The following is a 95,363-nucleotide window of genomic DNA, read 5'->3' on the forward strand; positions in this document are numbered from 1 at the left end:
GGGACGGCTACTTCGCCAGCCGCGCCGCGCCGCTGGGGCGGGTACCGGCGGAGGTCGTGCACGCGGCCTTCTACAACTTCGCCGACGGCGAGGCCGCGCGGCACATCCCGAGCGCGTGGGAGAAGATCCCGCCCGAGGAGTCCGTCGCCGCGCGGGAGCGGGGCAGCGCGGCCTCCCTCCGGCGGATCCTCGGCGACGAGCTGGCCGGTTCCCCGGGCCTGGCGCGCGCCGCCGACCTGACCACCAAGGCCGCGACGAGCGCGCCCACCGAGGGCCGGATGATGTACGCCGGGATGCGTACCCTCCCGGTGCCGGGCGACCCGGTCGCCCGGCTGTGGCATTCCGCGACCACGCTGCGCGAGTACCGCGGTGACGGCCACATCGCCGCTCTCGTCGGCGCCCGCATCGGCGGCACGGAGGCGCACATCCTCGCCGCGCTGGCGATGGGCATTCACCCGCCGGAGTCGTTCGGGCGTGTCCATCACCTGCCGAAGGAGCGGCTGGCCGCGGTCATGGACGGCTTGCGCGAGCGCGGGCTCGTCGACGCCGACGGCCGGTTCACCGACGCCGGCCGCGAGACCAAGCAGCGCGTCGAGGCCCTCACCGACGAGCTCGCCGCCCCGCCGTTCGACGCCCTCTCGGCCGCCGAGCTCGACGAACTGGTCGCCGAGCTCGAACCCATCACCGCGACGCTGGTGGCCGCGGGGATCCCGGCGCCGGACGGCGACTGACCGGAACCAGGTCCGCGGCTCGGACTAAGGTAAGCCTTACTCGACGACGGGGAGGCGGGATGACCACGAACGGTCACACGTTCGGCACGAGCGCGTTCGTGCCGCTGGCGGACGGCCGTCGGCTGCACTACATGGCGCGCGGCACCGGCGGCCCGGTCGTGGTGTTCGAATCCGGGATGGGCTTTTCGCGGTCCACCTGGGGACTCGTGCAGCCGTCCGTCGCCGGGCACGTCCGCGCGGTGGTGTACGACCGGGCCGGGACGGGCCGCAGCGATCCCGATCCCCGGCCGCGCACGCTCGCCCGGCTCGCCGGTGACCTCGGCGCGCTGCTGGACGCGCTCGGGCCGGGCCCGTTCGTCCTCGTCGGACACAGCTGGGGCGGCCCGATCGTGCGCGTCGCCGCGGCGGCGGACCCGGCGCGTGTCCGCGGTCTCGTGCTGGTGGACCAGAGCGACGAGAACTGCGACCTGTTCTTCACGCCCTCGACGGAGAAACGGCACCGGGTCTCGCAGGCCGTGCTGCCCGCGGTGACGCGTCTCGGCCTCTACCGGACGCTGGGCAGCAGGCCGGGCCGCGTTCAGCCCGCCGACGTCGCCGCCGATCACCGGCGGGAGGACTTCACCCCGGGGGCCACGCGGGCCCTGCTCGCGGAGATGGCGCCGTTCCCCGGCGAACTGCGCGCGCTGCGGGACCGGCCGCCGGTGCTCGATCCGTTCGCGGTCAGCGTCATCACCGGCATGCGGTCGGCGCGGATCAACGCGCGCGTCCGGAAGGCGATCACCGCCGCGCACCGGCGCACCGCCTACGCGGTGCCGCACGGGCGGCTGGTCGAGGCGCCGAGGTCAGGGCACCTCGTGATGTTCACCGAACCGGAGCTGATCGTCGGCGAGATCCTCCGCATGCTCGACTGACCGGTGCTGAAGGACGCCTTGGTGCGTTGACCGCACTGAAGGACGCCTTCGGTGCGCTGGATGCACTGAAGGCGTCCTTCAGCACGTTCCGCGACCGCTCACGCCCCGAGTGAGACCACAGTGGACACTCCGGCGCGCCGCCCTCGGCCCACCCTCAGCCCGTCCTCGGCGGCGCGAGGCTGATCAGGCCGCAGCCGTACGCCTTGGCCCTGCCGACCCCGCCGGTCAGCGCCCCGGTGAACGCGGCCGCGTCGGTGACGACGAGGTGCCCGTCGAAGCGGACCGGTTCGACGGTGATCCGCTTCGTCTCCTTCTTGTGGCCGCTGATCGTCGCCAGCGGCGTCGCGGCGAGGTCGGGCCGCCCGTCCCCGGCGGCGGGCAGGACGAACCCGTGCCGCTCGCCCTGCCGGACCAGCCAGGCCAGCTGCTCGGCGGGCAGGCGGAGCGGGAGCCGCCTGCGGGTCCGGTGGTCGCACTTCGTGGGATTGGCGACCATGCGGAAGGCGAACTTCCGGCCCGCGGCGACGGCGTCGAGCACCGGGCGCAGCGACCGCACCTCGGCCGGCGCGGTGAGGTGCCCGGCGGGCAGTTTCGCCCAGTCCGGTTCGGTGTGACTCTGCACGTACTGCACGAAACCGCCGCGAGTGCCGTCCAGCCGCCACAGCACGCCGTGCGCTTCACGCTTTTCCCGCTCCGCCGAGGGATCCGGGTAGACCGACATCAGTGTGCGGTGCATGTCGTGCACGTTGGCGTAGTCCCGGCGGAACGTGCGCGCGCGGACGTCGACGGCCAGTTTGCTCAGGAACACGGCAGCTCTCCCGTCGGGATCATCTCCTCGGTCAAGGGCACCTCGCCGATCCGGACCGCGCGGGGCGCGAACCGGCGGGCGCCGCGGGCGAACGACAGCGGGACGTCGTGACGCGGCTGGGCCCCCGGCTCCCCGGCGCCGCAGTCGACGACGGTGCGCAGGGTGACCCGCTGCTGGTCCCCGGTCACCGCGAGGGCACGGGCGCGGCATTCGAGCCAGCGGTGCTCCCGCAGCGTCCGGTCGAGACCACCGTCGTGGAGACCGCAGAACACCGGACGGGCGGGCACGAAGGCGCGACGCCCGAAGCACAACGGCCATCGCGGCGCGGCGACCGCGGCACCGAGTGTGGCCAGCAGCGGGCGGGGTCCCTCCAACAGCACGAGGAACACCGCGTCCGCGAGGTAGTACCGCTCGCTCACCACCGTGCGATGGCCGGTGCCGAGCGTGGTGGGCACGTTCTGGGTCGTCTGGTAGTCGCGTTCGAGGAGTCCTTCGCGATCGACGCGGACGCCCAGCCGCAACGCGGCCAGCTCCGCGATCCGGGCCTCGTCGTCGCGTTCGATCCCCATCGCGGCCCCGAGCAGGCCGACCACCCCGGACTTCGTCGGCTCCGGCGCGGTGTCCCGCAGCACGCCACGGGAGCGCAGGCCCCAGGACTGCATGGGGGCGTCGAAACAGAGCGCCAGCGTGGCCGTCATGCCGCGAAAACGCCGGCGGCGTCCAGCACGCGCGAGGTGAATTCCCCGACGGAGCCCGCGAGATCGCCGTCCGCGGTGTGCGGCACCGTGCCCGACACCGACGCGGCGACCGTGGCGCGGATGCCGCCCTCGCCGTAGAAGTCACGCAGCCGCCGGAGGTGCCCGGCGAGCCGGTCGGTGGAGGCGGCCATCAGGTCGGTGTCGTCGGTTTCGGTCACCGGCTTGAGGAACGCGTTGGCGAGGTTCCAGGCCCCGGCCTCCCGCACGACGGCCAGCAGCGTGTCGGGCAGCGTGCGGGCGGCCATGGAGTTCTGCTTGCCGCTGGGCACCGCGTGGATGAACGCGCCGAGCCACGCCCGCGCCGCGCGCCCGGCGAGCGGCTCGTCACCGTCGAGGTTCCCGCGCAACCGGCCGAGGTCGAGGTTGGCGTAGCGGTAGTAGCAGGCGGCGTTGAAGTCGACCGTGCCGATCATGTCCGCACCGGCCTCCGCGTCCGGCTTCAGATCGTCGACGGCGGTGTAGAAGTCGAACTCCGTGGCCACCGCGTGGGTGGACAGGGCGTGCGCGACCTGGGACGCCGCGTCGACACTGAAGTCCTTGTTGTCCGCGATCATCCGGCCGAACAGCGCCACGTCGGCCGCGCGCGTCGCGTCGAGCATCCGCCGGGCCTCGGCGAGCGCGTTCTTGTCCGGCTTGGCCTTGGCCGGTTTCCGCTTGCCGTCCTTGGCCGCCGCGGCGGCCGCCAGCGCGTCCCAGTCGCGGTCGCAGTAATCGGCGAGGTGGTCGACGGCGGTTCTGCCGACGAACAGGAGGTACTCGGTGAGTCCCTTCGCCTGGTCGACGCCGAAGCCGAGCTGTTCGAGGCCCGCGGTGACCACGGCGGGCGCGGTCCGCTCGTCGTGGCCCCGCTCGGCGAGCAGCTTCGCCGCGCCGTCGCGCAGCCGTTTGGTGCGTACGCCGGTCTCGTGCTCGCCGAGCCCGTGTTCGGTGAACAGCAGCCGGGCGGAGCGTTTGAGGCACTGACTGGAAATCCGGCCGCGGGTGCTGCCACCGAACGTGGCGGTCTTGGGCTGGCCGACGTCGTCGCGGTTGAGGTTGCTGACCGGGAAGGACTGGAGCAGGTGCAGTTCGATGATCACGAAGTCTCCGGGTGGTTCTCAGGCGGTGGTGGACGGCACGGGCGCGGGGCTGTGGAAGTCCCGGGCCCACCGCAGCCGGACGCGATGCGCCGCCGTCCCGCGGTAGTCCTCGCCAAGGAGGACCACGAGGTCGTCGAGGAGCGCGGCGTAGTCGACCGGCACGTCGTCGGAGGCCAGCAACCGCACGATCTGCCGCAGATGGTGTGGCAGGGTGGCACGTTCGCGGGCCAGCAGCTGCTCGAACCGGCGGGCCACCGAGTCGCCGCGTTTTTCCCGCAACGCCCGCAGCGACGCGCCCAGCGAACGATCGCCCCGGCGATGTGGCCGGGGGTGGGTGGCAAACAGACCGGCGACCAGCAGCCAGGTGTCCTGTTCGGACTCCGGCGGCTCGTGCGCGAAGACGAAGTCGTACGCCGCGCACGGCGAACGGGGCCCGGCCAGGCTCCGGCGCAGGTGCGCCAGCCGTCCCCGGCAGGTCGAGCGCCACCCAGGCGGGCCCGAGGCGGCACCGTGGTGCAGGGCGTACAACGCCTTGACGAAGGTGTCGCGCCGCTGCGCGACCGAAGTACTCACTGGCTGGTTTCCTTCATGACGTACTTGGCGACGAGGCCGTCGAAGTTCTTGGCGTGCTTGGCCAGCCGCAGCCGGAACGCGGCGTGTTCCCTCCCCAGCACGGCCAGGGCGCGGTCGCGCGCCACGACACCGGCGGCCCAGGTCTCGGCTGCCCGTTCGGCGGTGCCCGTGACCACGCGCTTCCACGCCTCGGCGGCCCGGGTTTCCGGCAGCCCCCGCAACCGGGCCTCGTTCACCTCGCGCAGGAACACCGAAAACGGCCGGGCCAGCGCGGGCCAGTAGCCGAGATCGAGGCTCGCGCCCGCCTTGGCGCGCAACGCCCTGCGGTACTCGTTGCGCAGCGAGCGCAGGGCCGAGCCCGCGTCGTCGGCCAGCTGGACCGCACTGCCGACCAGCACGGCGAGCCTCCCGTCGGTCGCCTGGACCAGCGCGACCGGCGCGGGTACCTCGTCCTCCAGGTAGCCCTCCACCACCGAGGCCTTCGCGTCGAGCTGCTGGCCGAACACCCGCAGCGTGTACAGCGTCTCGGCCGGGATCTCCTCCTGCCGCACGAGTTCGGCGAGCTGCTTGAGCGCCCGCGGGCGCTGCCGGGTCCGCTCCTCGGCGCGGGGGTCGGTCAGCAGCAGTTCGACGCTGTGCCGCCAGATCCCGCGCACCGGGTACAGCCGCACCGGGAGCATCGGTGCGCCGGGCTTCGGCCTGCCACCCGCCGCCGTGGGTGTCCGGTAGGCCGCCATGAACTCGGCGTCCGGCAGCTCGTCGAGCAGCCGATCACCGGGCGTCAGCACGGCTTCGGCGACCACGGGGACGCCGCCGGTCACCTCCGGCAGCAAGCGGATCCGCCGGGACGGCCAGGTCAGCACGTCCGTCCAGCCGTCGGCGGCGCGGGCGCCGGGATGCGGCGAAGGCGGCACCCGCTCCCACTCCGGGGCGTCCCCCGGTGTCGTGGTCGAGGGTCGCTCGTCCTCCGGCGCGTACCGGATCGCGTTGAGCAGCAGGGTTTCCTTGAGCGTGGCGCCCTCGACGAGGACCACGCCGAACTCGTTGCACGGCGCGCGCACCGAGTGCTTTTCCCGCAGGTAGGGCGTTTTCATCCCGCCCGGGTCGAAGGCCCGCGCGGTGACCAGCCAGCGCGCTGCCTCGCCGGGGGACAGCTCGACCCGGTCCGCGGCGGTCGTGTGGTCGAACAGTGTCACGTTGTTCCCCACCGACCGGTGCGGGATCAGCTTCGCGACGCTGGCCTTCCGCGCCGCGGGCAGCTCGGGGCACTGGAGGAACGGGAAGCCGGCGTCGAACAGGTCGAACCGCTTGTCGTGCCGGGAGAAGTACTCCTTCAATGGGACCCGGTCGAAGGAGCCTGCGGCCCACAGCCCGGCCCAGTCCGCACGGCGGCCCGGCCCGTAGACCCGGTGGAACACCGCGAGCACGAGCCGGTACAACGCCGCGGTCATCGGTGGCGTCTCCCCGGCGATCCGGCGGATCCGGTGCGCGCACGCCACCACCTCCGTCAGGCTCGCCAGCGGCCGTTCCCAGCCGTCCACCGGGATCCACGGTTCGGTACGGACGTCGAACGACACCTTCACGGCTCTTCGTCCGCGTAGACGCCGAACTCCTCGTGGTACCGCAGTTCGTGCGCGCCGACCCGGCAACGGCCGTCGGCGAACACCAGCGCGCGGTGCCGGTGCAGCCACGGATCCGCCGCGAACTCCGCGGGTACCTCGGTGCCGAGCACCGTCCGCACCACCGCGCGCGGTACGCCGACCGGCGCGGTGAGGACGGTGGCGGACTCACGGAGATCGCCGGAATCGGTCCGGTACACCGGAACCCGCGCGCCGGAGGCGTCCCGGCGAAAGAGCACGACGCGCACGGACAGCTCGTCGTTCACCGGCGCTTCCTGGGATTCCTCGTGTAGGTCCATTGTGGATACTCCGTCAGTTCGTCGAGGTCCTCGAGCACGTCGGGCCTTGGCAGATACCGCTTCGTCGCGGCCTTGCCGTCCTTGTCCACGGCCGCCGCGAAGCGGACGACTTCCCGATGCCAGCGGGTTTCCCAGCCGGTCGGGCACTCGACCCGCTCACCGTAGACGCGGTCGACGAGGCCGGGAACGTCCACAGGGGACTCGATCCGCGCGCGGTCCCGCAGCAGCGCCCAGGTGCGCAGGAGCACGATCGGCGCGTAGACCGCCCCGAGATACCGGGGAAAACGCGGCCCGTCGGGCATGTCGGTGACGCCGGTGATCGTCAGCACCTCCGGCCCGCGCGCGGGGTCCCGCAGATGCCGGTGCAGCCGTCCCGCGCGCTGGATCAGCGCGTCGATCGGCGCCAGATCACTGACCATCCCGTCGAAGTCGAGGTCGAGACTCTGTTCGAGCACCTGGGTGCCGACGACGATCGCCCGGCGCGGCCTGGCCTTCCGCTCCGCCCCGAAGCACTCGCGCAGCTTCTCCTCGACCGCCCGGCGGCGTCCGAGCGGGAGGGTGCCGTTGATCGCGATCAGCAGCGGTCGTTCGTGCTCGGGCAGTAATGCGATGCGCTCGGCCAGCGCGGCATGTGTCGCGACGGCCCGGCGGACGAGATTGTGGATCACCGCGACGCAGCGGTCCCGTTTCGCCCGCGCCAGCAGCCAGTCCACGACGTCCTCGTCGGGAACGCGATCGAGTGCGATCACCCGGCCCTCGTTCACTGGCGACACCCCCGCGGGATGCGCGACGATGTCTTTTCCGTCGGCCACGGTCACCCCGGGATAGTGCGCGGCGACGGTGTCCTCGATCTCTCCGGGACGGCAGCCGCGGAACCCGGACTGCCACGCGGCGAGCAGCGCGTGCCGCCGCTTCGCGGGCAGCGTCGCCGAAAGCAGCACGACCGGCGTACCGAGCGCGCCCAGCCAGGTCAGCAACCGCTCCAGCAAAGTCGACATGTAGACGTCGTAGGCGTGCACCTCGTCGAAGACCACGACCTTGCCCGCCAGCGCGGCGAGGCGGACGAACACGTGCCCCGACCGGATCGCGGCCTTGAGCGCCTGGTCGATCGTCCCGCAGCCCAGCGACGCGAGCAGGTTCGTCTTCCGGGTGAACCAGGCCAGCGCGAGCAGGTCCTGCGCGATGTCCCCGTCGCACCCGACGTCACCGGGCCGCGCGGCCGCCTCGCCGTACGCACCGGCGTAGGCGAGGTGGACCGGTGTCGGGTCTCCAAGCCGCTTCAACATCTTCCGCATTTCCCGGCGCATCTGGTCACTGGTGGCCTGCGTCGGCATCGCGACGTAGACGCCGGACATCCCCAGCCCGCGCACCATCGCGCTCGCGGCCTGCAACGCCGCCTTCGACTTGCCCTCGCCGGTGGGCGCCTCGACGAGCAGCATCGCCGGGCCGGGCCGCTCGCCGGCCAGCCGCTCGGTCAGTTCCTGCACCGGAAACGGCTTGTCGTCGGGAAACAGCTTCGCGAACGTCGGGTTCGCGGGCGGACGCCAGGGTGTCAGGCGAAGGCGCGCCACCGCCGCCTCGGCGCGTTGCCCGGCGAGCACGGCGTAGTCGTCGAGGTCGAACCTTTCCTCCGGCGACGGGAAGTTCTCTTCGTCGGAGGCGATCCAGTCACTCACCGAGGTGAGCGCCGCGAGCGCGGTCAGCCCGTCCGGCGTCAGCCGTACGTCCGCCCAGCGCTGCTTTTCCGGGTCGGGCAGCCCGAGCAGCCGCGCCACCTCACCGACCAGGTCCACGCGCCGGGCCGACCACTCAGCCGCTCCACGGGCGTTGGCCTCATGGAACGTCTGTCGCAGTTGCTGACCCGCGGGGAAGTGCCCGTGGTGGCCGCCGAGGACCGCGGCGACGGCGATCGCCGTCTCCTTCGGCGCGTGCCACGCACGCAGCAGCTCCTCCACCTGCCACGCGGTGATCAGGCCGTGCGGGGTGTCGACGCGCGCGGGGGCTCCGGCGGGTTTGCGCTGCAGCACGAGGTCGTCGAGCGCCCACGCGCCAAGGCGGGCGGAGGCCAGCGGGAAATTGAGCGACTGAAAGGTCGGCGCGTACTTTCCGATGTCGTGAATACCGCACAGTAATGCCAGCCACAACTGCGGATCCCGTAGCGCCGCGCAGGATTCCCTGAGCGCCCGCCACCGGTTCACGCCCAGCAGGACGGGGGCCAGTATTCCCGCGACCGCCGCGGTGTCGAGCAGATGACAGACCAGCGGATGACACCGGACCCGTCCCGCCGACTTTCCCCATGGCGCACCGAAAACCGGAACACCGGCACCACCGTCCCCCCGCACCTCTCCCCCTCCGTGAGGTCGGCCACGTTACCCCCAAGGCTCCGACCACCTTTCACCGGCATACGTTTTCGGAAATGATCACTGGAAACGCCAGGAAGGACCCCTTCGCGACGTCGAGCGCCGCGCCGGAGTCCTTCCCGCGTTCATGTCCATAAAGGACTATTTAGTGACCCTCCCCCATTCCGGTGATCACCAGGGACCACCGATCGAGTTGTGCAACGGGACGGTGATCTGCTTGAGCCACGTTCCGGTGGTGAAGTCGCGTGCCTTGATGACCACCGAGCGGAGCGAGACCTCGACCTGCAGGCCCTGGTTGAAGGCACCGCCGAGGGACACCTCGCCGCCCTTGCCGTCGTCCATCCAGCCGACCTGCACGGCGGCGGTGTTGACCACGGTGAATCCTTCGAGGTTGCCGGTGCCGGGCACGACACGGCGGATCACCCAGTCGGACAGGTTGAGGTCCCAGTGCGTGTGCCCGGAGAACAGGAACACGTCCGGGTAACGGCCGAGAATCGACAGCAGCCGGTCGGGCTGCAGGTAGTCGGACAGGTAGAGCTTGTTGTGTGTCCCGGAAACCGTGTTCGGCAGCGGGTGATGGGTCAGCACCATCACCGGCTTGCGCCGGGAGGACCAGTAGCGCAGGCGCTGTTCGAGCCAGGTGAACTGCTGGTCGCTGATCCAGACCTCGTCCCAGAGCTTCGGGTCGTGGTACTTCGCGTAGCGCTCGGTGCCGAGGCAGAGCACCGGGATGCCGCCGAACGAGGTCTCGCTGTAGATCGTGTTGCGCTTGGCGAACCGGAAGAAGCTGCGGAACAGCGAGTCCTCGGTCGTCCCGTTGGGCCAGGTCTCCTGGGCGAGCGTGTCCGGGTCGCGCCACTTCGGCACGTAGAACTCGTGGTTGCCGATCGCCCACGCCACCTCGCGCGGATGCGGGTGCTTGTCGATCGTCTCGCGGACCTGGGCGTACTCGAAGTCGTAGCCGCGCGGCGTGATGTCCCCCGCGATGCCGAGGCCCGCGCTGCCCGGGTTGACCCGGTGCAGGTCGTCGAGCGCGCGGCCGAAGTCGGCGAGGTCACCCTGGATGTCGCTGAGGATGTTGAACCGCACGACCGGCCCGTTCGGCCCCCAGCCCGGCTGCGCCTCCGCCTGACCGGGCACCAGCACGGTCCCCGCCGCCGCGGCACCGGCGGCCGCCATGAACGCTCTGCGATCCATTACCCGAACACTCCTCACGTCTCACGTTTCCGGGTGGAACGTAAGCGAGCCGCGCCGAGCGAGTATGGACTCCGCCTGTCGCACACATGTACGGCAACCGAACATCCACTCGGTCAACTGGCGCGCATGTGCCGATGCTCCCCACGCTCTGAAGGCCACCTTGAGGGCGCTGAGCGCCCTCAAGGTGGCCTTCAGAGCACCGAAATCCTCCGAACTCTACAAAGGACGGCCCCGCGCAGGTCGGACTCGGGCGCGGGCAGCTTCGGGAACCCGGTTATCGTGGAGTTCGTTGGGTCAGGGTGAGGGTTGTCGCAGGTCAGTGAGGGTGGAAAATGGAGAGCGTTTCGCGGGAGCCCGTCCCGCGCGCGGCGGGTAACGGGTCGCCGGCGCGTGCGAGTGCCGCGGGGACGACGCCGGACGAGCAGCTCGGCGCCGGGCTTTCGTACTCCCGCTTCCTGCTGGTGTACAAGTTCGCCATCGAGGAGCTGATGACGAAGCTGCGCATCCTGAGCGAGGAGTTCGACTTCGTCCACCGGCACGACCCGATCGAGCACATCACCAGCCGGGTCAAGCGGCCGGAGGCCATCCAGGCCAAGCGGATCCGCCGGGGCATCCCGGACGACCTGACCGCCATCGCCGAGCACCTCGACGACATCGCGGGCGTGCGCGTGATCTGCCCGTTCATCTCCGACGTGTACCGCGTGGCGGAGATGCTCCTCGCGCAGGACGACGTGGAACTGGTGCGGAAGAAGGACTACATCGCGAACCCGAAGCCCAACGGGTACCGCAGCCTGCACCTGATCGTGCGCATCCCGGTGTTCCTGTCCGACCGGGTGGTGAAGGTCAAGGTCGAGCTCCAGTTCCGCACCATCGCGATGGACTTCTGGGCGACGCTGGAGCACAAGCTGTTCTACAAGTACGACGACCGGGTCCCCGCGGACTTCACCGCGGAGCTGGCCAGCACCGCGATGATGTCCGCCCAGCTCGACGCCAGGATGGAAGCACTGCACGAGCGGTTGCGCTGAGCCGGCGTCCGCGCCGCCGTCCCGCGATCGGCGTCGCGCTCGAATACGCCGAACGCCGACACCGCGTCGATCTTCACTGTCCTATATGGACAACCCGGCGGCCGTCCGGCCGGGGTCACACCGCCGGGTTTTGTGCGGTGGCGGTGTAACTATCCTCCCCGGCGCCGCGATGTAGGGCTGTCTCCGTGGACCAGGAGGTGCCCATGAGCCCGCGCGGCAACTGGCGGAGCCTGGCGATCACCTACGGCGTCGTGGCGGTTGTCCAGGGCTATCTGGCGGTGACCACCGGTGCGGTGTGGGCGGTGGTGGTCGCGGCCGTGTGCGTGCTGACGTCGCTCGGCTGCGGCGTCACCGCCCGGCGCGTGACGGAACGCGGCGAGGTGTCCCGTGCCAGGGCACGGAACCCGCCCCCCGCCGAACCGTCACGCCCCGAGCGGGGGTGACGGTTTACTCCACAGTGGACATTTGACGCCGTCAGCCGGGCGCGGCGATCCGCACGCGAGCGTCGCCGGACTCGGAAAGGAACGACGCCAGCGCCTGCCCCTCCTCGGCGACCTCGGCGCGCTCGGCTCGCGAGAAACGGCGCAGCGGCGTCACGGCCACGGCGTCCCCTTCGACGGTCCAGGTCGCCGACACCCGGCCGTCGACGAGCACGACGCGTTCCCCGGCGACCGAGAGGCCGCGATGGCCCTCGTCGATGATCCGGCCGCGATCGTGATAGCCGAGGATCGCGTTGTCGAACGCGGGCAGGAACCGCACCGGGGCCGGGGTGTCCGGATCGGGCCGGGGCGCGCCGGGCAGGTCCAGCAGTTCCCGGCCACGTTCGTCGCGGAAGGCGACCAGCTCGCCGCGGATCGCCGACACCGCGGCCGGGAGCCCGGCGAGACCGCACCAGGCACGCAGATCCGCCGAGGCCGCCGGGCCGAACGCGGCCAGGTAGCGCCGGACCAGAGCCTGGCCGACCGGATCGGTGTCGTCCGCGGGCAACGCGTCGACGTCGCGACCCAGCCACTCCGACAGCGGAACGTTGCGCACACCCGCTTTGACACGCCACACCCCGCGCGGCGGCAGCTGCGCCATCGGGATCAGCGCGGCGACCAGCATTTCGCCCAGCGCCCGCCGCCCCGGTTCCGGCCAGCGACCGGCGACCGCCCGCGCGAGCCCGGACATCGACCGGGGTTCGCCGTCGGCGAGCACGGCCCGGCCCGCCGCCGCGAGCTCGTCGAGGTTCACCCCGTCGAGTTCGCGGCGATAGGTGCCGAGCACCCGCTGGCGCAGCATGGCGTCGTGGCGGGCCCGCCAGGCCAGCACGTCGTCCGCGGTGAGCAGGTGCACCGTACGGCGCATGAGGTGGGTGCGCACCACTCGCCGCCCGGTCAGCAGATCCGACAGCTCCGCCGGGTCGAACGCGCGCAGGCGGGACCAGAGCCCGGCGAAGGGTTCCTGCGGTTCCTGCGCCTGCAGGCCGCACAGGTGCGCGACGGCGTCGTGCACCGGCAGGTCGGCGCGGTCGAGCAGCAGTTGCCGGTGCAGCGTCGCGCGGTTGAGGGCCCTGGTGTCGAGAACGGTCACCGGTCAGCTCGACTTCCGGCCGTCGATCGACTCGCGCAGGATGTCGGCGTGCCCGGCGTGCCGGGTGGTCTCGGCGATGACGCGCAGCAGCACCCGGCGGATGCTGTACACCGCGCCCGGCTCGTGCCAGGGCGCCTCCGGCAGCGGATGCGTCGCCGACAGGTCGGGCACGGCGGCGATGATCTCCGCGCTGCGGGCCGCGACCCGCGCGTAGTGGTCGAGGATCCCGGCCAGTGTCTCCCCCGGCAGCAGCCGGAAACCGTTCCGGTGCTCGGTCATCCACCGCGGGAACTCGCGCGCGGTTCCGGCCGCGATGTCCGCCCAGGTGACACCGTCGGGCAGGTCGTAGTGCATCGCCGACGGGCCCTCGACCACGAACCGCAGCCACTGCTGCTCCATCGCCGCGACGTGCTTGACCAGCCCGCCGAGGCACAGCTCGCTGACCGTCGGGCGTGCGCTCACCTGCTCGTCGCCGAGTCCTTCCGTGGTGGCGACCAGGTCGGCACGCGCGTCCGCGAGCTCGGTGAGCAGGTCGGTCCGCTCGGCGTCGAGCGTGGCGGGCGGCTGGGTCGTGGTCACGTCGTTCGGGCCCTTCGGGGTGCGGTCGTCGTCCGGCATGAAACCACGATCGCAGACATAGAGGTCAGGGTATGTCCGCTTTCGAACCGAACTGGCACGCGCCGCCGACCGGCCAGGTGAACTCGGTTACCCGGCCCGGCACCACGCCGGACCGCGAACGGCACGCCTGCCCCGCCGTCCCCCGCCCCGTGACCTCGTATGTCCATTGTAGACATACGGACGGCCGGGGCCGGCGTGCCGTTCCCCTCCCCCCGATGTCCCCCGGAGCCCCTCAGTTCCAGGGGACGCCCAGCAGGGCCAGTGCCATGCACACCGGCCAGATCACGGCCAGCAGCACGACGCTGCCGGTCGCGACGACGATCGCGGCGGCCAGCACCGCCGCCACCAGCCCGCCCGCGAACGAGAAGTAGCAGAGCCCCAGCGGCCCGAGCAGCGTCGTCCAGAACAGCGCCGCCCCCGCCGACCTGCCCACCGGGCGATCGACCGGGTACCGCCCCGGGCCGGTGACCTCCTGGTCGGCGCACTGGTACCAGCCACCGGAAACCAGCGGCGGGTGCGGTTCGAAGGCGGACGGCCACCGCGCGGAAGACTGCGGTACCGGCCCCCGGTTCCCGCCCACCGGCCGTCTCAGAACATCCTCGGCACTACGCATGACATACCTCCCCGGTCGCCCGCGTGAGACCTGGTGAAGTGGTCTATCGCCTGGCACAATTGCAGGTTGCGGTCAGAGACCTTGGCTGTGTTGCCCACTGACGATGCTGGCGACTCGGGGGAGCGAGCGATGCGTCAAATGGAACACGGGGCCAAACCGGGCCCGTCGGAACGGGAGGGGTCACGTGGTGGGCTCCTCGACCACTGAAAGCGAAGAGCGGCGAGCCTGGTTCCGGCTGACCGCGGCGGAGCGGGCCGCCCTCAGCGCCGCGGGGCACGTGAAGGTGTGGCGCCCCGGCCAGGTCCTCGCCCTCCAGGGCAGCCCACCCGCCAGCATGTTCGTCGTGCTGCGCGGATGGGTGAAGATCAGCGCCACCAACTACCGCGGCGACGACGCCCCGCTGGCCGCCCGCGGCCCCGCCGAGATCGTCGGGGAAATGGCCCCGATCAGCGGACTGCCCAGAACCGCGACGATGTCGGCCATCGACGAGGTGCACACCCTCGTGGTGACGAGGGAGAAGTTCCTCGCGGTGCTGCGGTCCTGCCCCCGGATGGCCGAGGAGTTCATGCGGTCGGCGACGATCCGCCTCCAGGAGTCCGACCGCCTCCGCCTGGAATCGGGCGGGCCGGACTTTCCCCAGCGCCTGGCCGCCGTGCTGCTGGAGCTGTCCCTCCAGCACTCCGCCGACGGGGAAGCACAGGTCGATCTCCATTTCAACCAGGGCGAACTGGCGAGCTTCGCGCGCGTCTCCCGCAGCACCCTGATCCGCGGTCTCGACGAGCTCCGCAAAATGGGTATCGTGCACACCGCCCGTCAGCGCATCACCATCACCCGCCCGCGCGACCTGCGCGAGCTGGCCGCCGGCCGCCCGCCGCCGGTACCGGGGAAAAGACCCTGATTGACGCGGCGTGGATATGGGCATCTCGGCTATCATGGGAATATCTGACTCGCGCGCCATGGAGCGGGTGGAGGAGATCGGCACGATGAATTCGTCCCCGGTGAACACCGAACCAGACATCGAATCCGCGTTGATCGACCTCGGCGCGGTCCCTTTCACGGCATTGCGTGAACTGGACGAGGAAACCCTCCGTTTTTCGACGAACCACGTGGTGGAACGCACCAGAAACCTCAGCGCGCGCTACCGGAGTTCGAACGCCGCGGGTGGCGAGCGGATCGACTGATGCCGCCGGCCGAGGAACGTCCCACGTTCCATCGCCTGTCCTGGCGGGATTTCGACGCGCTCGCGCGTCTTGACGGCGACGAGGACACGATACGCAAACTGCGCCGGGCCGAACGGAGCCGGCGCAAGCTGCTGTTGCACGCGCTGCTGGCCGAGGCGGCGAAGTCCCCGGACCTGGTGGGCTCCTTGCCGCCGCTGGACTCGGCGTGGGAACTACTGGCCCGCGCGGAGGCCCGATCACCACGGACGGTGAACCGGATGCTCACCAATCCGTACGTGGGCAGCTGGGCGGGCTACACGACTCGCCTGCTGCGCAACGGAACGGACGGCGTCGGTCCACTGTGGATGCACCTGGGCCATGTGCACGCGATCGCCGCGGCCACCGCGATCCAGGCGGAGCTGGACTTCGAGACCGAGATCCCGGTGTGGCACGGCAATGCCATGCTGCCCGCACTTGGCACGGCCCGTTTGCCCGCTACCGAACCGTTCACCCCGGCGACCGTGCGCGGCGCGGGCAATCGCTACGTGGTGTCACACGCCGGAACCACGGTGCGGCTGCCGATCGCCTTCTCCTCCGACGCCCCCGGCTGGTGGGGCGTCCGGCAGGTCCGGAGCCGGGTCGGCGCACACCGGTTTTCCCTGCGACTGGACGATCTCGACCCCTATCGCGGTCTCTACGAGCCGATCCCGCCGGAGCGGCTGCCCGCCGGCGACGTCGCGAACTGGCGGCGGCTGATCGACGAGGCGTGCCGCCTGATCGCCACCCATCTGCCCGAACTGTCGCGGATCATGCCGGTCGGGCTGAACTCCTTGGTGCCCAAGCCCCACGTCCTCTTCCGGAACCCGAGCGCCTCGACCGGGGAGGCGTTCGGCAGCGCGGTGGTCGGCCTGCCGACCGACGGCGTGGCACTCGCCGCCACACTGATCCACGAGTTCCAGCACATCGTGCTCGGCGGACTACTGCACCTGGCCACGTTGTACGAGCCCGATCCGCGAGAACGGTTCTACGTGCCGTGGCGGGACGATCCGCGCCCGCTGAGCGGAGCGCTGCAGGGGGTATACGCCTTCTTCGGCGTCACCGCCTTCTGGCGAGCGCTGACCCACTCGGACCCGGCGTCCCGGCGCGCGACCTTCGAGTTCGCCTACTGGCGTGGGCAAAGCTGGCGCACGCTCCAATCACTGCGCACCGACGCGACACTGACCGCCGCCGGACGTCGATTCCTCGACGGCATCGCCGAACGCCTCGGCCCGTGGCAGGACGAGGCCGTCCCGGTGGAAGCCCGTGAGCTGGCCACCGCCGCCGCACGGGATCACCTCGCCGGGTGGCGAGCCCGGCATCTGCGCCCGGCCCCGTCCGCCGTCGCCGAACTGGCCGAGGCCTGGCGGAGCGGGCGGTCCCGGCCACCCACGACCTTCGGTACGGCGGATCCGCCACCGACCCCGGTACCGGACGGGTCCTGGTCCCGCGCCAGGGCGGACCTGCTCCAGCTCGCCGTCGGCGGCGTGCGCGCACCGGAACGTCCCGGCATCCGGCCCGCGGTCCCCGGCGCCACCGCCGCCGACTTCGCCTACACGAGCGGCCGGTTCACCGAGGCGGCCGAGGGCTATCGCGCGGAACTCGCCGCGACTCCGGACCGCCCGGCGTCACTGGTCGGTCTCGGCCTCGCGCTGTCCGCGCGCGGCCCTCACCCGGCCGCGCGTGCCCTGCTGCACCGGCCCGAACTCGTCCGCGCGGTGCATCGGCGGCTGCGTGCCACCGTCGAGCCCCCGCCGACCGTGGAACGGATCGCCGCCTGGATCGGCCAGCTCATCCCGGACTAGCCGAACGCCCCGCTCGGGTTCGCCTGGCGCCAGGCATCGGGGCTCAGGGTATGACAGGCCAGGGTTTCGAAGGCGAAGGCCGCGGCGTGCTCCGCGGCGATGGGTTGCCAGTACTTGTCGGCTGCTTCGGTTTTGTCGAGCAGGTCGGAGATACCTCGTACGACAAGGGCGTCGACCCGGTCGTTGTAGTGGGCACAGTGCAGGAAGCCGTGTCCTTCCATCTCGACGGCGACGGCATCGCCGCAGTGCCGGTAGATGTGCCGGGCGATGGACGATCGAGGATCGGCGACCACGATGCTGCCCGCCGCGAGGGGCTGGACGACGGCCGCGGGACTGCGGCCGTCGTCGGTGGCGTGGTGGATTCGACGCTGCCAGTGTCCGTACATCGCCACCGCCCTGGCACGCTGGACAAGGCGATACGAGGCTTTGTGGGTCCTGACCCTGGCCTCGAAGCCCTCGCCGGTGACCTTGCCGGAGTCATACTCGTAGATCATCTCCGGGACGACGACATCGCCGAGCGCGACGTCCTTGATGCCTCCCGCGACCCCGACGAACAACGCCACCCGCGGCGCGAACGCGGAGATCGCCCGCTCCAGCACGATAGCGGCGGAGGTGTCGCCGACACCGGTTTGCGCGAGTACGACGGACCAGGTCCCCGCCTGCCCGGTGAAGGTGCCCAGCTCGCACAGAGTGCCCTGGACGTCACGCTCTTCCAGTCGCTGGGTCACTGGCTCGTCCAGGTGCCGCCGTACTGCGACGTACTCGACGCTGAGGGCTGCGCAGATCACTGCCACCGGAGCGTGGTGAAGGTGCATGCGGTCACTCCAAGATTCCTGTCCGTCCCCCAGGATTCACTCGATCTCGGTGTGGACGGGCACGGAGGACACGACCACCACCGCAGGGGCCCACGTGGCCGTCGACGCCATCGTGAGCTGCTGCCGACCGGCTTCACCGGAGCAGCACCTCGTGCAGAAACGTTCATCGCCACCGACCGCCACCCGTGTTCCGGGCAGCGTCGGTCCACCCCAGAGGTCGTAGTCCACCGTCCCGGGGGGAGGCACCAGCCGTGGAGCGGACCGCCGCCTGGATCGACCAGGTCGTCCGGGATCGGCCGTCCGCTCCGATCGGCCTCGTGCGCCGCTACATCAGCATCGGGTCGATGTCGCAGTCGGCACGGGTTCCGCGTCCGGCGGCCTGGGTTCCCGGGTGTGCTTCGCCGAGCACTTGACGGTATTTGGCCAGGATCGGGTCACGGAAGGGAGTGGCCTCGTCGGCACGCCCCGCGGCGGCGAGATCCAGGCCGAGGTTGAAGCAGGCCGCCAGGACGGTGGGGTGTTCGTCACCGAGCACCTGACGGCCGCGGTCGACCGCGTCCCGCCCCAGTTCGATCGCCCGGTCGTATTCGCCCAGCGCGGCGAGATCGCTCGCCAGGTTGATCGTGGCGACGACCGCGTACGGGTGATCCGGGCCGATGCTGGCACGGAAGTGCTCGAGCGCGCGTTCGTCGAGCGTGCGGGCCTCGGCGGCATCGCCCTGGAGCCGCAGCGTCACCGCGAGGTCGACGGTGGCGGCAAGAGTGTGCGGGTGGTGCTCGCCGAGACCGCCCCGATACCGCTCGAAGGCCTCCTCGCCCAGCTTCCTGGCCGCTGCCAGGTCGCCCGAATGACGAAGGTCGATCGAGTGCGCGAGCGCACTGGCCATCGTGGTGGAGTGGCCCTCCCCGTAGACCAGCCGGAACCGACTGAGGGCTGCCGTCGACAGGGCGAGCGCGCCCTCGTGGTCGCCGTCCTTCCGCCGGGTCACCGACAGGTAGAACGCGTAAGCCACCGAGTCCGGCTGGTCCTCGCCATAGCGGGCCTGGAAGCTCTCCGTGATTCGCTCCTGCTGAACCCGGGCCTGGCCATACTCACCGGCCTCGCGGAGATCCACACACAGCGCGCAGTTCACGCTGAACGTGCGAACGTGGTCCCGGCCGAGCACCTCGACCCGCCGCCGGTAGGTGTCCCGGTCCAGTTCCGCGGCGGCCTGGTAGTCACCAGACAGCCGAAGACTGATCGCGTGCTGGAAAGCGGCGTTGAGGGTTTCCGGATCGTCCTCGCCGAACATGCGCTTGCACTTGGTGAAGATTTCCTCGCTCAGCTTGGTCGCCGCGGCGAAATCGCCCTGCGCGCGAAGGTCGATCGTGATGTTCCGCTGGAGAGCGAAGGTCTCTTCGTTCTCCTCGCCGGAGACCTGCAGGCGCAGCGCCAGGGTGCGCTGGTTGAGCTCCGCGGCCTCGGTGTAGCGGCCGATCGCCCACAGGTAGAGGCCGAGCCGGGAGGAGACCTCGAGCGTCTGCGGGTTGGTCGGGCCGAGGGTCTCGGTGAAGTGCGCGCGTGCCTGCTGGCCGAGCCGCGCGGCCTCCTCGTGGTCGCCGTAGTCGAACAGGTACCGCATCAGGTTGATGTAGAGCTGACGCGGCCAGCTTTCGTCACAGTCCAGCACATTGGCGGCGTAGGCGTGCGGCAGCAGTTCGCGATAGCGCGGCCAGTGCCTGCTCGACTCGGGGTCGTTCGGGTCGAGCGCGGCGAGCAGCTGATGCGCGCCGTGCTGCATCCGCGCGTGCACCTGCGGGGCCATCACCCGATTGCGCAACACCAGCTGGACCAACCGGTGCAGCTGGAGGGTGTTGCTGCCGTGGTCGATCTTCGCGAGGCCGTACCGGTTGATGTCGCGGATGGCGCGGGCCAGTTTGATCGGATCGCGCAGCGCGGCGTCCAGCTCCGGAGAGATCGAGACCCGGCTGACGCCGGTGAGCAGATCACGGGAAATCGGCTCCGGCGAAAAGAAAGCACAAATATGCAGGATCTGGTGTGCGGCCGGATTGCGGGTCTTCAGCTCCTCGAACGAAACGTTCCACGCGGCGGCGACGGACACCTCGTAGTCCGGGGCCGAAGCGGTGTCGAGGATTTCCTCGACCGATTCGTCGAACAGGCGTAGATACTCGTTCACCGGCATGCCGGTCACCGCGCGCCAGGCCGCCGCCTGCTCGACGGCCAGTGGCAGATCGCCGAGTTTCTCGGCGAGCTCGTCGGCGTCCCCGAGGTCGATTTCCGGACCGCGGCGGCCGAGCAGCTCGATGCTTTCCTCGCGCTTGAACACCGCCAGCTCCAGCGGGCGGGCGATCCCGGCCCAGTCGGAGTTGCGGGAGGTGATCAGGATTTCGCCGGGACCGTTGCGCGGGAAGAACGGCAGCACCGACTCCGGGGTCTCCGCGGCGTCGAAAACCAGGAGCCAGCGGCGGAACGGGCGGCCGGTGCGCAGCGCTTCGAGCACCGCGGGCACCGCGATGTTGGCCTCGGTGGCGCCCTGCACGCCCAGTGCGCGGGCCAGGTCGGTGAGACCGGCGCGGATCTGGGTGGTGTGGGCGGCGTCGATCCACCAGACCAGGTCGTAGTCCTGCAGGTGACGGTAGATGTACTCGGTGGCCATCTGGGTCTTGCCGATACCGCCGAGACCGTGCAGGGCCGAGGGAAGTACCGCCGTGGTGCCGCTGGTCAGGCGCTTGGCCAGCTGGTCGAGCAGGTCCGCGCGACCGGTGAAGTTCGGGTTGCGTGGCGGTACGTTGCCCCAGACCGGTGGTGGATCCTCGGGCTGGCGGGCGGGGAAGCTGCGCGTACTCGCCGACGACGGGTGCGGCATCGGCTTGGTTGCCTGCTCGGCCGGATCGGGCTCGCTGAGGCGCGGCGTGTGTCCCTCGGTCGCGGGAGCGGTACCGGTGTGACGTTCGGCCGTCTCGGGCATCTTGGAACTCTCAGTCTTGATTGATTCAGAATCGGATACGTCTGGACCTTGCTGCGTTTTGTTCCGTAGCCGGTCAGCACGGGACAGGTACGGACCGGACAGCGCCCGCATGACGGCGCTCTCCAGTTCGACTTCGGCCGACGACTCGAGGGTGAGAGCCGGATCGGGCGTGTTGTGCGGGTCGGCAATCGCGTCTCGGAGATGGTTGAGCACCGGAATCCGGCTACCGAACTGGGTAGCCGCCACTTGGACGGCACGCGCCGTCTCCGAACGGCGTGCACCGCTGAGCAGCAGTTCCCGGACTGCCTCGGGAAAGGCGAAAGTTCCACCCGTGTCCCAAGTGGACTGTCCTTCCTTGAGTCCGGGAGCGTACAGGATCCCTGAGACCAGAAGTTCCAGGAGGTGCTCGGGGCCTGCCTCCGGAACAAAACGCTCCCCTATCACCCTGGCCACGTCAAGATGGACCGGCACCGCGGCCAGCAATTGGGCGAGCCGCACCGCCGGCGGCGACGCCACGCTCCGGAATCTTTGCACTCTTTCCTCTGCCGATGGCAGCGCGGAAGTGTCGAACTCCTCGGGAGGTTCCCGATCGCCGGTGAGCAGGACGGTGCCCTCCACCGCGCCGGTGTGCTCACCGGTGACCAGCCGGGCCCACCAGGCCAGCCAGCGCGGCTGGAGTTCGAGCACCGGCACCGGCACCGCCCCGGCAGGCGGGGCGGGTTCGAGCCAGGAATCGGTCAGCTCGAAGTCCCACCTGCCGTTGGGGCGCAAGGCCTCCGGCACCCGGAGCGACGCCCGGCGCAGGCCTGGCGCGCACCGGCCCCACAGCCACTGCGGGAGCAGGTGCACGATGCTCACCGGCATCGTGCGGCCCCAGCGCGCGAGCATCGGGGGCAGGACGTTCTTCTGCCACGCGTCGCCCACGCCGTCGGTCACCAGGAGAACCAGGCGCCTGCCGGAAGAATCGAGGATCTCGTCCGGATCGCGGGCGGGCGCGCCGGGGGTGCCCCCGCGCAGCACGGGCGCCGCCTGGCCGTTGTCCTTGGCGGTTTCCAGCAGCCGGAGCTGAATGGTACGGAAGGCACCGAGCTGTTCCAGCAAACCGACGAAAGCGGATACCCGCGGGCGCCACAGCGCCATGGAAGGACCGTTGTCGAGTACGACCGTCAGGTCCAGCCAGCGTGTTTTTCTCGATCGGGTGACCGGCCACCACACCCCGGTCTCCGCGACCCGAACGGCGGTGGCCTCCTCGTCCAGGACCACATCGTTGATTCGCCGGGAGACCGTCTCGCGTTTCAACGTTCTCAACGCACGGAAATAGTCCAACGAATCGGGTAACGCGATTCCCCCGGCCGCAGTACCGTCCACCGTCGGTTCACGCCGTTCCGCGGCCTCGACGACGGTTTCTTCCCCGTCGCCGGTTTCGGGCTTGCCGGAAGCGGACACGTCGCCGGTGCTCGCGGGGTGCCGTGCCACGGAGGGCGTCTTCTCGGGCGGGCCCTCCGCCCGCGGCTCGGACAGCGCCGAGCGGATCGGGATCCGGACACTGTCGTACGTCGGTGCCGGATCGGCAGCCGGTTCCGACTCGGGCCGTACCTCCGGGGCGGGGCTGATGGCGGCGGCCAGCCACACGCTGTCCGCGAGCTCGGTCCAGGTCAGGTCCCCGGAGCCGGGCCCGGTGCCCGTCGCGGTCGCGGCGGCCGTCCGCCGTCCCGTCGGCGGGACGGCTGGACGGGGGGCGGGGCCACCGGCTGGACCGCTCATGTCACCGCACCGTCAGCCGTTGCCAGAGCGCGTCGACCAGTCTTGGCCACGTTTCGTGGTCCGGCTGGTAGGCGCCAGAAGTGGCCAGGTACACCGCGTCGAGCAGCCGGTCGGTGGGCAGGCCGCCCTCGGCCTTGCTCCGCTCAGCGAACTCGCGGACGAGCCGGTCGCGGTGCTCACCGTTCTCACCGACCAGATGCCCGGCGACGATCGCGGCGAGCTGCGCGTAGTCGGGGCTCTCGATCCGCAGCTGAAGGCAGCGGCGCAGGAACGCCGGCGGGAACTCCCGCTCACCGTTGCTGGTCATGACCACGACCGGGAACGCGCGGCAGGCGACCCGCCCGTCCCGCACCACCGCGGCACGCTGCGGATCGGCGGTGCGCACGGTGACCTCGGGATGCCGGTCCCGCACCCGGGTCAGCTCCTCGACCGGGAACTCGCCGTCCTCGAAGATCGACAGCAGATCGTTGGGCAGATCGGCTTCGGACTTGTCCAGTTCGTCGATCAGCAGCACCCGGGGCAGCCGCGTGGGCAGGAACGCGGTGCCCAGCGGGCCGAGCCGTACGAAATCGCCGATCGGCGGCTCGTCGGCCTCGCCGCCCCGCTGTGCCTGGCTGGTCGCGGCGGCCTGGACGCGGCCGATCGCGTCGTAGCCGTAAAGGCCCTCTTTCAGTGTGGTGTGACTGGTGATCGGCCAGCGCAGCACCCGGCCGAGCCCGAGTTCGCGGGCGATCCGGTAGGCGAGACTGGACTTTCCGGTGCCGGGGTTGCCGGTGACCAGGAGCGGCCGCCGCAGATAGAGCGCGGCGTTGACCATGTTCAGCTCGGTGGAATCGATGTTCTGCTCGGAAAGCGTGTACGCGGTGCCGAGCCTGCGCTCCGCTTCGCCGTCGTCCGGCGGCGGGACGTCGTGCTCGGGCAGCGGGCCGCCCCGGTAGGTCCGCCACGGCGGCGGCTTGGGCAGGATCTCGGCGAGATCGATGTCGTGGATCGGGCTCCCGGTGCCACGGTAGATCCACCAGTCGGGCGCGTCCGGGCGCGGCTCCCGCCGCTCCGGCGACACCGCCGCGTCCTGGTCGTTCACGCTCATCCGTGGTATCCCCTTACTGTCGCGGCGGGATCAACGTCGGGATCAACGGCTGGTCGAGAACGATTGTCCTTTTCGGATCGTCCCACATTACCACCAAATCGTGTGCCAGAGAATTCTTGAACGGTAAGGCCGTGTTCGAATTCGCCATTTTGCGGCGATCCGGAAGTTCCATAAAGCCACGCTCCGTGGCCAGCACCCAGTCGAGCAGCTCGCGTAACTCCTCCGGACTGGCGTGCGGATGCCACAGGAGCACCGGAAGCCCGTAGCTGAGCGCAGCCGTGTACTCGTCCGGCCGAGTGCCCGGTTCCGGTTGCGGTGACGGCGGTTTCGTCAGCACCAGCCCGATCCAGCGATCGTTGCTCAGTTCCGCGTTGATGTCCTGCTCCTCGCAGCCGGAATAGTGCAGCCGGTCGGCCGATGGGTCTTCCAGCATAGAGACCCACCTGCGGTTCCACGCACGGTGCCAGTACTTCGCGCGCATCCGCTCCAACGGCCGTACTCCGAGCCGGTAGCCGTAGCGCAGTGGTTGCGGCTGGCCGGTCACGTGTTCCTTGGCCCAGCGTTGCACCGGCAGCGTGATCAAATTGCGTGGCAACAGGAATTCCACCGCCGCGGAAACGCTCTGGCCGGACCAGACGGCCTCGGTTTCCATGATCACGTCGTCGACCCGGAGTTCCAGTTCGTCGATCCCGACCTCGCGCACGTCACCGAGTGCGGGCGGCCAGACCGCCGGATCGTCCTGCCGCCAGAACACCAGCGTGCACCGGTCCGGATCGGCGCAGACCGGCTCCAGCAGGATGGTCAGGTGCAGGTGGGCCTTGTCCGGCACCGGCGGCCGGATCTGGCGCTGCGCCGACAGCGCGGGGCCGATCCGCAGCCGCTGAGCCTGGTCGCCGACCCAGCCGGCGAGGGCGTCGCCGACCTTGCCGTCGAACTGTTCGGCCAGCAGGTAAAGGAAGGTGACGGCGGGCGGGATGCCGTCCGGGCCGGCGTTGAAGTCGCTCAGCAGCTCGAAGGCGTCCCACGCGTCGATGACGTCGTCCAGCGGGGGCAAGGGAATGGCCCGGCCGAGCGCGCGGCTCACCGTGACCGCCAGCTGGGGGACCTTCAGCCGGGTGAGGTAGGGACGCAGTTTCTCCGCGTCCATGGCCGAGACCAGCTCCAGCACATCACCTTTCGCCAGGTCGGACGCCTGGTCGGCGGCCGATCCCGGCGGGAGCGCGGGAGGCTGGGGAGTCGGCGCGGCGAGTTCACCGTGTAGTCGCAGGTAGGCCGTTCCAGTGAACGTTTTCACCGATACCGGTATCGGCACGTAGGACTCCGGTAGCAGGCCCGGATCGGGTGCGATGACGTCGCCGAAGAATCCCTGCGAGGCGATGACGGCGACCATCCGACCTGATTCGGCGAACCTTTTCTTGATCTCCTGCTCGTCAAGGATGCGAAAGGAGGTGTCGATCGCCTCGCCGACCCAGCCCTTCCCGTCGTACTGCACCGTGCCCGAGTTCAGGCCCATCCGCAGGAGGATCTGTGCCTGCGGAATCCGCGTCGAGTTGTACCGGCGGAGTTCGACCACGACGCGTTCCGGCAGCCGGTCGGCGACGACGCTCTGGCCCGTACCGGAGGGCAGGAGGATGAGCGCACCGTCGCCGCGGTCCTCGTCGTCGCAGGAACCGAAGTCGATGCCGCAGTCCGCGAACGCCTTCTTCAGTACCTCGTACATGCCCTGGTGCACGGCGAGCCGATCAGGTGGCCGCCGGTCGGGAGCGGTGAAACCCACGACATCGACCACTACGATCGTGCGGTACTGCCTCTCCGTCATCGCGTCACCACCCCTCCCTCCCGTGCTCCCCGCCCCGGGCCCCTCGGCGGGCGCGGAGTCTCGATTATGGCGCCGCCCTGCCGTGGATCTTTGTCAGATGACAAAGAGGTGTCCACTCTTTCGTGGTTGGATTTCGATCCCGCACGCCGATCTCGCCACCGCATCCCCGCACCGCTCTCCCCGTCGGCCACTCGGGAGAACCAATACCACTCCGGTGGAACATCCGCCAGGTCGAACATTTCTTACTGCAATCACCCACGGTCGTTCCCCCAAAAGAACTACTGCGAGGTTGCCGAGTGACACCCCGGGCACGAACGCATCGGGAAAACGATGATCAGGACACGACCCTCGGCGAGAACGACGGCACGCCATTCCCCGCCCCCGTTGTGTCCACTGTGGACTCCGCGGGCAGCGGTCAGTGAAGGTCGGCGAGCATGGTCAGCACCAACGCCGCCGACCAGCTGAAATTGGTGGCGTTGCGGCCCGCCCCGGTCACCGAGTTGTAGTTCTCCCTGATGGGCGCGTTCCCGCTCAGGCCTTCGGCGCCGGCCAGCAGCCTGTCCCGCGCCCGGCGCGCGTCACCGGCGTACCCGTACTCCTCCAGCGCCCTGATCCCGAAGTACGCCTGGTCCACCCACGCGGTGCCACGCCAGTAGCCGTCCGGGTCGAACCTGTCCGAGTTCCGCGCGACCGTGGGGAACGGGACGGCGGTGGCGAACTGGTCCGGGTCGACGAGGCTCCGCCGGACCCCGGCCGCCTGCGCCGGCGCCGCGACGCGCGCCCACAACGGGATGAGCGCCTCGGTGCCCTTACCCCGTTCGGTGAGCGGCCGGTGCGTGGCGATGTCGACGTCGTGGAAGAACCCGGTCCGGTCGTCGTACATGGTCGCGCGGATCCGCGCGGCGAGGTCGTCGGCCTGCCGGATCAGCTGTCCCGCCCGCGTGTGCTCGCCGAGGACGCGGGCGATCTCGGCCAGATAGCGCTTGTCCGCCACGAGGTAGGCGTTGAGGTCGACCGACTCCTGGTTGAGCGAGTAGCCGACGACCCGGCCGCGCGCGTCCTGGTTGGCCAGCACGCGCATGCCCGTCCCCTTGTCGAAGCGCGGCGCGTCGTCCATGCCGCTTTCCCACGCCGCCGCCTCCAGCCGCGACGCGTCGTCGTGGTTGAGCGGATCGACGGTGGCGCCGTATTCGGCGAACCCGTCGTGGTCGTGGTCGCGGTTACGGAACCACCATTCGTGTTGCGCGAGCAGTTTCGGGTACATCTCGCGCAGGAACGCGGGGTCGTGGCTCTGCCGGTAGGTCTGCCACACCGCCCACGCGCCGAGCGGTGGCTTGGTGTTGCGCAGGTTCACCCCGGGGCTGTCGGCGCGGTACATCATCACGTCCGGCAGCATCCCCGCGTCCTGCCCGCGTCCCGGGGTGGCGGCGGTGAGCTGGTGCTCGTACACCGAGCGCAGCACGGATTCGGCCAGCCCCGGCGCGAACCGGGAGACCCCGACGGCTTCCTTGAAGCTGTCCCACGGCCAGTAGCCGGCGGCGAAGTCGCGATTGGTCAGCGACGGGGTGATCCCGCCGTGGTGCAGGTCGCCCGCGGGCCCCCGCCAGTTGGTGATGAGCGTTTCGATGGCCTTGACCGCGGTGCGCCGGTTCCCCGGCGCGATCCCGGCGAGCCCGCGACGCAGGTACTCGCGCCAACGCTGGTTCACCCGGTCGGCCGCCGCGCCCGGCGCTGCCAGCGCCACGCGCAGCGTGCCCGCCTCCCGCGCGCGTTCGGCGGCGGTGAACGTGTAGCTCTCGCCCCAGGCCAGTTCGCTCGCCGCGCCGGGTGTGAGGCGGAGCGCGTCGCGCCGGGTGGTCCGGTAGCCGTCGCCGGTCACCACGGTGGACACCGGTTCCGGGTGGACGACACGGAAGTCCTCGGTGCCCTCGGTGACGAACCGGCCCGGCTCCCGCACCTCGGCGAACCCGACCCGCACCCCGTCGCGGTCCGCGCGCAGCCGAGGGGCCGACCGCACCGGTTCGGCGATGTGCCGCAGCAACTCTCCGGCCCAGGACACGCGAATGGCGCGGGGGTGTGCGGAGACGTTGCGGACACGGGCCCGCACCATGGCGCTGCGGTCGGAGACGAAGCGCAGGTCGAGCCCGAGTTCGAGACCGGGAAGCCGATAGGTCTGCGTGAGATGCCCCGGATAGGCGTGGGTTTCGGGCGCGGGCTCGGCCGGGAAGCCGATCGCGGCGCCGGTTTCGGCGTCGGCCAGCGAAATCCTGGTGAACGCCGCGCTCAGGTTCCACAGCGCCTCCTGCGCGAGGTAGAGCGGCCCGGTGAACCCGCCGTAGTGGGCGGTGTCGCCCGCGGCGGGAAGCGCGTACGCGTGCCAGGCCCCCGCGTCGGAGAACACGTTGACCGGATTGGACTTCGGTGGCTCGGCCCGCTCCGGGGTACCCCGCCGGTCGAGCACGTCCGGGTAGGCCCCCTGGTCCGCGCCGTCCCGCTCCGGCACTGCCGTGGCGGTCCCCGTGGTCGCCGCGCAGACCACCGCTGCCATGATCACCGCGAACACTCCGCGCACCCGGCGCACCTCCTCGTGCCGTTCCCGATCCTGCCACGACGCGCGCTACGCGGGCAGCAGCCGGATCCAGGCTCTCGTGGTGGTCTCCTTGTTGGTGATGTCGGTGGCCCGGTAGTCCTGCGCGCGGCTGCGTTCGCTGTGCCGGATCACCTCGTCGAAGAACCAGCCGGATCCGGCGAACGCGAGCACCGCGGCGGTCTCTTCGAGCGCCTGTTTCAGTTCGGCGGAGTCGAGGATCCGGAACGCGTGGACGATGGACGCCCCGGTGACGCCGTGTTCGTCGTAGTTGATCTCCCCGGCGTGGATGGCGAGCCGGAGCCGGATCTGTTCCTCGCCGGGATGGATCCGGTTGTGCCCGGCCAACGCGTCGAGCAGGGTGTCCGGCAGGTGATCGGCGAACAGCGTCTTGGGGATGTCCGCGGGGGCGAGCACCAGGATGCCGTCGCCCCGGTCCTCCCGGCGGCACGACTCCCAGACGATCCCGGCCGTGTCGAAGGCGTGGCGCATCGCGAGGTAGAGGCCGTGGCGGACCCGGACCATGTTGGTGTTGTTCCTGCTGTACCGCCCGAATCCTTCGATGTCGACGGTGACGATGGTGCAGTGCGCCGTGGTCGTTCTGACCCGCTCCAGCCGTTCCGCGCCCACCGCGCGGAGTTCGATCCGCCCCGCCACGGCGTCACCTCCCGCCGGCAGCGGGATCGGGCCCGCCCGACCGTCCGGACCGAGCGGCTCGGCAGCGGACTCGGCGCTGCTCCGCTTCGTGGTCGACTCCATCATTCCTCCCCGGCAACCAGGCGAGCTGCCCCGGCGACGACCGGCGGGAGAGGAGAGTGCGTATCGGCCGCCGACCTGGGCACCGACACCTCGGGATCGAGCGGCCGACCGCTGCCCCGGAGGCTCCGGGTGTCCGCATCGTGATCGCGCCGACTCAGCGAGTCACCAAGAACGATAGAGCGGGTCGCCGGACACCGCTACAGCCCTGATGCTATCGTTCGGTTACCGTAACCAAGTGCCGCATCCATGCATGTGCGGAAGTGGTGAACCCAGTTGTATACTCGACAACCCACCCGCGGGCCGCACCGGCCCCCGACGAGGGAGTGACATGCCCGCGCCAGTGTCCCCTGTCGTCGCCAGCTGGGAACTCGCGCTGCGCCTGCGCAAACGCCGCCAGCAGTTCGGCATCGAAGTCCGGGCCATCACCCAGGAACTGGGCTTCACGCGCAATTACTGGTCCGCGGTGGAGAACGAGCGCAAGGTCCTTTCCGAGGAAAGCCTCATCAAGCTCATCGATCTTTTCGAGTTCGATCAGGAAGAGCGGAAGGAACTGCTCGAACTGCGTGCGGCGGCCAAGGAGCACGGCTGGTGGGCTCGCTATTCCGGTCTTATCGACGAGAATCTTCAGCGCCTGTACGGATTCGAATACGGCGCCCAGAGCATCCGGACCTACGAGAGCCTGCTCATTCCCGGTCTCCTGCAGACCGCCGACTACGCCCGCGCACTGATGACCCCGGACATCACGATTCGCCGGGTCGAGGTCGACCAGCGCATCGAGGCACGACTGCGGCGGCAGGACCGGCTCAACGAGGACAGCACGTTCCAGTTGACGGCGATCTTCAGCGAGGCCGTGCTGCGGCAGCAGATCGGCGGCCCGAAGGTCCTCCGCCGGCAGCTCGAACGCCTCGCCGACATGATCGACGAGCACCCGGAAAACCTTGAGGTGAGGGTGATCCCCTTCACCGCGACGTCCTGCGGGCTGTTCGGCGCCGCGACCGTCCACCTGATCGACTTCGAAAGCCCGCGACTGCCCACCGTGGCGTGGCAGGAGACGGTCACCTCACGGGGGATCATCGAGGAATCCACCGAGGTCCGCGACCTCACCATGACCTACAACGACGCGTTCCGGCACGCGAAGACAACACAGGAAACACTGGAATTCATCCGCCACCGCATCGAGGAACTAGCTTGACCGAGAACATTTCACCACCTACGCCGCCTACCCGGAAAGAGTGGTTCAAAAGCAGCTACACCAATGCTTCGGGCAGCTGTGTGGAGGTAAACCTCACCGCCGAAAGCGTCTTGGTCCGTGACAGCAAGGACCGGCGTGTCGACCGGCCGGTCCTCGGCGTGTCAGCGGACGGGTGGAAGTCGTTCCTGCGCACAGTCGTGCGGTGATCACCGCACCAGCACCTTCCCGGTGAAATGCTTTCGGCGGTACCACTGCTTACCGGTCCGTGAATGCCACATTGAGGGACTCTGAGTCCTTCAATGTGGCATTCACGGACACGGGCGGCGGGCTGTCCGGTCCCGTCCGAGGCGATATCGTCGGTGTCCCACGGCTTCGGGAGGGGACATGGCCACGGCCGTCGTCATCGGGGGCGGGATCGCGGGTGCCGCGAGCGCGATCGCGCTCCGCAAGGCCGGGATCGCGGCCGACGTCCACGAAGCGCATCCGCACGGGGCGGACGATCTCGGCGCGTTCCTGACCATCATGCACAACGGGATGGACGCCCTCCGCGCCGTCGACGCGCACCGCGGTGTCATCGCGGCGTCGTTCCCCGCCGCCGACGTCGAGTTCTACGCCGCCGACGGCAGGCTGCTGAGCCGCCAGCCCATGGGCAGCGACCGCGGCGAGCTGATGACCCCGCGCACGATCCGGCGCGCGGGCCTGTACCGCGCCCTGCACGACGAACTGCGGGCGCGCGGCGGGGAAGTGTTCTTCGGCAGGCGTTTGCGGGAGGTCCGCCGGGTGCCCGGTGGTGTCCGGGCGGTGTTCGAGGACGGCACCGTCGCCGAGGGCGACCTGGTCGTCGGTGCGGACGGCATCCACTCCCGGGCACGGGCGCTGCTCGACCCGGACGCGCCGCCACCGCGCCATACCGGGCTGACCGTCGTCTACGGGTACGCCGCCGACGCGCCGGACCCGGCACCGGCGGCAACCTACCGGATGATCACCGGCAGCCGCGCCTACTTCGGCTACACCACCGATCCGGACGGCTGTTCCTGGTGGTTCGCCCGGCTGCCCTGCCCCGAGCTGACGCCGGACGAGCTGCGCGCCACCCCGCCCGGTGCCTGGCGGGAGCGCACCGCCGCCTTCTTCCGCGACGACGAAACCCCGGCCGCCCGCATCATCGCGGCCACCGGCGACGACGTGCGGGCGGGCAGCGCCTACGACGTACCGACGACCAGGCGCTGGCACGACGGTTCACTGGTCCTGGTCGGCGACGCCGCGCACGCCGCCTCCCCCGCGGCCGGTCAGGGCGCCTCGATGGCGCTGGAGGACGCCGTCGTCCTCGCCCAGTGCGTGCGGGACCTCGGCGACGCGGGCACCGCGTTCGCCACCTACGAAGCACTGCGTCGCGAGCGCGTGGAACGTCTCGTCGCCGTCAGCTCCGCGCAGGGCGTCACCCAGACCTCGGCCGAGGAGGTCGACCAACGTCCGCGTTCCCGGGCGTGGCTCTACGAACACCACCTCGACTGGGACGCGACCGTCGGCACCGGGTGAAGCTCAGCCACCGACCCGGGACCGGAGACCGTCCAGCACCAGTTCCAGCCCGCGCTCGAAGTCGGCGGGGCCGCCCGGCGTCCAGTCGATCGCCCCGGCGCTGGCGGCCTGCAACGCCGTCTGTTCCTCGACGGTGTGCCCGAAGACGAGGTGCAGGAGTGCGCGGGTGCCGACGCCGACGAGGTCGTCGGGCAGGCCGCCGTCCCGGAGCGCCTCCCGCAGTTCCCCGGCGGGCCCGACCGTGCCGAGCCCGAACGAGTAAGCCGTGACGACCACCTCGGCGCCGTCCCGGTAGGCCAGCATCGCGTCGCGCAGTTCGTGGCACACCTCGACGGCACGCCGGTCCCATTCCCCGGCCCGGCGCGGACGGCGGCCCCTGGCGAGTATCTCCTCCGCGACGGCGGTGAGCAGCGTCTGCTTGTTCGGCACGTGGTGGTAGAGCGCGCTCGGCTGCACCCCGAGGTCGGTGGCCAGCCGTCGCATGGTCAGCGACTCGAGCCCGTACTCGTCGAGGACCGCGATCGCCCGATCCACGACATCGCTCCGGTGATAGCGCACCTGAACCCTCCCGTTGACTCGCCCGTCCCCCTCAGTCTAACCTGAACGCCGTTCAGCTGAACGGCGTTCAGGTTCAGATCCGAGGAGTACCGATGGCCGACATCTTCCAGTTGCTCGCGGAGCGGGTCCTCGCGGGGACGCCGGCGACGCCCGAGGACGCGCTCGCGGTGCTGCGCGCCGACGACGCGGAGCTGGTGTCCGTCGTCGCCGCGGCGGGCGGGCTGCGCCGGGCACACTTCGGCAACACGGTGAAGGTGAACTACCTGGTGAACCTCAAGTCGGGGCTGTGCCAGGAGAACTGCCGCTACTGCTCGCAGGCGCTCGGTTCCGCGGCCCCGATCCTCAAGTACTCGTGGCTGTCGAAGGACGACGCGCTCAAGCAGGCCGGGGCCGGGCTCGGCGGCGGCGCCGGCCGGGTGTGCCTGGTCTCCTCCGGCCGGGGCCCGTCCTCCCGGGACATCGACCGGGTCACCGACATGGTGGTGGCGCTGAAGGAGGAGCATCCGGACGTGGAGGTCTGCGCGTGCCTCGGGCTGCTGTCGGACGGCCAGGCCGAGCGGCTCAAGGACGCCGGGGTGGACGCGTACAACCACAACATCAACACCGCCGAGAGCCACCACGACACCATCGTCCAGACGCACACCTACGCCGACCGGGTCGACACCGTGGAAAAGGCCAAGGGCGCGGGGCTTTCGCCGTGTTCGGGGCTGATCGCGGGCATGGGCGAGAGCGACGAGCAACTGGTCGAGGCGCTCTTCGCGCTCCGGGAACTGGGCTCGGACTCCATCCCGATCAACTTTCTGATGCCCTTCGACGGGACACCGCTGGAAAACACCTGGGAGCTCTCGCCGGCGCGGTGCGTGAAGATTCTGGCGATGGCGCGGTTCGTCTGCCCGGACAAGGAGATCCGCATCGCCGGTGGCCGCGAGATGCACCTGCGCTCGCTCCAGTCGCTCGCGCTGCACGTCGCCAACTCGATCTTCCTCGGCGACTACCTCACCTCGGAGGGTCAGGCGGCCCACGCGGACCTGGAGATGATCCGCGACAACGGGTTCGTCGTGCTGGGCTCGGAAGAGGAGCTCGCCCAGCGGGGGCCGGCGGACCCGGCCATCCGCCGCCGGGGCGCGGGCACCGACCGGGTGCCCAATGCCTGACCCGGTCACCGGCTGGGCCGAGTGGTTCGCCGGGGAGCGGGCCGCGCGCGAAACCGCCGGGCTCCAGCGCACACTGCGGCCGCGCGCGGCCGACGAGGACGTCGTCGACCTCGCGGGCAACGACTACCTCGGGCTCGGTGGCTGTCCCCGCGCCCGGCGGGCGGCGGCCGACGCCGCGCTGGCCTGGGGCGCGGGGGCGGGGGCGTCCCGGCTGGTCACCGGGACCACCACGCTGCACGCCGAGCTGGAACGCGAGCTCGCCGCGTTCACCGGGCAGGAGGCCGCGCTGGTGTTCTCGACCGGCTATCAGGCCAATCTCGCCGCGGTGAGCGCGTTGCTGGACAAGCACTCGCTGGTCGTCTCCGACGCGCATGTGCACGCCTCGCTGATCGACGCCGCCCGGCTGTCCCGCGCCGCCATCGAGGTCGTGCCGCACAACGACGTCGACGCGGTCCGCGCCGCGCTCGCCACGGCCGGTGGGCGGCGGGCGATGGTGCTGACGGAGTCGATCTTCTCGGTGCTCGGCGACGCCGCCCCGCTGGCCGAACTGGCCGGGGTGTGCGCGGCGCACGGGGCGCTGCTGCTGGTCGACGAGGCACACGGGCTCGGGGTGGCCGGGACGGGCGGGCGCGGGCTGGTACACGCCCGCGGCCTGGCCGGGCACCCGCAGGTGATCATGACCGCGACGCTGTCGAAGTCGCTCGGTGCGATGGGCGGCGCGGTGCTCGGCTCCGCCGCGCTCGTCGACCACCTCGTCAACCGGGCCCGCCCGTTCATCTTCGACACCGGGCTCGCACCGCCGCCCGCCGCCGGGGCGCTGGCCGCGCTGCGCCTGCTGCGCGCCCGCCCCGAGCTGCCCTCGGGTGTGCACCGGCGTGGTGCGGAACTCGCGGCGCGGCTGGGGGTTCCGCCGTCGGCGGGCGCGGTGCTGTCGGTGCCGATGCCCGCTCCCCTGGCCGCGCTCGACGCGCAGGCCAAGGCGCTGGCCGACGGTGTCCGGGTGGGCTGTTTCCGCCCGCCCTCGGTGCCGGACGGGGTTTCCCGCCTGCGGATCACCACCCGCGCGGGCATCGAGGAATCGCGGTGGTCCCACGCCGTCGACGTGCTCGCCCACGTAGTCGAGGAACACCGGCGGTAGGTCTCTGAAGGCCACCTTGAGGGACTTGAGCGCCCTCAAGGTGGCCTTCAGAGACCTGGTGACCCGGCGGGCGGAGCGGATCGGAGTGTCCGGCGGACGGCGTCGCGGAGCCAGCGGTGGGCCCCGTCGGCGGCTTGGCGGGGATGCCAGGCCATGCCGATGGTCAGCGGCGGCAGCGCCAGGGGGATGTCGAGCAGGTGCAGGCCGAGGGCGGTGGCGTCGGCGGTGAGGGGTGACGCGGCCATGCCGGGAAGCGCCGCGGGGACCAGGCAGACGAGGTCGCTGCGGGCGGCGAGGGCCATCGCGGCCAGATGACCGGGGAGCACGACCGCGACCCGGCGCCGCAGATCGTGCTCGGCCAGCGCGGTGTCGAGCGGACCGGTGAACCGGCCGCGACGGCTGACCGCGACGTGCTCGGCGGCGGCGAGCCGGGCCGGGGTCAGGGGGTCGCCGAGCAGCGGGTGACCGGGCCGGACGGCCGCCACCATCCGCAGGGTGAGCAGCTTTTCGACCTGGGTTTCGGGATCGACGTGGTCGATGGCGCCGACCTCCAGGTCGATCCGGCCGTCGCGCAGGGCGGGCCCTGCCTCCAGGTCCTCGGCCCGGAACCGCAGGGAGACCCCGGGTGCCTCGCGCCGGGTCAGCCCCAGCAGACCGGTGGCCAGTGCCGCGCCGACCAGATCGGCGGCCTGGAGGGTGCAGGTGCCGCGCAGGGTGGCGGGGTCGGCGCCGGTGCCGGGGCTGAGCAGCGCGCCGAGGCCGCGCACCACGGCGGCGGCCTCCTCGCGCAGGGCCTGGGCGCGCGGGGTGGGAACCATGGCCTGTCCCGCCCGGACCAGCAGGGGGTCCTGGAGGACGCGGCGCAGGCGGGCGAGGGTCCGGCTCATGGCCGCCGGGGAGGTGTGCAGGCGGGCGGCGGCGCGCGTGACGCTCTGCTCGCTCAGCAGGGCGTCGAGCGCGACGGCGAGATTGGCGTCGAGGACCGGATCAGGGCTGTTCACCAGGGTTATTCCATTTCAGGCAATGATTGCGTGCTGAAGTTCCCATTGTGGCATTGACGCGGCCTCAGCAGGCTGAAAGGCGTACCGACCGGCACGACCTACGAGGTTTTCATGATCGTCATCACCGCCCCCACCGGGAACATCGGCCGCGACCTGCTGCCCCTGCTGCTGGAGGCCTCCCCCAGCGAAAAACTGCGGGTGATCACCCGCGACCCCGCCCGGCTCCCGGACGCCGTGCGCGAATGCGTCGAGGTGGTCGTCGGCTCGCACGGCGACGCCGAGGTCGTCGACCGGGCCTTCGAGGGCGCGGACGCCGTCTTCTGGCTCGTTCCCCCGGACTCCTCGCGGCCCCCGGCCGACGGCTGGCTCGGCTTCACCGCACCCGCCGCGAAGGCGCTCGCCGTCCACGGCGTCGGGCACGTCGTCGGCGTCTCCGCGCTCGGCCGCGGCACCCCGGTCGCCGACCGCGCCGGGCTCGTCACCGCGTCCCTCGCCATGGACGACCTCATCGCGGAAACCGGCGTCGCCTACCGGGCGCTGGCCAACCCCTCCTTCTTCGAGAACCTCTTGGAGGAGGCCGATTCGATCCGCGAGAAGGGTGTCTTCACCGACGTCGTCGACGCCGACCGCAAGGCACCGCTCGTCGCCGTCGCCGACATCGCCGCGGTCGCCGCGCGCCTGCTGCTGGACCGCTCCTGGACCGGCTTCGAGGACGTCCCGGTGCTCGGCCCCGAGGACCTGTCCCCCACCGACCTGGCCCGCATCATGACCGGGCAGCTGGGCCGCCCCGTGCGCTACGAGCGCCAGCCGCTCGACGAGCTGCGCACCACGCTCGTCGGCTACGGCCTCGACGCGACGTTCGTCCAGGGCATCGCCGACATGAAGCAGGCCAAGGACAACGGCCTCGACGCGGGCGTGACCCGTACGCCGGAGACCGCGTCCCCGACCACTTTCGAGCAGTGGTGCGCCGAAACCCTCAAGCCCGCCGTCCTGTCCTGAGCCACGTCCGCCGAAAGGGCCCCGTCATGCCCGCCGAAGCGCCGGTGACCGCCTTCATCCTCGTCAAGACCATGCCCGAATGGCTCGCCCTGACCGTCAAGGAACGGGAGCACGCCTTCAGCACCCAGGTCCTCCCGGCGATCGAGGCCAGGACCACCGGCGTCCGGTCCCGCTTCTACGACACCGAGTACTACTCCGCGCGCGTCACCGACGTGTGGGTCTGGGAAGCGGACGATCACGAATCCCTCCGTCTCCTCATCGACGCCCTGCGCGAAACCCCCTTCTGGGACCGCTACTTCGAGATCGTCGACCTGCTCGTCGGCATCGAGAACGGCTACGCCCGCACCTACGGCCTCGATCCCGTGGCCACCATCTCCACCTGATCGCACCGTCCACATCGGAACGCGGGGTTCGCTTCCGGCGGGGTTTTGTTAAGCTGGGCCGGTGATTCAGCTCGCGCCGGAGGTGCCCCGCAACGCCTGGTTCGACGCGGCGCGGGAACTCGCCCCCACCCCGCTCGCCATCCCCGCCGGAAGCGCTTTCCAGCGGTTGACGACTCTGCTCGGTGTGCACGAACAGGACGCCGCCGCGCTGCCGGGGCTACTGGCCGAGGTGGCGGAAAACCCTTCGCTGCGCTGGATCGCCGAGCGGTTCACCACCGCGCTGCGTCAGGACATCGGCGGACTGGGGCTGCCCTCGGCCCTCACCGAGCCGAGCCGGTCCTGGCCGCTGCTGCCGCCGTCGATGGGCCCGGCGGCGCGCAGTGTGTACGTGCCCGGGTTCCTCGCGACCGTGCCGCTGGTCGAAGAACTCCACCGCACGCGGGGAATCCCGGCGGAGACCTCGCGGGCGACGCTCGCGGATTTCGGGCGGCACCTGGAAATCCACCGCCGCGTCCACGGGATCGTCGGTCTCGACACGCACTGGTGGCTGATGCTCGGGTGGAGCGGCGGCCTGGTCGATCTCGGCAGGGTGCAGGGAGAATGGCTCGACCCGGCCACGGTGAGCCTGCACATCCCGGAAAGCGGCCCGCTCGCCCCGGAGGCGGTCGACGCGTCACTGGACCGTCTCCGGCGCGAGTGGCCAGGCTGGTTCGGCACGCGACCGGAACGCGCCGAGTGCGAGTCGTGGCTGCTCGACCCCGCACTCGGCGAACTGCTGCCCGAGTCCTCGAACATCGTCCGCTTCCAGCGGCGGTTTTCCCTGTACGACGGGGGTTACGTGGACGACCAGAACCCGCTGAGCTTCGTGTTCCGGCGTGGGCACGTCCCGCTGCCGGAGGGCCTCGCCGGATTGCCGCGCGAGACCCGCCTGCAACGGGCGATCGTGGACCGGTTGCTCGAAGGTGCACATTGGACGGTCCGAAAAGGATATCTGGATCTGTAGTCAGCGCACGGTGTTCCGGTAGGGCGGCAGGAAACGCAGCCGTGGCAGCTGATCGGCGAGCGCGCCGCCGTCGACGAGGAGGTGCGTCCCGGTGATGTAGGACCCGGCGTCGGAGGCGAGCAGCAGCACCGCGCCGACGCACTCGTCCGCCGTGCCGTACCGCTGCCGCAACGGGATCCGCTCGCGCCACGCGGCGTGCAGTGCCGCCATGTCGGCCGGGAACTCGTCGGCGATCCCGGTTTCGATCATGCCCGGCGCGACGGTGTTGACGGTGATGCCGTGCGGCCCGAGCTCGGCGGCCAGTGACTTGGTCAGCAGCTCGACCGCGCCCTTCGAGGCGTTGTAGTGGGCGAGCCCGGCCTCCGCGACCAGTCCGTTCTTCGACGACACGGTGATGATCCGCCCGGCGAGGCCGTCGGCGATCATGTGCTCGGCGAAACGCTGGGACAGGAAGAACACCGCGTCGACGTTGACCCGCATGACCGCGTGCCAGTTCTCGACGGTGATCTCGTTGAAGTGTTCGAGCCGGGCGACACCCGCGTTGTTCACCAGGACGTGCACCGGGCCGCATTCCGCGTGGATCCGGTCGGCGAGCCCGGAAAGCGCTTCCGTCTCGGCGAGGTCCGCCCGGTACACCGACGCCGTCCGGCCCGCCCGTTCCACCGCGAGCGCGGTTTCCGCGCACGGGTCGCGGTCGATCAACACGAGGTCCGCGCCCGCTTCGGCGAGCCCGGCCGCGAAGGCCGCGCCGAGTCCCCGCGCGGCCCCGGTCACGACCGCACGCCGCCCGGTCAGCTCGAACCGGCCGTTCACGAGAGCCCCAGCAGATCGAGCGACGGACGGTGGATCAGCGCCTCGACCTCTTCGGCGTCGAGCGGGTCCAGTCCCGGAATGCCCGGAACCCTTGCTATCGACCGCAATCCGTCGACGGACGCGTTGACCGTGGTGAACGGGTAGTCGCTGCCGAACAGCAGCTTGGGCCACACGCCGTAGTCCTGCACGAGCCGCAGGCTGTGCCACAACTGGAACGGGCGGTAGTGGAGCGCGGAAACGTCGGCGTAGACGTGCCGGTGCTTGCGGATCACCGCGATGCACTCGCCCTCGAAGGGATGCGCGAGATGCGCGAGCACCATGCGCAGTTCCGGATGCCGGATGGCGACCTCGTCCAGGTGCACCGGCAGCGCCCAGCGCAGCGGCGCGGCGGAGACGAAGGTCGTGCCGGTGTGCACCAGCAGCGGCAGGCCGTGCTGTTCGGCGTAGCCGTAGAGATCGTCGATTTCCTCGGCGGCCGGGTCGAAACCGGCGTACATCGGCATGAGCTTGATCCCGCGCAGGCCCAGTTCCTGGTGCCCGTACCGGAGTTCGTCACGCCAGCCCGGCTGGGTCGGGTCGAGCGAAAGGTAGCCGATCAGCCGGTCGGAGTGCGCGGCGACGTAGCGGGCGACGTCGGTGTCGTCCACCCACAGCCCGCTGCGCCGCGCCTTCCCGCCGACGACGATCGACCGCGTGTCCGCGGGACTGCTCGCCGCGTACTCCTCCCAGCGGACGGTGAGGTCGACTTCGCCGCCGTGGGCCCGCGCCGACTCCGACCGGAAGGGATCGGTGATGTCCTCCGCGCAGCCGAACAGGTGCGTGTGCACGTCCACGATCATGTCCGGTCCCGCCTTTCCCAGCCGGGCGCGAACATGTTCCAGAAGCCACCGCTGGGCGGATGCTCCTCGAACACCTCGTCGGCCAGTTCGACGCCGAGTCCCGGCCGCTCGCCGAGTCCGACGTGGCCGTCGGAAACCGGGAGAACTCCTTGCAGCGCATCGAAAACGTAGTCTTCGAGCAACCCGTCGAACGTTTCGAGGATCTTGAAGTTCGGCATGCCCGCCACGGCGTGCGCGGACACCGTGGTGCACAGCGGGGAGTTCGAGTTGTGCGGGGCGACCACCATCGCGTGCATGTCGGCGAGCGCCGCGAGCTTGCGCACCTCGGTGAACCCGCCCGCCATCGACAGGTCCGGCTGGACGATGTCGACGGCGTTCGTGGCGAACAGCGGCTTGTACTCGTAGCGGTTGTGGAAGTGCTCGCCGCCGGCGATCGGCATCGTCGCGTTCGCCCGGAGTTCGGCGTAGCGCTCGATGTGCGTCCACGGCAGGGGTTCCTCGAACCAGCCGAGGTCGAACGGGGCGAGTTCGCGGACGAGCCGGTCGGCGGTGGCCATGGCGAACCGGGCGTGTCCCTCCACGAACAGCTCGATGTCCGGGCCGACCGCGTCGCGCACCGCGCCGACGATGTCGACCGACCGGCGCAGTTCGGCGCGGGACAGCTCGCCGAGGCCCGCGCCGAACGGGTCGAACTTCAGCGCGGTGTAGCCGCGTTTCACCGTTTCCCGCGCCTTGATCGCGAACGTGCCCGGCTCGCGTTCGCCGGTGTACCAGCCGTTCGCGTACACCCTGATCCGGTCGCGGCAGGCCCCACCGGTGAGCCGGTAGGCGGGCACGCCCAGCGCCTTGCCCATGATGTCGTAGAGGGCCTGGTCCACACCGCTCACCACGATCCCGCCGACGTCGCCGCCGCGCAGGAAGTCCCCCTGGTACAGGCGCAGCCAGATCTCCTCGACGTCGAACGGATCGGCGCCGAGCAGGTGCCGTCCGGCCATCGCCTCGGTGAGCGCGCAGGTCTCCCGGCCGCGATAGGGGTGGGTGATCTCGCCGACGCCGGTCAGGCCCTCGTCGGTGTGCACACGTACGTAGGAGAAGTCGCGCCAGGCGGTGCCGAGGGTCAGCGTCTCGACCCGGCTGACGCGCCCCGCGTTCGTGACCGGGCGGCTGCGATCGACGGTGAGCATCAGTTTTCCGCCCCGCCCATGGTCGACGCGTCGGCGAGCTCGGCGACCTCGCCGCTGGCGAGGGTTTCCTTCACCGCGGCGCGGGTGGCCTCGACGAGGCGATCGGCGTCGGCCTCGGTGTGCGCGTAGGAGACGTGGCTGCGCTTGAGGTTGAGCGGCAGTTCGAACACGCCGTGCCCGATCAGCCTGCGCCGGTAGCCGACGAACATCGAGACGTCGTTGCGCAGCAGGTCGTCGTAGCCACGCGGGACGCCACCGGTCATGAAGTAGCTGACGAACACCGAGCCGTACCCGGTGACGACGCTGGGCACACCGAGTTCGGCGAACACCTCGGCCAGCCCGGCGCGGATGCGGTCACCGAGCGCGAAGACGTGTTCGTGCACCGGCTCGCGACGCAGTTTCGCCAGCGTGGCGAGCGCGGCCGCGACCACCGCCGGGTGTCCGTTGTAGGTGCCCGCGAAGAAGGCGGGGGCGCCGGGGCGGGTGCTGAACAGGTCCATCAGATCGGCCCGGCCGCCGATCGCGCCGACCGGGTAGCCGTTCGCGATGGCCTTGCCCATGGTGGTGAGGTCGGGGGTGATTCCGCTGATCGACTGCCAGCCGCCGAGCGCGTGCCGGAACCCGGTGATCACCTCGTCGAACACGAGCACGGCGCCGTGCCGCGTCGTCTCGTCCCGCAGCGCCTGGAGGAAGTCCTGCTCGGGCAGCAGGCAGCCGACGTTGTGCGGGACCGGTTCGACGATCACCGCGGCGATGTCGGCGCCGTGCTCGGCGAAGGTCCGCCGCACGGCGGTGACGTCGTTGAACGGCAGCACCAGCGTCGCGTCGAGGACCTCGGGCAGGATGCCGGTGGAGATCGGGTCCTTGCCGCCGACGCGGTCCGCCGCCGAGATCACGTTCAGGCTGACCGAATCGTGCCAGCCGTGGTAGCAGCCCTGGAACTTCACCACGAGCCGCCGCCCGGTCGCCGCGCGGGCGACACGCAGGGCGTGGAAGGTGGCCTCGCTTCCGGTGGAGGTGAGCAGCACCTTTTCCACGCTGGGCACGAGTTCGGCCAGCGTTTCGGCGAGTTCGACCTCGCCGGGCGTGACGCCGACGCCGCAGAGATCGGCGTGACGGCCCGCCTCGGCGACCGCGGCCGCCACCTCCGGATCGTTGTGCCCGAGCAGCGGCGGCCCGAAGGCGGCGTGGTAGTCGACGAACTCCCGGCCGTCGGCGTCCCAGAACCGGGCGCCGTCCGCGCGGGTGATGACCAGATCGGTGAGACCGGGCACGCTGCGCTGTCCCGAGTTCACCCCGCCGGGGATCACCGCGCGGGCCCGGCGCGCGAACCGCGTCGCCGGGGCGTCCTCGACCGTGCTGCCTGCAGACGTCACGTTTCTCCTTGTTCCCGAACGTTTCCCGAACGTTTCCGACGCCCGGCGGCCCAGCCCGGCCGCGTGCGTCAGCCATTCCTCCGCAGATTCCCAAACATCGTTCGGCTGTACCGAACACTGTGCGGCAAAACGCTAAGCGCGGATTGGCCCAGTGTCAAGGTTTTGCGGCGCGATACCGGATCGATACGGTACGGTGTTCGGCTATGACGAACGAAGACCGGAAGACTGCCGCCGAGTCCCGGTACTGGGTGGGGAGCGTCGCCAGGGCCGCGGAGGTCCTCGAGGCACTCGCCTCCGCCGAGCCGGGAACGGGCATGAGCGTGACCGAAGTGGCTTCCCGGTGCGGGCTTTCCAAGAGCGCCGCGTTCTCCACGCTGTACACGCTGCGCCACTACGGACTGGTCGCGGACGACGGCGAGGGCATGAACCGCCGCTACCGGCTCGGCATGGGGCTGACCCGGCTCGGCTGGCGTGCCCAGACGCAGATCTCGCTGCGCGACATCGCGCGCCCGGTGCTGGCCGAGCTGACCCGCGAGACCGGCTACGCCTCACGCCTCGCGGTCGACGAAAGCGACCAGGCCGTGGTGATCGACCAGATCGAGAACCGCGAGCGCATCCAGGTCGACCTGCGCATGGGGGCACGGGAACTGCCGCACTGCACCGGGCTCGGCAAGGCGCTGCTCGCCGAGATGCCCGACCGCCAGGTGCTGGAGGTGCTCAAGCGCGTCGGGATGCCGCGCCGCACCGACCGCACGATCACCGATCCGAAGACCCTGCTCGCGCACCTGCGGGACGTGCGCACGCTCGGGTACGCGCTCGACGACGAGGAGGACGCCGAGGGCGTGTTCTGCGTCGGCAGCGCCCTGCGCAACCACCGGGGCGAATGCGTCGGCGCGATCAGCATCACCGGTGTGAACGTGGACGTGCCGACCTGGCGGCAGCAGGAACTCGGCCGCGCGGTGCGCGACGCCGCCGTCGAGATCTCGCAGCGGCTCGGGTACGTCGCGGCCTCTTGACGGGCTTGACGGACCCAGCCGGGAAATCTACGCTTACGCAACCTCGCGGCCACCGCCGCGAAACCCAGGCCGATATCCGCAGCGTCGCAGCCCCGACCGCGGATGCGTCATCGGCCCTCCGCGGACTCACCGACGTCGTTTCGGCGCTACCGGACGGATTGCCCACCGACCGTCCGAAGGGTGAGTTTTTCGATGAGTGGAAGAGATTCCGCCGGCTCGTCGCGTCGTGCCCTGCTGACGGGGACGGCGGGCACCGGCCGGACGCGGGAACCGGTGCGAGCACTCGGCAGCGTCGCGGAGCTGCTCGCACTGGACCACAAAGGACTCACGGACGGAACCCTCGTCTCGGTCGCCGGATACGCCGCGCCCGGTGACGGCGGTGGCGGATCGCTGCGCTGGGCCGCCGCGTCCCGAGCCGCCGGGAACGGCGGGACGGTACTCGCGCCCTCGGGAGCGACGGCGGGCCGCTGGCTGGCGGTCCACAATGGAGTGTTCGACTTCCGCCGGTTCGGGATCTTCGACACGAGGACGAACGCGGACGCCGCGCTCGACGCGATGGTCACCGACCCCACGATCTTCCGCATCGAGGCACACACCGACCTCAACTTCGGTAAACGGCACACCTTCGGCCGGAGCACCATCGAACTCGACTTCGGCGGGCACACCGTCACGACGAACGGTATCGAGGAAGCCAGTCACGATCCGAACGTCAGCCCGTTCCAGGCGGTCCTGTGTTTCCGGGGTCAGCTGACCGGCCAGGCCATCACGTTCACCATCCCCGAGCCCATCGCGGAACTTTCCGACGTCTTCCCCGTCGCGGATTCCGGCGCTTTCGCCGTCGGCGACTGGTACACCGTCGAGGTCGATCCCCTTGCCGGGCAGTACGAACGCGAACTCCAGAAGCTCGTCCAGGTAACGCAAATCGTCGACAGGACGCACCTTCGCGTCGGCTACCGGAACGGCTGGCCCTTCGCCCCCGGCCGCACCTTCACCTGGACGAAGACCACGCCGGTCACCGATGTCCACATCGGAAACCTGACCTTCGTCGGCGCGGGGCCGGGCACGCCCTACGGCGAATCCGACTGGCCCCAGCCCGATCCCGACGAATGGAAGGGCTCGCATCCGATCGCGTTCGAGTACGCGGTGCGGTGCGACGTTTCCGACGTCCACGCCACCGGCACGTTCTGGCCGGTGGTCATGCGCCGCTGGAACACGTTCTTCGGCACCCGGCGTTGTTCGCTGAAGAATCCGCCGACCGTGTTCTACGGCGGAGCCGGCTATCTCACGCAGAACATCTACTGCCTGTACGGCCATGTCGAGGACTGTCACACCTCCAACGCCCGGCACCTCAACGACCTGACGGCGTCCGCCTACTGTTATGTCACCAACTGCCACGGCGACGGCGACGACTCCGGCGGCGATCCCTTCACCACCCACGGCCAGTACGAACACGACCTCGTGTTCACCGGCTGCTCGGGGCTGCTGGACCTCGCCAACAGCGGCGCGGCCTGGGGCACCTCGGCGAAGCGGATCACCGTGCGCCACCACGTCTGCTCGTGGTTCGTGGCGAACACGAAGATCACCGATCTGACGCTGGAGGACGTGCACGTCATCGCCCGTTCGCGCTTCGACAGGGCCGGGACGTTCGTGGTGAACGCGGACGGCCTGCGCATGCGTGGCTGTTCGGGGAAGACGTTCGCGGTGGGAAAGCGTTCCTCCCGGTCGGGCAGGCCGAACCTGATCAGCGGATGCGTGTTCGAGGTCGCGTCCGCGAACGTACTGGTACAGACCCCGGTCGACACCCCGGTCTTCTTCGACCGCTGCGCCTTTACCCACGCCGAGGGATTCGAGTGCCACGGCACCGGCGAACTGTCCTTTGTCGACTGCACGGTCACCGGAAAGCCAGATGGCGCACCGATTTCGTTCGCCGGTGACGTGGTGATCCGCGGCGGCGAGTACACCGACACCGGAATCGTGCTCACCGCCGCGCGCGGGCAACGGCTGCACGTCGGCGGCGGGGCGCGGCTGTCCGGCACGAACGCGGCGAAAGCGCTGATCTCGCGCGGCGCCGGGCCGGGCACCGTGACGTTCGAACTGCGTGACTACCAGAGCGACGCCGCCGACGCGGAGACCGCGCACGTCCGGCTGGACGGCGGCACCAACCAGTACACCGCGCACGGCACGCGGTTCACCGGCGGACGGCTGGTGCTCGCCCCGGGCGCCTTCACCGGCGCTTCCTTCCTGTCGCACCGCGACTGCGTGGCACAGGGCACCACGCGCTCGTTTCCCCCGGACGGGCCGCGGGTGCGCGTCGACGGCAATCTCGAAATCCAGTGAGGACGGTCCCGAAGTGACGGTTTCGGTAGCGGTGGTGGGCGCGGGCAACCGCGGACAGTCGTACGCGCGGTGGGTGCGGGAACATCCGGACCGGGCGCGGATCGTGGCGGTGGCCGATCCGGACGCCCACCGCAGGAGCCTGGTGATCGGCGACGGGTCCGGCGTCCGTGAGTTCGCCGACTGGCGGGAGCTGCTGGCCGCCGGAAAGCTCGCCGACGTCGCGATCGTGGCCACCCAGGACCGCCTGCACGTCGAGCCCGCGATCGCGCTCACCCGTGCCGGCTACCACCTGCTGCTGGAAAAGCCGGTCGCGCCCACCGAGGCGGAATGCCGGGAGGTGGTGGACGCGGTGACGGCGTCCGGCGTGCTGTTCGCGGTGTGCCACGTGATGCGGTACATGCCCTACACGGATCTGGTGAAGGAGATCGTCGATTCCGGGGTGCTCGGCGAGATCGTGAGCGTCCAGCACCTCGAACCGGTGGGCTGGTGGCACGCCGCGCACTCCTACGTGCGCGGGCCGTGGGCGGTGGAGGCGGCCGCGACGCCGATGCTGCTGGCGAAGTCCTGTCACGACCTGGACTGGCTCGCCTACGTCACCGGCAAGCGGATCGAACGGGTGTCCAGTTTCGGTGGCCTGTCCCATTTCCGCCCGGAGAACCGCCCGGCGGAGGCGGCCGACCGGTGCCTGGACTGCCCGCTGGAACCCACCTGTCCCTACTCGGCGCCCCGGCTGTACCTGACGACGTTGCGTGAACAGGGCGCGGTCTGGCCGGTCAGCGTGATCACCGACGGCACCGACGAGGACGCGGTGCTGACCGCGCTGCGGACCGGCCGCTACGGCAAGTGCGTCTACTCCGGCGACAACGACGTGGTGGATCACCAGGTGCTCGCTATGGAGCTGACCGGCGGGGCCACCGCGACGTTCACCATGACCGCGTTCAGCGAGCAGACGCACCGGCGCACCCAGATCTTCGGCACCCATGGCTGCCTGGACGGCGACGGCGAACAGGTGCGGGTGGTCGACTTCCGTGACGGCGGCGTCACCACGCACGACTCCGGCACCCGGGGCGACTCGAACGCCGCGGCCGACCACGGCGGTGGCGACACCGCGCTGATGGACGCGTTCGTCCGCGCCGCGGCCACCGGCGACGCCGGGCACCTGCGGTCGGGTGCCGCCGAATCCCTGCACTCCCACCTGGCCGTGTTCGCCGCCGAGCACGCCCGCCACACGGGCACGGTGTCCGCCGTGCCCGCCCAGTGAAAGGGACAACCATGATCTCTGCGGAAAGCTCGTCGCCGGCGCCGTCGCGTCGTGCCCTGCTGGCGGGGATGGCGGGCGCGGGCGGCATGCTGGTGGCCGGAACCGCGCTGGCTCCGGCGGCGAACGCCGACCCGGCGGGAAAGCCGCGGGAACCGGTCCACGCGCTGGGCACCGTCAAGGAACTCCTCGACCTGGACGGAAAATGGCTCCAGAACGGCGCGCTGGCCTCGGTCGCCGGGTACTTCAACCCGGGCGACGGCGGGGGCGGCCTGCTGCGCTGGGACGCCGCGTCCGCGACTTCCGCGAACGGCGGAACGGTACTGGCTCCCGCGGGCGCCACAACCGGCCGGTGGCTCGCCGTCCACAATGGAGTGTTCGACTTCCGCCGGTTCGGGATCTTCGACGCGAAGGTGAACGCCGACGCCGCGCTCGACGCGATGGTCAATGACCCCGCCGTCTCCCGCGTCGAGGCGCACACCGACCTCAACTTCGTCAAGCGGCACACCTTCGGCCGCAGCACCATCGAACTCGATTTCGGTGGGCACACGATCACGGCGAAGGGGATCGAACCGAACACCCACGACAACCCGTTCGGCGCGGTCCTGTACTTCCGCGGCCAGACCACGGGGAACGCCATCACGTTCACCGCTCCAGAACCGATCGCGGAACTCTCGGACGTCTTCCCGGTCGCGGATTCCGGCGCCTTCACGGTCGGCGACTGGTACGCCGTCGAAGTCAACCCGGTCGGTGGGAAATACGAACGCGAACTCCAGAAACTCTTCCAGATCACGCAGATCGTGGACAGGACGCACATTCGCGTCGGTTACCAGAACGGCTGGCCGTTCGCCGCCGGGCGCACCTTCACCTGGACCAGGACCAGCCCGGTCACGAACGTCCGCGTCACCGACATGAACTTCGTCGGCGTCGGCGGCGACGAGCTGAGCGGTGCGCACCCACTGGCGTTCGAGTACGCGGTCCGCTGCGACGTCTCCCGCGTCCACGGCACCGCGACGTTCTGGCCGGTGATCATGCGCCGCTGGAACACCCACTTCCGCACGCGGGACTGTTCGCTGGTCAACCCGCCGAACGTCGAATACGGCGGTGCCGGATACCTCACCCAGCAGATCTACTGCCTGTACGGGCACGTCGAGGACTGTCACACCTCCAACGCCCGGCATCTCAACGACTGGACAGCGTCCGCGTACTGCTACGTCACCAACTGCCACGGCGACGGCGACGACCAGGGCCCGTTCGTGACGCACGGCCAGTACGAACACGACCTCGTGTACACCGGGTGTTCCGGGCTGATGACCTTCGCGAACAGCGGCGCGGCGTGGGGTTCCTCGGCCAAGCGGATCACCGTGCGCCGCCACGTCTGCTCGTGGTTCGTCGCCCGCGTCAAGGTCACCGACCTGACGCTGGAGGACGTCCAGGTGATCGGGAAACCCGGGCTGCAGGGCTCGGGGATGATCTGGGTCAACGCCGACGGCGTGCAGCTGCGCGGCTGCCAGGCCAGCGACACGTTCATCGTCTCGCAGTCCTCCAACCGCTCCGGCAGGCCCAACGTGATCAGCGGCTGCGCCATCCCGGCCAGGCCGACCACCCAGGTCGTCTACCCGGGTCAGCAGGGCAGCGAGATCGTGCAGGGCAACGTCTCCGCCCCGCTGCACTTCGACCGGTGCGCGTTCACCGGGATGGACGGCAACGCCTTCAACGGCACCGGCGAACTGCGGTTCACCGACTGCGTCTTCACCGGCGCGCCCGAATCGCGTCCGGTCACCGTGGCGGGTGACCTCGCGATCACCGGCGGCTCGCAGACGAACGTCGGCTTCGTGCTCACCGCGGCACGGGACCAGCGCCTGTGTGTCGGCGGCGGCGCCACGGTGTCGGGCACGAACGCGGGCAAGGCGTTCTTCGCCCGCGCGAACGGCAAGGGCGTCGTCACCTGGAGTCTCGCCGACTACCGCAGCGGCACCGCCGACGCGGGCACGGCGCACGTCCGGATCGAGGGTGGCGTCAACCGCTATCAGGCGGGCGGCGTCACGTTCACCGGCGGCGCGATCACGCTCGCCGAATCCGCGTTCGCCGGCGACTCGTACCTGCTGCACACCGGCAACGTCGAATCCGGCGTCCACCGCACCGCACCACCCGCCGGACCCCGCGTGCGGGTCAGCGACAACCTCGGGCTCTAGGCCCGACCGAGGACGGAGGAAAATCCATGAAGACGAAGGCGTTCCTGCTGGCCGCGGCCGGCGCACTCGCCGCCGCGACGCTCACCGCGTGCGGCTCGGGTTCCGGGAGCGGAGGTGTGTCGGCCCCGGCCGACCCCGCCTCGGTCGAGGGCACGGTGGACATGTGGGTCTACCCGGTGATCAACGACAAGAACCAGCACACCCAGTTCTGGGACAAGCAGATCGCCGCGTTCCAGGCCAAGTACCCGAAGATCAAGGTCAAGGCCGAGGTGTTCCCGTGGGCGAACCGGGACACCGCGCTCCAGACGGCCATCGCGGCGCGCAAGGGCCCGGACGTGGCGTACCTGATCCCGGACCAGATCCCCAAGTACGCCACCAGTATCGCGCCGGTGGACGACCTGCTTTCGCCGCAGGTCAAGGAAAGCTACCTGCCGAACGTCCGGGAGTCGGTGACCATGAACGGGCACCTGATGGGCGTCCCGGTCCTGGTCAGCGCCAACCCGCTGATGTGCGACAAGAAGGCGTTCGCCGCGATCGGCAACCCGCCGTTCCCGAAGACCTGGGACGAGCTGCTCGCGCTCGCCCCGCGCTTCAAGGAGGCCGGGATCTACGCGACCAACTACTACGGCGGTGCCGACGCGTCGCTCAACCAGAGCTTCTACCCGGTGCTCTGGCAGGCGGGTGGCCAGGTGTTCGGCAAGGACGGCAGGTCCGTGGCGTTCAACGACCAGTCCGGAGTGGACGCGCTGACCTTCGTGAAGAAGCTCGCCGACGGCGGGTACGTCGACAAGGAGCAGATCACCACCACCCCGGCCAGCCTGGAGCAGACCGCGCTGGCACAGAACAAGGTCGCGTGTACCTGGCAGAACGTCCCGGCCGACGTGAAATCCTTCTGGGGCAAGGAGAACATCGAGATCCTGCCGCCGCTTTCGCAGAAGTCGCCGGTCGGCTACGGCACCGTCGGCACCCTCTCGGTGTTGCAGGGCGCGAAGAGCAAGCCGGCGGCGGCGCTGTGGCTCAGCTGGGTCGCGCAGCCCGAGGTCATCAAGGCCTACGACGTCGCGTCGGGCTACTACTCCCCGCAGAAGGACTCCGGCGGGCTGTACCCGGACGACCCGGTGCAGACGGCGATGGAGAAGACCGTGCCGACGATGACGGTGGGCCAGCTGAACCCCAAGTCGCGGGACGTCATGGGCGTGCTGAACCCCGAGATCCAGGCCGCGCTGCTCGGCAAGAAGTCGCCGAAGCAGGCGCTGGACGACGCGGCGAAGGTCGCGGCCACCCAGCTGGGCGGCTGATTCCCGGCGACAGGTCCGTGGGGGTCGCCTTGAGGGACCTGGAGTCCCTCGATGCGACCCCCACGGACCGCGGCCCACCTTTTCCGTACTGAGCCACGAAAGGCGCATCATGACCGCCACGGTCACCACCGAATCGCCGCCGCGGCGACCCGCGGCCCCGCGAGCCAAGCGGCGGATGTCCCGGCAGACCCGCGTCGGGCTGCTGTTCGTCCTGCCCTGTTTCCTGCTGTTCCTCGTCTTCCGGTTCGGCCCGGCGATCGCCGGGGTCGTGCTCAGCCTGTTCGACTACACCATCGACGGGCAGCTGAACTGGAAGGGACTCGACAACTTCGTCCGGCTCTTCGACGATCCGACGTTCTGGAGCGCACTGCGCGTCACCGCGATCTACACGGTCATCTCGGTGCCGGTCACCCTGGCGGTGTCGGTGGGCATGGCGTTGCTGGTGCGACGCGGTTTCCGCGGCTCGAAGCTGTTCCGGTCGATCTTCTTCCTCCCGGTGGTGACGAGCCTGGTGCTCGCCGCGGTCGTGTTCAAGTGGGTGTTCTCCGCCGACGGGCCGTGGGCGTCGTTCGTGCACCTGCTCGGCTTCCCCCAGGAGTCGTGGCTGACCAACTCCTTCCTTGTCCTGCCCGCGCTGGCGATCGTGTCGGTCTGGGCCCGCTTCGGCTACGACATGCTGATCATCCTGGCGCGGCTCCAGGACCTGCCACGCGAGCAGGAGGAGGCCGCGCTGGTCGACGGCGCCGGCCCGTGGAAGCGCTTCCGCTACATCATCCTGCCGCACCTGAAGCCTGCGTTGTTCTTCGTCGTCGTGATCGAGACGACCGCGTCCTTCCAGGTGTTCGACCTGGTCTACGTGATGACCGGCGGCGGCCCGGTCCGGTCGAGCTACACGCTCGTCTACCAGCTCTACGACCAGGGCTTCCAATACTTCGACCGGGGCTACGCCAGCGCGATCGGCGTCGTCCTGTTCGTGCTGACGCTGGTGATCGCGCTGGTGCAGCGCTGGGTGATCGGGAGGAAGGGATGACTCGGTCCACAATGGAGCAACCGGTGGCGGCTCCGGAGCGGGCACCGCGCCGCAACCGCGGGCGGTACCGCGCGCTCGAACCTTCCCGGGGCGGCAAGATCCTGCGCGGGGTGCTGCTCACCCTCGCCAGCATCGTGACGATCTTCCCGTTCTACGCGATGGTCGTGCTCGCGCTGAAGCCCCCGGTCGCGGTGAAGTTCCCGGAAAGCCTGCTGCCGACCGACCTGTCCTTCGACGCGTTCAAGCACGTCCTCGCCGCGCAGGACGTCGGGCGCTGGACGGTCAACACGCTCATCTACTCCGGCGTCAGCGTCATCGCGGTGCTGCTGCTCGCCTCGATGGCCGGGTACGCGTTCGCGAAGAAGCGGTTCGCGGGCAGCGAAGCGATGTTCTGGTCGTTCCTGTCCATGGTGATGGTGCCCTACCACGTCGTGCTGATCCCGACGTTCATCCTGATGGCCCAGCTCGGCGGGGTGGACACCATGTGGGGGCTGGTCGTGCCCACGCTCGCGAACGCGCAGGCGGTGTTCCTGATGCGGCAGTTCATCATGGGCCTGCCCGACGCGCTGTTCGACGCCGCCAAGATCGACGGCTGCTCGGAGTGGCGGATCTTCGTCCACATCGTCCTCCCGCTGTGCAAGCCGGTGCTCGCCGCGCTCGGCACGTTCATCTTCCTGTGGCACTGGAACGACTTCCTGTGGCCGCTGATCATGGGCCAGAGCACCGAGCACTGGACGCTGACCGTCGGCATCCAGTCCCTGCAACGCCAGCTCTCGCCGCTGAACGAGATCCTCGCCGGCGCCGTCATCTCGTTCATCCCGATCTTCGGGGCCTACCTCGTCGGTCAACGCCATTTCACCGAAGGCGTCACCATGTCCGGTATCAAAGGATGATGCATGTTCAGCTCTGAAACGGAACTGGAGGACCGGCTCACCACGCCGTCCCCCGCACTGGTCGCCGATCTCGCCGCCGACAGCGGTGATCTGCTGATCCTCGGCGCGGGCGGGAAGATGGGGCCGACGCTCGCGCGGCTCGCCCGTCGCGGTCTCGACGCCGCCGGGCGCGGCGGGGACCGGGTGCTCGCGGTGTCCCGGTGGTCGGATCCGGTCGCGGCACAACGGCTTTCCGACGCCGGGGTCGACGTGGTGCCGTTCGACCTCCTCGGCGACGCCGACTTCGCCGAGCTCCCGGACGCCTCGCGCGTCGTGTTCATGGTCGGCGCGAAGTTCGGCACCGCGACGAGCCCGTATCTCGCGTGGGCGGTGAACGCCGCGCTGCCCGCGCGGGTCGCGAGCCGTTACGCCGACGCGCGTATCTCGGCGTTGTCCACCGGCAACGTCTATCCGCTGGTACCCGCCGGATCGGGCGGCTGCGCGGAAACCGACCCGGTCGCGCCGGTGGGCGAGTACGCGATGTCGTGCCTCGGCCGGGAAAGGGTGTTCGAGCACGCGGCGGCCACGCGCGGCACCGAGGTCGCGCTGCTCCGGCTCAACTACGCGATCGACCTGCGGTACGGCGTGCTCGCCGACATCGGGCAGCGCCTGCTCGCCGGGGAACCGGTGGACGTCACGACCAGCGCGGTGAACGTGGTGTGGCAGGGCTACGCGAACGAGGTCGTGCTGCGCGGCCTCGCACACGCCTCCGCCGAACCTTTCGTGCTGAACCTGACCGGCCCCGAAACCGCGTCGGTGCGCCGGATCGCCGAGCGGTTCGCGGCCCGCTTCGACGTCGAACCGGTCGTGACCGGTGAACCGGCACCGAGCGCGTTGCTGAACGACGCTTCGTTGTGCCACAAGCTTTTCGGCTATCCGGAGGTGCCGCTGGCCACGCTCGTCGACTGGCAGGCGGACTGGCTCGCGGCCGGGCTGCCGACCAGCGACAAGCCGACGAAGTTCGCGGTACGGGACGGGAGGTTCTGATGGACGCCGTGGAGCTGCTGCGCTCGGGACTGGTGATCCCGGCGCATCCGCTGGCGCTGACCGAGGATCGGCGTCTCGACGAGCGGCGTCAGCGCGCGCTGACCCGCTACTACCTCGACGCCGGGGCGGGCGGCGTGGCCGTCGCGGTGCACACCACGCAGTTCGAAATCCGGCAGGCCGGGCTGCTCGCGCCGGTGCTGGAGCTGGCGGCGGAGACGGTCCGCGCCGAGGCGGGCAGGCCGGTCGTCCGCATCGCCGGATCGTGTGGACCGCTTGCGCAGGCGGTCGCCGAGGCCGAGCTGGCCGCGTCGCTCGGCTACGACGCGGTGTTGCTCAGCCCCGCCGTGCCGGACGCCAGGGAAGAGGATCTGCTGGTGCGGGCCAAGGCCGTCGGCGAGGTGCTGCCGGTGGTCGGGTTCTCCCTGCAGCGGGCCATCGGCGGACCGGCGCTGTCGCTCGCGTTCTGGCGGCGGTTCGCCGAGATCCCGGCCGTGGTCGCGATCAAGGCGGCCCCGTTCGACCGGTACCGCACGCTGGACGTGGCGAGGGCGATCGCCGAATCCGGCCGGGCGGCGGAAATCGCCCTGTACACCGGGAACGACGACGCGATCATCGCCGATCTGCTGGCCACCTACCGCTACGGCGACGTCGAGCTGCGGACCGCGGGCGGGCTGCTCGGGCAGTGGGCGGTCTGGACGCACGCCGCGGTCGCGCTGCACCGCGACGTCCGGCGCGCCCGCGAGGGCGACACCGCGGTGCTGACCGACCTGCTCGGGCAGGCGGCCGAGCTGACCGACGCGAACGCCGCGGTGTTCGACGCCGCGAACGGGTTCGCGGGCTGCATCGCCGGGGTGCACGAGGTGCTCCGGCGGCAGGGTCTGCTCGCCGGGACCTGGTGCCTCGACCCGGACGAGGGCCTCTCCCCCGGCCAGGCCGGGGAACTCACCCGCGTCACCGCCGCCTACCCGTGGCTGACCGATGACACCTTCGTGGCGGAGCACCTGGACCGATGGCTGAGCTGACCCCGTCCGCGCTGGTGGCAGTGCCGCCCGCGGTGCGCGCCCGGCTGTTCCCCGACGGCGGCGCCCGGCTGGCGCGGCTGCTCCGGGTCACCTACGCGCCGGAACTGCCCGAAAACCCTTGTGACGCCGAGGTTCTGGTCACCAGCTGGGGTGTCCCGCAGCTGACCGCGGCGCGGCTCGACCGGCTGCCCCGGCTGCGGCTGATCGCGCACATCGGCGCGTCGGTCAAGCCGTTCGTCACCGGCGAGGTGTTCGCCCGCGGTATCGCGGTCACCCAGGCGGGCGCCGCGATGGCCCGGCCGGTCGCCGAGGTGGCGCTGGCGTTCACCCTCGCCCTGCTGCACCGCGTGCACCGCTACGACCACGCCCTGCGTTCCGCCGTGCCGTGGGCCGAGGCCGAGCAGGCCCCGCCACGGCACGAGATCGCGGGCACGCCGATCGGCGTCGTCGGCGCGTCACGGACCGGCCGGGCGTACCTCGAGCTGGTCCGGTTGCTCGGCGCCGAAGTCGCGGTGTACGACCCGTTTCTCGACGACGAAGAGGCCGCCCGGCTCGGCGTGACCAGTACCGATCTCGACACGCTGCTGGCGGGCAGCCGGATCGTCGCCCTGCACGCGCCGAGCCTGCCCGGGACCCGGCACCTGATCGGGGCGCGGGAGCTCGCGCGCCTGCCGGACGGCGCCGGGCTGGTCAACACCGCGCGGTCCTGGCTCGTCGACGAGGCGGCGCTGCTGACCGAACTGCGCACCGGCCGGATCGACGCGGCGCTGGACGTCTACGACGCCGAGCCGCTGCCGGTCGCCCACCCGCTGCGTTCGCTGCCGAACGTGCTGCTCACGCCGCACCAGGCGGCGGGGACCGTCGAGGGGCGTGTCCGCCAGGGAGACATCGTCGCCGACGAGATCGCCCGGCACGTGGCGGGCGAACCGCTCATGCACGCGGTGGGACCACAGGATCTCGCGAGGATGGGATGAGCCGCTACGAGGTGGTCACCGACGCCCGCGCGGAGCTCGGTGAGTGTCCACTGTGGAACCCGCGGACCGGGACGCTGCACTGGGTCGACATCCCGAACGGCTTCCTGCACACCCATCGGCCCTCGGACGGCACGCACACCCGGCTGTTCGTGCGCCCCTTCCTTTCGGCGGTGGCGCTGACCGACCACGGCTCGCTTGTCGCGGCGGTGCGCGGTGGCGTGGCGCATCTCGATCCGGAGACCCGCGAGCTGCGCTTCTTCGCGAGTATCGAACGGGAAAACCCGGCCCGGCGGCTCAACGACGTCGGCGTGGATCCGGCGGGCGGCCTGTGGGTCGGCTGCGTCGACGACGGGGAAACACCGGGCAGCAGCACGATCTACCGGGTCGATCACACCGGCGTACGCCCGATGATCACCGGGCTGGACTTCGCCAACGGCATCGCCTGGAGCCCGGACGGTCGCACACTGTATACCGTGGACAGCCTGCGATACACGGTAGCCGCCCACGATGTCTCAGGTGGCGAGCCGAGCTTCCGCGATTTCGTCTGGCAGGGCACCGCGCGGGACGGGATGCCCGACGGCCTCGCGATCGACCTGGCGGGCGATCTGTGGGTCGCCTTCTGGGGCGCCGGATGCCTGCGGCGGCTCGGACCCGACGGGACCGTGCGCGAGGTGGTGACGCTGCCCGCCCAGCGAGTGAGCAGCTGCGCTTTCGGCGGCGAACGACTGGACACGTTGTACGTGACCAGCGCCGCCGGTGACGGGGAGTCTTCCGGCGCGGTGTTCGCCCTGCCGGTACGGACACCGGGCCTGCCCGTCCCCACAATCACTCGAACATAAGGAAAGTAGCCATGAAACTCCTGCGAATCGGCGCCCCCGGCGCCGAACGACCAGCCGTACTGCTCGAAGACGGCCGCCACCTCGACGCGTCCAGCGTGACGCCGGACTACGACGCGAGGTTCTTCGCCACGGACGGCCTTTCCCGGCTCCGGCGGGCGATCGGCGCTCTCCCGGAGTTCGACGCGACCGGCGAGCGGATCGGCCCGCCGATCGCCCGCCCCGGCGTGGTGCTGTGCGCCGGCATGAACTACGCCGCGCACGCCGCGGAAAGCGGTGCCGAGCCGCCGGAGTGGCCCGTGGTGTTCTACAAGGCCCCGAACACCGTCGTCGGGCCGGACGACGCGGTACTGATCCCGCCGGGTTCGGCGAAAACCGACTGGGAGGTCGAGCTCGCCGTCGTCATCGGCAAACGCGCGCGTTACCTTTCCTCGCCCAAGGAAGCGCTTTCCCACGTGGCGGGCTACGCGGTCAGCAACGACGTGTCGGAACGCGCGTTCCAGCTGGAGATCAGCGGTGGCCAGTGGTCGAAGGGCAAGAGCTGCGAAACGTTCAACCCGCTCGGCCCATGGCTGGTCACCGCCGACGAGGTGCCCGATCCGCAGGCGTTGCGGCTCCGCTCGCGGGTGAACGGTTCGGCGCGGCAGGATTCGAGCACGAAGGACATGATCTTCGACGTCGCCACGCTGATCCACCACCTGAGCCAGGTGACCGCGCTCGACCCCGGCGACGTGATCAACACCGGCACCCCCGAGGGCGTCGCACTGTCCGGCCGTTTCCCGTATCTGCGCGCCGGTGACACGATGGAACTCGAAATCGACGGCCTCGGACGGCAACGGCAGGTGCTGAGCAACGCCTGAGGTTCGCGACAGCGCCCTGAGCCTCTCGCCGGACTGCCAGTGGTGGACATATCGCGTTCCGTCACGGGCTCGTGATCGAGATCTTCCTTGGTCGGCCGAAACTGTCGGTGCGGGGTCGTACCGTGTGCCACCCACCTGTACGTCGCCCACGAGCGATCGTCGGCGACCGGCAACCCGAGGAGCCCGACCATGACTTCCACCGTGCCCGTCGACGGGCGCTCCGATTTCGACTTCATCTTCGGCCGCTGGCAGGTCCGCAACCGCAAGCTGGCGGACGTCACCGACCCGGCCTGTACGGAGTGGATCGAGTTCGACGCCACCGCCGCGGCCGAGCCGATCCTGGGCGGCCTCGGCCATATCGACCGGATCCGGACCGACACCTTCGAAGGCTTCACGCTCCGCCAGTTCGACCCCGAGGCCGGGATCTGGCGGATCTGGTGGGCCGCCAGCACCAGGCCCGGGCGCCTCGACCCGCCCATGGAAGGGGCGTTCAGCGACGGCCGTGGCCGGTTCTTCTGCGACGACGTCCTGGGCGGCCACGCCGTGAAAGTGCGATTCGAATGGACCAACGCCACCACCGACACCGCCCGGTGGGAGCAGGCTTTCTCCTATGACGACGGAGTCACCTGGCGCACCAACTGGACCATGGACCTGACCCGGACCGAATAGCGGCAGGTCCGCTATCCAGCGCGACTCCGCTGCCAGGCCTTTCGGTGGTTCCCCGTGACCGTCAGCGGGGAGCCACCACGAGGTCCCGCCACACCCCCGCAGGCCTGTCCCGCCACCGGATCGCGGACATGACCGGCCCGCCGAAGGATCTGAGTCAGTCCGGAGAAACCTCTACGCCACAACAGTTCTCCGGCGACAGCCAGTATGCGATCGCACTCACAAGGACCACAGCAACGCCGAGTCCCAAAAGTCCCAGCAATTAATTCACCCAATTATGTCGAACATACGTGCGACAACTCGCGTAAACTGGAGGCGTGCCCAGGAACCTGTCTGTCCAGGAGCCGCCACCACAGCAGTTGCGGCGGCGATCCGGTTGCGAACTCGCCGATGAGGTGCGTACGCGACTGGAAGCCTTGTGGCGCCAAGACACCGAGCTTGGTCAGCCGCTGCAGCCGCGCCTTCCCTGTTCCGCGCATCATCGGCTGATCCAGCACACCGACCGGTCGATCCGCATCGCCGAGGACGGGCTCCCGGAGTTCCTCCCGCCGGACTACGTGGACCCGCTGCGCAGACCCGGACGCAACATCCTGCACCGCTCCGTGCCCGACCGGTGAGGTCGACGACGAGAGCGAAATCGAGGCCCGCCGGGGAGGTAAAGTGCGACGTCGTGGCCGGCAAACGAGACCAGATCCTCCAGGCGGCGGTCGGCACGATCGCCCAGAGCGGCGTCAGAGGGCTGCGCGTGGAGGACATCGCGACCAAGGCCGGCGTCTCCACTGGGCTGCTCTACTACCACTTCAAGGACCGTGCCGGGTTGCTGCGGGCCACGCTGGACTACATCAACGATCGGGCCGGTCAGCACACGGCGCGGGCGCTGCCCACCGGCTCGGACGCCGCCGGGAATCCGCGTGCCATGCTGGAGCAGAGCCTGCTGCTGGAGTTGCAGGACGACGAAGAGGTCCGCGAGAACAGCACCGCCTGGGGTGAGTTGCGCGCCAGCGCCGTCTTCGAAGTCGAGCTCCGGGATCGACTGGAGGGCGCCACCAGCGGCTGGGTGCGCGAGATCGCCGAGTGGATCGAGGCCGCACAGCAAGCCGGTCAGGCACGTACCGACGCCGATCCCGACGACGTCGCCGAACGCCTGACCGCACTGGTCGAAGGCCTCTCCGAGCGCTGGCTGTCCGGGACGCTCGGCCTGGCACGGGCTCACGCGCTGCTGCGCGGGGCGATCGTGGCCGAACTCGGCGCCTGAGTCACGAGACGAGCCGACACACCAGGTGAGCTGCGCCTATTGATTTGACTGAAAATTCAGTCAGTGACAGGATGCCGTATAGGCTTACTCCGGATGGAGCAAGCTCGACCTGTGGTGGCCTGATGCTCGCCGCGGGTGATGACCCGCACTGAGCACCAGGAGTCCTCGATGCACCACCCCCTCTCCCGCCGTAGTGCCTTGGCCACGGCACTCGGGCTCGGCGCCGCCGCAGTGGCCGGATGCGGCACCACCTCCCCCGGCGGCGACACCGCGGCGCCCGCCGGGACAGCACCGGGGCCGGTCGCGAACAACACCGCCGCGACCACGGCCGGACGAGTCTTCGGCGCCGAATGGGAACCCCACGCCCGCACCCTCATGGCGTGGCCCGCGTCGAACGGCATCTGGCAGGACACCCTGCCCGAGGTGCAGGCGGACATCGCCCGGCTGGCCCGCGCCATCGCCGACCACGAGAAGGTCGTCCTCCTGACGCGCCCCGAAAACCAGGACGCCGCGCGGAGCGCCGTGGGGAGCGCTGTCGAGGTGGTCCCCATCGCCGTGGACGACCTGTGGGCCCGTGACACGAACCCGGCCTTCGTCCAGGTCTCCAGGAAACTCACCGGGATCGACTTCAACTTCAACGGCTGGGGCAACAAACAGCAGCACACCCGCGACGCCAGGGTGGCCCGTACCGTGCTGGAGAAGTACCAGGTCCCGCGCGCCGTGGCGCCGCTGGTCGCCGAAGGTGGCTCGCTGGAGACCGACGGCCAGGGCACCCTGCTGGTCACCGAAAGCTCCCTGGTCAACGACAACCGCAATCCCGGTAAGAGCCGTCAACAGGTCGAGGAGGAACTCAAACAGACCCTGGGCGTCACCAAGGTCGTCTGGCTGGCCGGGGTCAGGGGGCAGGACATCACCGACGCGCACGTCGACTGCCTGGTGCGCTACGTCGCGCCCGGGGTCGTGCTGCTGGACAAGGCCTTCCCCGACGCCCCGGCGGACGTCTGGTCACGCTCTTCCGAGCAGGCCCGAGGTGTTCTCGCCGAGGCCACCGACGCCGCCGGGCGCAGGCTCGAGGTCATCGACCTGCCCCAGCCCGATCCGGATCGCATCACCGGCAGGGGCAAGGATTTCGTGTCCTCGTACGCCAACTTCTACGTCGCCAACGGAGCCGTCTTCCTGCCGCGGTTCGGCGACGCGACGGCGGACGACCGGGCCCAGCAGATCCTGGGCGAGCACTTCCCCGGCCGCAAGGTCGTGCCGGTGCGGATCGACGCCATCGCCGCCGGTGGCGGCGGGATCCACTGCTCGACCCACGACATGCCGGGGACGCCGAGCTGAGAACCGTCCACAGTGGACAAATAAACTGTCCTCACCGGACGCGGAGACCGTCGACGATGACGGTCACGATCGTCCCCGCCCGCGCGTCCCATTCCGATTCCGGCACCCGCGACAGCGCCCCCAGCAGCAGGATGACGTCAGTGGCGTCGACACCGTCGCGCACTTCACCAGCGGCCTTTCCCGCATCGAGCAACGCGCCGAGCGCTTCGTCCAGCCGGTGATGTTGATCCAGGTAGAGGTCCTGCCACGCCGACGCCTCGATCGCCGCCATGACACCGCGTTTGACCCGCGCGTACTCGACCACCCTCGCCAGCCAGCGGTTCAGTGCCCGCAGCGGCGGATGCTCGGCCAGCAGCGGGGCCACGGCGTCGACGAGCTGGGTCAGCTCGTGCCGGTACACCTCGGCCAGCAGGTGCTCGCGGGTCGGGAAGTGCCGGTAGAGGGTGCCCTGCCCGACGCCGGCCGACTTGGCGATCCCGTGCAGCTTCAGCTCGGCGATCGCGCCGTTGGACCTGCTCAGCTCGGCCCGCGCGGCCTCGACGATCCGATCCCGGTTGGCGGCCGCGTCCGACCTGCGCTCACGACCCGTCACCAGCACTCCTCACAGCTAAGCGGACAACTGTCCGGTACGCTCGAACCGGTAACCGGACAGTTGTCAGTTTAGGCCGGGAGGCATCTCGATGAGCACATTGGACACCAAGGTCGTCGCCATCACCGGAGCCAGCAGCGGAATCGGCGCGGCGACCGCGTGGGAGCTGGCCACCCGCGGCGCGTCCGTCGTGCTGGGCGCCCGGCGCACCGACCGGCTCGAGTCACTGGTGGCGCGGATCAGGGCCGAGGGCGGCCGTGCGGAGATGCTGGCGGTCGACGTCACCCGGCGCGCCGACCTCGAAGCGCTGGTGGCGCTGGCGGTCGACCGGTTCGGCCGCCTCGATGTCCTCGTCGGCAACGCCGGGGTCGCGCGGATCGCCCCCATGGCGGCCCTCGACGTCGATGACTGGAACGCGATGATCGACGTCAACCTGCGCGGTGTCCTGCACGGCATCGCCGCCGCGCTGCCGGTGTTCCGCCGCCAGGGCCGCGGCCATTTCGTCACCACGATCTCGACGGCGGGACTCAGGATCGTGCCGACGCAGGCCGTCTACGCGGGCACCAAGAACGCCGTGCGCACGCTGCTGGAAGCGTTGCGGCAGGAGTCCACCGACGGCACGCTGCGCACGACCTCCATCTCGCCCGGATACGTCCACACGGAACTCGTCGACCATCTCGACGACCCCGGGCAGCGGGCCGAGGCCCAGCAGGCGATGGCGGCGCTCGGCATCAGCCCCGACGCCGTCGCGCGCGCCATCGCGTTCGCCATCGAGCAGCCCGACGACGTCGAGATCGGCGACATCACCCTCCGCCCCGCCCGGCAGGGCTAACCGGCCTGCGGCCCGAGGAACATGCCGCCGGTCGCGTCGATCACCTGACCGGTCACCCAGCGCGCGTCGTCCGAGGCGAGGAAGCCCACGATGTCGGCGACGTCCTCGGGCTCCGCGGTCCGGCCGAGCGCCGACGCGCCCGCCATCCCGGCCCGGATCCGCTCGTCGGCGAACAGGTGCGCGGTGCGCTCGGTCGGCGTCGGACCGGGCGCGACGGTGTTCACGGTGATCGCCCGCCCGCCGAGTTCCTGGGCGAGGCTCCGGCCGAACACGTCGAGCGCGCCCTTCGTCATGCTGTAGGCCAGCTCGAAGGGCAGCGCGATCCGGGTGTCCGCCGAGGAGATGTTGACGACGCGACCGCCGTCCCGCAGCACGGACAGCGCCTTTTGGACGATGAAGAACGGCGCCTTCACGTTGACCGCGAACACCTTGTCGAACTCCTCCGGCGTCGTGGCGGAGATCGAGCCCGCGCCGGTCGCGGCGTTGTTGACGACGATGTCGAGGTGGAAGTCGCCGGTCCGTTCGCGTAGCTCCGCCTCCAGCGCGGTGAACAGCTTGGCCACATCGCCGTCGACGCCGAGCGCGGCGGACACGGCGAACGCCCGCCCACCGGCCCGCTCGATCGAGGCGACCGTCTCCTTCGCGGCGGTTTCGTCGTGGCCGTAGTGGACCGCGACCAGCGCGCCGTCGCGAGCCAGCCGCGCCGCGATGGCCCGGCCAATGCCCTTGCTACCGCCGGTGACCAGCGCGATCTTGCCGTCGAGGTTCGTCATGGGAGTCTCCCGTTTTCGGTGGTGGATCTTGTGGGAACGACTCTCCGGGGTCCCGCTGACCACGCCCGCACCGAACGCTGACGACGGCCGTCAGCGGTGAACGCGGCTGCTGACGGTAGATTCACCAGCCAGCGCGGCAGAAGGCCACCGACGAAAGTGAACAGAAAACGCCGTTACGAGCGGTAAACGTCCAGGTCAGCAAGTGTCGTCCCCGCACACGCGGGGCTGGTCCCGCGGTTACGGCGCCAGCCAGATCACCCGCCTCGTCGTCCCCGCACACGCGGGGCTGGTCCGTGGGGGAATCGGTTCGTGCTGGGGCGTGATGGGTCGTCCCCGCGCACGCCGGGGCTGACCCGGTCGTCGCGCCCGGTCTCGCCGGAAAACCGGCCGTCCCCGCACACATCGGGCCGCTTCAGTCACCAGTCCACAGTGGACTAAGACTGGATCGGCCAGCCGTTGAGGCCGAAAGGCTCGCCGCGTCGGTAGAGGTCGACGCAGGCCGCGGTGTAGGGAACGGTGGCCTCCGGCAACGCGTCGAGCGGGTACCAGGCGATCTTCGCGCACTTGTGCGGCTCGGCGTTGTACGGCTCCCCGGCCCACGCGTCCGCGGTGAAGGTGAATCCGACGCGGGCCCGGCCGTGGGGGTTGAGGTTGTGCACGGCGTTGACCATCCGCAGCGAATCGCGGGTCAGTTCGAGGCCGATCTCCTCGCGAGCCTCGCGGATCATCGCCGCGACAAGGTCTTCGCCCGCCTCAAGCTTTCCGGAGGGAAGGTTCCACAGCCCATCGGCGTACCCGGTCCCTTCCCGCTGCGCCAGCAACACCGTGCCGTCGCGAACCAGCAGCAGGAGAACGTCGACGACCGAGGTGTACGTCATGACTGCGCAGACTTGCCAGCAAGTTCGCCATCCGGGGTGCCTCGGGGCAAGTCCGCAGGTGTCACTTCGGCTCCGGCGCGCGACTGGGCACTTGTGCCAGCATGGGGCGCATGTCTGTCGAACCCGATAAGGCCAACGATTACGACAGTTTCGGTGAGGCGTATTCGGCCGAGAACGAGACCAATCTCAACAACGCCTACTACGAACGTCCGGCGATGCTGAACCTCGCCGGGGACGTGGCCGGGCGGCGGATCCTCGACGCGGGGTGCGGCTCCGGCCCGCTGTCGGCGGCGCTGCGCGAACGCGGCGCCGTCATGACCGGCTTCGACGGCAGCGCGAAGATGGTGGAGCTGGCCCGGCGGCGGCTCGGTGACGACGCGGATCTTCGGGTCGCGGATCTGGCCGAACCGTTGCCGTATCCCGACAACGCGTTCGACGACGTCGTCGCGTCGCTGGTGCTGCACTACCTGGAGGACTGGACGGCACCGCTCGCCGAGCTGCACCGGGTGCTCAAACCGGGCGGGCGGCTGATCATGTCCGTCAACCACCCCTTCCTCCCCAAGCTCATCGATCCCCGGGCCGACTATTTCTCGGTTTACGAATGGTCCGACGAGTGCACCTTCAACGGGCAGAAGGGCGTGCTCAGGAACTGGCATCGGCCACTGCACGCGATGACCGACGCCTTCACCGCGGCAGGCTTTCACACAGCCGTCATCAGCGAACCGCCCCCGGCGCCCGAGGCGCACGAGCTGTTCGCCGAGGAACTCGCGGGCAGGAAAGCGTTCCTGAGCTTCCTGTTCTTCGTACTGGAAGCCGTCTGACGCCGCGCGGTGTGCGCGACCCGGCGTGGTCACCATCCGACGGGCAGGGTGAGCGGGGACTTCGCGGGTGACTCGTCGTCCCAGGACGGCGGGTTGTCCTCGCGCAGGCACAGGGCGGGGAAGCGGTCCAGCACGGCGCCGAGGGCGACGGCCAGCTCGGCCCGCGCCAGATGCGCGCCGAAACAGTTGTGCGCGCCCCGGCCGAACATGGTGTGCGGGTTGACCGCGCGGGCGAGGTCCAGCCGGTCGGGATCGGGGAACACCCGTTCGTCGCGGTTCGCCGCGGCGAGCACCGGCAGCACGGCCTCGCCCGCGCGGATCGTGTGCCCGCGCAGCACGATGTCCTCGGTGGCGAGCAGCACCACGACGCCGTTCATCACCGGGAGGTAGCGCAGCAGTTCCTCGACGGCGGTCGGCAGCAGATCGCGGTCGTCACGCAGTCGCGCGTACTGGCCGGGTTCGGTGAGCAGGGTGAACACCGCGCCCGCCAGGAACATGGTCGTCGTCCGATACCCGGCGACCAGCATCGAGAGCCCGAAGCTGACCACGGTCTCCTCGGTGAGCGCGCCGCTGTCGCACTCCCGGACGAGGTGGGTGAGGACGTCGGCGGCGGGCTCACGGCGTTTCCGCTCGATCAGCGTGGTGACGAAGGCACGCAGCCGGCTCGTGCTCCGGCGACCTTCCGCCAACGTCTTGAGGGCGCCGAGCGCGGCGTCGGCCAGCGGCAGGAAGTACTCCCGTTCCGCGTACGGGATCCCGACGAGATCGCACATCACCAGCAGTGGGAAGGGTTCTGCGAACCCGGCCACCAGATCACCCGGCGGCCCGCCCTCGGCGAAGGAGTCCAGCAGGCCGTCGGCGAGCCGGCGCATCCTCGGTGTGTAGCGCCGGATCGTCCCGGCGCCGAACGCGTCGGTGAGCGCGCGGCGCACGGCCAGGTGCGACGGCCCGTCCAGCTCCATGACGGTGATCAGGCCCGGCCCCTCCCCCGGTTCGGTCGGAGCGGGCCACGCGGTGATGCTGGGCCGGACGAGCCGCCGGTCGGCGATCACCTGCTTGACCTCCTCGTAGCCGGTGACGTACCAGGCGGTCACCTCCCCCATCTCCGGTGGCATCCGCACCCTGGCGACCGGGCATTCCCGGCGCAGCCGGGGGTATTCGCCCGGTGGCCCGAGGCGGCCCGGCGGGGCCAGCGGCAGGTCGATGACCGGGGGAGGTTCCGTGTCCATCCCGGTCACCACCCGACCGGCAGCGTGAGCGGCGTGCGGTTCGGGGCCTCGTCGTCCCATCGCGGTTCCTGACCGTCCACAAGGGACAGACTGGGGAACGCGTCGAGCAACGCGCCGAGCCCGACGGTCAGTTGGGCCCGCGCCAGGTGCGCGCCGAGGCAGTTGTGCGGGCCCCTGCCGAAGGCGAGGTGCGGGTTGACCGGGCGGCCCAGATCGAGCCCGTCGGAGGTGGTGAACACGGTCTCGTCGCGGTTGGCGGCGGCCAGCACCGGCAGTACCGCGTCGTCCTTGGCGATGGTGTGGCCGTGCAGCGAGATGTCCTCGGTGGCGACCAGGATGACGAAGTTGTTCATCAGCGGGACGAAACGCAGCAGCTCTTCGACGGCGGTGGGCAGCAGGTCACGGTCGTCGCGCAGCCTGGCGTACTTGCCGGGCGTGGTCAGCAGCGCGTACACCGAGTTCGCCAGGAACATGGCACTGGTCCCGAAACCGACGGTCAGCATGGAAAGTCCGAAGACCACGAGGTCCTCATAGGACAATCGGCCCGCCTGCCATTCGCCGATCAGGTGACTCAGGACGTCCCGGCCCGGTTCACGCCGTTTGCGCGCGATCAGCCCGGCGAGGTAGTCGCGGAGGAGATCGGCCGTCCGGTCCGCCTCCGCCGGGGTCACCATCGTGCTCAGCCCTTCCTCGATCACGGGCAGGAACCGGTCGCGCTCCTCGGGCGGGATACCGACGAGGTCGCACAACACCAGCAGCGGGAAGGGATCGGTGAACCCGGCGACGAGATCGCCGCCGGGTTCACCGTCGCCGCGCAGGCGCGCCAGGAGGTCGTCGGCGATCCCCCGGATGCGCGGCACCCGGCCCCGGATCGCCCCCGCGCCGAAGGCCTCGGCCACCGCCCGGCGCAGGGCGGTGTGCCGCGGCCCGTCCAGCTCCGCCATGGTGATCAGGCCCGGTTCCGCGCCGGCCGAACGGTCCGGCCAGTCGTTGATGGTCGGCCGGATCAGCCGCGGGTCCGCGACGAGCTCGCGGACGTCCTGGTACCGCGTGACGTACCAGGCGGTCGCGCCCAGATCCATCCGCACCCTCGCCACCGGGCAGTGCGCCCGCAGCGCGGCGAACTCGGCGGGCGGCCCCATCGTTCCCGGTGGCGGGACGGGGAAATCGATGATCGGCGGGATGTTCTCCACGACGTTCGTCCTCCCTCTCGGTGCGGGTCAGCCGGTGGTCAGCCGGAGCACGGCCAGATAGCTGGGCGCGGTCAGGGAGCACGCGGCGTCCGCCGGGGGATCCCACGGCAGGCCGCGGTCCATCGCCTCGAACTGCCGCGGTGTCAGCGGGTGGACGCGCGCGGTCTCCTCGTGGTGCCGGACCTGATCGACGGTCCAGCCGGTCCCCTCCAGCACCGCGGGCAGTTCGGCGGCGGGCAGCCCGACGTTCGTCCCGCTCCACTCGCTCCACCCGGTCAGCGTTCCCTCGTGCTGCACGCGCATCCGGTACGGCCGCGCGCTTTCCCCCGCCTCGGTCGACATCATGGTGCCGACGACGCGGGCCCCCGGCTCGGCCGCCTCGGTGAACCGGTCCAGCGTGCTGCCGTGCTCGTCCGCGATCCGCAGCAGGTGCAACCCGCCTCCGGCCAGCAGGAACGTGTCGAACCGGCCGAGATCCGGCGGCAACGCCGGGAGACGGCCGCACCGGGCGTCCACCCCGCGCCGCCGTGCCACCCCGACCGCGTCCCACGACGGTTCGAGTCCGACGACTTCGTGCCCCGCCTTGGCGACCTGGACCGCGTGCCGTCCCGCGCCGCAGCCGACGTCGAGCACCCTGCCCCGCGCGAGTTCGCAGGCGAGGACGTCGGTGTGCCACCACCGTTCCGGCGGGGCGAAGTAGTTCGCCACGTCCTCGGCGAACCCGTCGCCGCCGGCGTCCTGGTAGATCATCCGGACCGCCCCGGGGCGCGGCCCCGCCTGTTCGGCCCGGTGGTAGGCGTATCCGTACAGATCGGTCAGCGACCAGGCCTGCCGCGTGGTCACGACCGCTCCCCCTTCCGGTCCGGGCGGTCGAGGTAGCCGGTGCGGTGGAAGTACTCCAGGTACCGGTCCAGCAGCGCGGTGTCCACCGGCGGGCAGACCAGGCCGCTGCCCGCCAGGTCCCGTTCGGCGTTGGCGCGGTCCAGTGCCGGGAAGGTGCCCTCGAAGTACATTTCCTTGACCGTCAGGTCGGCCTTGTTGCCGCGGTCGACGCACAGCGAGACGAACGGCGCGGTCGCGCTCGTCGGATTCTCCGCGACGTGCCGGAGCAGTTCGCCGACCCACCGGTGGTAGGGCAGCTCGGTGATCCGGTGCCCGGCCGCCCGCATCCGGTCGAGCATGTCGGCCAGGCGTGCCGGACGGGGGTTGGTCAGGTGGTAGGCGCGGCCGGTGGCCGGGTGGCGGGTGGCGAGGTGCACGACGGCCGCCGCGAGGTAGTCGACCGGCACGAAGTCCATGGGCAGCGGAATGTCCGGTGCGAGACCGGTTTCGGCGACGGTGCGGAAGAGCGAGCAGATCGCGGTCTCGGTGTTGCAGGCGCCGGTCCGCCGGTCCCCGGTGACCTCGTAGGGCCGGTGGATCGCGACCGGGACACCGTGCGCGGCCGCCTCCTGGAGCAGCTTTTCGGCCACCCACTTGCTTTCCGCGTAGCCCATGGTCAACCGGTCGGCGTGCGCGAGCGGCCGGTCCTCGGCGACGTGGCGGACGCCCGCGGTGCCGAATCCCGCGAGCACGGCGATGGTGGACAGGAAGTGCACGGGGACCCGTCTCGGCGCGGCAAGGCCCACCACCTCCCGGGTGCCGTCGACGTTGACCGCGCGCAGCGCTTCGTAGGGGTAGAGGAAGTTCACCTGCGCGGCCGCGTGGAAGACGAGGTCGAGCACGTCCGACAGTTCCGTGGCGTGCCCGGGTGCCAGGCCGAGACCGGGACTGGCCAGATCGGCGGGGAAACAGACGAGCCTGCCGGTGTCCGGCGGGGTGAGCCCGAAACGGGCGAGCGCGCCGAGCACGCGGCCACGCGCGGCCGCCCGGTCGCGCGCGCGGACCGGGCAGTGCACCCGCGCGGTGGTGGTGCGCAGCAGCCGGTCGAGCAGGAACGCGCCGACGAACCCGGAGGCGCCGGTGACCAGCACCTCACGGGGATCCCGCCATCGGGGTTCGGGGCCGCGCGCGGCGGGCACGGGAAACCCCAGCCGTCCCTCCGCCTCGAAGTCCACAGTGGACGAATCGGCGCCGCCGGTATGGACCTCGGCGACCACGTCCGCGAATCCTCGCAGAGTGGGCGCGCGCAGCAGGCCGCGGATCAGCGCGCTGCTGTGCCGGGCGTCGATCGCCAGCGTGGTGACGCTGCGGGTGACCGTTTCCGCGGCGAGCAGGGAATCCCCGCCGAGATCGTAGAAGTCGTCGTCGGGAGCGGGACGGACGCGCAGCACCGTGTGCCAGATGCCGGCCAGCACGTCCGTCAGGGCACTGCCGGTACCGGTCGTGGCGGCGGGTTCGGGCGCGGACAGCGCGCGCAGCGCCCGGCGGTCGATCTTGCCTGCCTCCGTGACGGGGAAGGTGTCCACGGAGATCAGCCGGGCGGGCACCACCGCGGCGGGCAGCCACGAAGCCAGCTCACGGCGGACGCGGTCGAGAGGGATCGCCCGGCCCGGCTCGGCGGGGACGAGGTAACCGGTGAGCACGCCCCGGTCGAGGTCGGCCACCGCCTCGCCGACGTGCCGGTCGGCACGCAGCCGCGCCTCGACCTCGTCCAGTTCCACGCGGTGGCCGCGCAGCTTGATCTGCCGGTCCGCACGCGCCCGGTACTCCAGTTGCCCGGTGGGCAGCCAGACCGCGCGGTCCCCGGTGCGGTACCGGCGTTCGCCGTGCTCGGTGGTGACGAACCGCCGTCCGGTCAGCGCCGGGTCGCCGGGGTAGCCGAGGGCGAGCCCGTCACCGCCGACGAGGAGGTCGCCCTCCTCGCCGACCCCGGCCGGGGCGCCGTCGGCACGCACCAGGTGCGCGCTGGAGTTCTCCAGCGGTCGCCCGATCGGCACCGTCCTCGCCTGGGGCGGCAGGTCCCACACCAGATGCGCGGTGGAGACCACGCTGTTCTCGGTGGGGCCGTAGAAGTTGACCACCGTGGTGTCCGGGCAGGCCGTCAGCACCGCCCTGGTCAGTTCCGGGTCCATCGCCTCGCCGCCCGCCGAGGCGAATCGCAGGGTACGCAGCGCCGCGGGGCGGGTGCGGGCGATGTGGTGGAAGATCCCGGTGGTCAGGTAGGCGATCGAAACCCGCTCCGCCACGAGCCGGGCCTCCAGCTCGACCGGGGAAAGCAGCTCCGCCCGGTCGACGATCACCAGGCAGGCACCGGCGAGCAGCGCCGACCAGATTTCGATGGTGGAGGCGTCCGAGGAGAGCCCGTAGGCGTGCAGCACGCGTTCACCGCGTCGCGGGCGCTGGGTGACCAGATCGGAGAACGCCAGGCGGAGGACGCCGCGATGCGGGATCGCCACCGGCTTCGGCCGTCCGGTGCTGCCCGAGGTGAACATGACGTAGGCGCACTCCGTGGCCGCCGTCGCGATCCGGCGGAACCCGGCGGGGGCCGCGTCCGGGACGGCGGCGAACTCGACGCGCGCGCGGATCCGGCGGATCCGGCAGACCGCGCCGGGCAGGGTGAGCACGGTGTGCAGTCCGGCCTCCTCGGCCATGGCCTGCAGACGTCTCGGTGGCGCACCGTCGTCCAGCGGTACATACGCGGCCCCCGCCTTCAGCACCCCGAGGAAGGCCACCAGCGCCTCCAGCGAGCGGGAACCGAGCACGCCGACGGTGTCGCCGGGCCGGACGCCGAGGTCGAGCAGGCGGGCCGCCACGGCGTCGGAGCGCCGGGCGATGTCGCCGTAGGTGAGGCTCCGCCCGGCGTGCACGGCCGCGGTCGCGCGGGGCCGGAGGGCGGCCTGATCGTCGAAAACCTCTTGCAGGCACCGGTTCCGCGGGTACGGGGCCGATACCCTGTTCCCCCATTCCGCGGTGCGGGGCACCGTGTCCACAGACATAAGCGGGTTCTCCTCGTCCAGTGCGCGGCTGGGCATGGGTGGCCGGGCGCGGGCGGATGGTCAGTCCCGCCCGTCGAACTCCTCGGCGAACGCCGAGAAATCGGCGGTACGCCAGCGTCGCGGGCGCATCCGCACCGCGACGTCGTCGGTCAGCTGGTTCCGGTTGGCGGCCAGGTACGCCGAAGCCGTCTCCTCGTCGAGGTACCGGTGGGCGAGCCACGCGCGGAATTCGGCGGGCACCGGGTCCTCGACGGACACCACCGGCCCCTCGGCACTGACGTACCGGTAGGGCGCGGATTCGTCCTGCGCACACAGGCTGAACCGGCCCGCGGCGCGGATCAGGCGCGCCTTGACCGTGTCCCGCCCGATCTCCACCGTGAGCAGACCGCCGGGCTCGTAGCCGTACCAGACCGGCACGAGCAGCGGCGCGCTGCGGCCACGGGGATCGGTCACCCCCAGTACGGCGACGTGGGTACCGGCGAGAAACTTCTCCCGGTCCCGTACGGACATGGCGAGATCCATCACGGCCACCTTGCCTTGGAAAAGATCGTCGAGAATGGTTCGGCCACGTTGCCCAGCTGACTGATCCCCACGCTAGGAATCGGCACGATAGTTGTCAACGACAAGGAGAGAATTCACGCGGTCGACGCAACGAGCCCGACTGCTTTTCATTTTCGACCGGGTCGGCAACAGCATTTCGGAAAAGGTACCGGTACCCGCTTCCACCAACTGGTCCCACCAGGACGGCCACCCCAGGATGTGTTAATTCCGTTGTCCCTGAAGGTAAATCTGTGCGGCAGCGCACAAGGCGAAGGTGGCCGAGCCTGGCCCCGTGGCCACTTTTCGGTCGATATACCCGACTCGACGTGTCCACCCGTCCCATCCCGTGAAACCGGACGACAACGCCCGGCCTCGTCCCGGAAAACAACGCGCGAACCCTTCGGCAGTCTCGTTTTCCGGACACCTCGCCATGACATTTCTGGCGACCGACAGGCCCGGCGCGTGACACTGTCGTGCCCTGCTGGTGGACGAGTTGCCGGACTGGCTTCCGGGATGGTGCGCGGACCGGCTCGGCGCCGAGCCGGTCGAGGTGCTGTTCGAGCGGTGGCCGGTCTCGATGCCGGATTCCCGTGCCCGCGGCCGCCGGCCCCCGCGTATGGCCCTCTTGACGGGAAACGTGGTACTCACCACCGGTACCGGGACCGCCCGCGCCGGTTCCAGCGCACACTTTGCCCACGGAAGGACAAAAGAGACCACCATCCGGGAGCCTCCAGTGAAAAGCACGAGAATCGCGCTCCTCGCCCTGCTCGTCACCTGTGCCACCGGCCTGACCCCCGCCGCCGCTTCGCCGGGCACGCCGGGATCCCCGGCAAGCCGGAACGCGTTCACCCTGTCCAGCACCGCGTTCGCCGACGGCGCCCTGATCCCCAAGGTCCACGAGTGCAGCAGCAGCGGCGACGGCGACCCCGGCAAGAAGAACGAGTCCCCGCCGCTGGCCTGGTCCGGCGCCCCCGCCGCGGCCAAGAGCTACGCGATCGTCATGCGCGACCTGTCCAACAACAACCTCATCCACTGGGTCATCTACGACATCCCGGCCGCCACGGCCTCGCTCCCCCAGAACGTCGACCACGCCTACCAGCCGTCGATCCCGGCGGGCGCCAGGCAGGTCTACTACCGGGGGAGCGCCAGCCTGTTCGGGTACCAGGGACCGTGCTCGCCCTCGACGGTCAACACCTACGAGTTCGTCGTCCACGCGCTCGACAAGGCGACGCTCAGCACCCTGAACTCGTCCTCGTCGACCCGGACCGCCGCCAACGTCATCAGCGCGGCGACGATCGCGACGGCACGGCTCCGCGGCCTGTCGTAGTCCTGCGGCGAACGGGTGAACCCGCCCCGGACACCCGTCACGGACCCGTCCGGCGCGTGTCTCCCCAGTGCCTGCCCCGCTCCTCCCCTCCCCGGCGGGGCGGGCCCTTGCCCACGGGCGCCGCCGTCGTCATCCGGCCGTCGGCGGGCGCCCCATCCACCAGTTGCCCGGCGCCTCCGGGTCCGCGCTCGTCCAGAACTCGATGATCGCGTCGATGAACTCCTCGGCGGTCAGGCTCCGGTCGCCGTCGCGGTCCAGGTGCGCGAACGCCTCCGCGGCCTCGTTTTCGGTCAGGTCCGGAACATGGCCCCGCAGGAACACCAGGTATTCGTCGGGGCTGATCCGGCCGTCGCCGTCGGAGTCAACGAGGGAAACGAACGTCTCGGCCAGCGCGCCGACGGTGGCCCTGGCGGCGGCCGGGTCGTCGGCGAGGGTCCGGGTCGATTCCACGAACCGCTCGCGAGTAATCGCCGTCTCGCCGCCGGGAACGTAGGGCAGGTGCAGCTCACGCCAGATCTTCAGATAGGCGTCGATGATCTTCCGTTCGGCCGGCGCGCCCAGCGCGTAGCCGAGGAACGCGGCGATGCGCTGCCCCGCCACCACGTGATCGTTTTCGGTGAGCCGCCCGTCCCCGTCCGCGTCCAGCCGGTCGAATCCGTGACCGATCTTGGTGGCCAGAAAATCGGATGTCGTCACGAAAATCCCCTCCCCGAACCTCGCCGAAACAGGCACAGCACGACGATAGCCGCAGGCGAACACCGTCCCCGTCACCCAAAAGAGTTTCGCCACTAGGACGATCAGTCGACACCGTGCACGCACGGCACCCGCCGGACACTCCCCAGGGAAGTCAATGTCCACTGAGGACAGACGGTCACCTGGCCGTCCGCTGACCGTCTAAAAAGGACATCGACGGCAAGGGCGCGGGCTACCGGGCCGGTTCCGGTTCTCGCGGGTCACTCGCGCGCTGGAAGGTACGCCGGTAGGCGGTGGGCGTGGTGTCGAGCGCGCGCCGGAAGTGCAGGCGCAGGTTGGCGGCCGTGCCCAGCCCGCAGTCGCGCGCCACCCGGTCCACCGGGCGCCCGGTGGTCTCCAGCAGTTCCCGTGCCCGGCCCAGCCGGGCGTTGAGCAGCCACCGCAGCGGGGTCGTGCCGGTTTCCTCGGTGAACCGGCGGATGAAGGTGCGCTGGGAGAGGCCGGCGTGGCGGGCGAGCAGGCGCAGGGTGAGTGGCTCGGCGAGCCGCTCCAGCGCCCAGCCGCGGGTGGCGGAGAGCGAGGCGTCTCCGGCCACCGCGACGGGCGCCGGTACGTACTGGGCCTGCCCGCCGTCGCGGTGCGGGGCGGCGACCAGCCCGCGTGCGATCCGGTTGGCCACCACCGCGCCCAGGTCGCGGCGCACGATGTGCAGGCACAGGTCGATGCCGCAGCACACCCCGGCCGAGGTGAGCACGTCCCCTTCGTCGACGTAGAGCACGTCGCGATCGACCGTCACCTCGGGGAAGTCCCGTTCGAGTTCGTCGATGTGCTGCCAGTGCGTGGTGGCGTGCAGACCGTCGAGCACGCCCGCCGCGGCGAGCGCGAAGGCGCCGGTGCAGATCGACACCACCCGTTTGCCCCGGTCGCGGGCTTCGGCCAGCGCGCCGAGCACGGCGTCCGGCAGCCGGGGGATCGGCTCGGCCCCCGGGACGATCACGGTGTCGGCGGCGGACAGCTGTGCCAGGCCCGCGTCGGCGGTCAGGGAGAACCCCGCGGTGGTGGCCACGGTCGCGTCGAGCGCGCACAGGGTCATCTCGTAGGGCGTTTCCGGACGCGCGGAGAAGATCTGCGCCGGGATCGCCAAGTCGAGCGGGATGACCCCGTCCAGCGCCAGTACCGCGACTCGATGCACTGCCATGGCAAGATCCTAGCGAAAAGAGGCAAAATTGCCTATCGCCAGGTCAGGGCAGTTACGGCCACGCTGAAAACATGACCGGACCTACCCACAAGACGGCTGCCGACCCGATCACGCCGCCCGGCACACCGCTCGCCGAAGCCATCGTGAACCTCATCCGGCCGGTGGAGACGCCGTCGGTGTTCAACCACAGCATCCGCAGTTACCTGTTCGCCCGGCTGGTGGCCGGGCGGCTCGGTCTGGCCGCCGGCCGCGACTACGAGGACGACCTGCTGTTCGCCGCGTGCGCGATGCATGACCTCGGCCTCGCGTCCGACGGCGCGCACCGGCAGCGGTTCGAGGTCGAGGGCGCCGACCGGGCCGCCGGATTCCTCACCGAACGCGGCGTGCCCGCGTCCGACGCCGACCAGGTGTGGCAGGCCATCGCCCTGCACACCTCCCCCGGCATCGCGGAACGCCGCGGCACGCTGTGTGCGCTCGTCCGCGAAGGCGTCGGCCTCGACTTCGGTGGCACGTTGGGATCCGCTCACCTCGACGCGATCACCGACGAGCAGGCCGAGGCCATGCACGCCGCGTATCCCCGGCTGGACATGGTCGGCTCGCTGACCGACGCGATCGTCGCGCAGGCCGCGAAGGCCCCGGCGAACGCGCCCCACTACACGATTCCCGGCGAGTTCCTCCGCGAACGCGAGACCTACGGCCGGACCCGGCTGGAGCACGCCTGCCGCGACTCCCGCTGGGGCGGCTGAACGACGCGCACCGGCGCCGACGGCCCGGCCGCGAATCTCGGACCACACCACGGAAAGGTGAAGCACCCCATGACCATCCACACCGTCGAGATCCCCGAGAGCTCCAAAGTCTTCGGGGAAACCAGGAGCGCCTTCGAGCGCTTCGGCTATTCCGCCGCGGTCCGCGCGAACGGGCTGCTGTTCATCGCCGGCACGATCGGCCGCCGCGCCGACGGGACCATCGCCGACACCATCGAAGAGCAGACCGAAATCGCCATCGGGCGCATCGAGGAGATCCTCCGGCTGGAGGATCTCGACCTGTCCGCCCTCGTCGACGTGACCAGCTACCACGTCGACATCCACCGGCACCTGCCCGGCTTCAGCGAAGCCAAGCGGCGCCTGGTCAAACCCCCTTACCCGGCCTGGTCGCTGATCGGCGTCAGCGGTCTGGCCAGCCCGGGGCTCCTGGTCGAGATCCGCGCGACCGCCGCCTACCCCGGCACGGACCGCTAGACCGTCCGGTACCGCTCCTCGTCATCGCCGAAATTTCCCGCGCCGTGGATGTCGATCGGCGGTTCAGGCTCGGCCCGTCCCCGCACGGGCGAAGTTCGGCTCCGCCGCTTCCAGTCGCGGTACCGAGATGCAGAGCCGTCGTGCTTCGGCGAGGGTGTCCCGGCAGACCGCACGCGGCTCCTCGGCACCGGGGTCGGAGTGCGCCTGCATACTCACGCGCAGGGCCGGGACATGCGCGGTCAGCCAGGCGAGCGCGGGGGCCATCAGCCAGGTGGGCACCCGGAACAACAGCACACCGCCCCGGTGACGACGCAGGTCGATGCCGCGTGCCTCGAGGAGCGGCAGCAGTTCGCGGCCGGTCAGCAGCGCCTCGCGCAGATCGCCCGTCGCCCCGACCAGATCGGCCAGGGAACCCCGCCGCAGGCCCTGCGAGAACAGGCCGGCATCCGACACAAAATGGACCCACAGCCAGCCACGGAGGTCAGGCTGCTCCTTGATCCGGAGCCCGGCCTCACGAAACGCCTCACGCACGGCCCGCTCCCGGTCGGTCGGCGGCTGGCCGAGGGTGCCGAAGATGACCGACGGAAGCAACATCCCCCGGAGCACGCCGTCCGTGCCGAAACCGCCACCGGCCTGGGGAAAACCCCAGGCGACCCGATCGAGCGGGAGATCACCGATCGCGGCCGACGGCTCGGCCCAGAGGTTGCCGAAGACCAGCACCGTGGCCTGGCCGACACGCGAGGACAGGAAGGCCGTCGCCTCCGCGAGGCGGTGATGCGGCACGCTGAGCACGATCAGGTCGAAGTCGTGGTCCGATCCCAGCGTCTCGCGGTAGCGCACCGGCCATCGCCGCTCGACGCGCCACCCCCACACCCGCCGCCGCGTGTCGAGCAGATCGAGATCCACCGCGTCCCCGTACGTCGCCGCGCGACCGGGGCGGACGTAGAACTCGACCTCATGTCCCGCCTGCTCCAGGGCCCAGCCGTAGACCGTGGCGATCACGCCACGGCCGAACATCAGAATCTTCACACTGCACCTCGCGGGATCCGACACAATTTGGAGATCATCTCCACTTTCAAAATATGGAGATCACCTCCATTTGTCAACGCGCGAGAGCGCCTGACCTCCGACAGCGGGCAGCCACCGAGCCAAGACCGCCGAGCAGCGCAGAGAGCCCGCCCGCGCCGGTACCGCGGAACGCCGTCGTCGAACACCGAGGACCAGCGCGCCGACGTACACGCGCCGTTCGAACTCGCTCAGCGTCGCGAACCTCGGCGTGAAAGCGACCGTCAGCAAGAACGCGAGCAACAACCGCACGCCGGTCTGCGCCACCGACATCTCCCGCGGGATCTCCGCGTAGTCGCGGTCCAGCCGCTGGGCGGGCGTCTCCCGGCGCGCCACGAAGTTCCACTGGTCATGCGCATCCGGCTGCTCAACCCGCTGCGGTCGATCCAGGTACGTGCCCTGGGACACGGTGCGGCCAAGGCGAAGGCGTTCCAGAGAGGGTCAACGGATTCGTTGCCGTAGCGGTGGCGCTCGCCGGCGCGTCGGACGCACCGGTCAGGACACGTCGAGCGGCGGTCGCCGCTCGACGGCAGCCGGGTGCCGGGCGAGGAGTTCGTCGAGCCGGGTGCCGACGTCGGGGCAGTTCTGCCTTACCACCGAAAGAAATGCCGCGAGAACCGGCGAGGAGTCGGTCGCCCGGAACGACATTCGCAGATCAGGCAACCGGAACCGGGGCTCCACGTCGCAGAACCAGATGTCGTCGCGGGCGACGAGCCGCATCCGGTCAGGCCCGAGCCCGACCCCGGCGGAGCATGCGGCGAGTCCGGCGATCGTGTGGATGTCGCGCGCTTTCGCGGCGCCGTCGAGTACGGTCGGATCCGCCTCGAACAGCGACCTCAGGTACGAACCGGCCGCGTCCGCGCTGACCACGAGCGGCTGCCGGGCCAGTTGTTCGACGGTGACGGACGGGCTCCCGGCGAAGGGATGCGCCGTGGAGACCGCGGCCACCAGGTGGTCCGCGCCGATGGGCACGACGACCAGATCCTCCGCACCGCGGCCGCGAAGGCTGCCCCGCACCACCGCGACGTCCAGCTCGCCGGCGAGCAGGGCGGCCGACGCGGCGGGACTGTCCAGTTCCTGCATCGTGAGCCGGACCTCCGGATGGGCTCGGCGGAAGCGGCCGATCACTCCCGGCAGCGGGTCGAGCAGCGCGGATCCGATGAACCCGATCCGCAGCCGCCCGGTCTCCCCGCGCGCCGCCCGGCCAGCGTCGACCCGGGCAAGGCTCATCTCGGCGAGCGCGCTGCGCGCCCTGGCGAGGAAGGCCGTTCCGGCCGCGGTGGGGAAAACGCCGCGCGTCGTGCGGTCGAACAGCCGCTCGCCGACCTCCCGTTCGAGTGCGGCGATCTGGGTCGAAAGCGGCGGCTGGGCGATGCCGAGCGACGCGGCTGCGCGGCCGAAGTGCTGATGCTCGGCGAGCGCCAGGGCATAGCGAAGATGACGAGCTTCCACGCAGCGATGATACGTCCGAAGTATCACGAAGGCGCTCGTCAGATATCGCGGTAGATGACGTGGGATCCGTGGTGTGACCTGGTGACGTCAATGACCACGACTTCCCAGGGGTCCGCGTGAACCGTCCCTCCTCGTCCGAGACCGTCGTCCTGCTGGTGCACGGCGCCTGGCACTCCGCGCTGCACTGGGCGTCGACGCAGCGTTTCCTCGCACGCCACGGCCTGGCCGGCGTCGCCGTCGACCTGCCGGGGGCCGGGCTCGACGCCCCGGTCCCGACCGGGTACTTCCAGCCTGGCCAGCCCGGTCTCGACAGCGAGAAGTCGGCGCTGCACGACGTCACGATGCAGGACACCACGGATGTCGTGCTCGATGCGCTGGCCGCCGCCCGCACGCGATACCGCAACGTGGTCCTGGTCGCGCACAGCGCCGGAGGTTCCCCGGCGTCGGCCGCCGCGGAGCAGGCACCCGAGCTCATCGACCGGATCGTCTACCTCTCCGCGTCCGTGCCCGCGGGACGGCCCCGGTTCGCCGACTACATCGGCGCCGAGGAGAACGCCGGCGCCGTCCAGGTGCCACCGGTCGGCGATCCGGAGAAACTCGGCGCGATCCGGATCAACCCGCTCTCGCCCGACTCGGCCGTGACCGCCGTGATCCGCCGGGCCTTCCTCGACGACCTGCCCGCGGACAGCTCGGATTCCTGGCGGCAGTTCCTGCACCCGGATCTCCCGCTCTCGAGCTTCACCACGCCGGTTCCGCTCTCGCCCGAACGCTGGGGGCGGCTTCCGCGCACCTACATCCGGTTGACCGACGACCTCGCATTGCCGCCCGCGACACAGGACCTGATGATCGCCGAAGCTGATCGAGTGGCACCGGACCAGCCGTTCCAGGTGCGGTCCCTGCCGGGCGGCCACTCGCCGTTCGTGACCCGGCCCGCGCAACTGGCAACGATGCTCGCCACGATCGCGTTGCAGCGGCTGACCCGATGACACTCCTTCGTTCACCGGCCACGGCAAGACGGCTCCTCCTGCCGATCATCCTGTCCGGCACCTTCGTCCAGCTGTTCAGCGTGACGGTCATGCAGGTAGGCGTGGTCGACATGCGGCGGGACCTCGGCGCCGGCGCGGGTACGGGCGAGCTGGTTCTCGCCGGCTACACCCTCACCTACGCCTGCTCGCTGATCGTGTCCGCACGGCTGGGCGACCGGTACGGCCACCGGCGGATGTTCGTCGCCGGGATGGCGTTGTTCACCGCCGCCTCGATCGGCGCGGCCGCGGCACCCACAGCTTGGGTCCTGATCGCCGGCCGCCTGCTGCAGGGTTTCGGCAGCGGGCTCATGGCACCGCAGATCCTGTCGATCATCCAGTCGGCGGTTCCCCCGCACCGCAGGCCAGCCGCGTTGAGCGCCTTCGGAGCGACCATGGCGGCGGCCTCGCTCGCGGGTCCGGTGCTCGGCGGCGTGCTGATCCAGCTGAACCCGCTGGGCCTGGGCTGGCGAGCGGCCATGCTGTTGACGGTGCCCGTCGGGATCGCCGCGCTTGTCGTCTCGCCCGCCCTGCCGCCCGTCCGCGGCGAACGAGAGGCGAAACGCCTCGATCCGGTCGGAGCGAGCCTGAGCCTGGCGGGCTTCGCGCTGCTGGTGCTTCCCCTGACGATGGGACGGGATGCGGGGTGGCCACTGTGGACGTGGGCGAGCCTGGCGCTGGCAGTGCTGCTGCTGACCGGATTCGCGGTTTCCCAGCGCAGCGCCGCCGATCCGCTCATCCATCGATCCGCATTGGCCGAACCAGCGACCAGGTGGGGGCTCGGCATCGTCCTGGTCTTCAACGCGGGCGTGCCGTCCTTCACCCTGCTCCTGTCGATGCACCTGCAGGGCGTTCAGGGCTGGAGTCCGCTTCAGACCGGACTCGGCATCACTCCGTATGCTCTCGGTGCGCTGGCCGGAAGCGGGATCGCGAACAGTCTGGGCAAGCGTTTCGGCCCCTTGGCTCTCGCGGCGTCCTCCCTCACCATGGGATTCGTGTCGCTCGTCGTCCCGGTCGCCATCGACGGCCACGACCTGTTGTGGGTGTACTGGCTCGCGCTGTGCCTTGGCGGCGCCGGTTTCGGCGTGTTCACCGCTTCGGCGTTCACCCAGATCATCGCCAAGGTCCGACCCGAGGCCGCCACCTCGGTCTCCGGCCTGCTCCCGACGGCGCAGCAACTGGGCGGGACACTGGGCGTCGCGCTCGCCGGCATCGCCTACTCGGCCCCTTCCGGGAACTCCGGCGACGCGCTGTGGCACGCGATGACCTACGAGGCCGCGGTGTTCACCCTCGCCGCGATCTGCGCGGTCGGCCTGGCCCGGCGCGCGACTCGAACGGCGCCGGCACAACGAGGCACCGCTCCCGCCGTCCCCGCTCCAGCAACCGCGACAGGGCATCGGCGTACTCGCCCAGGTCACGCACCCTGACCAGGCCGTACCGCTCATCGAGCGGATCCCGGGTGACCTCGTCGCTCATGGCCGTGTGTCCCTTCCACTGCATATCCGTCCGACACGCCACACAAAATCTATGCTGACCGGAGTAGACATTCAACGACGGGTGCGTGTAGTCTTCTCCTCGTACCGAGAGAGACAACGTCAAGCAGGCGCGGGAGATGACGTAACTACCCGCGAGGTGAGACACGACGGTCAGGTGGCCGGAGCCGATCAGTGAACGAGGCTCTGGGCAGTGACCAGCGGCGTCAGCGTGCTGGGACCGATCAGTGGAAGGGTTCCCGGCGGTGACGCTCGCAGCAGGTGAAGTAGCAGTACCCGAAGTGGCAGTACCCAGTAAGTGGAAAACACAGGAGAGAAGGGAACGGGAACATCATTGGATCGCCCGCGGCGGCCGGACAGCGCCGCGCGGGTGCCGCAGTCCCATCGAGTTCGGAGGTGGTGCTCGGTTACGAATGAGCGATCCCCGCAAGGTCCGGCTTTCCGCCGGACGCGGGTGCAGGAAGCCGGCGGCTACGCCGGTTGGCAATGATGAGACCCAACCCCTGAGGACCCCGGGTGCCGTACACGGCACCCGGGGTCCTTCGTGATGTGGAGGTGGAATGACCCCTGACCAAGAAGGACCGGCTACGCCCAGCGGAGCCGACAAGTTCGACGACGAGCACTACCCCGCCTACACCATGGGCCGGGCCGCCGACATGCTCGGTACCAGCCAAGGATTCCTGCGCAGCCTCGACGAGGCCGGCCTGATCACCCCGCAACGCTCCGCCGGCGGGCACCGCCGCTACACCCGGCACCAGTTGCGGCTGGCCACCCGGGTACGGGAACTGGTCGACCAGGGCACCGCCATCGACGCCGCCTGCCGCATCGTCGTCCTCGAAAACCAACTCCACGAAGCCCAGCGCCTCAACGCCGAACTCCGCGCCGACGACTGAACCCCACCTCCGACCGGCTCGGCACGCGGTCCCGCACCGCGTGCCGATGCGCGGCGACACTCACCTCGCCCCGCACACCCGGAGATCACGACGACCACGGCATACGTCGAGACCGCCCTCCCTCGGCAGGCACTCGAACGCGGCCACATCGTCCGGGCCATCGCCCGCGATCCGGACCGGATCACCATTCCGGACACCCCGGGCCTGGCCAAGATCGTCGCGGACGTGTTCCACACCGACGAGATCGACTCGGCGCTCGAAGGCAACGAACTGGTGCTCTCCGGACTGGGTGTACCCAAGGGGACAAAGCCGGGCGTGCTGACCGCGGGCGCCCGGTCGGCGGTGGCGTCGGGCTCGATGCCTCCCCCAAAAACATCTTCCGCCTCATGGTGAGCCGGGACACCGTTGCCGCCGCGATGCTCGACGAAGCGGAGAACCCGCGGTTCCCCGGCCGGATCGCTGTCCCACTCACGCGCTGAAGTGATCGGTGACCGTGCACTGGCCCACCCGGCTCGACGCTCCGGTGCTCACCGCAGCGGCCGGAAGAATTCGGTGAGGTCGTGAGCGAGCAGCTCGGGTTCTTCGTGTGCGGGGAAGTGACCGCCGCGGGGCATCTCCGTGTACCTCGTGACGTTGTAGGTGCGCTCGGCCCAGCCGCGTGGCGGTAGCGTGAGGTCGGCCGGAAACAGCGCGACGGCGGTGGGGACCTCGATCCGCTCGACTCTGCGCGTCAGGTTCTCGCTGTACTCGTAGTATGGCCGGAACGAGGTCGAAATGGTGTTGGTGAACCAGTAGAGCGACGCCTGTGTCAGCAGGAAGTCGTCGCTGAACCGCGAGGACAGGTCACCTCCGCAGTCGCTCCAGGCACGGTACTTCTCGATCATCCATGCGAGCAGCCCGGCCGGTGAGTCGGCCAGACCGTAGCTCAAGGTGACCGGCCGGGTGCTCTGCTGGTGCTGATACGCGCCTTCCTTCGCCGACCAGGTCGCCACCGAGTCGAGATAGGCGCGCTCCTGCGCGGTGATGCTCTGCTCGTCGTAGGCGACCGGACTGGCGACGGCCGCCAGGTGGATACCCACCAGGGCGTCGGGATGGGCTTCGGCCAGCCGGGAGGTGATGCCCGCGCCCAGGTCTGTGCCGTGTGCCCCATACCGGGCGAGCCCCAGTTCCTCCCGCATGAGCAAGTGCCACAGTTCGTGGGTCTGCAAGGGATCCGTGAGCGAAGGCCGTTGCGGGGAGAAAGCGAATCCTGGCAGCGACGGGACGATGACGGTGAACGAGTCCGCCGCGCGACCACCGTGCCTGGACGGGGTGGCCAGTCGCTGGGCGAGGTCGGTCAGCTCCAGGAACGAGCTGGGCCACCCGTTGGTCAGCACGATCGGCAGGGCGTCCGGAGTCTCGCCGTCGAAACGCAGGTAGTGCACCGGTGTCCCGGCGAGGTCGGCGACGTGGTGGGGCAGGGCGTTGATGGCGGCTTCGTGAGCACGCCAGTCGTAGCCCGCTGCCCAGTAGGCGACCAGTCGCCGCAACTCCCCGGGATCGGTTCCCGCCGACCAGCCGGTCACCGGCCACGGAGCCGGCCATCGCGTGGCGGCCAGCCGCGCTCGCAGCTCGCCGAGTTCGGCATCGGTGACCTCGAGCACGAGCCTGTCGGGAACCATGGTTTTCTCCTTGCACTCGTGGAAAGCCGTCCTTGCCGGGCGGATCGGCTGTCTTGGCGATCGCGGCCCGTGCAGCCTCCCGTGACCGCGGTCCGGCCGCCAGCAATGCGTGCCTGATCATCCCTTCGGGCAGCGCGTCCAGGCGTGCGGCGTCGTCCGCGCCGGTGAAGCGGGCCAGTACCTGCTGGCTAGACGCGCGGTCCGGGGTTGCGCGGTGCCGTGAGGTGCTCCGCCTACCGCGGCGGATGCCGTTCCCGAAGGCCACCTGAACGGAGAAACTCGACGTCGCGAGCCCAACGCCCGAATGTGGCATTGGGTGCGTCCAACGCACCCAATGTGGCGTTCGGTGCGTCCAACGCACCGAACGCCACATTGGGGCGCATGACCGCGGCGGATCAGGGCCCGGTCGTCACGAGCCCATGCCGGCGCGTTCGAAGGCCAGCGTGGGCAGGTCGACCGCATGCGCCCCGCCATCGGCGACCAGTACCGCACCGGTGATGTACGACGATTCCGGCGAGCCGAGGAAACGGACGATGGAAGCGATCTCGTCCGGTTCGGCCGGGCGTCGGAGCGGAACCTCGGCGGTCGCCCGGCGGTAGCCCTCTTCACGCCCGCCGGTGAACCCGGCCGCCTCGGCGAACTGGTCCATCTCGCCATCGGCCATCGGGGTACGGACCCAGCCAGGGCAGACCGCGTTCGCCCGGACACCGCGCGGACCGTAGTCCCGGGCGATCGACCGCGTCAGGCCGATCAGCGCGTGCTTCGCCACGGTGTACCCCGCGACGTTGGGACCGGCGAACAGCCCGGCCAGCGAGGACACGATCACCACCTGTCCCCCGGACTCCACCAGCGAGGGCAACGATGCCCGGCAAAACACGAACGCGCTCGACAGGTTCGAACGCAACGCCAGCTCCCACTCCTCGTCACCGGTGTCGACCACCGACGACAGCCCGTGCCCGCCCGCGTTCGCGACCACCACGTCCAGCCGCCCGAACCGGCCGACGATCTCCGCGACCGCCCTCTCCGCGTCCGCGGTCACACTCGCGTCACAGGTGATGACGTGCGCCCCGGTCTCGGCCGCCACCTTCTCCAGCAGCTCACGACGCCGCCCGAGAACCACCACCTTCGCGCCCTCGGCCGCGTACCGGCGCGCCACCGCCGCGCCGATGCCCGTACCGCCGCCAGTGACCGCGACGACCCTGCTCTCTGTACTCATGACAATTCCTTTCCCTGATCCTGAGCTGTTGGTGGGCACACGAGATTTCCGGTCAGGCGGCGAGGTCGAGCCATTCCCCGACGGGTAGGACGTGTGCGCGTGCTCCGGCGTGCGTGTGGAACTCGGTTTCCAGGTCGGTGACTTCGACGTAGCCCGGGACCTTGTCCGGTTGGTCCGCTTCGTAGTGCATCGGTACGGCGTATCGGGCGTCGAGGATTTCCGCGGCTGCGGCGGCCTGCTTCGGGTCCATCGCGGCGGGCAGTGGGCTCGGCGGCTGTAGGTGCGGGGCGTCGACCACCGCGCCGTTGGCGGGCAGGAACACCGCGTCGAACGGGCCGAACCGGCGCGCGATGAGCCACCAGTAGCCGTGGAACATGGTGTCGCCGCCGTGGAAGATCCGCTGCCCGTCGGCCCGCACCACCCAGTTCAGCTGCGGGTCGCCCAGTCCGTCGACGGCGGGGATCGCGGTGACGCGGAAGGGTCCGGTCTCGTGGGTGGACCAGGGGTCCACGATCTCGGTGGTCAACCGGTGCCGGGTCAGTTCGCGCTCGGCGGGCAGCGTCGTCACGTTGTCCACGTCGTCGCCGTGGCCGGGTGCCGGGCGGAGCACCGGCGCTCCCGGCGTCAGCACGTCGGCGAGGGCGGCCGCGTCGGTGTGGTCGCGGTGCAGGTGGGTGAGCAGCGCGGCGGTGACCGGCCCGCTCGGCGCCGTCAGCCCCTCGCCGGCCTGCCAGCCGGTGAACAACGGTGACAGGTCCCGCACGTAGTCGATCACCAGCCGCTCGCCGCCCGCCTCGATTTCCAGTCCGGCCCAGCCCAGTCGTCGCGTCCGCATCTCGTTCTCCTTCGTCGCCGGTGGTCGCGACGAAAGTTAGCGTACGCACGTTCGCTAAATCAATAGCGAACGTGCGTACGCTATTCTTGTCACATGTCACCGCGACGTTCAGCGGCCGAGGCGCGGGCCACCCGGGGCCGGATCCTCGACCGTGCTGCCGAGATCGCCTCCGAGGAGGGGCTGGACGGCATCACCATCGGCCGGCTCGCCGACGAGCTGGAGATGAGCAAGTCCGGGGTGCACAAGCACTTCGGCACCAAGGAGACACTCCAGATCTCCACATTGGACAAGGCGTTCGTCGACTTCTGGCACCGGGTGGTCGAACCCGCGCTGGCCGAGCCACCCGGGCTGCGGCGGCTGCGCGCGGTGTGCGCGAACTCGGTGGGGTACCTGGAGGCGCCGCTGCTGCCCGGCGGCTGCCTGATGACCGCGGCGCTCACCGAGTACGACGGCCGGCCGGGCCCGGTCCGCGACGCGGTGGCCGAGGTGTGGTCGCGCTGGCGGGAACGGCTGCGGGCGGACCTGACCGCGGCGGTGGAGCACGGCGAGCTGCCCGCCGGGTTCGACGTCGACCAGGCGCTGTTCGAGATCATCGCCGCCGGGCTGGCACTGAACGCGGCCATGCAACTCCAACACGACCAGGCGGCCGCGGGACGGGCCCGCCGCGCGATCGAACGAGCCCTGAACCAGCCCTGACCGCACGCCGGACCAGGCAAACCCGATCCCTTCCCGACGACCGGACCGCCTGACCACGTTCCCGGCGGCCGGTGATCCACCGAGAGCACGTGTCGGCCTGGGCGTGGGTCGGTTGGCCGGTTGTTGTTGACCCGCGCGCGTGTTCCCGCGCCGTGCCGGGGCAGCCGGAGGCGTGCTCGATTCTCGATCGCCGCGACCGGGTTCAGCGTATCCGGCCACGGGCTGGGTGCCCACATGGTGGGCTGAGGGGAGCCAGGGCCGGGGGTCTGTCACGATCGGTTCATGACCTCCCAGCGAGCGGGGGCTGATGATCCACAAAGGACACAATCGCGCGGACCCCGGCGCGGTGCCAGCGCGAGCGCGGTCCTGCGCGCGGTGCTCGACCACGGCCCGATCGCTCGGCGCACCATCGCCCGGCACACCGGCCTGTCCGCCGCCGCGGTCACCGGGCACACCGCCGAGCTGGCCCGGCACGGGCTGCTGCGTGAGCTGCCGGAGGAGATCGGCCCAAAAGGGCCAGGCCGCCCCCACGTCCCGGTCGACCTCGACACCGAGCGGCATGTCGTGTGCGGTGTGCACCTCGCCGTACACCACGCCACGGTCGCGCTACTCGACCTGCGCGGCAATGTCCTTGTACAGCACGAAGAACCTCATGACGGGCTCGGCGCGGAGGAGCTGCTCGCCCGGACTGCGGAGATCCTCGACGATCTGCTGCTGGGGCACGCGCCGGACCGGGTGCCGCTCGGCCTCGGCGTGGCTACCGGCGGCTGGGTGGATCGTGAGTCCGGCACGGTCGTCGAGCACGCGATGCTGGGCTGGCGGAACGTACCCGCCCGCGCGCTGCTGGCGTCCTGCACCGGGCTCGCCGTCGAGGTCGACGGCCACGCGCGGGCGCTCGTGCGCGCGGAACGGTTGCTCGGGAGCCGTCGGGCCCGGGAAAGCGTGGTCCAGCTGTTCACCGGCAATGTGGTCGACGCCGCGTTCGCGACCGGGGACACCGTGCACCACGGTCCGCGTTCGGCAGCGGGCGCGGTGGCGCACCTGCCGGTCGACGGGAGTACCGAGCCGTGCCGATGCGGGCGCACCGGCTGCCTCGAAGCGGCCGTTTCGGAACAAACGCTGGCGCGCCGAGGCGCCGAAACGGGATTGCTCCCGCGCGCGTCGTTCCCGCAATTACTCGCGCTCGCCAAAACCGGCGACGCCACCGCGCGGCGTATGTTCCTTGACCGCGCCCGGCTCGTGGGGCAGGCCGCGGCATTGCTGATCGACGTGCTCAATCCGGAGGTTCTCGTCCTCGTCGACCAGAGTGTAGCGCAGCTGCCGGACTGTCTTCCCGCCATCCGGGAAGAGGTCCGGATCCGTTCCCGCGCTTGCGTGAACGTCGAGGAAGCCGTTGTGGCGACGAGCTTTCCCGGGCAGGAGCTGGCGACCGCGGGCGGCGCTGTGATGTTGGACGTCCTCTTCGCGGACCCGCTGGGTCCATTGCTGACGCGGTTGTCGCGCGTTTCGTGAATCGTCCGGGTTATTTCAGAAACTCGCAAAATTGACCCTGGGCGCGGCGGCGCCGAAGAATTGTGCGTATCCCCACCAGTGGCGCGGTCTCCGCGCCGGCCGTCGCATACCCGAACCGAAAGAGCACCGCCGTGTACAAGACACTCCGAAAATCCCGGTCGCCGAAAACCACCGGCTCCGCGCTCGCCGCCGTGCTTCTCACCGGCTCGGTGCTGTCCGGGTGCGCGTCGGGTACGGCCACCGGCACCCCCGGCCAGCCCGAGCAGCTCGAACTGCGCTACCAGGGCGGCGCGAACGCGGTCAACCTCGCCGAACTCGCCGAGGATCTGGGCTACTTCGGCAAGGTCAAACTGAAATGGGTGGGCAACACGATCAGCGGCCCGCAGGACATCCAGTCCGCCGCCACCGACCAGACCGACTTCGGCGGCGCCTTCTCCGGTGCCATCGCCAAGCTCATCGACGCGGGCGCTCCGGTCAGGGCGGTGGTCAACTACTACGGCTCGGACGACAAGACCTTCCTCGGCTTCTACACCAGACAGGACAGTCCGATCCGTACCGCCCGCGATCTGATCGGCAGGAAGGTGGGCGTCAACACCGTCGGCGCGAACCTCGAAGCCGTCCTGGACACCTGGCTCAAGCAACAAGGCCTGTCCGACGCCGAGATCAAGCAGGTGCAGCTGGTCGTCATCCCGCCGGTCAACGCCGAACAGGCACTGCGCAACGGACAGCTCGACGTCGCCGCGCTGCAGGGGATCCTGCAGGACCACGCGGTCGCCGGCGGCGGTGTCCGCTCGTTGTTCAGCGACGTCGAAGCGTTCGGCCCGTACAACGGCGGGTCGTATGTGCTGCGCAAGGACTTCATCAAGAAGAACCCGGAGACGACGAAGACCTTCGTCTCCGCGGTGGCCCGCGCGATCGAGTGGGAACGCACCACGCCACGCGAGGAGGTCGTCGCGCGGTTCACCAAGATCATCCAGTCGCGGGGCCGCAACGAGGACACCAGCACCCTGAAGTACTGGAAGAGCGTCGCCATCACCCATGGCGGCTTGATCACCGACAAGGACTACACGCTCTGGACGCCCTGGCTGCGCCAGCAGGGTTTCATCAAGGGCGACACCCTCGACCCGGCGAAGATCTACACCAACGAGTTCAACCCGTACCGTGACGGCGCGACCCCGGCGGCCGGGAAATGACCGCGCCCGCCAAGATCGGCATCCGCGCGGTGACGAAGACCTTCGGCGCGCTGACCGCGCTCGACGACGTCACCCTCGACATCGCGGACGGCACGTTCCTCGCCCTGGTCGGGCCGAGCGGCTCGGGGAAGTCGACGCTGCTCGACCTGCTCGGCGGCCTCGGGACGCCGACGTCGGGTGAGGTGCTCATCGACGGCGCACCGGTGACCGGTCCCGGCCTCGACCGCGGCGTGGTGTTCCAGCAGTACGCGCTCTTCCCGTGGCGCACCGCGCGGGCCAACGTCGAATTCGGCCTCGAAGGCGGGCCGCTCGGCAAGCGTGAGCGAGCGGAGCGGGCGCGTGAATACCTTGACCTGGTAGGGCTTTCCGGCTTCGAGGACCGGTATCCGCACGAGCTGTCCGGCGGCATGAAGCAACGTGTCGCCATCGCACGCAGCCTCGTCTACGACCCGGCCGTGCTGCTGATGGACGAGCCGTTCGCCGCGCTCGACGCACAGACCCGTGAGCAGTTGCAGGACGAACTGCTGCGGATCTGGCGCCGGACCGGCAAGACAGTCGTCTTCATCACGCACGGCATCGACGAGGCGGTGTATCTGGGCCAGCGGGTGGCCGTGCTGACCTCACGCCCCGGGCGGCTCAAGGCGGTCGTCGACATCGACCTCGGCGATCGCGCCGGTGACCTGCGTTCGGATCCCGCCTTCGGCAGGCACCGGCACCTGCTCTGGGAACTGCTGCACGAAGAGGTCGAGAAGGCCGCCGAGACCGAACGGAGTGCCGTGCGATGACCACCACACTGGACACACCGACAGCCCGCGCCGGGATACCGGCGAGAGCGGAACCGAAGCGGCGGAAGCGCCTGGTGGGCCGCGCCTCGCAGGGCTGGGTCGCGGTGGCGCTTTTCCTGGCACTGTGGGAGATCGTCCCCCGGTTCGTCCTCGACGAGGACACCCGGACGTTCCTGCCGCCGATTTCCGAGGACCTGCGGGCCCTGTGGGGCCTCGCGCTCGACGGGCAGCTCGCCGACCACCTGGTGGCGAGCATCGCCCGCTCCGCCGCCGGGTTCGCCGTCGCGGTGGCCGTCGCCGTCCCGCTCGGCCTGCTGATCGGCTGGTACCGGCCGATCGCGCGGTTCCTCCAGCCCCTGCTGGAGCTGGCGCGCAACACCGCCGCGCTGGCGCTGCTGCCGGTGTTCACGCTGCTGCTGGGCATCGGCGAGTTGTCGAAGGTGAGCCTGGTCGTCTACGCCTGTGTGTGGCCGGTGCTGCTCAACACGATCGCCGGGGTGAACTCGGTGGATCCGTTGCTGGTCAAGGCGGCGCGCTCGCTCGGGCTGTCCAGCCCGCGGCTGTTCCGGAAGGTGATCCTGCCCTCGGCGGTGCCGACGGTGTTCACCGGGCTGCGGATGGCGGCGTCGTATTCGGTCCTGGTGCTGATCGCCGCCGAGATGGTCGGCGCGAAGGCCGGGCTCGGCTACCTGATCAACACCACGCAGGTGAATTTCCAGATTCCCCAGATGTACGCCGGGATCATCGCCGTCTCGGTGCTCGGACTGATCGTCAACCAGGGCTTCGTCGTACTGGAGCGGCGAGTCTCGACTTGGCGCGGTAAGGAGAAACCGTGAGCAGGCAGCTGCACCTCAACGCGTTCGTGATGCCGAACGGACACCACGAGGCCGCCTGGCGGCACCCGTCGACGGATCCGCGCCGGGCGCGGACGCTGCGGCACTACGTCGACATCGCGCGCACCGCCGAGCGCGGCATGCTGGACTCCCTCTTCCTCGCCGACGGCGTCGCCTTGTGGAGCAACGTCAAACACAACTCGCACAGTCACTTCGAGCCGTTGACCCTGCTGTCCGCGCTCGCCGCGACGACCGACCACATCGGACTGATCGCGACCGCGTCCACCACCTACAACGAGCCGTACCACCTGGCACGGAAGTTCGCCTCGCTCGATCACCTTTCCGGCGGCAGGGCGGGCTGGAACATCGTCACCTCGGCGGGAGTGGACGAGGCCCGCAACTTCAACCTCGGCACCCGGCCGGGCCACGAGCTGCGCTACGCGCGGGCGACCGAGTTCGTCGACGTCGTCAAGAAACTCTGGGACAGCTGGGACGACGACGCCGCGGTGCTCGACAGGGCGAGCGGGATCTACGCCGATACCGACCGGATCAGGCCGATCGAGCACGAGGGCGAGCACTTCCGGGTGCGCGGGCCGCTGAACATCGAACGACCGGTGCAGGGCCACCCGCTGCTGGTGCAGGCCGGTTCGTCGGAAACCGGCAAGGAGTACGCGGCGCGGCACGCCGAAGCGGTGTTCACCGCGCAGCAGACCTTCGCCGAGGGCAAGGCGTTCTATGACGACGTCAAGGGAAGACTGGCGAAGTACGGCCGTTCGCCGGACGAGATCAAGATCCTGCCGGGAATCTCGCCGATCATCGGCCGTACCACAGCGGAAGCGCGGGCCCGCGAGGCCGAGCTGAACGCGCTGATCACCCCGGAGTACGGGCTCCATCAGCTTTCGAAACTGCTTGACCACGACATCACGGGTTGCCCGCTGGACGGTCCGCTGCCCGACGTCGGGTCGTTCACCGAAGGCGCGCAGAGCCGGCTCGCCCTCGTCGTCGGCCTGGCCCGGCGGGAGAACCTGACGATCCGGCAACTGCTCGAACGGCTCGCCGGGGGCCGTGGTCACCGCGTCTTCGCCGGGACGCCGGTGCGGATCGCCGACGAACTGGAGCAATGGTTCACCGGTGGCGCGGCGGACGGCTTCAACGTCATGCCGCCCACCCTGCCCGGCGGGCTCGACGAGTTCGTCGACCTCGTCGTCCCGGAACTGCGGAGGCGCGGGCTCTTCCGCGCCGAATACACCGGCACCACCCTTCGCGAGCACTACGGCCTCGCCCGGCCTGTCAACCGAAACCGAGTCAAGGAGCACGCCGCATGACCATCCTCAGCACCGACGTCCGCAAGCTGACCGGGAGGATCGGCGCCGAGATCGTCGGCGTCGACCCGGCAGGCGAACTCGACGCCGCCCAGGTGGCGTTCCTGACCGACGCGCTGCACGCGCACAAGGCGCTGGTGTTCCGGAACGTCGAACTCGACGACGAAGGCCAGCAACGCTTCGCCCGCAACTTCGGCGAGCTCACGAAGGCACACCCGACCGTCCCCTCCGTGGACGGCGCGCCCACCGTGCTGCCGGTCGACAGTGAGGAGGGCCGCGCCAACAACTGGCACACCGACGTCACGTTCGTGCTGAACCCGCCGAAGGCCAGCACGCTGCGCAGCATCGTCGTGCCGCCCTACGGAGGCGAGACGCTGATCGCGAACTCCGCCGCGGCGTACCGCGATCTGCCGGAGCCGTTGCGGGCCCTCGCGGACACACTCCGCGCGGTGCACACCAACGACTACGACTACGTCAAGCCGCCGGAGACCGTGAACGACAGGGAGAAGGAGCGACGGGCGCAGTTCGTCTCCAGGAAGTACCGGACCGTGCACCCGGTGGTCCGCGTGCATCCGGTGACCGGTGAGCGCGGGCTGTACATCGGCGGGTTCGCCCAGCGGATCGTCGGGCTCTCGACCGGCGAATCCCGCGATCTGCTGCGATTGCTGCAGTCGTACGTGACGCGGCCGGAGAACATCGTGCGGGTGCGCTGGGAACCGAACCAGCTGGTGCTGTTCGACAACCGCATCACCCAGCACTACGCCATCGACAACTACGACAGCCTGCCACGGCGGCTGAACCGCGTCACCGTCGCCGGGGACATCCCGGTCGGCATCGACGGGGAGTCCAGCACGTCACTGGAGGGCGACGCCTCCCACTACACGCCCGTGGCGTAGCCCGTGGAGGATTCCTTCCCCGGCACGGATCCGGGCAGGGGAAGGAATCCTCCACGGCTTCGCGGGAGGACACGAGCCTGACCCCGCCTACCGCGCGCGCGGCGGGTGGGGCGCTTCGAGCCGGGCCAGCCACTCGGTGAGCAGGTGTTCCAGCCGGGTGGCGTCGGCCGGGGTGAGATCGTCCAGCAGGCGCCGCTCGTTGCGCATGTGGTCGGTGAACGCCTCGTCGATCAGTTCGCGGCCCGCCGGGGTCAGCGCGATCACCCGGCCGCGCCCGTCGGTCGTGCTGGGCCGCCGGGTGACCAGCCCGGCGCGTTCGAGCCGGTCGAGCCGTTTGGTCATGGCCCCGGTGGTGACCATGGTGAAGGCGGCCAATTCCCCGGGAGCCCGTTCGAAGGGGTCGCCCGCCCGGCGGAGCGCGGCGAGGACGTCGAACTCGCCCTCGCCGAGCCCGTGGCGGTGATAGACCAGGCAGAGCCGGTCGGTCAGCAGCGCGGCCACCCGGTGCAGGCGGCCTATCACCCCTTGCGGGCTGACGTCGAGGTCGGGGCGCTCGCGTGCCCATTCGGCCTGGATCCGGGCGACATGGTCCAGCGGTTCGGTCACCCTTCCATACTACCTTCCATGGAAGCTACAGTAGCTTCCATGGAAGGTACCCTGCGGTGGATCCTGATCACCGCCGTCGCGCCGGTCGCCTGGGGCACCAACTACTTCGTCACCCACGAGCATCTGCCGGCGGGCGTGCCGCTCTACGGGGCGGTGATCCGCGCGCTCCCGGCCGGTCTGCTGCTGCTCGCGGTGCGCCGCCGCCTGCCGCGCGGGGCGTGGTGGTGGAAGTCGCTGATACTCGGCGCGCTGAACACGAGCGCGTTCTTCACGCTGATCTACCTCGCGGCGCAGCGGCTGCCGACCAGCCTGGCCTCGATGATCATGGCCACCTCGCCGGTCGTGCTGATGCTGCTGGCCTGGCTGCTCGTCGCCGAGCGGCCCACCGTCCTGGCACTGGCCGGCGCCGCCGTCGGTATCACCGGCGCCTGCCTGATGCTGCTGACCGCGGCGGTACAGGTCGACGCCCTCGGCGTGGCCGCTTCCGTGGGCGCGATGGCGCTGTCCTCGCTCGGCTACATCCTCGCGAAACGATGGGCGGGCGAGGTAGACGTCCTCGCTTCGACCTCATGGCAGCTCATCGCGGGCAGCGTCCTGCTGATCCCGCCGGCGATCGTGGTCGAAGGCGCCCCGCCGGCCCTCGACGGAGACATGCTGCTCGGCTTCGGATACGTCACCGTCGTCGCCACCGCCCTCGCCTTCAGCGCGTGGTTCACCGGCCTCAAACACCTGCCCGCCGCGTCGGTAGGGCTCATCGGGCTGCTCAACCCCGTCACCGGCGTGCTGCTCGGCACCCTCCTGGCCGGGGACACCCTCGCCACGCAGCAACTGTTCGGCATCGCGCTGGTGCTGACCGGACTGCTCCTCGGCCAGCCGCTCACCCGGCGGATGCTGCGCCGCACCCCGCCCCGAGAATGACGGCACCTGACGAGCTGTCCCCCAACCCTCCGGCACCGGCTCTCACCGCAGCCGCGCCGACGCTGGCCACACCAACAGCATCCGGATCCGGGAAGACGCCACCACCGCTGTGACCTCCTGCTCGCCGACCTCGGCACCGTCGACAACCGAGCGGCCCAGGAACGGCAAGCCGAACGGGAACGGCGCCAAAACCGGATAGCCGACGTCGAACGACGCCGGCAGTCGGTCCTGCGACAAGCCCAGGACTGCGAGCCCGGCGACCCCTTCACCCAAGGGCTCAAGCAGACCTACAACGACCTGGAGACGCAGAAGACAGCCGCGAAGGCGGCCATCACGGCCCTCGACGACCAGGACAACGCCGAGCCTGGCCGCCCCGACACCGACGAAGTCGAGTTGCTCAGCGCGTTGCCTACCTGGCGCGGGCCCCACAGCCACTGCTTCACCAGCTGTTCGAGGCCACGCAGCTCGAGATCCGCTTGCACGGCGAAGGCGAAGAGGCCGGTCGACCGGCTACCGGCGGAACCACGCTGGGTCAGGCACCCACCGCACCCTGGGGGTCCGGGGGCTGGGCCCCCGGGTAGGCACAACGCGAACGAGCACCGTGTCTGCGCTTTACAGCAGACACGGTGCTCGCTTCGCTCGCGTACCCCCGACCTGGTACGAACACCAACCACCCCGGAAAACTTGCCCCTGAGCTGCGAATTTCGGCCACCGTCGAGATCGTCCGACGCCACGGCCGAGGCGGTGCTGCCCGATGAACCACGAGCGCTCGACCGCCACCTCCGCATGCCGCCCACCCGACGAGCACTCGCATCCGGACCGCGGCGCAAGCGAACCTCGCCCGGACACGCGATTCACTAGCTCGCCCAGCCGGACCTCGCCAGCCTCCAGCACACCACCCGACCGGGTCGTCAGTCCCCTGGTTCCCGCTGTTGATCGGGCTCGGCACGATCGCGCACTCTGGGTGCAGTGCGCCTGCACCGCACTCGTCGCACTCGGAGCCGCCTACGCCTCCTACCGCCACGGCCGCGAATTCGCCTTCCGCTTCGGCGCCGACCAAGCCACCGCAGCAATCTGGCCCCTGATCGTCGACGGCCTGCTCACCACCGCCACCGTCGAACTCTGGAAACCCCACCACGGCGGAAACAGCCGCTGGGCGGCCTGGCTCGCCTTCCTCTTCGGCATCACCCTCTCCCTCTGCGCCAACATCGGCGCCGCCCCGACACTCAACGTGCTCTCCATCGCGGTAGCCGCCTGCCCACCGCTCGCCCTCCTGCTCGCCGTCGAACTCCTCAACCGCGCCCTCAAACGCCACCGCACCGAGACCACCGCCCGTACGCCCCGCGCCGACGAGACCGACACCGAGACACACAACGCCACGCGCCTCACCGTCCTCCCCGCTCCAACAGCCCTTCCGTCAGCCGGGCACACCGCCGAAGAACGCATGTGGACGCACTACAAAGCACAACGCCTCAGCGGCCACACGCCGACCGGAGCCGAACTTGAGCTTCCCCCTGTTCGCCGGACACGGCGGGTGTGGGGTCAGGCGGTCACGTTGGGTGGCGTGTGGAGGGCCTCAAACGTGACCGGGGCGTGCATCCCGATGCTGGAATGACGCCGTTTGGGGTTG

At 70.4% G+C, this 95,363-nt stretch carries 90 protein-coding genes (1 of these 90 only partly in view); 49 read left to right on the forward strand and 41 right to left on the reverse strand.

Translation table 11 applies throughout. The features are described 5' to 3' along the window. Window positions 1-731: the 3' portion of an SCO6745 family protein gene (locus tag ABD987_RS13105; RefSeq protein WP_345391321.1), read on the forward strand. Its footprint begins 112 nt before the window's first position; 731 of the gene's 843 nt are visible here — the last part of the coding sequence; its start codon lies off the left edge, out of view; its stop codon occupies window positions 729-731. 59 nt (window positions 732-790) lie between these two features. Next, window positions 791-1,642 (forward strand): alpha/beta fold hydrolase, encoded by an 852-nt coding sequence (locus ABD987_RS13110; RefSeq protein WP_345391324.1) that lies wholly within the window; start codon window positions 791-793, stop codon window positions 1,640-1,642. A 154-nt stretch (window positions 1,643-1,796) separates the two neighbouring features. Here ABD987_RS13110 and cas6e read toward each other — a convergent pair whose 3' ends face one another. The 8 genes from cas6e to ABD987_RS13150 form a co-directional block, all read right to left on the reverse strand. Further along, window positions 1,797-2,450: a type I-E CRISPR-associated protein Cas6/Cse3/CasE gene (gene cas6e / locus ABD987_RS13115; RefSeq protein ID WP_345391327.1), complete on the reverse strand. Its 654-nt coding sequence runs from the start codon at window positions 2,448-2,450 to the stop codon at window positions 1,797-1,799. After that, complete coding sequence (cas5e, locus tag ABD987_RS13120) at window positions 2,441-3,148, reverse strand: type I-E CRISPR-associated protein Cas5/CasD (RefSeq protein WP_345391330.1); 708 nt, start codon at window positions 3,146-3,148, stop codon at window positions 2,441-2,443. Before cas5e ends, cas6e begins: the two co-directional genes overlap by 10 nt. Next, window positions 3,145-4,287: a type I-E CRISPR-associated protein Cas7/Cse4/CasC gene (cas7e, locus tag ABD987_RS13125; RefSeq protein WP_345391333.1), complete on the reverse strand. Its 1,143-nt coding sequence runs from the start codon at window positions 4,285-4,287 to the stop codon at window positions 3,145-3,147. Before cas7e ends, cas5e begins: the two co-directional genes overlap by 4 nt. A gap of 18 nt (window positions 4,288-4,305) precedes the next feature. Continuing rightward, window positions 4,306-4,860 carry a type I-E CRISPR-associated protein Cse2/CasB gene (casB, locus tag ABD987_RS13130; RefSeq protein WP_345391336.1) on the reverse strand — a complete coding sequence of 185 codons (555 nt, stop codon included), beginning with the start codon at window positions 4,858-4,860 and terminating at the stop codon, window positions 4,306-4,308. Next, window positions 4,857-6,443: a type I-E CRISPR-associated protein Cse1/CasA gene (gene casA / locus ABD987_RS13135; protein ID WP_345391339.1), complete on the reverse strand. Its 1,587-nt coding sequence runs from the start codon at window positions 6,441-6,443 to the stop codon at window positions 4,857-4,859. Before casA ends, casB begins: the two co-directional genes overlap by 4 nt. Then, on the reverse strand, window positions 6,440-6,745 hold the full coding sequence (locus ABD987_RS13140) for a hypothetical protein (RefSeq protein ID WP_345391342.1): 306 nt from the start codon (window positions 6,743-6,745) through the stop codon (window positions 6,440-6,442). Before ABD987_RS13140 ends, casA begins: the two co-directional genes overlap by 4 nt. Then, a complete protein-coding gene (gene cas3, locus ABD987_RS13145) occupies window positions 6,742-9,120 on the reverse strand; it encodes a CRISPR-associated helicase Cas3' (RefSeq protein WP_345391345.1) in 2,379 nt (792 codons plus the stop codon). The genes ABD987_RS13140 and cas3 overlap by 4 nt, the downstream gene beginning before the upstream one ends. 189 nt (window positions 9,121-9,309) lie before the next feature. After that, window positions 9,310-10,335, reverse strand: coding sequence for a metallophosphoesterase family protein (locus ABD987_RS13150; RefSeq protein WP_345391348.1), 1,026 nt, complete (start codon window positions 10,333-10,335; stop codon window positions 9,310-9,312). 332 nt (window positions 10,336-10,667) lie between these two features. Here ABD987_RS13150 and ABD987_RS13155 point away from each other — a divergent pair, with 332 nt between their 5' ends. Continuing rightward, complete coding sequence (locus tag ABD987_RS13155; RefSeq protein WP_345391351.1) at window positions 10,668-11,360, forward strand: GTP pyrophosphokinase; 693 nt, start codon at window positions 10,668-10,670, stop codon at window positions 11,358-11,360. A 203-nt stretch (window positions 11,361-11,563) separates the two neighbouring features. Further along, a complete protein-coding gene (locus ABD987_RS13160) occupies window positions 11,564-11,803 on the forward strand; it encodes a hypothetical protein (protein WP_345391354.1) in 240 nt (79 codons plus the stop codon). Window positions 11,804-11,834: 31 nt separating this feature from the next. On the opposite strand, the gene ABD987_RS13165 is transcribed toward ABD987_RS13160, so the two are convergent. The 3 genes from ABD987_RS13165 to ABD987_RS13175 all read right to left on the reverse strand — a co-directional run bounded on the left by ABD987_RS13165 (window position 11,835) and on the right by ABD987_RS13175 (window position 14,163). Then, a complete protein-coding gene (locus tag ABD987_RS13165; RefSeq protein WP_345391357.1) occupies window positions 11,835-12,932 on the reverse strand; it encodes a winged helix DNA-binding domain-containing protein in 1,098 nt (365 codons plus the stop codon). Window positions 12,933-12,935: 3 nt separating this feature from the next. Next, window positions 12,936-13,550 (reverse strand): DinB family protein, encoded by a 615-nt coding sequence (locus ABD987_RS13170; protein WP_345391360.1) that lies wholly within the window; start codon window positions 13,548-13,550, stop codon window positions 12,936-12,938. Between the two features lie 232 nt (window positions 13,551-13,782). Continuing rightward, entirely contained in the window at window positions 13,783-14,163 is a 381-nt protein-coding gene (locus tag ABD987_RS13175; protein WP_345391363.1) for a hypothetical protein, read from the reverse strand. A 184-nt stretch (window positions 14,164-14,347) separates the two neighbouring features. Between ABD987_RS13175 and ABD987_RS13180 the strand changes: the two genes are divergently transcribed. The 3 genes from ABD987_RS13180 to ABD987_RS13190 are packed head-to-tail and all read left to right on the forward strand — an operon-like array spanning window position 14,348 to window position 17,164. Continuing rightward, window positions 14,348-15,061, forward strand: a complete 714-nt coding sequence (locus ABD987_RS13180) for a Crp/Fnr family transcriptional regulator (protein ID WP_345391366.1) — start codon at window positions 14,348-14,350, stop codon at window positions 15,059-15,061. Window positions 15,062-15,071: 10 nt separating this feature from the next. Beyond that, the gene (locus ABD987_RS13185; protein ID WP_345391369.1) at window positions 15,072-15,344 is read left to right on the forward strand and encodes a hypothetical protein; all 273 of its coding nucleotides are present in this window, start codon (window positions 15,072-15,074) and stop codon (window positions 15,342-15,344) included. Beyond that, complete coding sequence (locus tag ABD987_RS13190; RefSeq protein WP_345391372.1) at window positions 15,344-17,164, forward strand: HEXXH motif domain-containing protein; 1,821 nt, start codon at window positions 15,344-15,346, stop codon at window positions 17,162-17,164. The genes ABD987_RS13185 and ABD987_RS13190 overlap by 1 nt, the downstream gene beginning before the upstream one ends. Here the strand turns inward: ABD987_RS13190 and ABD987_RS13195 are convergent. The 6 genes from ABD987_RS13195 to ABD987_RS13220 all read right to left on the reverse strand — a co-directional run bounded on the left by ABD987_RS13195 (window position 17,161) and on the right by ABD987_RS13220 (window position 28,966). Further along, window positions 17,161-17,979 carry a 5'-methylthioadenosine/S-adenosylhomocysteine nucleosidase family protein gene (locus ABD987_RS13195; protein WP_345391375.1) on the reverse strand — a complete coding sequence of 273 codons (819 nt, stop codon included), beginning with the start codon at window positions 17,977-17,979 and terminating at the stop codon, window positions 17,161-17,163. The genes ABD987_RS13190 and ABD987_RS13195 overlap by 4 nt on opposite strands. Before the next feature lie 325 nt (window positions 17,980-18,304). Beyond that, window positions 18,305-22,711, reverse strand: a complete 4,407-nt coding sequence (gene fxsT, locus ABD987_RS13200) for an FxSxx-COOH system tetratricopeptide repeat protein (RefSeq protein WP_345391378.1) — start codon at window positions 22,709-22,711, stop codon at window positions 18,305-18,307. A gap of 1 nt (window position 22,712) precedes the next feature. Beyond that, window positions 22,713-23,801: an AAA family ATPase gene (locus ABD987_RS13205; RefSeq protein WP_345391381.1), complete on the reverse strand. Its 1,089-nt coding sequence runs from the start codon at window positions 23,799-23,801 to the stop codon at window positions 22,713-22,715. 13 nt (window positions 23,802-23,814) lie between these two features. Further along, on the reverse strand, window positions 23,815-25,620 hold the full coding sequence (locus ABD987_RS13210) for a VMAP-C domain-containing protein (RefSeq protein WP_345391384.1): 1,806 nt from the start codon (window positions 25,618-25,620) through the stop codon (window positions 23,815-23,817). Window positions 25,621-26,035: 415 nt separating this feature from the next. Continuing rightward, window positions 26,036-28,192, reverse strand: coding sequence for an MGH1-like glycoside hydrolase domain-containing protein (locus ABD987_RS13215; RefSeq protein WP_345391387.1), 2,157 nt, complete (start codon window positions 28,190-28,192; stop codon window positions 26,036-26,038). Between the two features lie 45 nt (window positions 28,193-28,237). Continuing rightward, complete coding sequence (locus tag ABD987_RS13220; protein WP_345391390.1) at window positions 28,238-28,966, reverse strand: hypothetical protein; 729 nt, start codon at window positions 28,964-28,966, stop codon at window positions 28,238-28,240. A gap of 328 nt (window positions 28,967-29,294) precedes the next feature. Between ABD987_RS13220 and ABD987_RS13225 the strand changes: the two genes are divergently transcribed. The 3 genes from ABD987_RS13225 (at window position 29,295) to ABD987_RS13235 (ending at window position 31,694) form a co-directional block, all read left to right on the forward strand. Continuing rightward, window positions 29,295-30,158: a Scr1 family TA system antitoxin-like transcriptional regulator gene (locus tag ABD987_RS13225; protein ID WP_345391393.1), complete on the forward strand. Its 864-nt coding sequence runs from the start codon at window positions 29,295-29,297 to the stop codon at window positions 30,156-30,158. Then, complete coding sequence (locus ABD987_RS13230) at window positions 30,155-30,364, forward strand: DUF397 domain-containing protein (RefSeq protein ID WP_345391396.1); 210 nt, start codon at window positions 30,155-30,157, stop codon at window positions 30,362-30,364. Before ABD987_RS13225 ends, ABD987_RS13230 begins: the two co-directional genes overlap by 4 nt. A 178-nt stretch (window positions 30,365-30,542) precedes the next feature. After that, window positions 30,543-31,694 (forward strand): FAD-dependent monooxygenase, encoded by a 1,152-nt coding sequence (locus ABD987_RS13235; protein WP_345391399.1) that lies wholly within the window; start codon window positions 30,543-30,545, stop codon window positions 31,692-31,694. Window positions 31,695-31,697: 3 nt separating this feature from the next. Here the strand turns inward: ABD987_RS13235 and ABD987_RS13240 are convergent, their stop codons facing one another. After that, a complete protein-coding gene (locus tag ABD987_RS13240) occupies window positions 31,698-32,228 on the reverse strand; it encodes a TetR/AcrR family transcriptional regulator C-terminal domain-containing protein (RefSeq protein ID WP_345391402.1) in 531 nt (176 codons plus the stop codon). A 116-nt stretch (window positions 32,229-32,344) separates the two neighbouring features. On the opposite strand from ABD987_RS13240, the gene bioB reads away from it, so the two are divergent. Beyond that, entirely contained in the window at window positions 32,345-33,406 is a 1,062-nt protein-coding gene (bioB, locus tag ABD987_RS13245) for a biotin synthase BioB (RefSeq protein ID WP_345391405.1), read from the forward strand. Continuing rightward, complete coding sequence (locus ABD987_RS13250) at window positions 33,399-34,544, forward strand: 8-amino-7-oxononanoate synthase (protein ID WP_345391408.1); 1,146 nt, start codon at window positions 33,399-33,401, stop codon at window positions 34,542-34,544. The genes bioB and ABD987_RS13250 overlap by 8 nt, the downstream gene beginning before the upstream one ends. A 47-nt stretch (window positions 34,545-34,591) precedes the next feature. On the opposite strand, the gene ABD987_RS13255 is transcribed toward ABD987_RS13250, so the two are convergent. Next, window positions 34,592-35,545 carry a LysR family transcriptional regulator gene (locus ABD987_RS13255; RefSeq protein WP_345391411.1) on the reverse strand — a complete coding sequence of 318 codons (954 nt, stop codon included), beginning with the start codon at window positions 35,543-35,545 and terminating at the stop codon, window positions 34,592-34,594. Between the two features lie 111 nt (window positions 35,546-35,656). Between ABD987_RS13255 and ABD987_RS13260 the strand changes: the two genes are divergently transcribed. The 3 genes from ABD987_RS13260 to ABD987_RS13270 all read left to right on the forward strand — a co-directional run bounded on the left by ABD987_RS13260 (window position 35,657) and on the right by ABD987_RS13270 (window position 37,930). Then, window positions 35,657-36,544 (forward strand): NAD(P)H-binding protein, encoded by an 888-nt coding sequence (locus ABD987_RS13260; protein ID WP_345391414.1) that lies wholly within the window; start codon window positions 35,657-35,659, stop codon window positions 36,542-36,544. 26 nt (window positions 36,545-36,570) lie between these two features. Further along, window positions 36,571-36,927 carry a darcynin family protein gene (locus ABD987_RS13265; RefSeq protein WP_345391417.1) on the forward strand — a complete coding sequence of 119 codons (357 nt, stop codon included), beginning with the start codon at window positions 36,571-36,573 and terminating at the stop codon, window positions 36,925-36,927. Between the two features lie 61 nt (window positions 36,928-36,988). Next, window positions 36,989-37,930: an acyltransferase domain-containing protein gene (locus ABD987_RS13270; protein WP_345391420.1), complete on the forward strand. Its 942-nt coding sequence runs from the start codon at window positions 36,989-36,991 to the stop codon at window positions 37,928-37,930. Here the strand turns inward: ABD987_RS13270 and ABD987_RS13275 are convergent, their stop codons facing one another. Genes ABD987_RS13275 through ABD987_RS13290 form a run of 4 tightly spaced genes read right to left on the reverse strand, consistent with a single transcriptional unit; the run spans window position 37,931 to window position 42,142 of the window. Then, on the reverse strand, window positions 37,931-38,743 hold the full coding sequence (locus ABD987_RS13275; RefSeq protein ID WP_345391423.1) for an SDR family NAD(P)-dependent oxidoreductase: 813 nt from the start codon (window positions 38,741-38,743) through the stop codon (window positions 37,931-37,933). Continuing rightward, complete coding sequence (locus tag ABD987_RS13280) at window positions 38,740-39,582, reverse strand: amidohydrolase family protein (RefSeq protein WP_345391426.1); 843 nt, start codon at window positions 39,580-39,582, stop codon at window positions 38,740-38,742. The genes ABD987_RS13275 and ABD987_RS13280 overlap by 4 nt, the downstream gene beginning before the upstream one ends. After that, entirely contained in the window at window positions 39,579-40,766 is a 1,188-nt protein-coding gene (locus tag ABD987_RS13285) for a mandelate racemase/muconate lactonizing enzyme family protein (RefSeq protein WP_345391429.1), read from the reverse strand. Before ABD987_RS13285 ends, ABD987_RS13280 begins: the two co-directional genes overlap by 4 nt. After that, window positions 40,766-42,142, reverse strand: coding sequence for an aspartate aminotransferase family protein (locus ABD987_RS13290; RefSeq protein WP_345391432.1), 1,377 nt, complete (start codon window positions 42,140-42,142; stop codon window positions 40,766-40,768). Before ABD987_RS13290 ends, ABD987_RS13285 begins: the two co-directional genes overlap by 1 nt. 203 nt (window positions 42,143-42,345) lie before the next feature. Between ABD987_RS13290 and ABD987_RS13295 the strand changes: the two genes are divergently transcribed. From ABD987_RS13295 to ABD987_RS13370, 16 genes are all read left to right on the forward strand, one after another. After that, window positions 42,346-43,158 carry an IclR family transcriptional regulator gene (locus ABD987_RS13295; protein ID WP_345391435.1) on the forward strand — a complete coding sequence of 271 codons (813 nt, stop codon included), beginning with the start codon at window positions 42,346-42,348 and terminating at the stop codon, window positions 43,156-43,158. A gap of 192 nt (window positions 43,159-43,350) precedes the next feature. Next, window positions 43,351-45,495: a hypothetical protein gene (locus ABD987_RS13300; RefSeq protein ID WP_345391438.1), complete on the forward strand. Its 2,145-nt coding sequence runs from the start codon at window positions 43,351-43,353 to the stop codon at window positions 45,493-45,495. Window positions 45,496-45,508: 13 nt separating this feature from the next. Then, window positions 45,509-46,756 (forward strand): Gfo/Idh/MocA family protein, encoded by a 1,248-nt coding sequence (locus ABD987_RS13305; RefSeq protein ID WP_345391441.1) that lies wholly within the window; start codon window positions 45,509-45,511, stop codon window positions 46,754-46,756. Between the two features lie 11 nt (window positions 46,757-46,767). Further along, window positions 46,768-48,948 (forward strand): hypothetical protein, encoded by a 2,181-nt coding sequence (locus tag ABD987_RS13310; protein ID WP_345391444.1) that lies wholly within the window; start codon window positions 46,768-46,770, stop codon window positions 48,946-48,948. A gap of 26 nt (window positions 48,949-48,974) precedes the next feature. Continuing rightward, the gene (locus tag ABD987_RS13315) at window positions 48,975-50,246 is read left to right on the forward strand and encodes an ABC transporter substrate-binding protein (RefSeq protein WP_345391447.1); all 1,272 of its coding nucleotides are present in this window, start codon (window positions 48,975-48,977) and stop codon (window positions 50,244-50,246) included. Between the two features lie 109 nt (window positions 50,247-50,355). Beyond that, a complete protein-coding gene (locus ABD987_RS13320; protein WP_345391450.1) occupies window positions 50,356-51,276 on the forward strand; it encodes a carbohydrate ABC transporter permease in 921 nt (306 codons plus the stop codon). A 23-nt stretch (window positions 51,277-51,299) separates the two neighbouring features. Beyond that, window positions 51,300-52,169 (forward strand): carbohydrate ABC transporter permease, encoded by an 870-nt coding sequence (locus ABD987_RS13325; RefSeq protein ID WP_345391453.1) that lies wholly within the window; start codon window positions 51,300-51,302, stop codon window positions 52,167-52,169. 3 nt (window positions 52,170-52,172) lie between these two features. Next, window positions 52,173-53,195, forward strand: coding sequence for an NAD-dependent epimerase/dehydratase family protein (locus ABD987_RS13330; RefSeq protein WP_345391456.1), 1,023 nt, complete (start codon window positions 52,173-52,175; stop codon window positions 53,193-53,195). Continuing rightward, a complete protein-coding gene (locus ABD987_RS13335) occupies window positions 53,195-54,217 on the forward strand; it encodes a dihydrodipicolinate synthase family protein (RefSeq protein ID WP_345391459.1) in 1,023 nt (340 codons plus the stop codon). Before ABD987_RS13330 ends, ABD987_RS13335 begins: the two co-directional genes overlap by 1 nt. Next, window positions 54,205-55,191 (forward strand): hydroxyacid dehydrogenase, encoded by a 987-nt coding sequence (locus ABD987_RS13340; RefSeq protein WP_345391462.1) that lies wholly within the window; start codon window positions 54,205-54,207, stop codon window positions 55,189-55,191. The genes ABD987_RS13335 and ABD987_RS13340 overlap by 13 nt, the downstream gene beginning before the upstream one ends. Next, window positions 55,188-56,030, forward strand: a complete 843-nt coding sequence (locus tag ABD987_RS13345) for an SMP-30/gluconolactonase/LRE family protein (protein WP_345391464.1) — start codon at window positions 55,188-55,190, stop codon at window positions 56,028-56,030. Before ABD987_RS13340 ends, ABD987_RS13345 begins: the two co-directional genes overlap by 4 nt. 11 nt (window positions 56,031-56,041) lie before the next feature. Further along, window positions 56,042-56,887 (forward strand): fumarylacetoacetate hydrolase family protein, encoded by an 846-nt coding sequence (locus ABD987_RS13350; RefSeq protein WP_345391466.1) that lies wholly within the window; start codon window positions 56,042-56,044, stop codon window positions 56,885-56,887. 189 nt (window positions 56,888-57,076) lie between these two features. Further along, window positions 57,077-57,556 carry a hypothetical protein gene (locus ABD987_RS13355; RefSeq protein WP_345391469.1) on the forward strand — a complete coding sequence of 160 codons (480 nt, stop codon included), beginning with the start codon at window positions 57,077-57,079 and terminating at the stop codon, window positions 57,554-57,556. 314 nt (window positions 57,557-57,870) lie between these two features. Further along, on the forward strand, window positions 57,871-58,170 hold the full coding sequence (locus tag ABD987_RS44555; RefSeq protein WP_378214390.1) for a hypothetical protein: 300 nt from the start codon (window positions 57,871-57,873) through the stop codon (window positions 58,168-58,170). Window positions 58,171-58,223: 53 nt separating this feature from the next. After that, window positions 58,224-58,808, forward strand: coding sequence for a TetR/AcrR family transcriptional regulator (locus ABD987_RS13365; RefSeq protein WP_345391472.1), 585 nt, complete (start codon window positions 58,224-58,226; stop codon window positions 58,806-58,808). A 168-nt stretch (window positions 58,809-58,976) separates the two neighbouring features. Continuing rightward, on the forward strand, window positions 58,977-60,146 hold the full coding sequence (locus ABD987_RS13370) for an agmatine deiminase family protein (protein WP_345391475.1): 1,170 nt from the start codon (window positions 58,977-58,979) through the stop codon (window positions 60,144-60,146). A gap of 31 nt (window positions 60,147-60,177) precedes the next feature. Here the strand turns inward: ABD987_RS13370 and ABD987_RS13375 are convergent, their stop codons facing one another. Beyond that, complete coding sequence (locus ABD987_RS13375) at window positions 60,178-60,738, reverse strand: TetR/AcrR family transcriptional regulator (RefSeq protein ID WP_345391478.1); 561 nt, start codon at window positions 60,736-60,738, stop codon at window positions 60,178-60,180. Window positions 60,739-60,826: 88 nt separating this feature from the next. Here ABD987_RS13375 and ABD987_RS13380 point away from each other — a divergent pair, with 88 nt between their 5' ends. Next, complete coding sequence (locus ABD987_RS13380) at window positions 60,827-61,567, forward strand: SDR family oxidoreductase (protein ID WP_345391481.1); 741 nt, start codon at window positions 60,827-60,829, stop codon at window positions 61,565-61,567. On the opposite strand, the gene ABD987_RS13385 is transcribed toward ABD987_RS13380, so the two are convergent. Together ABD987_RS13385 and ABD987_RS13390 are read right to left on the reverse strand one after the other, a co-directional pair. Beyond that, window positions 61,564-62,340, reverse strand: a complete 777-nt coding sequence (locus tag ABD987_RS13385; protein ID WP_345391484.1) for an SDR family oxidoreductase — start codon at window positions 62,338-62,340, stop codon at window positions 61,564-61,566. The genes ABD987_RS13380 and ABD987_RS13385 overlap by 4 nt on opposite strands. Before the next feature lie 434 nt (window positions 62,341-62,774). Next, entirely contained in the window at window positions 62,775-63,218 is a 444-nt protein-coding gene (locus ABD987_RS13390; protein ID WP_345391487.1) for an NUDIX hydrolase, read from the reverse strand. Between the two features lie 110 nt (window positions 63,219-63,328). On the opposite strand from ABD987_RS13390, the gene ABD987_RS13395 reads away from it, so the two are divergent. After that, a complete protein-coding gene (locus tag ABD987_RS13395) occupies window positions 63,329-64,039 on the forward strand; it encodes a class I SAM-dependent methyltransferase (protein WP_345391490.1) in 711 nt (236 codons plus the stop codon). Window positions 64,040-64,068: 29 nt separating this feature from the next. On the opposite strand, the gene ABD987_RS13400 is transcribed toward ABD987_RS13395, so the two are convergent. Genes ABD987_RS13400 through ABD987_RS13420 form a run of 5 tightly spaced genes read right to left on the reverse strand, consistent with a single transcriptional unit; the run spans window position 64,069 to window position 70,861 of the window. Then, window positions 64,069-65,268, reverse strand: coding sequence for a cytochrome P450 (locus tag ABD987_RS13400; protein WP_345391493.1), 1,200 nt, complete (start codon window positions 65,266-65,268; stop codon window positions 64,069-64,071). Between the two features lie 5 nt (window positions 65,269-65,273). Further along, entirely contained in the window at window positions 65,274-66,461 is a 1,188-nt protein-coding gene (locus tag ABD987_RS13405) for a cytochrome P450 (protein ID WP_345391496.1), read from the reverse strand. A gap of 27 nt (window positions 66,462-66,488) precedes the next feature. Then, a complete protein-coding gene (locus tag ABD987_RS13410) occupies window positions 66,489-67,304 on the reverse strand; it encodes a class I SAM-dependent methyltransferase (protein ID WP_345391499.1) in 816 nt (271 codons plus the stop codon). Further along, window positions 67,301-70,339: an amino acid adenylation domain-containing protein gene (locus tag ABD987_RS13415; RefSeq protein ID WP_345391502.1), complete on the reverse strand. Its 3,039-nt coding sequence runs from the start codon at window positions 70,337-70,339 to the stop codon at window positions 67,301-67,303. The genes ABD987_RS13410 and ABD987_RS13415 overlap by 4 nt, the downstream gene beginning before the upstream one ends. Before the next feature lie 60 nt (window positions 70,340-70,399). Further along, entirely contained in the window at window positions 70,400-70,861 is a 462-nt protein-coding gene (locus ABD987_RS13420) for a pyridoxamine 5'-phosphate oxidase family protein (RefSeq protein ID WP_345391505.1), read from the reverse strand. Window positions 70,862-71,612: 751 nt separating this feature from the next. On the opposite strand from ABD987_RS13420, the gene ABD987_RS13425 reads away from it, so the two are divergent. Then, window positions 71,613-72,206 carry a YbhB/YbcL family Raf kinase inhibitor-like protein gene (locus tag ABD987_RS13425; RefSeq protein WP_345391507.1) on the forward strand — a complete coding sequence of 198 codons (594 nt, stop codon included), beginning with the start codon at window positions 71,613-71,615 and terminating at the stop codon, window positions 72,204-72,206. A gap of 129 nt (window positions 72,207-72,335) precedes the next feature. On the opposite strand, the gene ABD987_RS13430 is transcribed toward ABD987_RS13425, so the two are convergent. Together ABD987_RS13430 and ABD987_RS13435 are read right to left on the reverse strand one after the other, a co-directional pair. Then, on the reverse strand, window positions 72,336-72,902 hold the full coding sequence (locus ABD987_RS13430) for an EF-hand domain-containing protein (protein WP_345391510.1): 567 nt from the start codon (window positions 72,900-72,902) through the stop codon (window positions 72,336-72,338). A 229-nt stretch (window positions 72,903-73,131) separates the two neighbouring features. Beyond that, entirely contained in the window at window positions 73,132-74,097 is a 966-nt protein-coding gene (locus tag ABD987_RS13435; RefSeq protein WP_345391513.1) for a GlxA family transcriptional regulator, read from the reverse strand. A 71-nt stretch (window positions 74,098-74,168) separates the two neighbouring features. On the opposite strand from ABD987_RS13435, the gene ABD987_RS13440 reads away from it, so the two are divergent. Beyond that, complete coding sequence (locus tag ABD987_RS13440) at window positions 74,169-74,843, forward strand: HD domain-containing protein (RefSeq protein WP_345391516.1); 675 nt, start codon at window positions 74,169-74,171, stop codon at window positions 74,841-74,843. A gap of 69 nt (window positions 74,844-74,912) precedes the next feature. Further along, window positions 74,913-75,335, forward strand: coding sequence for a RidA family protein (locus ABD987_RS13445; RefSeq protein ID WP_345391519.1), 423 nt, complete (start codon window positions 74,913-74,915; stop codon window positions 75,333-75,335). Between the two features lie 63 nt (window positions 75,336-75,398). On the opposite strand, the gene ABD987_RS13450 is transcribed toward ABD987_RS13445, so the two are convergent. The 3 genes from ABD987_RS13450 to ABD987_RS13460 form a co-directional block, all read right to left on the reverse strand. Continuing rightward, window positions 75,399-76,364: a ketopantoate reductase family protein gene (locus ABD987_RS13450; RefSeq protein ID WP_345391522.1), complete on the reverse strand. Its 966-nt coding sequence runs from the start codon at window positions 76,362-76,364 to the stop codon at window positions 75,399-75,401. Between the two features lie 60 nt (window positions 76,365-76,424). Then, complete coding sequence (locus ABD987_RS13455) at window positions 76,425-76,808, reverse strand: DUF6328 family protein (RefSeq protein ID WP_345391525.1); 384 nt, start codon at window positions 76,806-76,808, stop codon at window positions 76,425-76,427. Between the two features lie 87 nt (window positions 76,809-76,895). Beyond that, window positions 76,896-77,852: a LysR family transcriptional regulator gene (locus tag ABD987_RS13460; RefSeq protein ID WP_345391528.1), complete on the reverse strand. Its 957-nt coding sequence runs from the start codon at window positions 77,850-77,852 to the stop codon at window positions 76,896-76,898. Between the two features lie 116 nt (window positions 77,853-77,968). Between ABD987_RS13460 and ABD987_RS13465 the strand changes: the two genes are divergently transcribed. The 4 genes from ABD987_RS13465 (at window position 77,969) to ABD987_RS13480 (ending at window position 81,653) form a co-directional block, all read left to right on the forward strand. Further along, window positions 77,969-78,838 carry an alpha/beta fold hydrolase gene (locus ABD987_RS13465; RefSeq protein WP_345391531.1) on the forward strand — a complete coding sequence of 290 codons (870 nt, stop codon included), beginning with the start codon at window positions 77,969-77,971 and terminating at the stop codon, window positions 78,836-78,838. Beyond that, window positions 78,835-80,301 carry an MFS transporter gene (locus ABD987_RS13470; RefSeq protein WP_345391534.1) on the forward strand — a complete coding sequence of 489 codons (1,467 nt, stop codon included), beginning with the start codon at window positions 78,835-78,837 and terminating at the stop codon, window positions 80,299-80,301. Before ABD987_RS13465 ends, ABD987_RS13470 begins: the two co-directional genes overlap by 4 nt. A 626-nt stretch (window positions 80,302-80,927) precedes the next feature. Beyond that, on the forward strand, window positions 80,928-81,260 hold the full coding sequence (locus ABD987_RS13475; protein ID WP_345391537.1) for a MerR family transcriptional regulator: 333 nt from the start codon (window positions 80,928-80,930) through the stop codon (window positions 81,258-81,260). Window positions 81,261-81,440: 180 nt separating this feature from the next. Continuing rightward, on the forward strand, window positions 81,441-81,653 hold the full coding sequence (locus tag ABD987_RS13480) for a Rossmann-fold NAD(P)-binding domain-containing protein (protein ID WP_345391616.1): 213 nt from the start codon (window positions 81,441-81,443) through the stop codon (window positions 81,651-81,653). 134 nt (window positions 81,654-81,787) lie between these two features. Here the strand turns inward: ABD987_RS13480 and ABD987_RS13485 are convergent, their stop codons facing one another. The 3 genes from ABD987_RS13485 to ABD987_RS13495 all read right to left on the reverse strand — a co-directional run bounded on the left by ABD987_RS13485 (window position 81,788) and on the right by ABD987_RS13495 (window position 84,972). After that, window positions 81,788-82,921, reverse strand: coding sequence for an epoxide hydrolase family protein (locus tag ABD987_RS13485; protein ID WP_345391540.1), 1,134 nt, complete (start codon window positions 82,919-82,921; stop codon window positions 81,788-81,790). A gap of 409 nt (window positions 82,922-83,330) precedes the next feature. Then, on the reverse strand, window positions 83,331-84,137 hold the full coding sequence (locus ABD987_RS13490) for an SDR family NAD(P)-dependent oxidoreductase (RefSeq protein WP_345391542.1): 807 nt from the start codon (window positions 84,135-84,137) through the stop codon (window positions 83,331-83,333). A 52-nt stretch (window positions 84,138-84,189) separates the two neighbouring features. Further along, window positions 84,190-84,972 (reverse strand): MBL fold metallo-hydrolase, encoded by a 783-nt coding sequence (locus ABD987_RS13495; protein ID WP_345391544.1) that lies wholly within the window; start codon window positions 84,970-84,972, stop codon window positions 84,190-84,192. 93 nt (window positions 84,973-85,065) lie between these two features. On the opposite strand from ABD987_RS13495, the gene ABD987_RS13500 reads away from it, so the two are divergent. From ABD987_RS13500 to ABD987_RS13530, 7 genes are all read left to right on the forward strand, one after another. Beyond that, on the forward strand, window positions 85,066-85,668 hold the full coding sequence (locus ABD987_RS13500; RefSeq protein ID WP_345391547.1) for a TetR/AcrR family transcriptional regulator: 603 nt from the start codon (window positions 85,066-85,068) through the stop codon (window positions 85,666-85,668). Between the two features lie 282 nt (window positions 85,669-85,950). Next, entirely contained in the window at window positions 85,951-87,180 is a 1,230-nt protein-coding gene (locus tag ABD987_RS13505) for an ROK family transcriptional regulator (protein ID WP_345391550.1), read from the forward strand. A 131-nt stretch (window positions 87,181-87,311) separates the two neighbouring features. Beyond that, entirely contained in the window at window positions 87,312-88,373 is a 1,062-nt protein-coding gene (locus tag ABD987_RS13510) for an ABC transporter substrate-binding protein (protein ID WP_378214389.1), read from the forward strand. Next, entirely contained in the window at window positions 88,370-89,158 is a 789-nt protein-coding gene (locus ABD987_RS13515; RefSeq protein WP_345391553.1) for an ABC transporter ATP-binding protein, read from the forward strand. Before ABD987_RS13510 ends, ABD987_RS13515 begins: the two co-directional genes overlap by 4 nt. Continuing rightward, window positions 89,155-89,994, forward strand: coding sequence for an ABC transporter permease (locus ABD987_RS13520; RefSeq protein WP_345391556.1), 840 nt, complete (start codon window positions 89,155-89,157; stop codon window positions 89,992-89,994). Before ABD987_RS13515 ends, ABD987_RS13520 begins: the two co-directional genes overlap by 4 nt. Next, window positions 89,991-91,316, forward strand: a complete 1,326-nt coding sequence (locus ABD987_RS13525) for an LLM class flavin-dependent oxidoreductase (RefSeq protein WP_345391559.1) — start codon at window positions 89,991-89,993, stop codon at window positions 91,314-91,316. The genes ABD987_RS13520 and ABD987_RS13525 overlap by 4 nt, the downstream gene beginning before the upstream one ends. Further along, entirely contained in the window at window positions 91,313-92,209 is an 897-nt protein-coding gene (locus tag ABD987_RS13530; RefSeq protein WP_345391562.1) for a TauD/TfdA dioxygenase family protein, read from the forward strand. The genes ABD987_RS13525 and ABD987_RS13530 overlap by 4 nt, the downstream gene beginning before the upstream one ends. A gap of 87 nt (window positions 92,210-92,296) precedes the next feature. Here the strand turns inward: ABD987_RS13530 and ABD987_RS13535 are convergent, their stop codons facing one another. After that, complete coding sequence (locus tag ABD987_RS13535) at window positions 92,297-92,815, reverse strand: MarR family winged helix-turn-helix transcriptional regulator (RefSeq protein ID WP_345391565.1); 519 nt, start codon at window positions 92,813-92,815, stop codon at window positions 92,297-92,299. A gap of 39 nt (window positions 92,816-92,854) precedes the next feature. Between ABD987_RS13535 and ABD987_RS13540 the strand changes: the two genes are divergently transcribed. Continuing rightward, window positions 92,855-93,733 carry a DMT family transporter gene (locus tag ABD987_RS13540; protein WP_345391568.1) on the forward strand — a complete coding sequence of 293 codons (879 nt, stop codon included), beginning with the start codon at window positions 92,855-92,857 and terminating at the stop codon, window positions 93,731-93,733. A 42-nt stretch (window positions 93,734-93,775) separates the two neighbouring features. Here the strand turns inward: ABD987_RS13540 and ABD987_RS13545 are convergent, their stop codons facing one another. Continuing rightward, window positions 93,776-94,006, reverse strand: a complete 231-nt coding sequence (locus ABD987_RS13545) for a hypothetical protein (RefSeq protein WP_345391571.1) — start codon at window positions 94,004-94,006, stop codon at window positions 93,776-93,778. A gap of 691 nt (window positions 94,007-94,697) precedes the next feature. On the opposite strand from ABD987_RS13545, the gene ABD987_RS13550 reads away from it, so the two are divergent. Beyond that, on the forward strand, window positions 94,698-95,348 hold the full coding sequence (locus ABD987_RS13550; RefSeq protein ID WP_345391574.1) for a DUF2637 domain-containing protein: 651 nt from the start codon (window positions 94,698-94,700) through the stop codon (window positions 95,346-95,348). Window positions 95,349-95,363: the final 15 nt, after the last annotated feature.

The sequence above is a fragment of the Amycolatopsis samaneae genome (assembly GCF_039541975.1).
GTDB classification, from domain to species: Bacteria; Actinomycetota; Actinomycetes; order Mycobacteriales; family Pseudonocardiaceae; genus Amycolatopsis; species Amycolatopsis samaneae.

What these genes read in the sequence shown, in the direction of transcription:
- ABD987_RS13110 (WP_345391324.1), top strand. Translation starts at nt 791, where the DNA reads ATGACCACGAACGGTCACACGTTCGGCACGAGCGCGTTCGTGCCGCTG.
- cas5e (WP_345391330.1), bottom strand. Translation starts at nt 3,148, where the DNA reads ATGACGGCCACGCTGGCGCTCTGTTTCGACGCCCCCATGCAGTCCTGG.
- ABD987_RS13150 (WP_345391348.1), bottom strand. Translation starts at nt 10,335, where the DNA reads ATGGATCGCAGAGCGTTCATGGCGGCCGCCGGTGCCGCGGCGGCGGGG.
- ABD987_RS13155 (WP_345391351.1), top strand. Translation starts at nt 10,668, where the DNA reads ATGGAGAGCGTTTCGCGGGAGCCCGTCCCGCGCGCGGCGGGTAACGGG.
- ABD987_RS13160 (WP_345391354.1), top strand. Translation starts at nt 11,564, where the DNA reads ATGAGCCCGCGCGGCAACTGGCGGAGCCTGGCGATCACCTACGGCGTC.
- ABD987_RS13170 (WP_345391360.1), bottom strand. Translation starts at nt 13,550, where the DNA reads ATGCCGGACGACGACCGCACCCCGAAGGGCCCGAACGACGTGACCACG.
- ABD987_RS13175 (WP_345391363.1), bottom strand. Translation starts at nt 14,163, where the DNA reads ATGCGTAGTGCCGAGGATGTTCTGAGACGGCCGGTGGGCGGGAACCGG.
- ABD987_RS13190 (WP_345391372.1), top strand. Translation starts at nt 15,344, where the DNA reads ATGCCGCCGGCCGAGGAACGTCCCACGTTCCATCGCCTGTCCTGGCGG.
- ABD987_RS13195 (WP_345391375.1), bottom strand. Translation starts at nt 17,979, where the DNA reads ATGCACCTTCACCACGCTCCGGTGGCAGTGATCTGCGCAGCCCTCAGC.
- fxsT (WP_345391378.1), bottom strand. Translation starts at nt 22,711, where the DNA reads ATGAGCGGTCCAGCCGGTGGCCCCGCCCCCCGTCCAGCCGTCCCGCCG.
- ABD987_RS13205 (WP_345391381.1), bottom strand. Translation starts at nt 23,801, where the DNA reads ATGAGCGTGAACGACCAGGACGCGGCGGTGTCGCCGGAGCGGCGGGAG.
- ABD987_RS13210 (WP_345391384.1), bottom strand. Translation starts at nt 25,620, where the DNA reads ATGACGGAGAGGCAGTACCGCACGATCGTAGTGGTCGATGTCGTGGGT.
- ABD987_RS13220 (WP_345391390.1), bottom strand. Translation starts at nt 28,966, where the DNA reads ATGGAGTCGACCACGAAGCGGAGCAGCGCCGAGTCCGCTGCCGAGCCG.
- ABD987_RS13225 (WP_345391393.1), top strand. Translation starts at nt 29,295, where the DNA reads ATGCCCGCGCCAGTGTCCCCTGTCGTCGCCAGCTGGGAACTCGCGCTG.
- ABD987_RS13235 (WP_345391399.1), top strand. Translation starts at nt 30,543, where the DNA reads ATGGCCACGGCCGTCGTCATCGGGGGCGGGATCGCGGGTGCCGCGAGC.
- bioB (WP_345391405.1), top strand. Translation starts at nt 32,345, where the DNA reads ATGGCCGACATCTTCCAGTTGCTCGCGGAGCGGGTCCTCGCGGGGACG.
- ABD987_RS13250 (WP_345391408.1), top strand. Translation starts at nt 33,399, where the DNA reads ATGCCTGACCCGGTCACCGGCTGGGCCGAGTGGTTCGCCGGGGAGCGG.
- ABD987_RS13260 (WP_345391414.1), top strand. Translation starts at nt 35,657, where the DNA reads ATGATCGTCATCACCGCCCCCACCGGGAACATCGGCCGCGACCTGCTG.
- ABD987_RS13265 (WP_345391417.1), top strand. Translation starts at nt 36,571, where the DNA reads ATGCCCGCCGAAGCGCCGGTGACCGCCTTCATCCTCGTCAAGACCATG.
- ABD987_RS13280 (WP_345391426.1), bottom strand. Translation starts at nt 39,582, where the DNA reads ATGATCGTGGACGTGCACACGCACCTGTTCGGCTGCGCGGAGGACATC.
- ABD987_RS13285 (WP_345391429.1), bottom strand. Translation starts at nt 40,766, where the DNA reads ATGCTCACCGTCGATCGCAGCCGCCCGGTCACGAACGCGGGGCGCGTC.
- ABD987_RS13295 (WP_345391435.1), top strand. Translation starts at nt 42,346, where the DNA reads ATGACGAACGAAGACCGGAAGACTGCCGCCGAGTCCCGGTACTGGGTG.
- ABD987_RS13300 (WP_345391438.1), top strand. Translation starts at nt 43,351, where the DNA reads ATGAGTGGAAGAGATTCCGCCGGCTCGTCGCGTCGTGCCCTGCTGACG.
- ABD987_RS13310 (WP_345391444.1), top strand. Translation starts at nt 46,768, where the DNA reads ATGATCTCTGCGGAAAGCTCGTCGCCGGCGCCGTCGCGTCGTGCCCTG.
- ABD987_RS13315 (WP_345391447.1), top strand. Translation starts at nt 48,975, where the DNA reads ATGAAGACGAAGGCGTTCCTGCTGGCCGCGGCCGGCGCACTCGCCGCC.
- ABD987_RS13320 (WP_345391450.1), top strand. Translation starts at nt 50,356, where the DNA reads ATGACCGCCACGGTCACCACCGAATCGCCGCCGCGGCGACCCGCGGCC.
- ABD987_RS13330 (WP_345391456.1), top strand. Translation starts at nt 52,173, where the DNA reads ATGTTCAGCTCTGAAACGGAACTGGAGGACCGGCTCACCACGCCGTCC.
- ABD987_RS13335 (WP_345391459.1), top strand. Translation starts at nt 53,195, where the DNA reads ATGGACGCCGTGGAGCTGCTGCGCTCGGGACTGGTGATCCCGGCGCAT.
- ABD987_RS13340 (WP_345391462.1), top strand. Translation starts at nt 54,205, where the DNA reads ATGGCTGAGCTGACCCCGTCCGCGCTGGTGGCAGTGCCGCCCGCGGTG.
- ABD987_RS13345 (WP_345391464.1), top strand. Translation starts at nt 55,188, where the DNA reads ATGAGCCGCTACGAGGTGGTCACCGACGCCCGCGCGGAGCTCGGTGAG.
- ABD987_RS13350 (WP_345391466.1), top strand. Translation starts at nt 56,042, where the DNA reads ATGAAACTCCTGCGAATCGGCGCCCCCGGCGCCGAACGACCAGCCGTA.
- ABD987_RS13355 (WP_345391469.1), top strand. Translation starts at nt 57,077, where the DNA reads ATGACTTCCACCGTGCCCGTCGACGGGCGCTCCGATTTCGACTTCATC.
- ABD987_RS13370 (WP_345391475.1), top strand. Translation starts at nt 58,977, where the DNA reads ATGCACCACCCCCTCTCCCGCCGTAGTGCCTTGGCCACGGCACTCGGG.
- ABD987_RS13380 (WP_345391481.1), top strand. Translation starts at nt 60,827, where the DNA reads ATGAGCACATTGGACACCAAGGTCGTCGCCATCACCGGAGCCAGCAGC.
- ABD987_RS13385 (WP_345391484.1), bottom strand. Translation starts at nt 62,340, where the DNA reads ATGACGAACCTCGACGGCAAGATCGCGCTGGTCACCGGCGGTAGCAAG.
- ABD987_RS13390 (WP_345391487.1), bottom strand. Translation starts at nt 63,218, where the DNA reads ATGACGTACACCTCGGTCGTCGACGTTCTCCTGCTGCTGGTTCGCGAC.
- ABD987_RS13395 (WP_345391490.1), top strand. Translation starts at nt 63,329, where the DNA reads ATGTCTGTCGAACCCGATAAGGCCAACGATTACGACAGTTTCGGTGAG.
- ABD987_RS13400 (WP_345391493.1), bottom strand. Translation starts at nt 65,268, where the DNA reads ATGGACACGGAACCTCCCCCGGTCATCGACCTGCCGCTGGCCCCGCCG.
- ABD987_RS13415 (WP_345391502.1), bottom strand. Translation starts at nt 70,339, where the DNA reads ATGTCTGTGGACACGGTGCCCCGCACCGCGGAATGGGGGAACAGGGTA.
- ABD987_RS13420 (WP_345391505.1), bottom strand. Translation starts at nt 70,861, where the DNA reads ATGGATCTCGCCATGTCCGTACGGGACCGGGAGAAGTTTCTCGCCGGT.
- ABD987_RS13435 (WP_345391513.1), bottom strand. Translation starts at nt 74,097, where the DNA reads ATGGCAGTGCATCGAGTCGCGGTACTGGCGCTGGACGGGGTCATCCCG.
- ABD987_RS13440 (WP_345391516.1), top strand. Translation starts at nt 74,169, where the DNA reads ATGACCGGACCTACCCACAAGACGGCTGCCGACCCGATCACGCCGCCC.
- ABD987_RS13445 (WP_345391519.1), top strand. Translation starts at nt 74,913, where the DNA reads ATGACCATCCACACCGTCGAGATCCCCGAGAGCTCCAAAGTCTTCGGG.
- ABD987_RS13470 (WP_345391534.1), top strand. Translation starts at nt 78,835, where the DNA reads ATGACACTCCTTCGTTCACCGGCCACGGCAAGACGGCTCCTCCTGCCG.
- ABD987_RS13475 (WP_345391537.1), top strand. Translation starts at nt 80,928, where the DNA reads ATGACCCCTGACCAAGAAGGACCGGCTACGCCCAGCGGAGCCGACAAG.
- ABD987_RS13485 (WP_345391540.1), bottom strand. Translation starts at nt 82,921, where the DNA reads ATGGTTCCCGACAGGCTCGTGCTCGAGGTCACCGATGCCGAACTCGGC.
- ABD987_RS13490 (WP_345391542.1), bottom strand. Translation starts at nt 84,137, where the DNA reads ATGAGTACAGAGAGCAGGGTCGTCGCGGTCACTGGCGGCGGTACGGGC.
- ABD987_RS13495 (WP_345391544.1), bottom strand. Translation starts at nt 84,972, where the DNA reads ATGCGGACGCGACGACTGGGCTGGGCCGGACTGGAAATCGAGGCGGGC.
- ABD987_RS13500 (WP_345391547.1), top strand. Translation starts at nt 85,066, where the DNA reads ATGTCACCGCGACGTTCAGCGGCCGAGGCGCGGGCCACCCGGGGCCGG.
- ABD987_RS13505 (WP_345391550.1), top strand. Translation starts at nt 85,951, where the DNA reads ATGACCTCCCAGCGAGCGGGGGCTGATGATCCACAAAGGACACAATCG.
- ABD987_RS13515 (WP_345391553.1), top strand. Translation starts at nt 88,370, where the DNA reads ATGACCGCGCCCGCCAAGATCGGCATCCGCGCGGTGACGAAGACCTTC.
- ABD987_RS13520 (WP_345391556.1), top strand. Translation starts at nt 89,155, where the DNA reads ATGACCACCACACTGGACACACCGACAGCCCGCGCCGGGATACCGGCG.
- ABD987_RS13530 (WP_345391562.1), top strand. Translation starts at nt 91,313, where the DNA reads ATGACCATCCTCAGCACCGACGTCCGCAAGCTGACCGGGAGGATCGGC.
- ABD987_RS13540 (WP_345391568.1), top strand. Translation starts at nt 92,855, where the DNA reads ATGGAAGGTACCCTGCGGTGGATCCTGATCACCGCCGTCGCGCCGGTC.